This is a genomic window from Xanthomarina sp. GH4-25, assembly GCF_045363175.1.
GTDB lineage: Bacteria > Bacteroidota > Bacteroidia > Flavobacteriales > Flavobacteriaceae > Xanthomarina.
The window spans coordinates 230,687-346,029 of sequence record NZ_JBJFLO010000004.1; the positions used below are offsets into that span (position 1 = coordinate 230,687).

105 protein-coding genes and 1 riboswitch (2 of these 106 running past the window's edge) are annotated in these 115,343 nt (G+C 32.6%); of the genes, 67 read left to right on the forward strand and 38 right to left on the reverse strand.

Annotated elements, in window-relative coordinates:
- Positions 1 to 236, forward strand: partial view of a branched-chain amino acid transport system II carrier protein gene (gene brnQ / locus ACI5KZ_RS07390; protein ID WP_109308337.1) — the 3' portion only. Its footprint begins 1,045 nt before the window's first position; 236 of the gene's 1,281 nt are visible here — the last part of the coding sequence; the start codon falls outside the window, past its left edge; the stop codon is at positions 234 to 236.
- Here the strand turns inward: brnQ and ACI5KZ_RS07395 are convergent, their stop codons facing one another.
- Entirely contained in the window at positions 237 to 1,277 is a 1,041-nt protein-coding gene (locus ACI5KZ_RS07395) for a DUF481 domain-containing protein (RefSeq protein ID WP_123808334.1), read from the reverse strand. It lies immediately after the preceding gene.
- A 117-nt stretch (positions 1,278 to 1,394) separates the two neighbouring features.
- On the reverse strand, positions 1,395 to 2,684 hold the full coding sequence (locus ACI5KZ_RS07400) for an aminopeptidase P family protein (protein ID WP_406847328.1): 1,290 nt from the start codon (positions 2,682 to 2,684) through the stop codon (positions 1,395 to 1,397).
- A gap of 201 nt (positions 2,685 to 2,885) precedes the next feature.
- On the opposite strand from ACI5KZ_RS07400, the gene ACI5KZ_RS07405 reads away from it, so the two are divergent.
- From ACI5KZ_RS07405 to ACI5KZ_RS07425, 5 genes are all read left to right on the forward strand, one after another.
- Positions 2,886 to 3,770, forward strand: coding sequence for a hypothetical protein (locus tag ACI5KZ_RS07405; RefSeq protein WP_406847329.1), 885 nt, complete (start codon positions 2,886 to 2,888; stop codon positions 3,768 to 3,770).
- 113 nt (positions 3,771 to 3,883) lie between these two features.
- On the forward strand, positions 3,884 to 4,555 hold the full coding sequence (locus ACI5KZ_RS07410; protein WP_109308340.1) for a succinate dehydrogenase cytochrome b subunit: 672 nt from the start codon (positions 3,884 to 3,886) through the stop codon (positions 4,553 to 4,555).
- A 14-nt stretch (positions 4,556 to 4,569) separates the two neighbouring features.
- A complete protein-coding gene (locus ACI5KZ_RS07415; RefSeq protein WP_109308341.1) occupies positions 4,570 to 6,582 on the forward strand; it encodes a fumarate reductase/succinate dehydrogenase flavoprotein subunit in 2,013 nt (670 codons plus the stop codon).
- Between the two features lie 7 nt (positions 6,583 to 6,589).
- The gene (locus ACI5KZ_RS07420; protein ID WP_109308342.1) at positions 6,590 to 7,336 is read left to right on the forward strand and encodes a succinate dehydrogenase/fumarate reductase iron-sulfur subunit; all 747 of its coding nucleotides are present in this window, start codon (positions 6,590 to 6,592) and stop codon (positions 7,334 to 7,336) included.
- A 98-nt stretch (positions 7,337 to 7,434) separates the two neighbouring features.
- On the forward strand, positions 7,435 to 9,204 hold the full coding sequence (locus tag ACI5KZ_RS07425; RefSeq protein WP_406847330.1) for a MutS-related protein: 1,770 nt from the start codon (positions 7,435 to 7,437) through the stop codon (positions 9,202 to 9,204).
- Here ACI5KZ_RS07425 and ACI5KZ_RS07430 read toward each other — a convergent pair.
- Complete coding sequence (locus ACI5KZ_RS07430; RefSeq protein WP_109308344.1) at positions 9,201 to 10,088, reverse strand: thioredoxin family protein; 888 nt, start codon at positions 10,086 to 10,088, stop codon at positions 9,201 to 9,203. The two genes, ACI5KZ_RS07425 and ACI5KZ_RS07430, sit on opposite strands and share 4 nt — an antisense overlap.
- 195 nt (positions 10,089 to 10,283) lie before the next feature.
- On the opposite strand from ACI5KZ_RS07430, the gene ACI5KZ_RS07435 reads away from it, so the two are divergent.
- Entirely contained in the window at positions 10,284 to 11,255 is a 972-nt protein-coding gene (locus ACI5KZ_RS07435; protein WP_406847331.1) for a sensor histidine kinase, read from the forward strand.
- Positions 11,252 to 11,950 (forward strand): LytTR family DNA-binding domain-containing protein, encoded by a 699-nt coding sequence (locus ACI5KZ_RS07440; protein ID WP_109308346.1) that lies wholly within the window; start codon positions 11,252 to 11,254, stop codon positions 11,948 to 11,950. The genes ACI5KZ_RS07435 and ACI5KZ_RS07440 overlap by 4 nt, the downstream gene beginning before the upstream one ends.
- A 166-nt stretch (positions 11,951 to 12,116) precedes the next feature.
- Here the strand turns inward: ACI5KZ_RS07440 and ACI5KZ_RS07445 are convergent, their stop codons facing one another.
- A complete protein-coding gene (locus ACI5KZ_RS07445) occupies positions 12,117 to 14,204 on the reverse strand; it encodes a S46 family peptidase (RefSeq protein ID WP_406847332.1) in 2,088 nt (695 codons plus the stop codon).
- A 189-nt stretch (positions 14,205 to 14,393) separates the two neighbouring features.
- Between ACI5KZ_RS07445 and ACI5KZ_RS07450 the strand changes: the two genes are divergently transcribed.
- Positions 14,394 to 15,536 carry a methionine aminotransferase gene (locus ACI5KZ_RS07450; RefSeq protein WP_406847333.1) on the forward strand — a complete coding sequence of 381 codons (1,143 nt, stop codon included), beginning with the start codon at positions 14,394 to 14,396 and terminating at the stop codon, positions 15,534 to 15,536.
- 8 nt (positions 15,537 to 15,544) lie between these two features.
- A complete protein-coding gene (locus ACI5KZ_RS07455; RefSeq protein ID WP_406847334.1) occupies positions 15,545 to 16,324 on the forward strand; it encodes an amidohydrolase in 780 nt (259 codons plus the stop codon).
- On the opposite strand, the gene ACI5KZ_RS07460 is transcribed toward ACI5KZ_RS07455, so the two are convergent.
- Positions 16,316 to 17,923: an Ig-like domain-containing protein gene (locus ACI5KZ_RS07460; protein ID WP_406847335.1), complete on the reverse strand. Its 1,608-nt coding sequence runs from the start codon at positions 17,921 to 17,923 to the stop codon at positions 16,316 to 16,318. The genes ACI5KZ_RS07455 and ACI5KZ_RS07460 overlap by 9 nt on opposite strands.
- Positions 17,924 to 17,980: 57 nt before the next feature.
- Complete coding sequence (locus tag ACI5KZ_RS07465; RefSeq protein WP_109308350.1) at positions 17,981 to 18,658, reverse strand: ComF family protein; 678 nt, start codon at positions 18,656 to 18,658, stop codon at positions 17,981 to 17,983.
- 159 nt (positions 18,659 to 18,817) lie between these two features.
- Between ACI5KZ_RS07465 and ACI5KZ_RS07470 the strand changes: the two genes are divergently transcribed.
- Together ACI5KZ_RS07470 and ACI5KZ_RS07475 are read left to right on the forward strand one after the other, a co-directional pair.
- Positions 18,818 to 19,702 carry a hypothetical protein gene (locus ACI5KZ_RS07470; RefSeq protein ID WP_109308351.1) on the forward strand — a complete coding sequence of 295 codons (885 nt, stop codon included), beginning with the start codon at positions 18,818 to 18,820 and terminating at the stop codon, positions 19,700 to 19,702.
- 63 nt (positions 19,703 to 19,765) lie between these two features.
- Complete coding sequence (locus ACI5KZ_RS07475; protein ID WP_109308352.1) at positions 19,766 to 21,307, forward strand: glycine--tRNA ligase; 1,542 nt, start codon at positions 19,766 to 19,768, stop codon at positions 21,305 to 21,307.
- A 100-nt stretch (positions 21,308 to 21,407) separates the two neighbouring features.
- On the opposite strand, the gene ACI5KZ_RS07480 is transcribed toward ACI5KZ_RS07475, so the two are convergent.
- From ACI5KZ_RS07480 to ACI5KZ_RS07500, 5 genes are all read right to left on the reverse strand, one after another.
- The gene (locus ACI5KZ_RS07480) at positions 21,408 to 23,378 is read right to left on the reverse strand and encodes a heavy metal translocating P-type ATPase (RefSeq protein WP_109308353.1); all 1,971 of its coding nucleotides are present in this window, start codon (positions 23,376 to 23,378) and stop codon (positions 21,408 to 21,410) included.
- A 10-nt stretch (positions 23,379 to 23,388) separates the two neighbouring features.
- Positions 23,389 to 24,534: an efflux RND transporter periplasmic adaptor subunit gene (locus tag ACI5KZ_RS07485; protein ID WP_406847336.1), complete on the reverse strand. Its 1,146-nt coding sequence runs from the start codon at positions 24,532 to 24,534 to the stop codon at positions 23,389 to 23,391.
- Positions 24,535 to 24,536: 2 nt separating this feature from the next.
- Entirely contained in the window at positions 24,537 to 28,850 is a 4,314-nt protein-coding gene (locus ACI5KZ_RS07490) for a CusA/CzcA family heavy metal efflux RND transporter (RefSeq protein ID WP_406847337.1), read from the reverse strand.
- A gap of 70 nt (positions 28,851 to 28,920) precedes the next feature.
- Entirely contained in the window at positions 28,921 to 29,310 is a 390-nt protein-coding gene (locus ACI5KZ_RS07495; RefSeq protein ID WP_406847338.1) for a hypothetical protein, read from the reverse strand.
- A 57-nt stretch (positions 29,311 to 29,367) separates the two neighbouring features.
- Positions 29,368 to 32,802: a hypothetical protein gene (locus tag ACI5KZ_RS07500; RefSeq protein ID WP_406847339.1), complete on the reverse strand. Its 3,435-nt coding sequence runs from the start codon at positions 32,800 to 32,802 to the stop codon at positions 29,368 to 29,370.
- A gap of 121 nt (positions 32,803 to 32,923) precedes the next feature.
- Between ACI5KZ_RS07500 and ACI5KZ_RS07505 the strand changes: the two genes are divergently transcribed.
- The 7 genes from ACI5KZ_RS07505 to ACI5KZ_RS07535 all read left to right on the forward strand — a co-directional run bounded on the left by ACI5KZ_RS07505 (position 32,924) and on the right by ACI5KZ_RS07535 (position 46,898).
- Complete coding sequence (locus ACI5KZ_RS07505; RefSeq protein WP_109308358.1) at positions 32,924 to 33,685, forward strand: exodeoxyribonuclease III; 762 nt, start codon at positions 32,924 to 32,926, stop codon at positions 33,683 to 33,685.
- A 12-nt stretch (positions 33,686 to 33,697) separates the two neighbouring features.
- Entirely contained in the window at positions 33,698 to 34,657 is a 960-nt protein-coding gene (locus ACI5KZ_RS07510) for an OmpA family protein (RefSeq protein WP_406847340.1), read from the forward strand.
- 19 nt (positions 34,658 to 34,676) lie between these two features.
- On the forward strand, positions 34,677 to 36,842 hold the full coding sequence (locus ACI5KZ_RS07515; RefSeq protein WP_406847341.1) for a multiheme c-type cytochrome: 2,166 nt from the start codon (positions 34,677 to 34,679) through the stop codon (positions 36,840 to 36,842).
- A 32-nt stretch (positions 36,843 to 36,874) separates the two neighbouring features.
- Positions 36,875 to 37,912 (forward strand): aldo/keto reductase, encoded by a 1,038-nt coding sequence (locus ACI5KZ_RS07520; protein ID WP_406847342.1) that lies wholly within the window; start codon positions 36,875 to 36,877, stop codon positions 37,910 to 37,912.
- A gap of 236 nt (positions 37,913 to 38,148) precedes the next feature.
- A complete protein-coding gene (locus tag ACI5KZ_RS07525; protein WP_406847343.1) occupies positions 38,149 to 44,061 on the forward strand; it encodes a gliding motility-associated C-terminal domain-containing protein in 5,913 nt (1,970 codons plus the stop codon).
- A gap of 23 nt (positions 44,062 to 44,084) precedes the next feature.
- Positions 44,085 to 44,993, forward strand: a complete 909-nt coding sequence (locus ACI5KZ_RS07530; RefSeq protein WP_109308363.1) for a type IX secretion system membrane protein PorP/SprF — start codon at positions 44,085 to 44,087, stop codon at positions 44,991 to 44,993.
- Positions 44,994 to 45,011: 18 nt separating this feature from the next.
- Positions 45,012 to 46,898, forward strand: coding sequence for an OmpA family protein (locus tag ACI5KZ_RS07535; RefSeq protein WP_109308364.1), 1,887 nt, complete (start codon positions 45,012 to 45,014; stop codon positions 46,896 to 46,898).
- Positions 46,899 to 46,964: 66 nt separating this feature from the next.
- Here the strand turns inward: ACI5KZ_RS07535 and ACI5KZ_RS07540 are convergent, their stop codons facing one another.
- The gene (locus ACI5KZ_RS07540; protein WP_109308365.1) at positions 46,965 to 48,509 is read right to left on the reverse strand and encodes a ribonuclease E/G; all 1,545 of its coding nucleotides are present in this window, start codon (positions 48,507 to 48,509) and stop codon (positions 46,965 to 46,967) included.
- Between the two features lie 454 nt (positions 48,510 to 48,963).
- Positions 48,964 to 49,254 carry an HU family DNA-binding protein gene (locus ACI5KZ_RS07545; RefSeq protein ID WP_109308366.1) on the reverse strand — a complete coding sequence of 97 codons (291 nt, stop codon included), beginning with the start codon at positions 49,252 to 49,254 and terminating at the stop codon, positions 48,964 to 48,966.
- Between the two features lie 133 nt (positions 49,255 to 49,387).
- Here ACI5KZ_RS07545 and mutY point away from each other — a divergent pair, with 133 nt between their 5' ends.
- From mutY to ACI5KZ_RS07570, 5 genes are all read left to right on the forward strand, one after another.
- On the forward strand, positions 49,388 to 50,428 hold the full coding sequence (gene mutY / locus ACI5KZ_RS07550; RefSeq protein WP_109308367.1) for an A/G-specific adenine glycosylase: 1,041 nt from the start codon (positions 49,388 to 49,390) through the stop codon (positions 50,426 to 50,428).
- Between the two features lie 93 nt (positions 50,429 to 50,521).
- Positions 50,522 to 50,965, forward strand: coding sequence for a single-stranded DNA-binding protein (locus ACI5KZ_RS07555; protein WP_109308368.1), 444 nt, complete (start codon positions 50,522 to 50,524; stop codon positions 50,963 to 50,965).
- 29 nt (positions 50,966 to 50,994) lie between these two features.
- Positions 50,995 to 52,326 carry a gliding motility-associated protein GldE gene (locus ACI5KZ_RS07560; protein WP_406847344.1) on the forward strand — a complete coding sequence of 444 codons (1,332 nt, stop codon included), beginning with the start codon at positions 50,995 to 50,997 and terminating at the stop codon, positions 52,324 to 52,326.
- 2 nt (positions 52,327 to 52,328) lie between these two features.
- Entirely contained in the window at positions 52,329 to 52,910 is a 582-nt protein-coding gene (gene gldD / locus ACI5KZ_RS07565; RefSeq protein WP_109308370.1) for a gliding motility lipoprotein GldD, read from the forward strand.
- 45 nt (positions 52,911 to 52,955) lie between these two features.
- Positions 52,956 to 54,083 carry a M23 family metallopeptidase gene (locus ACI5KZ_RS07570; RefSeq protein ID WP_406847345.1) on the forward strand — a complete coding sequence of 376 codons (1,128 nt, stop codon included), beginning with the start codon at positions 52,956 to 52,958 and terminating at the stop codon, positions 54,081 to 54,083.
- A 357-nt stretch (positions 54,084 to 54,440) separates the two neighbouring features.
- Here the strand turns inward: ACI5KZ_RS07570 and ACI5KZ_RS07575 are convergent, their stop codons facing one another.
- A complete protein-coding gene (locus ACI5KZ_RS07575) occupies positions 54,441 to 54,980 on the reverse strand; it encodes a heavy-metal-associated domain-containing protein (RefSeq protein WP_109308372.1) in 540 nt (179 codons plus the stop codon).
- An 89-nt stretch (positions 54,981 to 55,069) separates the two neighbouring features.
- Between ACI5KZ_RS07575 and ACI5KZ_RS07580 the strand changes: the two genes are divergently transcribed.
- The 4 genes from ACI5KZ_RS07580 to rpmA all read left to right on the forward strand — a co-directional run bounded on the left by ACI5KZ_RS07580 (position 55,070) and on the right by rpmA (position 57,589).
- Entirely contained in the window at positions 55,070 to 55,948 is an 879-nt protein-coding gene (locus ACI5KZ_RS07580) for a DMT family transporter (RefSeq protein ID WP_109308373.1), read from the forward strand.
- A 98-nt stretch (positions 55,949 to 56,046) separates the two neighbouring features.
- Complete coding sequence (locus tag ACI5KZ_RS07585) at positions 56,047 to 56,499, forward strand: DUF4199 domain-containing protein (RefSeq protein WP_109308374.1); 453 nt, start codon at positions 56,047 to 56,049, stop codon at positions 56,497 to 56,499.
- A 79-nt stretch (positions 56,500 to 56,578) separates the two neighbouring features.
- On the forward strand, positions 56,579 to 57,286 hold the full coding sequence (rplU, locus tag ACI5KZ_RS07590) for a 50S ribosomal protein L21 (RefSeq protein WP_109308375.1): 708 nt from the start codon (positions 56,579 to 56,581) through the stop codon (positions 57,284 to 57,286).
- 42 nt (positions 57,287 to 57,328) lie between these two features.
- Positions 57,329 to 57,589: a 50S ribosomal protein L27 gene (rpmA, locus tag ACI5KZ_RS07595; protein ID WP_066255114.1), complete on the forward strand. Its 261-nt coding sequence runs from the start codon at positions 57,329 to 57,331 to the stop codon at positions 57,587 to 57,589.
- 53 nt (positions 57,590 to 57,642) lie between these two features.
- On the opposite strand, the gene ACI5KZ_RS07600 is transcribed toward rpmA, so the two are convergent.
- The gene (locus tag ACI5KZ_RS07600; RefSeq protein ID WP_406847346.1) at positions 57,643 to 58,107 is read right to left on the reverse strand and encodes a DUF1569 domain-containing protein; all 465 of its coding nucleotides are present in this window, start codon (positions 58,105 to 58,107) and stop codon (positions 57,643 to 57,645) included.
- 127 nt (positions 58,108 to 58,234) lie between these two features.
- Positions 58,235 to 59,551: an adenosylhomocysteinase gene (ahcY, locus tag ACI5KZ_RS07605; RefSeq protein ID WP_109308377.1), complete on the reverse strand. Its 1,317-nt coding sequence runs from the start codon at positions 59,549 to 59,551 to the stop codon at positions 58,235 to 58,237.
- A gap of 133 nt (positions 59,552 to 59,684) precedes the next feature.
- On the opposite strand from ahcY, the gene ACI5KZ_RS07610 reads away from it, so the two are divergent.
- From ACI5KZ_RS07610 to ACI5KZ_RS07645, 8 genes are all read left to right on the forward strand, one after another.
- The gene (locus ACI5KZ_RS07610) at positions 59,685 to 60,314 is read left to right on the forward strand and encodes a 4'-phosphopantetheinyl transferase superfamily protein (protein WP_109308378.1); all 630 of its coding nucleotides are present in this window, start codon (positions 59,685 to 59,687) and stop codon (positions 60,312 to 60,314) included.
- Between the two features lie 20 nt (positions 60,315 to 60,334).
- Positions 60,335 to 61,066, forward strand: coding sequence for a geranylgeranylglyceryl/heptaprenylglyceryl phosphate synthase (locus tag ACI5KZ_RS07615; RefSeq protein WP_109308379.1), 732 nt, complete (start codon positions 60,335 to 60,337; stop codon positions 61,064 to 61,066).
- A gap of 35 nt (positions 61,067 to 61,101) precedes the next feature.
- Entirely contained in the window at positions 61,102 to 61,362 is a 261-nt protein-coding gene (locus tag ACI5KZ_RS07620) for a hypothetical protein (protein WP_109308380.1), read from the forward strand.
- Positions 61,346 to 61,978, forward strand: coding sequence for a nicotinamide riboside transporter PnuC (gene pnuC / locus ACI5KZ_RS07625; RefSeq protein WP_109308381.1), 633 nt, complete (start codon positions 61,346 to 61,348; stop codon positions 61,976 to 61,978). Before ACI5KZ_RS07620 ends, pnuC begins: the two co-directional genes overlap by 17 nt.
- Positions 61,939 to 62,499 carry an AAA family ATPase gene (locus tag ACI5KZ_RS07630; protein ID WP_109308382.1) on the forward strand — a complete coding sequence of 187 codons (561 nt, stop codon included), beginning with the start codon at positions 61,939 to 61,941 and terminating at the stop codon, positions 62,497 to 62,499. The genes pnuC and ACI5KZ_RS07630 overlap by 40 nt, the downstream gene beginning before the upstream one ends.
- A gap of 4 nt (positions 62,500 to 62,503) precedes the next feature.
- The gene (locus ACI5KZ_RS07635; RefSeq protein ID WP_406847347.1) at positions 62,504 to 64,054 is read left to right on the forward strand and encodes a DUF4301 family protein; all 1,551 of its coding nucleotides are present in this window, start codon (positions 62,504 to 62,506) and stop codon (positions 64,052 to 64,054) included.
- Between the two features lies 1 nt (position 64,055).
- Positions 64,056 to 64,463 carry an alternative ribosome rescue aminoacyl-tRNA hydrolase ArfB gene (gene arfB, locus ACI5KZ_RS07640; protein WP_406847348.1) on the forward strand — a complete coding sequence of 136 codons (408 nt, stop codon included), beginning with the start codon at positions 64,056 to 64,058 and terminating at the stop codon, positions 64,461 to 64,463.
- A 52-nt stretch (positions 64,464 to 64,515) separates the two neighbouring features.
- A riboswitch (TPP riboswitch) is annotated at positions 64,516 to 64,607 on the forward strand.
- Between the two features lie 111 nt (positions 64,608 to 64,718).
- Positions 64,719 to 66,938: a TonB-dependent receptor gene (locus ACI5KZ_RS07645; RefSeq protein WP_406847349.1), complete on the forward strand. Its 2,220-nt coding sequence runs from the start codon at positions 64,719 to 64,721 to the stop codon at positions 66,936 to 66,938.
- An 87-nt stretch (positions 66,939 to 67,025) separates the two neighbouring features.
- Here ACI5KZ_RS07645 and ACI5KZ_RS07650 read toward each other — a convergent pair whose 3' ends face one another.
- Positions 67,026 to 67,475, reverse strand: coding sequence for a hypothetical protein (locus ACI5KZ_RS07650; protein ID WP_109308386.1), 450 nt, complete (start codon positions 67,473 to 67,475; stop codon positions 67,026 to 67,028).
- Between the two features lie 175 nt (positions 67,476 to 67,650).
- Here ACI5KZ_RS07650 and greA point away from each other — a divergent pair, with 175 nt between their 5' ends.
- Both greA and ACI5KZ_RS07660 read left to right on the forward strand, forming a co-directional pair.
- Positions 67,651 to 68,124: a transcription elongation factor GreA gene (gene greA / locus ACI5KZ_RS07655; RefSeq protein WP_109308387.1), complete on the forward strand. Its 474-nt coding sequence runs from the start codon at positions 67,651 to 67,653 to the stop codon at positions 68,122 to 68,124.
- 99 nt (positions 68,125 to 68,223) lie between these two features.
- A complete protein-coding gene (locus ACI5KZ_RS07660) occupies positions 68,224 to 68,613 on the forward strand; it encodes an HIT family protein (RefSeq protein ID WP_109308388.1) in 390 nt (129 codons plus the stop codon).
- Here ACI5KZ_RS07660 and ACI5KZ_RS07665 read toward each other — a convergent pair.
- Complete coding sequence (locus ACI5KZ_RS07665; protein ID WP_406847350.1) at positions 68,608 to 68,958, reverse strand: hypothetical protein; 351 nt, start codon at positions 68,956 to 68,958, stop codon at positions 68,608 to 68,610. The two genes, ACI5KZ_RS07660 and ACI5KZ_RS07665, sit on opposite strands and share 6 nt — an antisense overlap.
- A 3-nt stretch (positions 68,959 to 68,961) precedes the next feature.
- The gene (locus ACI5KZ_RS07670; protein WP_109308390.1) at positions 68,962 to 70,128 is read right to left on the reverse strand and encodes a PAS domain-containing sensor histidine kinase; all 1,167 of its coding nucleotides are present in this window, start codon (positions 70,126 to 70,128) and stop codon (positions 68,962 to 68,964) included.
- 119 nt (positions 70,129 to 70,247) lie between these two features.
- On the opposite strand from ACI5KZ_RS07670, the gene ACI5KZ_RS07675 reads away from it, so the two are divergent.
- The 5 genes from ACI5KZ_RS07675 to ACI5KZ_RS07695 all read left to right on the forward strand — a co-directional run bounded on the left by ACI5KZ_RS07675 (position 70,248) and on the right by ACI5KZ_RS07695 (position 73,409).
- Positions 70,248 to 71,117, forward strand: coding sequence for a flavin reductase family protein (locus ACI5KZ_RS07675; protein WP_109308391.1), 870 nt, complete (start codon positions 70,248 to 70,250; stop codon positions 71,115 to 71,117).
- 55 nt (positions 71,118 to 71,172) lie between these two features.
- Positions 71,173 to 71,547: a DUF3127 domain-containing protein gene (locus tag ACI5KZ_RS07680; protein ID WP_109308392.1), complete on the forward strand. Its 375-nt coding sequence runs from the start codon at positions 71,173 to 71,175 to the stop codon at positions 71,545 to 71,547.
- A gap of 82 nt (positions 71,548 to 71,629) precedes the next feature.
- Positions 71,630 to 72,256 (forward strand): leucyl/phenylalanyl-tRNA--protein transferase, encoded by a 627-nt coding sequence (gene aat / locus ACI5KZ_RS07685; RefSeq protein WP_109308393.1) that lies wholly within the window; start codon positions 71,630 to 71,632, stop codon positions 72,254 to 72,256.
- A gap of 75 nt (positions 72,257 to 72,331) precedes the next feature.
- Positions 72,332 to 72,835: a nuclear transport factor 2 family protein gene (locus tag ACI5KZ_RS07690; protein ID WP_165815785.1), complete on the forward strand. Its 504-nt coding sequence runs from the start codon at positions 72,332 to 72,334 to the stop codon at positions 72,833 to 72,835.
- 10 nt (positions 72,836 to 72,845) lie between these two features.
- Complete coding sequence (locus ACI5KZ_RS07695) at positions 72,846 to 73,409, forward strand: DUF4256 domain-containing protein (RefSeq protein ID WP_406847351.1); 564 nt, start codon at positions 72,846 to 72,848, stop codon at positions 73,407 to 73,409.
- 2 nt (positions 73,410 to 73,411) lie between these two features.
- On the opposite strand, the gene ACI5KZ_RS07700 is transcribed toward ACI5KZ_RS07695, so the two are convergent.
- The gene (locus ACI5KZ_RS07700) at positions 73,412 to 73,975 is read right to left on the reverse strand and encodes a DNA-3-methyladenine glycosylase I (protein WP_406847352.1); all 564 of its coding nucleotides are present in this window, start codon (positions 73,973 to 73,975) and stop codon (positions 73,412 to 73,414) included.
- A gap of 108 nt (positions 73,976 to 74,083) precedes the next feature.
- On the opposite strand from ACI5KZ_RS07700, the gene ACI5KZ_RS07705 reads away from it, so the two are divergent.
- Positions 74,084 to 74,686 carry a thioredoxin family protein gene (locus ACI5KZ_RS07705; protein WP_406847353.1) on the forward strand — a complete coding sequence of 201 codons (603 nt, stop codon included), beginning with the start codon at positions 74,084 to 74,086 and terminating at the stop codon, positions 74,684 to 74,686.
- Here ACI5KZ_RS07705 and ACI5KZ_RS07710 read toward each other — a convergent pair.
- From ACI5KZ_RS07710 to ACI5KZ_RS07730, 5 genes are all read right to left on the reverse strand, one after another.
- Entirely contained in the window at positions 74,683 to 75,408 is a 726-nt protein-coding gene (locus ACI5KZ_RS07710) for a hypothetical protein (RefSeq protein WP_406847354.1), read from the reverse strand. The genes ACI5KZ_RS07705 and ACI5KZ_RS07710 overlap by 4 nt on opposite strands.
- Before the next feature lie 59 nt (positions 75,409 to 75,467).
- Positions 75,468 to 76,163 (reverse strand): tRNA pseudouridine(55) synthase TruB, encoded by a 696-nt coding sequence (gene truB, locus ACI5KZ_RS07715; RefSeq protein ID WP_109308398.1) that lies wholly within the window; start codon positions 76,161 to 76,163, stop codon positions 75,468 to 75,470.
- A gap of 1 nt (position 76,164) precedes the next feature.
- Positions 76,165 to 76,959, reverse strand: a complete 795-nt coding sequence (locus ACI5KZ_RS07720) for an undecaprenyl-diphosphate phosphatase (RefSeq protein ID WP_406847355.1) — start codon at positions 76,957 to 76,959, stop codon at positions 76,165 to 76,167.
- Between the two features lie 56 nt (positions 76,960 to 77,015).
- A complete protein-coding gene (locus ACI5KZ_RS07725) occupies positions 77,016 to 77,273 on the reverse strand; it encodes a DUF3098 domain-containing protein (protein ID WP_109308400.1) in 258 nt (85 codons plus the stop codon).
- A gap of 72 nt (positions 77,274 to 77,345) precedes the next feature.
- Positions 77,346 to 78,224: an ABC transporter permease gene (locus ACI5KZ_RS07730; protein ID WP_109308401.1), complete on the reverse strand. Its 879-nt coding sequence runs from the start codon at positions 78,222 to 78,224 to the stop codon at positions 77,346 to 77,348.
- Between the two features lie 118 nt (positions 78,225 to 78,342).
- Here ACI5KZ_RS07730 and ACI5KZ_RS07735 point away from each other — a divergent pair, with 118 nt between their 5' ends.
- The 5 genes from ACI5KZ_RS07735 (at position 78,343) to ACI5KZ_RS07755 (ending at position 84,613) form a co-directional block, all read left to right on the forward strand.
- A complete protein-coding gene (locus ACI5KZ_RS07735) occupies positions 78,343 to 79,203 on the forward strand; it encodes a UbiA family prenyltransferase (RefSeq protein WP_109308402.1) in 861 nt (286 codons plus the stop codon).
- Between the two features lie 67 nt (positions 79,204 to 79,270).
- Positions 79,271 to 82,312 (forward strand): leucine--tRNA ligase, encoded by a 3,042-nt coding sequence (locus tag ACI5KZ_RS07740; protein ID WP_406847356.1) that lies wholly within the window; start codon positions 79,271 to 79,273, stop codon positions 82,310 to 82,312.
- 167 nt (positions 82,313 to 82,479) lie between these two features.
- Positions 82,480 to 83,004, forward strand: coding sequence for a hypothetical protein (locus ACI5KZ_RS07745; protein WP_406847357.1), 525 nt, complete (start codon positions 82,480 to 82,482; stop codon positions 83,002 to 83,004).
- 81 nt (positions 83,005 to 83,085) lie between these two features.
- Positions 83,086 to 83,784: a zinc metallopeptidase gene (locus ACI5KZ_RS07750; protein WP_109308405.1), complete on the forward strand. Its 699-nt coding sequence runs from the start codon at positions 83,086 to 83,088 to the stop codon at positions 83,782 to 83,784.
- Between the two features lie 103 nt (positions 83,785 to 83,887).
- Positions 83,888 to 84,613, forward strand: a complete 726-nt coding sequence (locus ACI5KZ_RS07755; RefSeq protein WP_406847358.1) for a Bax inhibitor-1 family protein — start codon at positions 83,888 to 83,890, stop codon at positions 84,611 to 84,613.
- A gap of 50 nt (positions 84,614 to 84,663) precedes the next feature.
- Here ACI5KZ_RS07755 and ACI5KZ_RS07760 read toward each other — a convergent pair whose 3' ends face one another.
- The gene (locus ACI5KZ_RS07760) at positions 84,664 to 85,134 is read right to left on the reverse strand and encodes an Lrp/AsnC ligand binding domain-containing protein (protein WP_109308407.1); all 471 of its coding nucleotides are present in this window, start codon (positions 85,132 to 85,134) and stop codon (positions 84,664 to 84,666) included.
- A gap of 9 nt (positions 85,135 to 85,143) precedes the next feature.
- A complete protein-coding gene (locus ACI5KZ_RS07765) occupies positions 85,144 to 86,508 on the reverse strand; it encodes a saccharopine dehydrogenase family protein (protein WP_109308408.1) in 1,365 nt (454 codons plus the stop codon).
- Between the two features lie 79 nt (positions 86,509 to 86,587).
- Here ACI5KZ_RS07765 and ACI5KZ_RS07770 point away from each other — a divergent pair, with 79 nt between their 5' ends.
- The 3 genes from ACI5KZ_RS07770 to ACI5KZ_RS07780 all read left to right on the forward strand — a co-directional run bounded on the left by ACI5KZ_RS07770 (position 86,588) and on the right by ACI5KZ_RS07780 (position 89,559).
- Positions 86,588 to 86,983, forward strand: a complete 396-nt coding sequence (locus ACI5KZ_RS07770; protein WP_109308409.1) for a DUF423 domain-containing protein — start codon at positions 86,588 to 86,590, stop codon at positions 86,981 to 86,983.
- A gap of 61 nt (positions 86,984 to 87,044) precedes the next feature.
- Positions 87,045 to 88,655, forward strand: a complete 1,611-nt coding sequence (gene pckA, locus ACI5KZ_RS07775) for a phosphoenolpyruvate carboxykinase (ATP) (RefSeq protein WP_109308410.1) — start codon at positions 87,045 to 87,047, stop codon at positions 88,653 to 88,655.
- A 103-nt stretch (positions 88,656 to 88,758) separates the two neighbouring features.
- Complete coding sequence (locus tag ACI5KZ_RS07780; protein WP_109308411.1) at positions 88,759 to 89,559, forward strand: T9SS type A sorting domain-containing protein; 801 nt, start codon at positions 88,759 to 88,761, stop codon at positions 89,557 to 89,559.
- 79 nt (positions 89,560 to 89,638) lie between these two features.
- Here ACI5KZ_RS07780 and ACI5KZ_RS07785 read toward each other — a convergent pair whose 3' ends face one another.
- Positions 89,639 to 90,388, reverse strand: coding sequence for a uroporphyrinogen-III synthase (locus ACI5KZ_RS07785; RefSeq protein WP_109308412.1), 750 nt, complete (start codon positions 90,386 to 90,388; stop codon positions 89,639 to 89,641).
- A 14-nt stretch (positions 90,389 to 90,402) separates the two neighbouring features.
- Positions 90,403 to 91,056, reverse strand: coding sequence for a DUF4271 domain-containing protein (locus ACI5KZ_RS07790; protein ID WP_406847359.1), 654 nt, complete (start codon positions 91,054 to 91,056; stop codon positions 90,403 to 90,405).
- A 107-nt stretch (positions 91,057 to 91,163) separates the two neighbouring features.
- Here ACI5KZ_RS07790 and ACI5KZ_RS07795 point away from each other — a divergent pair, with 107 nt between their 5' ends.
- From ACI5KZ_RS07795 to ACI5KZ_RS07805, 3 genes are read left to right on the forward strand one after another with little or no spacing between them, the layout of a single operon-like run.
- On the forward strand, positions 91,164 to 91,889 hold the full coding sequence (locus tag ACI5KZ_RS07795; protein ID WP_109308414.1) for a polyprenol monophosphomannose synthase: 726 nt from the start codon (positions 91,164 to 91,166) through the stop codon (positions 91,887 to 91,889).
- 2 nt (positions 91,890 to 91,891) lie between these two features.
- Positions 91,892 to 93,232, forward strand: coding sequence for a dihydroorotase (locus ACI5KZ_RS07800; protein ID WP_406847360.1), 1,341 nt, complete (start codon positions 91,892 to 91,894; stop codon positions 93,230 to 93,232).
- Positions 93,229 to 93,678, forward strand: coding sequence for a DUF4296 domain-containing protein (locus tag ACI5KZ_RS07805; RefSeq protein ID WP_406847361.1), 450 nt, complete (start codon positions 93,229 to 93,231; stop codon positions 93,676 to 93,678). The genes ACI5KZ_RS07800 and ACI5KZ_RS07805 overlap by 4 nt, the downstream gene beginning before the upstream one ends.
- Here the strand turns inward: ACI5KZ_RS07805 and ACI5KZ_RS07810 are convergent.
- A complete protein-coding gene (locus ACI5KZ_RS07810) occupies positions 93,675 to 94,688 on the reverse strand; it encodes an NAD-dependent epimerase/dehydratase family protein (RefSeq protein ID WP_406847362.1) in 1,014 nt (337 codons plus the stop codon). The two genes, ACI5KZ_RS07805 and ACI5KZ_RS07810, sit on opposite strands and share 4 nt — an antisense overlap.
- Before the next feature lie 89 nt (positions 94,689 to 94,777).
- Here ACI5KZ_RS07810 and tyrS point away from each other — a divergent pair, with 89 nt between their 5' ends.
- The gene (gene tyrS / locus ACI5KZ_RS07815) at positions 94,778 to 96,085 is read left to right on the forward strand and encodes a tyrosine--tRNA ligase (RefSeq protein WP_406847363.1); all 1,308 of its coding nucleotides are present in this window, start codon (positions 94,778 to 94,780) and stop codon (positions 96,083 to 96,085) included.
- A 103-nt stretch (positions 96,086 to 96,188) separates the two neighbouring features.
- Here tyrS and ACI5KZ_RS07820 read toward each other — a convergent pair whose 3' ends face one another.
- The 4 genes from ACI5KZ_RS07820 to ACI5KZ_RS07835 all read right to left on the reverse strand — a co-directional run bounded on the left by ACI5KZ_RS07820 (position 96,189) and on the right by ACI5KZ_RS07835 (position 100,350).
- The gene (locus tag ACI5KZ_RS07820) at positions 96,189 to 97,169 is read right to left on the reverse strand and encodes an acyl transferase (protein WP_109308418.1); all 981 of its coding nucleotides are present in this window, start codon (positions 97,167 to 97,169) and stop codon (positions 96,189 to 96,191) included.
- An 89-nt stretch (positions 97,170 to 97,258) separates the two neighbouring features.
- The gene (locus ACI5KZ_RS07825; protein WP_406847364.1) at positions 97,259 to 98,149 is read right to left on the reverse strand and encodes a T9SS type A sorting domain-containing protein; all 891 of its coding nucleotides are present in this window, start codon (positions 98,147 to 98,149) and stop codon (positions 97,259 to 97,261) included.
- Positions 98,150 to 98,252: 103 nt separating this feature from the next.
- Positions 98,253 to 99,902, reverse strand: coding sequence for a T9SS type A sorting domain-containing protein (locus tag ACI5KZ_RS07830; protein WP_109308420.1), 1,650 nt, complete (start codon positions 99,900 to 99,902; stop codon positions 98,253 to 98,255).
- 115 nt (positions 99,903 to 100,017) lie between these two features.
- Entirely contained in the window at positions 100,018 to 100,350 is a 333-nt protein-coding gene (locus ACI5KZ_RS07835; protein WP_406847365.1) for a T9SS type A sorting domain-containing protein, read from the reverse strand.
- A gap of 193 nt (positions 100,351 to 100,543) precedes the next feature.
- Between ACI5KZ_RS07835 and ACI5KZ_RS07840 the strand changes: the two genes are divergently transcribed.
- Both ACI5KZ_RS07840 and ACI5KZ_RS07845 read left to right on the forward strand, forming a co-directional pair.
- The gene (locus ACI5KZ_RS07840) at positions 100,544 to 101,227 is read left to right on the forward strand and encodes a response regulator (protein ID WP_109308422.1); all 684 of its coding nucleotides are present in this window, start codon (positions 100,544 to 100,546) and stop codon (positions 101,225 to 101,227) included.
- Positions 101,227 to 102,264, forward strand: coding sequence for an ATP-binding protein (locus ACI5KZ_RS07845; protein ID WP_109308423.1), 1,038 nt, complete (start codon positions 101,227 to 101,229; stop codon positions 102,262 to 102,264). Before ACI5KZ_RS07840 ends, ACI5KZ_RS07845 begins: the two co-directional genes overlap by 1 nt.
- On the opposite strand, the gene ACI5KZ_RS07850 is transcribed toward ACI5KZ_RS07845, so the two are convergent.
- Positions 102,238 to 103,293 carry a glycosyltransferase gene (locus tag ACI5KZ_RS07850; RefSeq protein ID WP_406847366.1) on the reverse strand — a complete coding sequence of 352 codons (1,056 nt, stop codon included), beginning with the start codon at positions 103,291 to 103,293 and terminating at the stop codon, positions 102,238 to 102,240. The two genes, ACI5KZ_RS07845 and ACI5KZ_RS07850, sit on opposite strands and share 27 nt — an antisense overlap.
- 87 nt (positions 103,294 to 103,380) lie before the next feature.
- Here ACI5KZ_RS07850 and trmB point away from each other — a divergent pair, with 87 nt between their 5' ends.
- The 9 genes from trmB to ACI5KZ_RS07895 all read left to right on the forward strand — a co-directional run bounded on the left by trmB (position 103,381) and on the right by ACI5KZ_RS07895 (position 110,556).
- The gene (gene trmB, locus ACI5KZ_RS07855) at positions 103,381 to 104,055 is read left to right on the forward strand and encodes a tRNA (guanosine(46)-N7)-methyltransferase TrmB (protein ID WP_109308425.1); all 675 of its coding nucleotides are present in this window, start codon (positions 103,381 to 103,383) and stop codon (positions 104,053 to 104,055) included.
- Positions 104,056 to 104,058: 3 nt separating this feature from the next.
- The gene (locus tag ACI5KZ_RS07860) at positions 104,059 to 104,691 is read left to right on the forward strand and encodes a LysE family transporter (RefSeq protein ID WP_109308426.1); all 633 of its coding nucleotides are present in this window, start codon (positions 104,059 to 104,061) and stop codon (positions 104,689 to 104,691) included.
- Positions 104,692 to 104,700: 9 nt separating this feature from the next.
- Positions 104,701 to 105,030 (forward strand): MGMT family protein, encoded by a 330-nt coding sequence (locus tag ACI5KZ_RS07865; RefSeq protein ID WP_109308427.1) that lies wholly within the window; start codon positions 104,701 to 104,703, stop codon positions 105,028 to 105,030.
- Positions 105,031 to 105,236: 206 nt separating this feature from the next.
- Complete coding sequence (locus ACI5KZ_RS07870) at positions 105,237 to 106,373, forward strand: P-loop NTPase (RefSeq protein WP_406847367.1); 1,137 nt, start codon at positions 105,237 to 105,239, stop codon at positions 106,371 to 106,373.
- A gap of 76 nt (positions 106,374 to 106,449) precedes the next feature.
- Positions 106,450 to 106,692, forward strand: coding sequence for a NifU family protein (locus ACI5KZ_RS07875; RefSeq protein WP_109308429.1), 243 nt, complete (start codon positions 106,450 to 106,452; stop codon positions 106,690 to 106,692).
- 83 nt (positions 106,693 to 106,775) lie between these two features.
- Positions 106,776 to 107,837 carry an NAD(P)/FAD-dependent oxidoreductase gene (locus tag ACI5KZ_RS07880; protein ID WP_109308430.1) on the forward strand — a complete coding sequence of 354 codons (1,062 nt, stop codon included), beginning with the start codon at positions 106,776 to 106,778 and terminating at the stop codon, positions 107,835 to 107,837.
- A gap of 19 nt (positions 107,838 to 107,856) precedes the next feature.
- The gene (locus tag ACI5KZ_RS07885; protein WP_109308725.1) at positions 107,857 to 108,189 is read left to right on the forward strand and encodes a 2Fe-2S iron-sulfur cluster-binding protein; all 333 of its coding nucleotides are present in this window, start codon (positions 107,857 to 107,859) and stop codon (positions 108,187 to 108,189) included.
- Between the two features lie 112 nt (positions 108,190 to 108,301).
- Positions 108,302 to 109,777: a potassium/proton antiporter gene (locus tag ACI5KZ_RS07890; RefSeq protein WP_109308431.1), complete on the forward strand. Its 1,476-nt coding sequence runs from the start codon at positions 108,302 to 108,304 to the stop codon at positions 109,775 to 109,777.
- An 11-nt stretch (positions 109,778 to 109,788) separates the two neighbouring features.
- The gene (locus ACI5KZ_RS07895; protein WP_406847368.1) at positions 109,789 to 110,556 is read left to right on the forward strand and encodes a universal stress protein; all 768 of its coding nucleotides are present in this window, start codon (positions 109,789 to 109,791) and stop codon (positions 110,554 to 110,556) included.
- Positions 110,557 to 110,670: 114 nt separating this feature from the next.
- On the opposite strand, the gene ACI5KZ_RS07900 is transcribed toward ACI5KZ_RS07895, so the two are convergent.
- The 3 genes from ACI5KZ_RS07900 to ACI5KZ_RS07910 form a co-directional block, all read right to left on the reverse strand.
- Positions 110,671 to 111,570 (reverse strand): metallophosphoesterase family protein, encoded by a 900-nt coding sequence (locus ACI5KZ_RS07900; RefSeq protein ID WP_109308433.1) that lies wholly within the window; start codon positions 111,568 to 111,570, stop codon positions 110,671 to 110,673.
- An 84-nt stretch (positions 111,571 to 111,654) separates the two neighbouring features.
- Complete coding sequence (locus ACI5KZ_RS07905; RefSeq protein WP_406847369.1) at positions 111,655 to 112,479, reverse strand: T9SS type A sorting domain-containing protein; 825 nt, start codon at positions 112,477 to 112,479, stop codon at positions 111,655 to 111,657.
- Between the two features lie 37 nt (positions 112,480 to 112,516).
- Positions 112,517 to 115,343 carry the 3' portion of a proprotein convertase P-domain-containing protein gene (locus ACI5KZ_RS07910; protein WP_406847370.1) on the reverse strand. The gene runs 1,409 nt beyond the window's last position, so the window shows 2,827 of its 4,236 coding nt (coding positions 1,410-4,236); its start codon lies off the right edge, out of view; its stop codon occupies positions 112,517 to 112,519.

Here is a 115,343-nt window from a genome sequence, read left to right on the forward strand (position 1 = left end):
TTTTAAATGTGATTCCTAATAAATTTGCTTCTCAATGGGTCTTTAGAGCTGTTGTTTTAGTAACATTTATTTTTAGTATTCCAGATTTTTTAAAGTTTCTAATTTCTATCGAAACAATACAACCAATAATCGATTTAATTCCCTTAGCTAAATATAGTTTGGGTTGGGTGTTGCCAGCAATTTTAACTTTTATTTTGGGAAATATTATTCTTTTGAAAAAAGAACATATTTTATAATTAATGGAACGAGTAAGATAATTGGAAATTCACACCATAATCATTAGTTGAAGCTGTTTCGGTAGGAGGCTTACTGTCGTAGGAGTAATAAAATTTCATTCCAAATTTAAAGTCGTTCGTGAATAAATTTATTTTTGGATTTAAGTTGAATTCGGTTCTATATCTTCCCGAATCAGTAAAATAAGGTAAAAAACTAATATCCGCATCAACCCATAATTTTGGTTCTTTATATTTATAAACTTTCCAAACAACTTGGAAAACACCTGCAAGATCATTTTGTTCTGACACACCACCATATGGTACTTCATGCGAAAGGTTAAGACCAGCACCTCCATAAAGTCGGTTCCAGTTATTATAGGAAATGTCTTTAACTCCCATTAAATTAACAATCCATCTTTCTTTTAACCCAAGTTCGGAATTTTGATTAAACCCAGTAGAAACTTGTGAAGACCAACCGTTTTTAAGTAAACGCTGCCATGAAATTGTGACGTCTGCTTTTCGAGCGCCTAAGGTGTCTGCTTGGTAGGTGTTATTTTGATCCCAATCCAATTCAAAAAATGTTTTCTTTTTTCTGTAATCTATATTACCAGAGAAAGAAAGGTTACCAACATCACTACCCTTAGAATAATTAAATCCAAAGCTGAAATCGCCACTTATTTTCATCCAAAAACTACTTTTTATGGGATATATTTCTACAATATCTTCTACTTTTACAAGTATTTTATCGGTTATAGTAACTATATAAACTTTACGATATTCGTTTGAAGCTTCCAGAGATCCAAAATACATTAAATCATCTCTCATTTTTATTTCAAATTGTTTGTTCGAAATAATGGTGTTTATTTTTATTTCTTCAAGGCTAATGGTACCCATGCCGTCCATTTTCCATGTAACTATGCCATAAGATAAACTTTTAAAGTCTCCAGTTAGAATATTTTTATTTACATGGTAGATGGTATCCGTTTTTTGAGCCATCACTTTTTTAAAAGGAAAAACTAAAAACAAAAAAAGTAGAAAGATGTAAGATGTTGTTTTATTCAAGATTTGAATTTTTTCTAAAGTAAATTTAGTTTTTTGCTTTTGTTATTAAGAGTAAAAATATAAAAACCTCATGAGTTTTTAACAGATGAGGTTTTTTATTCACTAAAAGATTTTAAATTAATTCATTAAATCTTCAATCTCTTCAGCTTCAATTGGAATGTTTTTCATCAAGTTAAAAGGTTCTCCTTGGTTTTGAATCACCACATCGTCTTCTAATCTTATACCAAAACCTTCAGCTGGAATATAGATTCCTGGCTCTACGGTAAAGACCATATTTTCTTGCATTGGTTCTGTTAAAATACCATAATCATGTGTGTCTAATCCCATGTGGTGAGAGGTGCCATGCATGAAGTATTTCTTATACGCCGGCCAATCTGGGTTTTCGTTTTTTACATCAGTTTTATCCAATAGTTTTAAGCCTAATAATTCTGAAGTCATTAATTTTCCAACCTCCACATGGTAATCTTCCCAAATTGTTCCTGGTACTAATAATTTAGTGGCGTCATTTTTTACACGATTTACAGCATTATAAACTTCTTTCTGACGCTTGGTAAACCTGCCAGAAACAGGGATGGTTCTAGACATGTCGCTTGAATAATTAGCGTATTCTGCTCCTGCATCTATTAAGATTAAATCGCCTGCTTTGCATTGTTGATTGTTTTCAATATAATGCAACACATTTGCATTATTTCCTGAGGCAATAATTGGTGTGTAAGCAAATCCTTTAGAACGGTTTCTTAAAAATTCGTACATAAACTCAGCTTCAATTTCGTATTCCCAAACATTTGGTTTAACAAAATTTAAAACACGTTTAAAACCTTTTTCGGTAATATCGCAAGCTTGTTGTAATAAATCTAACTCTATAGAATCTTTAACTGAACGTAGCCTTTGCAAAATAGGATTGCTTTTGGCAACAGCATGTGCTGGGTATTTTTTCTTTAGCCATTTATTAAAACGGTCTTCTCTAGTTTCTGTTTCAACATTAGCTCTATAATGCTCATTAGTATTAATATAGACAGTATCTGATTGAGACATTAATTCATGCATTATTTTTTCAAAATCTTGTAGCCAATAAACAGTCTTAATCCCAGAAGTTTTAAGTGCTGCCTCTTTGGTTAATTTTTCACCTTCCCAAACTGCAATATGATCGTTGGTTTCTTTTAAGAATAAAATTTCACGATGTTTCTCTTTTGGACAATCTGGAAATAACACCAAAATACTATCTTCTTGATCGACACCACTTAAATAAAAAATATCTCGATTTTGTTGAAAAGGCATTGTGCTATCTGCTCCAATAGGATATATATCGTTCGAATTAAAAACAGCTAAACTGTTGGGCTTCATTTTAGCAGTAAAGTTTTTGCGGTTTTTTATAAAAAGGTTGTTGTTGATTAAATGATATTTCATAAAAAATTTATTTTTCATTTCCGTCTCTCAGGAAATTATATTAATTATTTCATCAAAAATACGGATTTCCTTTTGGCAAATATAAAAGACGACTTACTTTATAAAATATTTAACTGAAACATACTTTTTGGTTGCTTTTCAAGTTATTAACATGAATTTATAAGTCATTATTTTGCTTTACTAACTAAATAATCCCAAGTTATGAAATTACTAAAATCTCTTTTTTTATTATCTGTATTATTTTTTTACTCTTGTAATAACAATGAGGATATAGATTGTTGTATAGATCTGGAGTCGGAATCTGAAGCTAATTTAATTATAAAACTAAAGTTTGATCCCAATCAAGAACGATTAAATAATATTGGGCAACCGGCAAGTGTTCCAGTAGGTAATGCAGCTCAATCGCCAACCATTTCTAAAATGAGTGCTAATTATATTGAGTTTGCTCAGGATGCTTTAACGGGTTTAGGTGATGGTGAAATTATTTTTGAAGGCGTTAAAACAACAGCCGGAGGACCAGAAGCAATCGATTTTCAAAATGCTGTTTTTGCAGGAAATAATGAGGTGTTCTTATCAGTTCCACTTAGTCAAGTAGCTCCAGGAGATTACAATTGGGTTCGGGTGTCTTTGGCTTACCAAGAAGGAGATATTGACTTATTGATTAATGGTGTAGATTACACAGGAACATTAGCCAGTTTTGTAGGTTATAACACCTATGTTTCTTCATTCAATTTAAATGGAAGCACCTTTAGTGTTAACGAAAATAAATTACAAGGATTTTGGGCTTTTGAAACGTTAGGTTTCACCTCTCAAGGTCAAGCGCCTCCTGGAGCAACAACAGTACCTAATCCATTATTTGACTCATCACCAATACCTCAAGGGTCTTGTGTAGTAACTGGACAATTTGAAAATGGATTAACTCTAACTGGAAACGAAATTGAAAATGTGGTGGTTACCTTATCTTTTTCAATTAACAATAGTTTTGAATGGACCGAAGTCAATGCCGACGGGAAATATGAACCTGAAGCTGGCGAACAAGTTGTTGATATGGGATTGAGAGGGTTGAAGCCTATGGTTTCCAACTAATCGACTTTTTGTTTTTGTTTAAAATCATTCTAAATACTTATATTAAAGTGCTTCGCTTTTGTCTAAAACTGATTGGAAGTGTATCTTTGTTAGATATAAATTAAACTTCAACAATGAGCGGAATTTTGAATTCTTCGATTGGAAGAAAATTTGCCATGGCACTTTCGGCACTCTTCCTAATGATTTTTTTACTACAACACTTTGCAATTAACTTAATGTCAGTATTTAGTGCAGACACCTTTAATGAGGTATCTCATTTTATGGGAACCAATTGGTTAATTCAATTTGTTATGCAACCCATCCTAATGTTTGGTGTGTTGTTCCATTTTATCATGGGTTTTGTGTTAGAAATTAGAAACAGAAAAGCAAGACACATTAGTTATGCCAAAAATAATGGTGCTGCCAATTCAACATGGATGAGCAGAAACATGATTTACAGTGGACTTTTCATTTTAATTTTCTTAATTATTCACTTTTTAGATTTTTGGTTTCCAGAAATTAATACCAAATATATAATTGGTGACATGTCTGGAATGCACGATGGTGAATTTAGATATTTTCATGAATTACAGGAAAAATTTGTTCCAATTTGGCGTGTAGCCTTATACTGCATAGGTTTCGTGTTTTTAGCACTTCATCTATTACATGGTTTTAATTCTGCTTTCCAATCTGTTGGAGCAAATAACAAATACACAAAAGGATTAAAAGGATTTGGAAAAGCATATGCGATTCTTATTCCATTAGGATTTATCGTTATTGCGTTATTTCATCATTTTAATCACTAAAAAATATATCTAATATGGCTTTAGATTCTAAAATACCAGAAGGTCCAATTGCAGACAAATGGACTAATTATAAAAACAACATCAATCTTGTTAATCCTGCAAACAAACGTAACATCGATGTTATTGTAGTTGGAACAGGATTAGCAGGAGGCTCAGCTTCTGCTACTCTAGCAGAGCTTGGGTATAACGTTAAAGCATTTTGTTTTCAAGATTCTCCAAGACGTGCACATTCTATTGCAGCACAAGGTGGGATTAATGCAGCAAAAAATTATCAAGGTGATGGAGATTCTACTTATAGATTGTTTTATGATACTGTAAAAGGAGGAGATTACCGTTCTCGTGAAGCTAATGTCTATCGGTTAGCAGAAGTTTCTGCAAATATTATCGATCAATGTGTGGCACAAGGTGTTCCTTTTGCTCGTGAATATGGAGGGTATTTAGACAACCGTTCGTTTGGTGGGGTTTTGGTTTCCAGAACATTTTATGCTGCTGGACAAACAGGACAACAATTATTATTAGGGGCATATTCTGCTATGAACCGTCAAATTGGTCGTGGTAAAATTAAAATGTACAACCGTCACGAAATGTTAGACGTGGTTGTTGTAGATGGAAAAGCACGTGGCATTATAACTCGTAACCTAATTACTGGTGAGATTGAAAGACATTCAGCACATGCTGTTGTGCTTGGAACTGGTGGTTATGGTAACGTTTTCTTTCTTTCAACAAATGCTATGGGTTCAAATGTAACAGCTGCTTGGAAAGCTCATAAACGTGGTGCTTACTTTGCAAACCCTTGTTATACACAAATTCACCCAACATGTATTCCTGTTTCGGGAGATCATCAGTCTAAACTTACATTGATGTCTGAATCTTTACGTAATGATGGACGTATTTGGGTGCCAAAAAGAAAAGAAGATGTCGAAGCCATAAGATCTGGAAAATTAAAACCAAAAGAGTTAAAAGAAGAAGACAGAGATTATTACTTAGAACGTCGTTATCCAGCCTTTGGAAACTTAGTACCTAGAGATGTGGCATCTCGTGCAGCCAAAGAGCGTTGCGATGCAGGTTTTGGAGTCAATGCTACTGGTGAAGCCGTTTTTTTAGATTTTGCTTCTGCTATTCAACGCTACGGAAAAGAACAAGCGCTTATTCATCATTTAGATGTCAACGATGCTGCTTTAGTGAAAAAATTAGGACAAGAAGTTGTCAAGAATAAATACGGAAACTTATTCCAGATGTACGAGAAAATTGTAGATCAAGACCCATATAATACACCTATGATGATTTATCCTGCTGTGCATTATACGATGGGAGGTATTTGGGTTGACTATAACTTAATGACAACTGTTCCTGGGTTATATTGTATTGGTGAAGCTAATTTTTCAGATCATGGAGCTAATAGACTTGGAGCTTCAGCTTTAATGCAAGGCTTGGCTGATGGATATTTTGTATTGCCTTATACGATAGGAGATTATCTATCAAATGATATCCGAACTGGACCAATTTCTACAGACTCAAAAGAATTTGAGGAAGCTGAAAAAGGTGTTAGAGACCAAATCAATCATTTAATAAATAATAAAGGAACACACACAGTAGACCATTTCCATAAGAAACTTGGAAAAATTATGTGGAATAAAGTTGGAATGGCAAGAAACGTTCAAGGTCTAACCGAAGCCATTAAAGAAATAAAAGAACTTCGTGCAGAATTCTGGAAAGATGTTAAAGTGCCTGGAACTAACGAAGAGTTTAACGATGAGTTAGCAAAAGCTGGACGTGTTGCCGATTATTTAGAATTAGGAGAGTTGTTCGCAAAGGATGCTTTACATCGAGAAGAATCTTGTGGTGGGCACTTTAGAGAAGATGCTGTTGAGCTTGATGGTGAGCAAAAAGGAGAGGCAAAACGTGACGATGAAAATTTTGCTTATGTAGCTGCATGGGAATATAAAGGAGAGCCAAGCGATGCGGTTCTTCATAAAGAAGATTTAGAGTTTAAAGATATTGAATTAAAACAAAGAAGTTACAAATAGGAAAGCTATGAATTTAACGTTAAAAATATGGCGTCAAAAAAACGCTAAAGATAAAGGAGGTTTAGTTGATTATAAAGTCAATGATGTCTCTCCAGATATGTCTTTCCTTGAAATGCTGGACGTTTTAAATGAAGACTTAATTAATAAAGACGAAGAGCCTGTAGCTTTCGATCACGATTGTCGTGAAGGGATTTGTGGTATGTGTTCACTTTATATCAATGGAGAAGCACATGGTCCAGACAGAGGTGTTACTACCTGTCAGTTACATATGCGAATGTTTAAAGATGGAGATACAATTTATATCGAACCATTTAGAGCAGCAGCTTTTCCAGTAATTAAAGATTTAATAGTAGATAGAACATCTTTCGATCGTATCCAACATGCTGGAGGGTTTATTTCTGTAAACACCTCTGGTAATACCATAGATGCGAATGCTATTCCAATTAATAAACACGATGCAGATACAGCTTTTGATGCAGCTACCTGTATTGGTTGTGGTGCTTGTGTTGCTAGTTGTAAAAACTCTAGTGCCATGTTATTTGTGTCTGCAAAAGTATCTCAGTTTGCTTTGTTACCACAAGGGAAAATTGAAGCTACAGATAGAGTTTTAAATATGGTAAAACAAATGGACGACGAAGGTTTTGGTAACTGTACCAATACTGGAGCTTGTGAAGTAGAATGCCCAAAAGGAATTTCACTTGAAAATATTGCTCGTATGAATAGAGAGTATTTAAAAGCAAGTTTAAAAGGGTAATTTATTCCTGTGAAACAGGTAACTTATAAATCAATTTCAATTATTAAATCCCAAGCTATGTCTTGGGATTTTTGTTTCTTTACAGTTCAATTTTCGTTATGAATCATCCGAGTACATTTTATAAACAGCAACTTGAAAAACATCAACAAGACTTAAAGAAATTCAATAAGAAATTAATTGGAATGAGTAGTTTGAGACTGCTTATTTTTTTACTTGTGTTTGCTGGAATTTATGTCACGTTTAACATGTGGCAAGTGGCCTTAGGAATAGGAATTATTGGAGTTACCATCTTTATTTTCTTATTGTCAAAATACACAGATATTAAGCGCTTACGAGATGTTAGTAAAGCTTTGGTAGCAATAAATGAAGAAGAAATAAAAATTGCTTCAGGAGATTTTCATCATAGAGATACAGGCGAACAATTTCAGGATCCACTTCATTATTATAGTTTAGATATCGATTTATTTGGAAGAGGATCTTTCTTTCAATTTATAAATAGGACCACTATAAATGAAGGTGCAGAAACTTTGGCGAAAGCTTTAACAGCAAATGTTATTGATGAGATAGAATTAAAACAAAAGGCCGTTAAAGAATTAGCAGATAAACCAGAATGGCGACAACAGTATTCAGCTTTTGCAACATTAATTGAAGCAGAGACACCAGCTGTAAAAATAATAAAATGGTTAAATAGTCATGAAGTATTTCTCCCAAAAATAATGACATGGTTGCCAAAAGTTTTTTCTTTAGCATCTATAGTGGTTGTAGCTCTTGGAATATTTAAAATAATAAGTTTAGGTTTTGTTGGTTACTGGTTGTTATTAGGTCTAATTATTACTGGATTGTACCTAAAAAAAATTAACATCTTAGCAAGTCATACAGACAAAGTAAGAGATACCTTTAGACAATATGCATTGCTTCTTAAGCAAATTGAGAACGAGACTTTTTCTTCAGAATTATTAAAAAATAAGCAAGCATATATTCAGCAAGAACACAAAAAAGCATCCGACATATTTTCTAAATTTTCAAAACATTTAGATGCATTAGACAATAGAAATAATATGATTTCTGCCATCTTTGGAAACGGTTTTTTTCTTTCAGATTTAAAAAACACATACAACATTGAACAGTGGATTTCTCAATATAAAACAACAGTGTTTCACTGGTTTGAAGTGGTTTCGTTTTTCGAGGCCTATAACAGCTTAGGAAATTATGCCTTTAATCACCCAGAGTATGTATTCCCAGAAATTGTAGCCACTAAAACAGTTATTGAAGCTGTAGATTTAGGGCATCCATTATTAGATAAAAATAAACGCGTGACTAGCAATTTAGAAATCCATAATCAGGAATTCTTTATTGTAACTGGAGCTAATATGGCTGGGAAAAGCACATTTTTAAGAACGGTTTCTTTGCATATTATTATGGCAAATACAGGTTTGCCAGTTTGTGCAACTTCTAGTAAATATGCTCCAGTAAAACTAGTAACAAGCATGCGAACAAGCGATTCTTTAACTGATGATAGTAGTTATTTCTTTTCAGAATTAACCAGACTGAAGTTTATTGTTGATGAAATTGCAAAAGACTCTTATTTCATTATTTTAGACGAAATTTTAAAAGGGACAAACTCTACAGACAAAGCTATTGGTTCTCGTAAGTTTGTTGAAAAACTGGTTGCAGGAAATGCCACTGGAATTATAGCAACACACGATTTAAGTTTGTGTGAAATTTCCAAAGAATTATCCGAAGTTAAAAACCACTTTTTTGATGCTCAAATAATTAATGATGAACTTTTTTTCGATTATAAATTTAAAGATGGTATTTGCCAAAATATGAATGCGAGTTTCTTATTGAAAAAGATGGAGATTATTTAGCTTTTTTTTATCTTTTCAATCATTTCAACAGCATTTTTATCGTCAGGCTTTAAACTTAAAACTTTGTAATAATTCTTTAGGGCTTCTGTGTTATTTTCAGATTTATAATAGGCTTCCCCTAAGCTATCGTACACATTGTATTTATAGGGGAATATTTTCGTATTTAAATCGAAAACATACAAAGCTTTATCAATGTCATTTGCTCTTAAATAAACATAACCTAAAGTATTTAATTCTCTGCTGCCTTTTACATACTCAGATAGCATAGAAACCAGTCTGTTTTCATCTTTTTGTAAACTATCTATTGTAATTTCTGCTAATTGATTTTGCAAAAAATTTGCTGCAGGATAATTTGGTGTATAACGCTTTCCATTTGCAATATTAAGCATATCACGCTCTAAAGTTTCAACAGGATGTTCTACAATTCTATTTGTTTCTTTACCATCTTTTAAAAAAATAATAGTTGGTACTCTATGAATTCGCATACCCTTTTCTTCGCCATTTGGCCCTTTTTTATAAGCTGCATCTGAATGGTCTAGAGCAATAACTTCTAATTGGTTTTCAGGAAAATTTGCAGTTTCCAAAATGCTGTATAATCTGGGAACTTCTTGTTTACTGTCTCCACACCAAGTTCCTAAAAACACTTTGATTGTATATTGATTTAGAGAATCTTTTAATTTTTCTACTATTTTTTCATTTACCTCATAATCGTCATAATTTTTAGTAAACCACTCCTTAAATGGCGCCTTAGAAAGACCTTCTTTATTAATAGTCCCTAAGAGCATGTCTTTGCCTCCTTCATCTAAAACATGTTGGTTTAAAGTCTGCGACTCAATAATTGAAAAACTTAAAAGAGCGATTGCTATTAGTATTGTTCGTTTCATAATTGTTTCGTTTTTTTTATAAAAGTATGATGTTAAGAGTCTAGTAACTAATTATCTGTATTTTCAACATATTTAAATATACCAAAGGGGGTTTTTTAGGTATAAATGGTTGTTTGTTGCTTTATTATTGACTTTTGTACATTTAGTTTGATGGAATAAATAATTCTATTTACTTTCAACAAAAGATAATTTAACTTGAGACCTTTAAAAAAACATACCTCACAAATTTTAGTACACATCCTATTCTGGATGTTGTTTGTGTTTGTGTCTTTATTTGTGTTTTCTCAATACTATTGGCGAGAAAATCCCTTTTTGCAATATGTCTCTATTTTGGTGGTTATTGTTTACGTTAATAACTTGTTGTTGTTGCCGTTTTTCATAAAAAAACGACTCTATATTTTGTACGCTTTTGTGTTTGCAGCCATTTCTTTTTTTGCCACACAATTGTATTGCAACGTTTTTGCGCAATGTGGTTGTTCCATCATGAAGTGTTTGAGTGATTATTTGTGGCAAACTTTAGTACCACTTATTTTCTTTTCTTTTATTTGGATGCTGTATCGTTTTTTGGATAAGCAAGATGAAGTAGAACAAGTAAAAAAGGAACATCTAGAAATGGAGTTGAAATTCTTAAAATCGCAAATCAATCCTCATGTGTTGTTCAATAATCTGAACACCATTTATTCTTATGCATTAGAGAAACCAAATGAAGCTCCAGAACTTATTTTAATGCTTTCAGATAATTTAAAACATGTGTTATATGAAAGTAATGCTAAAACAATTTCCCTTGAAAAAGAAATACAGTTTATTGATAACTATATGAAATTTCAAGAATTACGAACCGAAGGTGTCAAAACCATCACCTATTCAAAAAATATAGAATCCGACAGCCTTAATATTGCACCACTTCTTTTAATTACTATTATTGAAAATGCATTTAAACACAGCATTCTGAATAGTCATATTAATATTGACATAGAGGAAAAGCAAGGTACTTTAGAATGCATGTGTGAGAATGAATATAATAAAAATGAAACAAATCTGGAATCGTTTAAAATAGGATTACAAAATTTAGAAAAACGCTTACAATTAATTTATAAAGATAAATACGAATATAAAATTGAAAAGCAGGAGATGTTTAAAGTCTATTTAAAATTAGAATTGGTATGACCTGTATTGTTATAGAAGACGAAATTCCGGCTCAAAGAATTTTAAAAAATTATTTGGAAAAACTTCCTAATGTTGAATTGCAAGGTGTTTTTAAAGCAGCCATTGAAGCCAACTCTTTTTTAAACAACAATCAGGTTGACCTGGTTTTTTTAGATATCAATCTTCCTGATATCTCTGGAATAGATTTTATAAAAACCATTAAAAACCCTCCAGCTATTATTATGACTACGGCTTATCCTGATTATGCACTTAGTAGTTATGAGCTTGAAACCATTGTCGACTATTTGGTAAAACCTTTTTCGTTCGATAGGTTTCTAAAAGCAATAAATAAGGCGAAAGAACGCATAAGGGTTCCTATACCAATTTCTAAAATAGAAGGAGAGGAATTTTTCTTTTTAAACGTAGATAAGACATTACATAAAATTGAAACAAATAGTATTGTCTATCTTGAATCTAGCAGAAATTATATTTCTGTAATAACAAAAAATAAAAAACTAACATATATAGACTCTTTAAAAAACTGGACTTGTAAATTAGCCGATAACCAATTTATACAAGTGCATAAATCGTTTATTATTAATAAAGCTTACGTTGAAAAAATTTCGGGCAATGAAATCTATGTTCAAGGAACACGAATTCCAATAGGCAGAACATTTAAACAAGATTTGTTGAAGAAACTAAACATTAAAGAATGAACCATCACATTGAGTAATTAGATGGGTTGAAATAGTATTGAGAAATGTACATTGTTCTCGATACAATTTTCAAGTTTTTTAAAACTTAAAATGCACAAACACAGAAAAAAAGACCAGCAAGATTATAATCTTACTGGTCTTTTAGTTAAACTATTTTAGCTATATATTATTTTTTTGGATGTACTAATTTCATTTCGTCAATAAGGTGTTTAGCACCTGCATATTTATCTACAATAAACAATACATAACGTAAATCGACCATAATATTTCTACAAATTTCTGGATCGTAATACATGTCACTCATGGTGCCTTCCCAAACACGGTCAAAATTTAAACCTACTAAATTTCCATGAGCATCAATGGCTGGACTTCCAGAGTTCCCTCCAGTTGTATGGTTAGTTCCTAAAAAACAAACTGGCACTTTCCCGTTGGCATCAGCATATTGTCCATAATCTTTAGCTTCGTATAAATCGATTAATTTTTGAGGCACATCAAATTCATAATCTCCAGGCACATATTTTTCAATCACACCATCTAAATAACTAACAGGGGAATAATAAACGGCATCTCTTGGAGAATACCCTCTAACTTGTCCATAAGTAACACGTAAAGTGCTATTAGCATCTGGGAAGTATCTTGCATTTGGTAAGGCTTCCATTAATGCTGTCATATAAACAGTTTGCAAAGCCGTTATAGGTTCGTTTTTAGCTTGAAACTCTGGATTGATGTTATTATAGAAATCTTCAATCATTGGTTTTGCATACGCATATGCTGCATCGTTATTGAGGTTTTTTATAACCTCTTCTTGAGAACCTTCAAATAATTTTAAAGCTGAATCGATATGTTTAAAAGCTGTCTTATCATAGATGGACACATCCACATTTTTAGTGTAGAAAGGCATCACATTTTCAAAAACGCCTCTGTCTACATTCACATCATAGTCTTTATGAACTCCAGTTAAGGTTCCTTCTATGGAAGCTTTGGCTTTTTCAAACACATCGGGATTATTAATTATCGCTTGTTCAAATTGATAGGTTCTAAAAGTCATTTCCATTAATTCATTGGTCACCAGAAAGACCTCAATAAAACTTCTTCGCTTAATGTTTACGTCTCCAAAATTTTCATAAAGCACATCAAACTCAGGAAGGATATTTCCGTATTTGTCTTCCAGTCCTTTTTCTTTTATTGCTTTTTGGAATGTTGCTTCAAATTCATGTCTTTTTTCAATGGCGTTACTTTTTTCAATTCCTAAATTTTCACCTTGCCATTTTTTCCAAGCATTTGCAATTCTTGCTTGTTTTGAAGCATATTTAATTCTCACTTCATCACTCGTTTTCATATTGGCATCGATAACCTTTAAAGCTGCTTCGCGAATTGCAATATTACTTGGGTTATATTCTTTAGTGATATGCTCTATGGCTACAGCTGGTAAATATTCGTCTGTTGTTCCAGGGAAACCAAAAACCATGGTAAAATCGCCTTCTTCAACGCCATCTAAAGAAATTGGTAAAAAGTGTTTTGGTTTATAAGGCACGTTCTCTGTGCTGTATTCTGCTGGACGATTGTCTTTATCTGCATAAATTCTAAACATCGAAAAATCGCCGGTATGTCTAGGGAATACCCAGTTATCTGTATCGCTACCAAATTTCCCGATACTTGATGGTGGAGCACCAACCAAACGAATGTCGTTAAAGCGTTCAGTTACAAATAAAAAGTATTGATTGCCTTTGTAAAACGATTTGATTTTAGTGTCTTGCCAAGCTTCTTTTTCTACTTGAGCTTCAAAAGCATTAGAGTTTTTAGAAATTGTAGATTGCTTTTCCTTTTCAGTCATGTCTTCTGTAACACCATTTAAAACTTGGGCTGTTACGTCTTCAATTCTAACAATAAATTCTATAAATAATCCAGGATTAGGTAGCTCTTCTTCTAATTTCATAGCCCAAAAACCATCTTTTAAATAATCGTTTTCTAAAGATGAATGCGATTGAATCTGGCTAAAACCACAATGATGATTGGTTAGTATCAATCCTTTTGGAGAAATCACCTCACTGGTACACCCACCATTAAAATGCCCAATAGCATCTTTTAAACTGGAGTTGTTTACATCGTAAATATCTTGAGCAGTCAATTTGCTACCAAGATCTGTCATTTCCTGCTCGTTCATGCCTTCTAATAATGAAGGAATCCACATGCCACCTTGTTGTGCTGACACTTGAAGCGTGATAAAAAGTAATAGAATTTTAAAGAATTTCATAATCAGTTAATTTAGTAAGTTTCAAAGATAAAGAACCAAGCTATAAAAGATGTTAAAATGATCTAAATTTATCGGTCTAACTTGTATCTTTAGGCTATGAAGACCCATAATGGGTGTTTGACAAAAATGTTCATTACTATCAACATAATATCTAGCTGAATAATAAGTTTTGGTAAAAATTTAAAATAGATGAAACATCTCTCTAAACTCCCAAATATCGAAACCACCATTTTTACGGTCATGGGTGGTTTGGCAAATAAACACGAAGCGATTAATTTATCGCAAGGCTTTCCAAATTTTAAAAGCGACCAGAAACTGATTGATTTGGTTTCCAATGCGATGAATTCTGGTTATAATCAATATGCATTGATGCCTGGAAATATGGAATTGCGTGAAGCTATTGCTAAAAAATTCGATTTGCTCTACGGAAGTTCTTATCATCCAGAATCTGAAATCACCATTACAGCTGGAGCCACCCAAGCGATTTACGATGTGATTACAGCTTTTGTTAGGACAGATGACGAAGTAATTATTTTAAAACCAGCATATGATTGCTACGAACCTTCTATTCTTATAAATGGAGGAAAACCAGTTTCTATTCAATTAGAAGCACCACATTATCAGGTCGATTGGAATGAAGTAAAGCAAAAAATGTCGTCTAATACCAAAATGATTATCATTAACACACCACATAATCCAAGTGGCACTATTTTTAGTGAGGCAGATATGTTAAAACTTCAAGAGTTTACCAAAAACAGCAATATAATTGTGTTGAGCGATGAGGTTTACGAGCATATTGTTTTTGATGGTAAAAAACACCAAAGCGCTTGTTTGTTTACAGATTTAAAATCACGAAGTTTTATTACTGCTTCTTTTGGAAAAACATTTCATAATACGGGTTGGAAAACAGGTTATTGTTGTGGGCCCAAAGACTTGATGGAAGAGTTCAGGAAAATACATCAGTTTAATGTGTTTAGCGTGAACCATTCTGTACAGAAAGGCTTGGCAGATTATATGCAAGAACCAAATACCTATTTAGGATTATCTGAATTTTTTCAGGAGAAACGCGATCTGTTTTTAAGCTTGATAAAAGATTCTAGATTTCAATTTAAACCTTCTCAAGGCACGTATTTTCAAGTATTGGATTATTCTGAAATTACGAATGAATATGATGTGGATTATGCCAAGCGATTAACTATTGAAAATGGTTTAGCGTCCATTCCACTTTCTGTTTTTAACGAAAACCATTTAGATAATAAGGTGCTACGTTTTTGTTTCGCAAAGACTGATGAGACTTTAGATAAGGCTGCAGAAATCTTAAACAAAATTTAATATTTAAAATGCAAAACGAATTAAAAATAGCACTACTTCAATCTGATTTGTTTTGGGAAAACCCAGAACAAAACAGAGTTCATTTTACAAAAAAATTTGAAGATATTTCTGACGCTGTAGATCTTATTGTCTTACCTGAAATGTTTACGTCTGGGTTTACTATGAACCCAGAAAAGGTAGCAGAAACCATGTATGGCGAAACTGTAGTTTGGATGCAAGAAATTGCTCTAAAGAAGCAAACAGCTATTGTTGGAAGTACGGTAATTTCAGAAAACGGGTGTTTTTATAACAGATTGTTGTTTGTACATCCAAATGGCATTATTGAGACTTACGATAAGAAGCATACATTTACACTAGCAGGCGAAGACAAAGTTTACACAGCTGGACAAAGCAAACTTTTAGTTACTTATAAAGGTTGGAAAATTTGCCCTCTAATTTGTTATGATCTGCGCTTTCCTGTTTGGGCCAGAAATGTGGAGGATTACGATGTTTTGATTTATGTTGCCAATTGGCCAAAAGTTAGAGTTGCAGCATGGGTTGCACTTTTAAAAGCAAGAGCCATAGAAAACATGAGTTATTGTGTTGGAGTGAACAGGGTAGGAGTAGATGGAAATGGCCATGAATATTCTGGGCATACAGCAGTTTATGACGTACTTGGCCACCAATTAGATACTATTCAAGAGAATCAAGAAGCTATTGAAATAATTACATTAAGTAAATCGCATATAAAAACCTATAGGGAAAAACTCAACTTTTTAAATGATAAAGATGTTTTTACATTAGAGTAAGGTAAAATCGATAATAGGATCCCAATTGGCTCTTACTTCTACCATTTCTGGATAGTAACTAATTTTCTCTGGTTGCAGATTTTTTAGAAAATTTCCTGTATCAAATTTTTCATTCTTATTGGTGTCATGGACAACTCGTAGATAATATTTACTTGGAGTTACATGTTTAAAATCTATGGGCTCTGGTTTGCTACTGTACTGCTCCACTTTTACCTCGCCTTTTTCGTCGGTTAATTGAACAATAACGGGATACGTGACATTGTTTAAATTCACTCTAATATTACCATAATCTGCAAAAGACTTCGTGCTTAAACTGTAATTTAAGGTGTCGTTTTTATTGTTGAAAAAATCGGTAATGGCTTTTGGTAATACTTGAATGTAATATCTATTACTTTCAGTTTTTTCAAATTTTAAAATATAGTTATTTGATAATGAGTCATATGCTGATTTAAAATCTATATTTATAGAGTCTTTATCAATGATTTTAATTTTATTGTTTCTTCTCCTTTTAAAAGGAATGTTTCCAGAAAGTGTAAAATCTTCTTCAAAATTGATGCTTCCTGAAGGGGTTCCTTTTACAATTAAAGTGTCTCTAGCTTGTTCGCTTATATTAACTTTAAAATCTTCTGAATAGTTGTTGTTAGTTACTTTAAATAATAAAGAATCTGTATTTTTTAACCTTGGTTTATACCAGTAATAAAGAGAGTCAGATTTAGCATCTTTGGTTATTCTGTACGAAAAGTTTTTTGGTACTTTAGAAGTTATTTGAATCTTCATGTTTTCATAATCGCCTTCATAACCAAAAGCTATTTTTTCACCAGAGATGAGCCTAGGATTTATAATTTTAGAGTCAGCTTCTTCTTTAAATAGTTTTATGGTATATAGAGAGTCTGTTGGAACTGTAATATGTTTTTCTAAAAAACCTATTTTATCACTTCTTTGTTGGTATTTGCTGTCTTGATTTTCGTCTTTTAATGCAATGAGTTTGTACTTGCCAGCTTTAATATTATCTATTGAAAAGGTGGTTGTACTATCTAATGTATTTGTTAGATATTTAGGTTTTTTCTTATAAATTATAGAATCTGTATACGTGGAATCCATTTCATATAACATAACAGACACATATTCGTCTGGTTTAAGAGAAGTTGCATCAATAATATGTCCTTTTACAGATAGTGAATCTATATAATCTCCTGTTGAGAAAACAAATCTATAGAAAGGGTATGGATTACCTTCGTTATTATCTACAATACTATTCCCAAAGTTAAAAGCATAGGTTGTATTGGCATCTAATGTATCGGTTATTTTTATAGTTATAGATTTACTGGCACTACCAAGAGGTGTAATTTCTGGAGCAGGATCCATTGGAGGCGAAATAATTAACTGTTTTTGTAAGTTGTTTACTTTAATATATTCATCGAAAGTTATTTTTATTTCTTTACCAGAAAAATTGGTTGAAAAATTTTCAGGTTCCGATTTAATAATCACTGGTGGAGCTATGTCTTTTTCACCACCACTTGGTCTACCCTTATTTGCGCAATTAAATAAAAACAAACAAATAATAAAAAGATATATGGTTTTGTAAAAAGCGTTACTCATTTTTCATTTTTAAAGTTGTACAAAGAAACAATTAAATTCTCATTAACGAAACTAACATTATGCTATTGCCATAGATGCCACACTAACTTTAACATTTTTTGCTTTATGTAAAACAGCAATACAAGCCTCCATAGTTGCACCTGTTGTTATTATATCATCAACTAATAAAATGTGTTTATCATTTATCTTCTCTTTGTTTTGTATGGTGAAAAATTCTTCGTTGTTAGTCCATCTACTAAAACGACTTTTGCTTACTTGAGATGTTGTGTTAGAGACTTTAATAAGTACATTGTCTAAATATTCAACTTCTAATTGTTTGGCAATTTCTTCAGCAAATCTTGCAACCTGATTAAATCCTCTTTTTTTTAATTTATTTTTATGTAGAGGTACAGGAATAATAGCATGAATGGTTTTATAGGTGTTTACAGTTTTTAATTCGGCTCCAAGCCATTTGCCTAAAAATACGCCAACATCTTCATGACCTTTATATTTAAGATTATGAATTAATTGCTGAGTGATTCCTTTTTTTTCAAAGCGTAATAAGGCTGTTGCTTGTTCAATTTTTTCTCGACCATAAAATATTTTTGAAACGCTTAAATCTCCATCTAAATGATAATTTGTTACAGGCAGTTTATGTCTACAACTTGTACATACATAGGCTTCGTTATCTCCTAATTGTAATTGACAAGCAAAACAGACTTTTGGAAAAAATAAATCAAAAACCGATTGAAGCATTATTTTTAGAATTTACTTAAAGATATTAATAACATTTCATTCATTAATAGTAAATTAAACAAACAATTTAGAACTTTAACAATTTTTTTATCACTTTATCGATTAAAATAAAATAACAACATCTTTATTTATAGCTTCGTGTGGTAAAATAAAATTAAGATGATAGTTAACCCTCAATTATTTAACTACAGATTAATTATTGGTACATTGGTAATAGCAATTGTTGTACTAGGGTCTTATAGCTTATCAAATTATAAATCTCTTAGAAGTCATCAAGAATTTGTTGAACAGGAAACCTTACTTGTTCAAAATGAATTGAATGAAATGATTAAGAGTTATGATGAAATAAAGATAGACAACAATGCCGTTGAATTGGAATTAGAGAACACAAAAGCAGAATTAGAAGCTGCTTTAGAGTCTTTATTAACCTCCAAGCTAGATGTAACTTTAATTACTAAGTACAAAAATCAAGTGATAGCTCTAAAAAGGGAGCAATCTAGATTACTTGCTCGTGTAACATTAGTTCAAGAAAAAAACACGTCTTTACAGGATGAGTTATCATCTGTCTCAGAAAAGTTAAATTCACAGAACAATCAATTACTTACTTTAGAAGAAGAAAACAAAAACCTTTCTTTAACCATTAATAAAATGGTCTCACTTTCGGCTATTAATGTAAGTGCCATAGCATTGAATAATTTAAATACTCGTGCAGATATCAAAACGAGCCGTATTGATAGATTAGATAATATTGAAGTTTGTCTAACACTTTTAAGTAACCAATTTACACCTGTTGGAAATAAAAATATTTATGTACAGATCGTTGGTCCTGATAATCAGTTAGTTGCAGAAAGAGGCCATGTTAACTTTAATGATACATCTTTAAGTTATAGCGGAATGACTGTTGTAAATAATAATTATAGTAATATAGATGTTTGTACCAAAATTAACGTTCCATCTAAAAAATCTATGAAAGAAGGGACCTATAATGTCATTGTTTTTCAAGACAATTTGCGAATAGGAAACACAGAATTAGAACTTAATTAACTAACCAATTATATTTTTGTAAAAACCGTTCCATTAGTTGGAACGGTTTTTTATTTTTGCACTATGGCAAACGACGATCAATTTAAAAAAGTAATCTCTCACGCTAAGGAGTATGGTTACGTATTTCAAAGTAGTGAAATCTACGATGGACTTAGTGCAGTATACGATTACGCACAAAATGGAGCAGAATTAAAGAAGAACATTCGCGACTACTGGTGGAAAGCCATGGTGCAAATGAATGATAATATTGTTGGAATAGATTCTGCAATCTTCATGCATCCAACTATTTGGAAAGCTTCTGGACATGTAGATGCTTTTAATGATCCTCTGATTGATAATAAAGATTCTAAAAAACGTTATAGAGCAGATGTTTTAATTGAAGACTATTGTGCTAAAATTGAAGCTAAAATAGATAAAGAAGTTAAAAAAGCCGAAAAGCGTTTTGGCGATGCTTTTAATAAAGCTGAATTTATCTCTACAAACCCACGTGTTGTAGGTTATCAAGAAAAAATAAATGAGATTCTTTCCAGAATGGGAAAATCTTTAGAAGCTGAAGATTTATTAGATGTCAAAGCACTTATTGAAGAGTTAGAAATAGCAGATCCATTAACAGGATCAAGAAACTGGACAGACGTCAAGCAGTTTAACTTGATGTTTGGAACCAAACTTGGTGCTAGTGCAGAACATGCTATGGATTTATATTTACGTCCCGAAACTGCTCAAGGAATTTTTGTGAATTTTTTAAACGTTCAAAAAACAGGACGTATGAAAATTCCTTTTGGAATCGCGCAAACAGGAAAAGCTTTTAGAAACGAAATTGTAGCAAGACAGTTTATTTTTAGAATGCGTGAATTTGAACAGATGGAAATGCAATTCTTTATCAAACCAGGCACACAAAAAGAATGGTTTGAATATTGGAAAGAAACCAGAATGAAATGGCATAATTCTCTAGGTCTAGGTGAAGACAATTACCGTTTTCATGACCACGAAAAATTAGCTCATTATGCAGACGCTGCAACAGATATCGAGTTTAAATTTCCGTTTGGATTTAAAGAATTAGAAGGCATTCATTCTAGAACCGATTTCGATTTAAAACAGCACGAAGCATTTTCTGGTAAAAAATTACAATATTTCGATCACGAAGACAATGCCAGTTATACGCCTTATGTGCTTGAAACATCTATTGGTTTAGATAGAATGTTCTTAGCAGTATTTTCAAATGCTTTGGTTGAAGAAGAATTAGATAACAATACAACTAGAACCGTTTTAAAATTACCTGCTGTTTTAGCTCCTGTAAAAGCAGCTATTCTGCCACTGGTTAAAAAAGATGGTTTGCCAGATATTGCAAAACAGATTGTAGAAGACTTGAAATGGGATTTTAATGTGGATTACGATGAAAAAGATGCTGTTGGAAGACGCTACAGACGTCAAGATGCTAATGGAACACCTTTTTGTATTACTGTAGATCATGACACTTTGGAGGACAATACCGTTACCATTCGTCATAGAGACACGATGGAGCAAAAACGTGTGAAGATAACAGATTTAAAAAATATTATTAAAGCTGAGGTAGATGTAAAACATTGGCTTCAAAAAATGAAATAAAAAAGGCAAAACGAATGTTATACTGAGTCTGTTTAAGTGTAACGTGAGAAATCTAAAAATAAAAACTCCCAAGCTATTCAGTTTGGGAGTTTTTTTGAATTCAATCCATCTTAAAACGCAGCAAGCGCAAGGCATTTATAACCACAATTATAGTAGAGCCTTCGTGGAAGACAACTGCCCATCCAATATTTGTTAGTCCTAAAATAGTAATAGGTACCAATAAGAAGACTACTCCCAAACTAATAAAAATATTTTGTTTGATAATGCGCTTAGATTGTCTGCTTAACCCTATAACAAAGGGAAGTCTTTCAATTTTATCAGACATCAAGGCAACATCAGCAGTTTCTAAAGCTACATCACTACCTGCTGCTCCCATAGCAACACTTACAGTGCTTAAAGCCATAGCAGGAGCATCGTTAACACCATCTCCAACCATGGCAATTCTTTTATCTTCTTGCAACAGTTTTTTTATAGACTCAACCTTATCTTCTGGTAACAAATTTCCTTTGGCTTCAGTCAACCCTATTTGTTTTGCTATGGTATCTCCCACATTCTGATGATCTCCTGTGAGCATAATCATACGTTTGATACCAATCTCTTTTAAGCGTTTCAAAGTGCTAATTGCAGTTTCTCTAGGAACGTCCATTACACTTATTAAACCTACAATATCATTTTTAAAAGCCACAAGCATGACTGTATGTCCTTGTTGTAATAATCCATTCATTTTTGACTGTATGGAATCATTAACCAGAATGCCTTCATCCAACATAAGTTTGGTATTCCCAATAAAGACGTTTTCGTTTTTATAAATCGCTTGAATGCCTTTTCCTTGAATGGCGTTTATTTCTGAAGCTTTTCCTAGGTAATCAAGGTTATATTTTTCTTTGAGATCTTTAGAAATGGCTTTTGCTAATGGATGGTTGCTTAAACTTTCAACTTCTAATATCATTTGCACAAAGGCAGTTTCATTGAATTCGTTAAAAGGAATAACGTTTGTTAATTTGGGTTTTCCCTCTGTTAGTGTTCCCGTTTTATCGAAAGCAATGGTTGTAATCGACCCTAAATCTTCTAGTGCCTTTCCACCTTTAATTAAAACACCTTTTTGGGCTGCTCTAGCAATTCCACTTAAAACAGCACTTGGTGTAGAAATTGCTAGGGCACAAGGGCTAGCTGCTACTAAAACAGTTATAGCTCGATATAAACTCTCTTGAAAGGTTTCGTCTATGATAAGATATGCAAAACACAAAATACCAACTAATAATATAACTATTGGTACATACACTTTTTCAAACTTTTTTGTAAGGCGTTGGGTTGGCGATTTTTGTGTTTCAACTTCGCTTACCATTTTAATCAAACGAGCTACTGTAGAATCTTTACTAAGTTTTAATACCAAAACTTCTATATGCCCATCGCCATTAATAGTTCCTGTATATACAATATGGGTTTTATCTATCTCTCTAAAGTCTGGTAAATTATCAATATTAGGAATAGCCATTTTATCTACAGGCATGCTTTCTCCAGTAATTGGAGCTTGATTGATGCTACTGTTTCCTACAATAATAACACCATCGGCTGCAATTTTTGTATGAGGTTGTACAACAATTACATCGTTGATTTTTAATTGTTCGATAGGTGTTTCTATAAGCTGTCCATCTTTTTTTACTATTGCTGTATTTGGTGATAAATCGCTTAAAGCTTCAATGGATTTAGTCGCTTTATTCATAGCGTAACTTTCCAGAGCATGACCTAAACTAAATAAGAATAAAAGCAAAGCACCTTCAGCCCAACTCCCAATATATGCAGCGCCAATAGCTGCAGCAATCATTAAAAAATCGATATCGAAGTGTCCTTTAGGTATTTTCTTTACTGCTTCAATAGAAATAAAATAACCACCAAAAAAGTAGGCAATAATGTAGCTTCCTAAATAAGCCCATGAAGGACTTGAGGTTGTTTTTTCCAAAATAAATCCAAGTAGTAAAATGACACCACAAAACACAGAAAAATATAAATCTGTTTTCTTACCAAAAATACCACCATGTTGGTGGTTATGTGTGTCTTCTTCTTTATTCATATAATTCTAATTAATGGCCGTGTCCACCACCACCTTCATTTAACAACATATAGGTGCCCTTTGTTAAGATTTGCTTGTTTTTTAAAGTATCTAAATTTAATACTTCAACAAACGTTTCGGTTTCAATTCCTTTGTTAATTTTTACTTTTTCAAGATGAAATTCAGTTTCAGTTTCATTTTTTAAAACTAATACATAAAAATCATTTTCCACATTAATAATGGCTTCTTTAGGTAATGCCATGCGTTTTTCGTTTTTTATTATAATATTGGCTTCAGTAAACATTCCTACAATAAATTGGGTTTGTTCATTCTCTATATGACCGTGAATTTTTACACGTCGGTTTGATTCATCTATGGTTGTGCCAACCAGATGCACTTCAGCTTTATAAACACTATCTGAAGCTTCAGGAATTGTAAAAATGATGTCCTGGTCTTTTTTAATCTTTAAAATGTCCTTTTCAAACACTGAGAGTTCTAAATGAATATGATCTGTATCCACAATTTCCATAACAATATCTGAAGGTGATACGTAAGTGCCATTGCTTACGTTTACCTTGGTTACCGAGCCAGCAATAGGCGCATATAAATTGATAGTTGATGTAATATTTCCTTGTTCTACTGAAGTTGGATTGATGTTCATCATTTGTAGCTTTTTACGCATGCCATTGTACTGTGCCAAATTGCTTTTATAAGTACTTTCGGCTTTTAGGAAGTTTTTTTGTGAAGTAATGTTTTCATCATACAAAGTTTTCTGTCTGGTAAACTCAGATTTCAGGTAGTTTAATTGTTCAGAAATCTCTAAATAATTTTGTTGAATTTCTACAAATTCTGGATTTTCAAGTGTCACTAACATTTGTCCTTTTTTCACTCTATCGCCAATTAATAAGGGTGTTTTTGTAACATAGCCCCCAATAAAAGAAGTCACACTCGATTTATTATGAGGAGGAACATCTATCATGCCATTGGCTTTTACAGTTTCAGGAAAATCTTGTTCTTTAAGCAAGCCAAAAGCCATGTTTTCGCCTTTAAATTGTTGTTTGGTGATGTCTATTTCGTTTGAATCTACATGAATTTCTTCAGCTGTTTCTGTATTTTTTTCTGAATTTCCACAGGCTACTAATACCAATGAAAATAATAATATATATAGGTTTTTCATTTTTATAAAATTAAATAATTGATGGCAATTATGGTTTGATTGTATGTGTTTAAATTATCGAGATATGTGAGTTCGATGTCTTTAGAAGTTTCAATACTTTGTATGTACTGAAAGAAATCTATTTCACCTTCTTTAAAAGTGCGTTCAGCTGTTTTTATTATTTCTTCTGAAAGTTTTTTGCCTTGCGTTTCATAATAATTGATAGCTTCTTCGTGTTGCTGAAGTTTGGCCAATAAGGATTGATATTCGGTATCTAATTTCATCTGATAATCCTGTTGCTGTTCTTCTGCAATGTTTTGTGCAATTTTCGAGGCTTTAATTCTTGAAGCATTCCCACTAAAAAATAAAGGAATTTTCACACCAAACGTATAGCCAACAAAGTTTCTGTCGATGCCACTGTTTGTGCCTTGAAAGTATTCGAAATTTAAATCTGGCAAAAGACTCTGTTTTTCCTTTTTATTTAACGCTTTATAGTAATCTTTAGAATATTCAAATGCCTCCAAGCCAATGTTATCATCAATAGACATGTTTTCAAGCACTAGCTTGTTAAGGGGTTTGTTTATAATTACTAAACTATCCACTTGAACCACCATTTTTAATTGCTCAGTTGCTAAAATAACCTCCTGCAAAGCTTGTTTGTAAAGCGTTTCCAGCTGTTTTTGTTTGGATTGCGCTGTAATCATTTCTAGATAATTGGTTTCACCCAACTCAAAACGACGTTTTGCAGAGATAGCAAAATTTTGATACAAACTATCTAAAAACTGATAAGCATGTGCTTTACTATTCGCATAACTTAACTGATAATATTTTGAAGTTACATCGCGTTTTAAAGCTTGAAATCTAATATTATGATTGGATTTCTGAACTTGATATTGTGCTTGATTTACTTTTTTATCAGCGAAATAAACCGTTGGAAATTTAAAGTCTTGAGAGATGCCAAAAATATTTAATGGCTCATTGTTTCCTGCTAGATTGCTTTCATCGTAATTATAATAAATGGATGTTTTATCAAAATTGAATGCACTTTCAACTAAAGCATCTGCTTCATTCATTTTTAAAGACGACGCTTTTAATCCTGAATTATTTTCTATAGCTAAATTGACAGTTTCTTCAATAGTTAATGGAAGTTGCTGTGCTTTTATTTGTAATGAAAAAAGCAAAATCACAATAGCTGTTAAAACCTTTTTATTCATTTTAAGATCTTTTTTTTGTTCGGCCCAAGCGTACAATACGGGAAGCACCACAAGGGTTAAAATAGTTGCACTTACCAAACCACCAATAACAACAGTCGCTAAAGGACGTTGGACTTCGGCTCCTGCATTAGTAGAAATTGCCATGGGTAAAAATCCAAGTGCAGCAGCAGTAGCTGTTAACAACACTGGACGCAAACGTTCAGCTGTACCACGTTTTATTCGTTCTTCAATATTCTTGACGCCTTGTTCTTTCAACTCTTTAAAATGTTCAATAAGTACGATGCCGTTTAAAACAGCAATTCCAAATAAGGCAATAAATCCGACGCCAGCTGAAATGCTAAAAGGTAAGTCTCTAATCCATAATAAGAGGATGCCTCCAACAGCCGAAAGTGGAATGGCAGAATAAATTAGTAACGCATCCTTTACAGAATTGAAAGCAAAATAGAGAAGTATAAATATGAGTACTAAAGCTATTGGAACGGCAACCATTAAACGTGCTTTAGCACTTTGTAAATTTTCGAATTGTCCACCATAAGTGATGCTATAACCTGTTGGGAGTTTTAAATCTTTGTCAAGTATGTTTTGAATGTCGTCCACAACAGATTGTAAATCTCTATTTCTTACATTGATACCTACTACAATACGACGTTTAGTGTCGTCTCTAGAAATTTTTGCAGGACCAGTTGTATAGGTAATTTTAGCCAATTCACTTAAAGGAATTTTAGAGCCATTTGGCGTATCGACATACAAATTTTGAAGACTTTCAATGTTTTTTCTTTGGTTTTCTTCCAAACGAATCACTAAATCGAAACGTTTTTCTCCCTCAAAAACAGAGCCAACGGTTCCACCAGCAAATCCCATGGAAATAAGTTGGTTTAAACTGGAAATATTTAGTCCATAACGTGCAATTTTACTTCGGTCGAATTTTACACTCATTTGAGGTAATCCAGCCACTTTCTCAACTATAATATCTGAAGCCCCTTCTACTTTTTCAATAAGTTCTCTAACCTCATTGGCTTTATTTGATAAAATGGTTAAGTCTTCACCAAAAATTTTAATAGCCACATCTGCACGAACTCCAGTAATCAATTCATTAAATCGCATTTCTATGGGCTGGGTGAATTCCACATCCATTTCTGGAATTATCGAAAGTGCTTTTTTAAATTTGTCTGCCAATTCATCTTTACTGGAAGCCGAAACCCATTCTTTTTTTGGTTTCAGTTTAATAATTACATCACTCTCTTCCATAGACATGGGATCTGTTGGAACTTCAGCAGCACCAATTCTACTCACTACTTGCTCCACTTCAGGAAAATTATCGAGTAATATTTGTTCAATTCTTGTCGTAATTTCAATGGTTTTACTTAAAGACGTTCCTGTTTTTAAAACGGGTTGAATGACAAAATCACCTTCATCTAAGGTTGGAATAAACTCGCCACCCATGCTGTTAAAAATCCAAGCACTTGAAATTAATAAGATGATTGAAAGTGAAACAACCAATCTTTTATTTAATAATGCCCAATTGATTATTGGACTATAAACTTTATTTAAGAATTTCATTAAGCGAACAGAAATATTTTTATCACTTTGAACACTTGGTTTTAAAACCAATGAAGAAATAACAGGGACATAAGTCAGACAGAAAATCATGGCTCCAATTAATGCAAAACTGAAGGTCATAGCCATAGGTTTAAACATTTTACCTTCAATACCACTTAAGGATAAAATTGGAATAAAGACAATTAAAATGATGAGTTGTCCAAAGATGGCAGAATTCATCATTCTTGAAGAACTTTTTAATGTAATAGTATCAATATCTGCTTGTTGATCTTGTTTCGAAAGTGTGGTGATTTTGGCACTTTTAGCTGTAATTTGAAAGGCTATAAATTCGACAATAATGACTGCTCCATCAATGATAATTCCAAAATCGATAGCACCTAGACTCATTAAATTGGCATCCACACCAAAGACATTCATTAACGAAATAGCGAATAACAAACTTAACGGGATTACTGATGCTACAACTAGACCAGAACGCCAATTTCCCAATAATAAAACCACTACAAAAATAACAATCAGGGAACCTAAGATTAAGTTTTCGGCAACCGTAAAAGTGGTTTTGTTTATTAGCTCAGTTCGTTCTAAAAAACCGTTAATATAGACACCTTCCGGTAAGGTGTGTTGAATAGATTCTACACGTTCTTTAACAGCTTTAATAATTTGACTAGAGTTTCCATTTTTTAACATCATGATTTGGCCAAGAACTTTTTCGCCTTCACCATTTCCAGTAATAGCCCCAAAACGGGTAGCGCTACCAAAACCTACTTTTGCAATATCTTTAATGTAGATTGGGACACCATCATTTTTAACCACGATGTTTCCAATATCTTCTAGAGATGTTACCAAGCCTTCTCCACGAATAAAAAACGCTTGATTGGTTTTTTCAATGTATCCACCACCTGCAACACTATTATTTTTTTCTAATGCATCATATATTTCTGAAACTGAAATATGCATGGCATTTAGTTTTTGTGGATTGATAGCGACTTCGTATTGTTTTAAAAATCCTCCCCAGGTATTTACTTCAACCACTCCTGGTATTCCAGACAATTGACGTTTGACAACCCAATCTTGAATGGTTCTTAAATCGGTAATGGAATAGTTATCTTTAAATTCAGGTTTGACATCTAGAATGTATTGATAAATTTCTCCCAAACCCGTGGTAATTGGTCCCATTTCTGGAGCACCAAAGCCTTCTGGAATTTTTTCAGAAGCCGATTTAATTTTTTCTGCAATTAATTGTCTGGGTAGAAATGTGCCTAAATCGTCTTCAAACACAATGGTTACAACTGATAGTCCAAACTTTGAAACAGAACGGATTTCGACCACTCCAGGTAAATTAGCCATTTCCAACTCAACGGGATAGGTAATAAATTGTTCCACATCTTGAGTGGATAAATTCTTCGATGTGGTAATAACTTGCACTTGATTGTTGGTGATATCTGGAACAGCCCCAATAGGAATCTGAGTTAAAGAAATTATTCCAAAGCCAACAACAAAAGCCATGAATAAAAGAATAATAAGCTTATTCTTTAAACTAAATTTAATGATGTTTTCTAACATAATTCGTATGTAAAAAGTGGTAAGCTATTAAGAAAATAGCTTATAAAAAATGATTTAAATTACGAGTGAATTATGCGAATTTTGGAGGCTGAAAAATTGAAGATTTTTCGAATAAAGAAATAGATTCTTTATAAAAGAAGTTGCATGGAATTGCAATAAAAGGTTGATATTCCAATGTAAAATTTGATGTAGGAAGCGTAAAAGCTGCATTAGCATGAACACATGTTTGATGATGATGTTTGAAGGGTAAATCTTCATGTTCTTCATGATTATTCTCATGCTGAAACTTGGCATCGCCATAATGTTCTGAAATAAAATCTACAAACGAATCTCCATAATTTTCTTGATGATATTGGGCATGTTCTAAAAGAGTACTTAGCTTTGAAAAATCTTCAAAACTAAGGTTGAAACTTTGAAAAAGTATCAAAAAAGAATAAGATATGGCTATTAGCTTGTTCATTTGTATTACAAAACTACGAAAAAAATACGGCTTAAAGCGTAACATAAGTTACATGTACTAAAAGTATGCTTTTAATTGAATGCTACCAGTATGAATAACTTTGCTGGTTTCGCTTTTTCTTCCAAGATAGTTAAGGTTTAAATCTAGAAAAGATGTAATTTTCTTCTGTGCCAACAGGCTCCAAGTGTAATTTTTTCCGGGTTGTAAGCCTTCCATCATTTGGTAGGCAACAGGCGAATTTGAGTTTCCATTAAAGTTGTTTGAAAAATAGTTAAACTCTCCTATAATTGACATTTTTTGAAAATTTGTAAACGAAAATGAAGCACCATAATTTTGTTGTTTTAAAGTCTCAAAACCACCAATAGAATTTTCTTTATTTGTGTATTGATAGAATATGTCGAATCGTGTAAAATCATTTAATAAATAAGACAGTTTTGGGTTGATGTTTACTGCATCTATATTATAATTTTTACTAGAAAAATTTTCACTGACACTTTCTGTATTGTTTAAGCTTGTTTGAAAATTTATCAACCAGTTTATTGCAAATTTGTGATTGAAATGTAGCATGTGGCTTATCAAAGAATTTTCAATATAGCCAACGGTTAAAATGTTTCTTGTGTCGCTTTTTAAGAAGGTGTAAGAAGTGGTATAGTGTTGTTTACCACGATTAAAAAACAAGACATTTCTAAAATTAAGCTGTAGTCCTAATTCAGTATCTGGATTACTTTTAAACGGGTTTAAATTGATGCTATTACCTTCGCGTTTGTTTTTTCTATCAACAATATAAGACGTTTGATTGTAAAAATGAGACAATCCCTTTTTTAAACCACTTACTTCACTAGACCATTGTTGAGGGTTGATGGTTAATGTTTGACTTAGCCTGTTTTGATGTGTTTTAATAAATATTTGGTTTGGTAACAAAACACGAATAAACTTTCCTTGGTCTTGAAATTGGGCAATTTCAAATTCTTCTAGTTCCTGAATACCATTTTCATTATAATCGATCCAAGTATAATTACCTTGTCCAGGTTCTACTTCAACAAAAGTAAATTCTTGCTGTGGTAAGGTTCCAGAATTTGTTTCGTAAACGGTATTCCATAAGAAAAACTGTTTAATAAAACGTTGACTATATTGAATTCTTGAATTTAGAGATCTTTCGTCTTCCTGGGTTTCATCAGTGTTATTTAAAACTCTATAATTGGCATAAAACGATAAATTTGTACGTTCATTCTGGATAATTCTTGAATCTAAATAATAGGTGTTCGAGGTGTTTACTTTTTGTAATTGGGTATTTCTAATACTATCGTTTACACGAAATTTATAACCAATTTCGGCAAACACTTTGGTGCTGTCACCAATTCCTGTAAATACTTCATACGATTTGTATTTCTGGCTATTTGGTAAAAAAGCTTCTGTGTCTCTGTCTTTATCCTGATTATCTTCCATAGCCAACTTGGTTCCTGCCCAAGCACGATTAAAGCTATATGTTAGCATGTTAAAAGTTCTAAAAAATGTTGAATTATTGGTTGTTGAAGAGGTGTTTAATAAACTTGAAAGTGAGACTATTTGCCAATTATTTAATAGGAGATTTGCAGAAACAATATGTCTGTTGCCATTGAAATTTTTAGAATAGTTTAAGTACTCAAACTGGTAACTAGCTATGCCTTTTTGATTGTGGAAAGCTTGAGCTCCAGTTTTAATAAAAGTTTGAGTGCCCAAACTAGTTGCCGTTGTAGGGCTTGTTGTTCTTCCCAGGTTCCAATCTCTATTGAATTCGGCATTATAAATACGCTGAACAGATCTAAAATCTTCTTGAATATAATCGATATCAGCAAAAGCATCTAAATTCCATAAACTATCTCTTTTAATTATGGCTTGATTTACTTTAAGTTTTCCAGCAAAACCATCATTATTGTTATCGTCTATATTTGAAAATAAATTCAAATCGTTTTTACTTCCTGCCACTTCAAAAGCGATATTTGTTTTATCAGAAGGTTTATAATCTCCATTAATAATTGCCATTTGTAACTTTGTAGGAGCGACCAATTGGATGATGGGCTCGTAATTTCCTTGAGGAACACCTGCAACGGGTTCAATATATTCGAAAATGGTACTAATAGCATCATTGCTACTTATTATATAATTTCCAAGATTGTCGCCAACTAGTGTAAAACGGGCACTAAATAAGTCATCTTCGGGATTATTTGAGAACACAAGTGCTTCAACACCACCAATTAATTCTTTTTTATAGAGGATTCTATTTTCATTATAGGCTTCTGGAGTTATCGAAGGAGCAACCATTTTAGTTCTATCGTCTCCGGCTTCAGCTAGAATATCAACTTGTTCTGCTGATAAGTTTTGTTGTAAGGGGTTGTTTTTTGAGTCGGTTTCACTGTAAATAGAAACGCCAAGGTTTAAGTTTTCGCTTTCATATCTTCCACCACCAAAGACTAATAGTCTGGAATAATTTCGATCACTATATTGATAGTCTACTGTGACTCTCATTTCAGAAGTAACAGGAAAAGTAGAATTAAAAATAATTTCGCCTGCATTGTAATCTATAATATAATCGTTGTATTCGCCACGTTCTAATGCGACACCATTTACATAAACTGTTTCACTTCCAGAAACAATTAAAACATATAATTCATCGTTTGGACCTTTTAATTTATAAGGCCCTTGATTTCCTTCCTGAGCTGAAAACTGACTGGTTGTAAATTGCCCTCTAACTAAAGCACCAGAAGCAAATAGGTTGGTTTGCGATTCTGGATGATGTAAAGTAGCGCCAAGTGATAGACCTTGAACACGTTTTGAAAAATTTCCAAAATAAGAATACGGGTTTGTTAAATCAATGTCTCCTGCTCTAATTTTCCAATTGTCGCTAAAAAGCTCAACAAAAACTTGATCGAATTCATCTAATCGTTGCGAATATCCACTTTCCTGTAAAGGCACATTGGCATCTTGAATGGAAGCTCTTAAAGATATTTTTTCACTTAACTTTCCAGTAATTTGTAAGTCTAACTCACTATTTAAAACCGAATTTTGGTTGTTTCCAATAACAACACCTCTAGAAATACTACCAGAGGTTGTTAGTCCATCAAAAGGTGTGAAGGTTTGTTTTTCGCTTGGTTGTGAGAGTTTGTACAGTTTTGCAAGATTCCCTGTATTCTCAACAATTATACTATCGCTTATTTGTCTATAGGTTTTAGTTAAATATTCCGGATATTTTAAATAATTCACAATTAGAGAATCTGCCTTTATAGGTTTATTAATAATTAGTAGGGCATTTTCAAAATCAATATCGTAAAAAGACGTATCAACAAAAGAACTATCTTTTTTTTTAAGGGTAAAAAAGTTTGAATTAATACTCACACTATCAATAACAATAGTATCACTTACAGCAACTGTTTTTGTTCTGTAATTAGAATTGTGATCTTGTGCAAAAGCACAAGCACCAAAGAGAAGTGTTATTAAAAGGAATATTAACTTCATGAAGTACTAAACTACATATCAATAAAAATATTTTGTTGATAGCTTTTGTTAAATCGGTTTTAAATTAATAGTGTAAATGTAAAGCATTATTTATTTTAGCTGAAATTCTTACATTATTAATATGAAAATCATTTCTTATAACGTTAATGGCATTCGTGCAGCATTAAACAAAGGGTTTCTAACTTGGTTAGAAGCAGCCAATCCAGATGTAATTTGTTTACAGGAGATAAAAGCTATGGAAGAACAGTTGGATTTAAATTTGTTTGAGGAAGCTGGTTACAAATATCATTATTGGTTTAGTGCTCAAAAAAAAGGTTATAGTGGGGTTGCTATTTTAAGCAAAACAAAACCCAATCATGTAGAATTTGGTACAGGAATACCATCTATGGACTTTGAAGGAAGAAATATTCGAGCAGATTTCGACAATGTTTCAGTTATGAGTTTGTATTTGCCTTCAGGAACTAATGATGCTCGTTTACAACATAAGTTCGATTATATGGATATGTTTCAAGACTATATTAATAAGTTGAGAGTTCAAATTCCTAATCTGATTATTTGTGGCGATTTTAATATTTGTCATGAAGAAATCGATATTCATAATCCAAAAATGAAGGGTGTTTCAGGTTTTTTACCAGAAGAAAGGGAATGGCTTGGAAGATTTATTGATAGTGGACTAACAGACTCTTTCCGGTATTTACATCCTGAAAAACAAGAATATAGCTGGTGGAGTTATCGAGCTAATTCAAGAGCAAATAATAAAGGCTGGAGATTAGATTACGCTATGGTTTCTAAACCTTTGCAAGAAAAAATAAAAAGAGCCGTTATACTTTCAGATGCCGTTCATAGCGATCATTGCCCAATATTAATTGAAATTGAAAAATAAAAATTTATAAAAATGAAAAAGTACGTTTTATTTACCTTAACCTTTGGAGTCTTATTATCGTCATGTGTTTCACCTAAAGTTTATAAAGACTTAGAGAGTAAATACAGTGTGTTAAAAAATGAAAATAAGCAATTAAAAGAAGATAATGAAAGCTTGTTGAATTCAAAAAATACAACAGAAAATGAGTTAAGTCAATTACGTGATGCTTATAATGAAGCTTTGGCTGAACGAGATAAACTACAAGGAGATTACAATGCCACAAAAGCGAACTTAGATAATTTAAAAGCTTCATATAATGCTTTAGAAAAAAACAGCTCCTCTGCTATTGCAGAAAATGTTCAGAAAAATAAAGAATTGTTAGCACAATTAGAAGTAAAAGAACAAGCCTTAGAAACTGAAAATGCTAGATTGGAAGCCCTGAAAAAAGAATTAGAAGCACGTTCTAATCGTGTAGCTGAATTAGAAAGCATGATTGCAGCTAAAGACGCTGCCATGACCGAATTAAAAAACGCGATTTCAAGAGCTTTAGTAGATTTTGAAGGTAAAGGGCTAACTGTAGAACAAAGAGATGGCAAAGTGTATGTGTCAATGGAAAACAAATTGTTATTCCAATCTGGTAGCTGGGCAGTTGGCGTTGAAGGAAAAAAAGCAGTTAAGCAATTAGGAAGTGTGCTTGCAGATAATCCTGAAATTAATGTACTTATAGAAGGACATACAGATAATGTACCATATTCTGGAAATGGAACACTATCAGGAAACTGGGACTTATCTACCAAACGAGCAACTGCAATAGTAGAGATTCTTAGAGAAAATGCCAGCATCAATCCAGAAAGTTTAACAGCAGCAGGAAGAGGAGAATATGCTCCAATAGCGACTAACGACACAGCTGAAGGCAAAGCAAAAAACAGACGTATAGAAGTTATTTTAACTCCTAAGTTAGATGAAATTACTAAATTGCTAAACAAAGAATAACAAATCACTTTTTTATTAAATGAAAAACCTTTTTTGGATCGTACTTATTTTAGTTTTTGTTTCCTGTTCAAACAATTCAAAAAAGGATTCGTATGTTGAAATAGATCAAATAAAATCGATCCACAAAGACGGTTATGTTGGCGATGAGCAATGTATTGCTTGTCATAAAGATGCTGTAGAATCTTGGAAGGGTTCAGACCACGACTTGGCCATGCAAGTTGCAAACGAAAAAACTGTTTTAGGAGATTTTAATGATGTGAATATAACACTAGATGGTGTTACTTATTTCTTTACCAAAAACGACTCAGATTTTATCGTTCATATTACTGAAATTGATGGTTCTAAAAACACTTATAAGATAACTTATACATTTGGAGTAACTCCTTTGCAGCAATACCTGATAGATTTTGATAATGGTAAAAAACAAGCGCTAAGAGTTACTTGGGATGCTATAGATAATAAGTGGTATCATCAATATTCTGGAGATGAAGTAAGTCCTCACGATTGGATGCACTGGACAGAGAGTTCTCAAAACTGGAATACCATGTGTGCCGAATGTCATTCCACCAATCTTCAAAAAAATTATATTGTTGATGAAGATAGGTTTAATACCACATATTCATCTATAAATGTTAGTTGTGAGAGTTGTCATGGTCCAGCAGAGAAACATATAAATTGGGCAAAAAGCCCACAGGATTCACTTCATATTAACACCTATATTTTAGCTGGTAAATCGCAATTTGAACAAATGAATATGTGTGCATCTTGTCATTCCAGAAGAGCAAAACTAACTCAAAATTACGAACCTGGAACGCACTTTGAAGATCAATACCTCCTTCAAAATTTATCTCAAGAATTTTACCATGGAGATGGTCAAATAGAAGCCGAAGATTATGTGTATGGTTCTTTTTTACAAAGTAAAATGTATCATAATAATGTGACTTGTACAGATTGTCATGATCCACATACACTTAAACTAAAAAAAGTAGGTAACAACTTGTGTATGCAGTGTCATGAACCAAGATATAATGAGCCATCCCATCATTTTCATTCCCAAAATACAGAAGGAGCTCAGTGCATCAATTGCCACATGACTGGCGTTACATATATGGGAGTTGACTATAGAAGAGACCATAGTTTTAGAGTGCCTAGACCAGATCAAAGTGTTGAGTATGGAACTCCGAATGCATGTAATACCTGTCATGCTGATAAAACGAATAAATGGGCTGCTAATAAGGTGGTTGAATGGTATGGCTCAAAGAGACAAGCGCACTTTTCCGATGCTTTATTATTGAGTAGTAGAAATCATATAACAACGGATGAACGTGCTGCATTAGATAAATTTATTAACGATTTAAATTTTCCTGCTATTGCAAGAGCATCAGTTATTGATAATTTGCAAATAACCGAAACAAATCAATACCAAGCACTAATTAAAGGTTTAGAAGATGCTTCTCCAATGGTACGCTTTGCTGCTTTACAGAAATTTAGAGGTTTGAGTTTAGAAGATAGAACAAGCATTGCATTAAAACACACCAATGATACCACAAAACTAGTCCGAATTGGCGCAGCACAATTGTTATTGGATTTAGATTTTAATTCCTTAAAAAATGCAGATATAAGTGGTTTAACAAAATCTAGAACCGAACTGGAAGAAATGCTTTATAGTAATGCCGATTTTTCAAATGGACGTCTACAATTAGGAGATTATTACTTTCAAACTAACAATATAAAAAAGGCTATCAAACATTATCATGTTGCCATAAAAAAAGACAGTTTAATGCTTCCTGCATATTCTAATTTAGCTAGTTGCTATAGCATAGATGGACAACCAAGCCAAGCCTTAAATATTTTAAATGTATTAATTAATAAAAGTCCGGAATTAGCTAGATCTTATTATTTAAGAGCTTTATTGTATTTTGAAATGCAACAACCAGAGCTAGCTGTTAAAGACTTAATTCATGCCATACAATTGGATCCGTTAGACACAAGGTCCATGTATAATTTAGCGACTTATTATTACCAGAGTAAAAACTATATAGAAGGTGAAAAAACAATTAAAAAAGCATTAAAATTAGAAAAAACAAACCAGGATTTTAAATACTTATTAGCCTTGATTTATCAAGGGCAAGGAAAAATGAATGAAGCACAAAGTATTATACAAGAGTTGAATTCGAATCAATAATTTTATAATTTTTTTCAATTGAAATAATTAAAATGATATATACCACATTACCAAATACAGATATTAAAGTAAGTAAGCTTTGTTTAGGAACCATGACATGGGGAAATCAAAATACTCAAGAAGAAGGGTTCGCTCAAATGGACTTAGCCACAGAAAAAGGAATTAATTTTTTTGATTGTGCTGAATTATATCCAGTACCTGCAACTGCTGAAACCTATTCTAAAACAGAACAGATAATTGGTAATTGGTTTCAAAATACTGGTAAAAGAGACGAGGTGGTTTTAGCAACAAAAATTGCTGGACCAGGAGACTACACAGCACATATTAGAACGAATGGGTTTTGTCCAGAAGCATTAAAAGATGCCGTGAATAATAGTTTAAAAAGACTCCAAACAGATTATATCGATTTATATCAACTCCATTGGCCAGAAAGACAGACAAACACATTCGGTATTAGAGATTATACACATCATTCGGAAGATGTATGGGAAGACAATTTCAATGAAATTCTTCACACTTTTGATGAGATTATTAAAGAAGGAAAAATTCGTCATATTGGTATCTCAAACGAAAAAGCTTGGGGAACTATGAGATATCTTGAAGAATCAAAAACAAATAATTTACCTCGAATAATTACCATTCAAAATGCTTATTCTTTAATAAATCGAGTTTTTGAAGGTGATATGGCCGAAATTGCATTAAGAGAGAACGTTGGGTTGTTAGCCTATTCCCCAATGGCATTTGGTGTTTTATCAGGAAAATATATAAAAGGAATTGCAAGTGATAATTCTAGATTAAAGCTCTTTCCACGATTTGCTCGTTATAGTTCAGAACAATCTACCGAAGCGGCCAAACAATATTTAAAAATAGCTGAAGAAAACAATTTGTCTTTAGCTCAAATGTCTCTAGCTTTTGTAACACAACAACCATTTATTACTAGTAATATTATTGGAGCTACAACTCTTGAGCAACTCAACGAAAATATTGATAGTATTTACCTATCATTAAATCAAGAACTTTTAGATTCTATAAATAAAGTGCATACAAAGTGGCCTAATCCTGCACCATAATTTTTTAAACTAACATTAATTTAACGGAACACATTAAATCCTCTCAATTCAACGAAGAAAAGAGTAGTTTGTCTATTAAGTAAACGTTAAGTGAATGTTAAAAGAGATTTTTTATAATTTAGGTTTTTGGAATTTTTTACATCGATTTATTTTCGGTAAATCTTTTCAAAAGAAAGAAAATACAAGTTACTGATTAATAGCAGCTTGATTAAAATAACTAACCTATTTTTTATAAAATGAAAAAAATTACACTTTCTCTTCTCTTTGGGCTTATTTCGTTTTTTGGATTTTCCCAAATTGGATTAGTAGAAAATTTCGACGCAGGTTTAACCTTGCCTCCAGGATGGACAGGTGCTGGATATTCCGGAACTGTATTTAATCCATGTGGTGTGGTTTCACTAAGAGCCAATTTAAGTGACACAAACTTATCTTCCGATTTAATTTCACCAAATATTGTTGGAGAATCTAATGGAACTGATTTGACAGTTGCTTTCGATTATAAAATTGTTGACTGGGCACCAGCAGTAGACCCAACCCCTCCTGGTTGGGGGGAATTTTTGGTTCAGTACTCTACAAATAATGGAACTACTTGGACTACAATGGGTACCATAAATGATGCCAATCACCAGCCTCTCAGTACGTGTGCTAACATTAGTTTTGTGTTGCCAGCTGCAAGTATCCCAACTGGTACGGATTTTAAATTAAGATTTGAAAATGTTTATTTCTCAGGAAATTATTATTTCTATATAGACAATGTAACTGCGACACAAGTAGTTGTTGACCCTCCATCATGTGTGAACTTAATTTCACCTACTAATGGACAAACAGGAGTCGCAATTACAGCTAATTTAAGTTGGCAAGCAGCTACAGGTTTACCTACAGGTTATACCCTTTCTGTTGGGACAACTTCTGGAGGAACAGAATTAATAGACAATTTAGGTGTTGGTTTATCTACAACTTACGATTTACCTGACTTGGAGTATTCTACAACATATTATGTAAATATTATACCTTTTAACGATAATGGTCCAGCTGTAAATTGTCAAGAACAGATATTTACAACTGGAGCTGATCCTAATCAACCTGTAGATTGTGTTTCTGGTGTGCCAGTAAATACAACCTATTGTTATGTAGATAACGATACCATGGGCTGGAACTTTCAAAGTTCGACAGGAGCACCTTTAATCGTGTTTTTTAATGCTGGAGAATTAGAATCTTGTTGTGATGATATTAATATTTACGACGGAACTGATAATACTGGAACACTTCTATATAGTGGAAATAATGGCGGCGATATGACCGGTTTTTCTCAAATCGCACCAAGTGGTTTTATGTATATTGAAATGGATAGTGATTTTTCTGGTAGTTGTCAAGCTGGTTATGAGCCTTTAGATTTCGATGTCTCTTGTGTAGATGAAACTGCGCTTCCAAATTGTAATGCCAATTTAGCAACACCATTAAACGGAGCCACAAATGTAGATGTAGCCACACAAATTATTTGGACACCAGCGTCTGTTTTAGTGACAGGATATGTTATTTCAATAGGCACTACATCTGGAGGAACAGATATTGCCGATAACGTAGATGTTGGTAATGCTCTTAATTATACGCCAGCAAATATTTTACCATATGAGTCTACAATTTATGTAACTATTACGCCATATAACGATAACGGTTCAGCTGTAAATTGTAATGAAAACACGTTTGAAACTGAGGTAAATCCTTATCAGTGTGATGCTGCAGATCAATGTGTCTTTACATTTACCCTTGAAGATGATTTTGGTGATGGTTGGAATGGTAATACCATGACAATATCTCAAGATGGGTTAGAAATAGAAATTATAACATTGGCAGGAGGTGCTGGGCCATTAGAAATTCAAATCCCACTTTGTGATGGAATTCCATTTGAATTATTCTGGAATGCAGGAGGATCTTTTGCTAATGAAGTTATGATTTCAATTACAAATCCATTTGACGATGTTATTTATACACTGCCAGCAGGTAGTGGTGGTCTTCAAAATACCTTGCTGTTTACAGACATGGTCAACTGTACACCACCAACTTGCCCAAGACCATCAGATGTAACAATTGGTGCTATAAACATGACAGATGTAGAAATCTCTTGGACAGAAACTGGAACAGCTACTACTTGGGAAGTTATAGTACAACCTCTAGGAGATGGCTATCCAGATGGAACGGAACCAGAGATTATTCAAACAACGGATAATCCTTATATATATGGAGGTTTAGACCCAGCAACACAATACGAGGTTTATGTAAGAGCTGTCTGTGCTGCAGATGACTTAAGCGATTGGGAAGGCCCATTAGCTTTCGATACAACCATTTGTGATGCTGTAGATCAATGTCTATTTACCTTTACCCTTGAAGATAGTTTTGGAGACAGTTGGAATGGTAATACCATGACTGTATCTCAAAATGGGGTTCCTGTTCAAATATTAGAATTGACAGCTGGTGCAGGACCATTGGATGTTCAAGTACCACTTTGCGATGGACTTCCTTTTGAATTATTTTGGAATGAAGGTGGGGCTTTCGCAAACGAAGTGATGATTTCTGTAACAGATGCGTTTGATGATGAAATTTTCACCATGCTTAATGGAAATGGAGCACTTCAAGGAACACTTTTATTTACTAGCATTGTAAACTGTACACCTCCTACTTGTCCAAGACCAGACGATGTAACTATTGTTGATGTGAATCCAACTTCAGTGGAAGTATCTTGGATTCCAGGTGGAGCTGAAACTACTTGGGAAGTGATTGTGCAACCTTTAGGAACGGGTTATCCAGATGGAACAGAGCCCGAAATTATTCAAACAACAGACAACCCTTATTTATACGAAGGCTTAACGCCTGGAACAGAATACGAAGTATATGTAAGAGGTATTTGTGCTGCCGATGATTTAAGTGATTGGGAAGGCCCTGAGGATTTCAAGACACCTTTCTTGGTAGATTGTGCTGCAGGTGAAGTTATCAATACAGTTTATTGTTATGAAAATGGGGATAACACATATGTTGAACTTTATACGTTTCAAAGTGCAGGAGGATTCCCTTTAAATATATTATTCAATGCAGGAGAAATTGAAGATCCTTATGATAATATTAGAATATTAGATTCAGATGGAACTATACTTTACGATGGAAATAATGGTGGAGACCTAACAGGGATTGCATATACAACCTCTGGAGATACATTAACACTTTTATATGAATCTGATGGTAGTGGAAGTTGTGCAAGCAGTGGATACACACCTTGGGATTTCGATGTCTGGTGCCAAACTTGTATCCCACAAACTGTAAGTTTTGATGTGGTTAATGGCGACTGTATTACAGATCCAAACAACCCAGTTTTTGAAGTTCAAGTAGATATTTCAGATATGGGAGATGCGGCATCCTTAATTTTAACAGACAATCAAGGTAGTGCTCCTCAAACAGCAACAGAAGCAGGGATTTTAATTTTTGGACCTTATCCAGCTACTACAAATATTGTTATAACTGTTGCAAACGAGAACGATTCTAACTGTATTGTAGAAAGCAATCCTTTAGCATTCTTTTGCCCTCCTCCACCAAACCCTTGTTCCATAGTTTTTGCTGGTGATGATACGTCAGTAGACTGTAACACACCAGACGCAGTTTTAACTGGTAACTTCCATTTGTACGGGCAAGACACTACAAATTATGAAATTAATGGAATTGACACCTGTCCATCACCACCAGTTGATGGAGCTACTCCAACCAGTATCAATGTTGATGATACTTGGTCGGAAGTTCTTGATCTAGGTTTTGAATTCTGCTTCTATGGCGGTGTTTACGATCAAGTAATTATTGGTTCTAATGGTGTTATTAGTTTTGAAATTGAAAATGCAAACACATATAATGAATGGGATTTACAACCTTTCGGAGGTGGACCATCTACTTTACCTAACGCAACAAATACTACCATAACAGAAGCTAATATTTTTGGTGTAGGTCACGATATTGACCCATCTGTTTGTGGAAGTATTGATTATGTGATTCTTGGTTCTGCACCATATAGACAATTTGTTGTTAATTATAACGCAGTTTGCCATTTTGGTTCTCAATGTAATTCGAATACATCAACTTCACAGGTTATCCTTCATGAATCCTCAAACAACATTGATATTCATGTGTTAAGTAAGCCAACTTGTACTGGTTGGAATGACGGCCTTGCTGTAATTGGTTTACAAAATGTCGATGATACTCAAGCAACAACGCCTCCTGGTAGAAATACTGGAGTATGGACAGTTACACAAGAAGAATCTTGGAGATTTTCACCTTCTGGAACACCTAATTACACGTTAGAGTGGTTAGATGAAGGCGGTAATGTTATAGGTAATGAAGACACAGTTACAGTAACTCCATCCGGAACTTCTACTTATACTTTTGCTGTCACTTACGATTTATGTACAGGTGGTACAGCAACAGTGACTGATGATGTTGAAGTTGAATACATCAATCTTTCAACATTCGATGCAACTTTTGAATTAGTTCCATCTTGTGATGGCGCAACTGCTAACATTTTAGGAGATACTGGTGGAGAGTTTACTTTTAACCCAGTTCCAACTGATGGAGCAACCATTGATATTACTACTGGAGAAGTTACAAATGCTACTCAAGGTGAAACTTATATTATTGTGTATACTGTTGGGGCAGAGTCATGTCCTGCAATTCATAATGAAGCCTTGTTAATTCCATTAGAAGATGCCACATTTACTTTAACAGCAAATTGTGATGGAGCTATAGCAACCATCGTTGGAGATACTGGTGGTATATTCTCATTTAACCCAGAACCTGGAGATGGTGCCCTTATTGATTCTACAACAGGAGAAATAACAAATGGAGTTGCTGGTGCAACCTATACTGTAGAATATACGACTTCTGGTCCTTGTAGCGAATCAAGTACACAAACCGTAACCATTGTTGGAGAAGACGATTCCTCGTTTACTTTAAGCGCAAATTGTACTGGAGCAACTGCAACCATAACAGGAGTTACAGGTGGAACATTTGTTTTCAACCCGATTCCAACAGATGGAGCAGTAATTGATCCTAATACTGGTGAAATCACTAATGGTGTTACAGGAGCCACTTATACAGTGGAATATACAACAACTGGTTCTTGTCCTACAACGACTACAGAAACTGTTACTATTCCTAGTGTAGATGATGCGTCATTTACTATGACGTCAGGTTGCGATGGTGGAACTGCAACAATAACTGGAGATACAGGAGGAACTTTTGCTTTCAATCCTGTGCCATCCGATGGTGCTACCATAGACCCTGATACAGGCGAAATTACAAATGGTGTTTCTGGAACAACTTATACAGTAGAATATACGACCTCTGGACCTTGTCCAGCATCAAGTACGCAAACAGTTATAGTTTTAACGGCAGAAGATGCAACATTTAGTATGATTGCAACTTGTAATGGAGCAACAGCAACTATCACTGGAGATACGGGTGGAACATTTGCTTTTAATCCTGTACCAACCGATGGAGCAATTATCGATCCAGTAACTGGTGAAATTACTAATGGTGTTTCTGAAGAAACCTATACTGTTGAATATACAACCTCAGGAGCCTGTCCAGAAACGAGTTCTGTTATGGTTACATTATTAACTAGTCCAGAAGATGCCTCGTTTAATATAGTTTCAACTACCTGCGAAGGTGTTATTGTTGAAATAACTGGTGACACTGGAGGTACATTTGCTTTTAATCCTATTCCAGATGAAATGGTGACTATTAATGTTCAGACTGGTGAAGTTACTGGAGGATCTTCTAATTCTACTTATTACATAGAATACACTACCTCTGGACCATGTCCTGTTTCAACCATTGAAGCAGCTACAACTGAAACTTGTGTTATTCCTCAGGTTATTACTCCAAATGGAGATGGGTTTAACGACTCTTTCGATTTAAGTGGGTTTAATGTAAGTAGTCTGGAAGTATTTAATAGAAATGGCATTAAGGTTTACAGTCGAAATAATTATTCAAATGAATTTATAGGAGTTTCTGATAAAGGAGATGAGCTTCCAACTGGAACTTATTTCTATGTAATGAAATATCAAGGAAGCGAAGTAAGATCTGCTTGGGTATATATTAATAGAGAAAAGTAAACTAACACAACCAAATTATTATAATGAAAAAACTATATATAATTCTCGTATTCTTGTTTGCAATACAAATGCAAGCACAACAAGACCCTCAATACACACAGTATATGTATAATATGAATGTTGTAAACCCAGCTTATGCTGGGTCTTACGACGGCGTAGCCATTGGACTTTTATACAGAAGTCAATGGGTTGGTTTAGACGGCTCTCCAAACACTGGAACTTTTAATGTAAGTGCCCCAGTGGGAAAAAGAGTAGGTGTTGGACTCTCCTTTATTTCTGATGAAATAGGTCCAGTAAAAGAAAATAATGTCTATGCCGATTTCTCCTATACACTTCCAATGGGAGGTGAAAACAAGTTAGCATTTGGTATTAAAGCTGGTGCAACGTTTCATGATATAGGACTAGTTGGTTTAGATGCCATTGATTCTAACGATCCATTCTTACAGAGTGATATTAATAAAGCAACGCCAAATATTGGAGCAGGTGTTTATTTATATCAACCTAATAAATATTATGTGTCTGTTTCAATGCCTAACATGTTAAATTCTGTTCATTTAGATGCCAATGGTTACAAAATTGGTTCTGAAACACAACATCTATTTGCAGCTGCAGGTTATGTGTTTAGTCTTTCAGACAATTTTAAGCTGAAACCACATACCATGTTTAAAATGGCTTTCGATGCACCAGTTAGTTTCGATATAAATGCCAATGTGTTTATGTACGATTTAGTTGAGGTTGGTGTTGGTTATCGTTTAGAAGATTCTTTTAGTGCGATGGTTAATTTTTTAATCACACCTAATTTACGAGTTGGATATGCTTACGACAGTGTTGTTTCAGATTTAGACGTGGCAACAAATGCATCGCATGAGATTTTTATTAATTTCGATATTCCTCTGTTAAAGAAAGTGTCTCGTTCACCTCGTTATTTCTAATTACTTAAGCTAAACATTATGAAAAAATTAAAAATATTTTTTACACTTTTATTAATGAGTAGTTTAAGTATAACTGCTCAAAACAAAGACACCCAAAATGCCGATAAGCATTTTAATAAATTCGAATTTGTTGAAGCTATTGAAGCTTATAACAAGCTAGTTGAAAATGGAAAAGGAGATGCCTATATCTATGGACAGCTTGCTGAAGCAAATTATAATATTTTCAGTACTGCTGAAGCTGAAAGATGGTATGCAAAAGCACTTGAATTTGATCAAGATCCAGAAATGATTTACAAATATTCTCAAATGCTTAAAGCAAATGGCAAGTATGATGAGTCTAATAAATGGATGAAAAAATTTGCAGATGCGAAACCTAAAGATGAAAGAGCTAAAGCTTTTAAAGCAAATCCAGATTACATACCAGGAATTTTAGAAGGCGAAAAATTATACGATATTAAATCTTTAGAGTTCAATTCAGAATTTACCGATTTTGGAGGAACTGTAAACAATGGAAATCTGTATTTCTCTTCTGCTAGAAACAAATCTAGAAGAGATTACGGGTGGAATGCAGAACCATTTTTAGATATCTATCGTGTTGCAGTTGGCGGAGATGCTGAAGGTATCGAGGCCGAAACTGTTAATGGTGTAAATACTAGATATCATGAAGGATTAGTGACTTTTAGTCCAGATGGTAATACTATGTACTTCTCTAGAGAAAGTTTCTTTGAAGGTGATTTTGAAAAAAATAAAGAAGCAAAAACTAAGAAAAGTTTATTGTATTTATTTAAAGCGACTAAAGACGGTGAGAAATGGGTAGATATTCAACCCTTATCAATAAACAATAAAGCTTATTCTGTTAAAAGTCCATCTTTAAGTAAGGATGGAAAAACACTATACTTCGCTTCAGATATGCCTGGAGGTCATGGTTTATTCGATATCTACAAGGTAAGCCTAAGCGAAAATGGAGTGTTTGGAACCCCAGAAAACTTAGGGTCAAAAATAAATACTGAAGGTCAAGAAATGTTTCCTTTTATCAGCGATAAAGACGTGCTTTACTTCTCTTCTAATGGTCATCTAGGTTTAGGAGGTTTAGACGTGTTTCATACTACTAAATCTGGCGATGTTGTTAATGCAGGAGTACCTGTTAATAGTAATTCAGACGATTTAGCATTTACAATAAACGAAGAAACTGGAGAAGGGTATGTGTCTTCTAATCGTGATGGAGGTAAAGGAGGTGATGATATTTATGGACTTAAACGATTAGAGCCTTGTATTGTAAATCTTATCACTACAGTTGTTGATAATAAAACTAACAATCCGTTAGCAGGAGTAGCAGTAACTATTAAAGATGCTAGAGGACGTGTTGTTGCTTCTGAAACAACAAACCAGAATGGACAAGTAGAATATGCTGTTTCTTGCGATAAAACCTTAGAAGTTTCAGGTGTATTAAAAGATTACTTAAGTAATGCAATTACATATTCTGGAAGCAAAGAAAAAGAATATCAGTTACAACTTAATTTAGATCCTATTGAAGTTATTATTGTTGAAGATAAAGTAGTTCTTAATCCAATATTATTTGATTTCGATAAATCGAACATAACAGAGCAAGGTGCTTTTGAATTGGATAAGTTAGTAGCCGTTATGACAAAGTATCCAAATATGGTTATTCTAGCCGAATCTCATACAGATAGTAGAGGTCCTGCAAGTTATAATGAAAGATTGTCTGACAGACGTGCAAAATCTACCGTTCAATATGTCATTTCTAAGGGTATTGATGCTAGTAGAATTTCAGGTATTGGGAAAGGTGAGAGTGAACCAAAAATAGATTGTGGTTCTAAGTGTACAGAAGAAGAATATCAAACAAACAGACGTTCAGAATTTATAATTACTAGTGGAGGACTTTAACTAGAAAAAGGTCTAAAATAAATCTCATAAAAAAAGCCTTGCTAAATGAATAGCAAGGCTTTTTTATTATTTAATTTGTTTACCATTTTTATCAGAAAAATGATATTCTAAGTATGTGTAAGCATCTCTTGGTAAAACTTTAACCCATTTCTTATGTTCAAAAAACCATTTTGAACGAATAGATGGAAAACCTTTTGTTAAAAAGGCTGCTATAAAAGGATGTGTGTTTAAAGTTATCTTTGTATAGTCTTTTTTAAATAATTGCTCCAGATCGTGATTAATCTTTTGTATTAATACAATTGGTGCTTCAACTTCTTCGCCACTAACACCATTAGGATTGTCCTCTCTGGTTTTAATGTTCATTTCTGGTCGAACACGCTGTCTTGTTATTTGTATTAATCCAAATTTACTTGGAGGTAATATTTTGTGTTTAGCTCTATCGTGTTTCATCTCATCTCTAAGATGATTGAAGAGCTTTTTTCTGTTTTCAGCTTTATTCATATCAATAAAGTCAACCACGATTATTCCTCCCATATCTCGAAGGCTTAATTGTCTTGCAATTTCAGAAGCTGCAATTAAATTTACTTCTAAGGCAGTATCTTCTTGGTTGTTTTCTTTATTAGATCTATTACCACTATTTACGTCAATAACATGTAAAGCTTCTGTATGTTCTATAATAACATAAGCTCCTTTTGCCATTGAAACAGTTTTTCCAAAAGACGTTTTAATTTGTCTTTCAATGCCAAACTTTTCAAAAATGGGAACATTAGATTGATATAATTTAACTATTGATTCTTTTTTTGGTGCAATCTCTTGCACATAATCTTTTATTTGAATGTAAAGCTCTTCATCATCAACATGAATGCTCGTAAAGGAGTCGTTAAAGATATCGCGTAAAATAGACGATGCTTTATTGAGTTCTCCTAATACTTTACTTGGATGATGGGCTTTGTGTAGCTTTTTACACATTGCGGTCCAACGACCTAACAAATTTTGTAAATCTTTATCTAGTTCGGCTACTTTTTTGCCTTCAGCTACAGTACGTACAATTATACCGAACCCTTGTGGAGTAATACTTTTTACAAGGCGTTTTAAACGGTCTTTCTCTGCTTTACTTTCTATTTTTTGAGAAATAGAAATTCTATCAGAAAAAGGGACTAAAACAATATATCTACCAGCAATAGAAAGCTCTGAGCTTATTCTAGGGCCTTTTGTAGATATAGGTTCTTTAGCAATTTGTACTAAAATAGACTGATTTGATTTTATGACGTCGTTTATTTTGCCGTCTTTATCAATATCTTTTTCAAATGGGAATTTGTTAAGAGTAAAATCTCTTAGTTTACCTGTGCTTACACTTTTTGTGAATTTTAAAAATGATGGGAGTTTTGGTCCTAAATCATGGTAATGTAAAAAGGCATCTTTTTCGTAGCCAACATTTACAAACGCCGCATTTAAACCAGGAACAGCTTTTCTTACTTTGGCAATAAACACATCGCCAACAGAAAAATTATTACTTCCTTCATCTTTTTGTAATTCAATTAGTTTTCCATCTTTTAATAAGGCAAAATCAACATGTTCTGAACTAGATCGAATAATCAATTCTTTATCCATTTTGTTAATTTTTATCCATACGCTCCAGTTAAGAGTTAAAAGTTAAGAGTTGATTTTTTTTTAGAACAACAACCAATAACTAACACCCCAAAACCAAATTATACAGATGGATGATACAATATTTTTATCCAACTATAATTTTTATAGCCAGATTCAATACCAAAAATAGAATATGGTAAAACCAACAATCTATTTTGATATTTCACAGGATTTTATAAAATCCGTGGAGTTGCAAACTACAATAGGTCAAAATTGTGTTTTTAACTCATTTCAAAGAACGTGAATACTATAAAACCGAAAAAGTAGTTATCTAACTACTTTTTCGACTTATTTCTTCTTTTTGTGACGATTAGCGCGTCTTCTTTTTTTACGCTTATGCGTAGCAACCTTGTGTCTTTTTCTTTTTTTTCCACTTGGCATAAGTAATGCTTTTTTTAAATTAATATTATAGGTCTTATTTAACCTCTACGTTTGTTTTAACTCCTTCTACAAAAACTTTTGCAGGTTTAAATGCTGGGATGTTGTGTGCTGGAATTTTGATAGTTGTATTTTTTGAAATATTTCTTCCAGTTTTTTCAGCTCTAGTTTTTACAATAAAACTACCAAAACCTCTTAAATATACATTATCACCACTTTCTAAGGAAGTTTTCACTTCTTCCATAAATGTTTCAACAGTTGCTTGAACATCGCCTTTTTCAATTCCTAATTTGTCAGAAATTTTTGCTACTAAATCAGCTTTAGTCATTTTTAATTTATTTAAGTTACTATTAATTATTAAAGGGATGCAAATATAGGAATTTAAAATTCAATATTTCAAACCTAATTCATTTAAATTTAAGTTAATAAACCTTTATTTTTGCCATTCTCATATAATTTTTATGTCTGTAACAAAAATTTTAACATCTTGGTATTCAGTTAATAAGCGTGATTTTCCATGGAGGGAAACCACAGATCCTTATAAAATATGGCTTTCAGAAATTATTTTACAACAAACCCAAATTAAACAAGGGTTGCCTTATTATCAATTGTTTGTAAACAAATACCCTACTGTTTTCCAGCTGTCTAATGCTAATGAGAGTGATGTTTTGAAATTATGGCAAGGTTTGGGTTACTATTCTAGAGCTAGAAATTTACATGCCACAGCAAAGTATATTGTAAATGACTTAAAAGGTGAGTTTCCAACAACATATAAAGAGTTAATAAAATTAAAAGGTATTGGTGATTATACTGCAAGTGCTATTGCTTCCATTTCTTTTAATGAACAAACAGCTGTTTTAGATGGAAATGTCTATAGGTTCTTATCTAGATATTATGGTATTGATACTCCTATAAATACAACATCTGGATTTAAAATTTTTAAAACTTTAGCTCAAGATGTATTAGATAAGACACATCCTGCAGAACACAATCAAGCTATTATGGATTTTGGTTCTAGACAATGTGCGCCTTCTAATCCCGATTGTTCAATTTGTCCGTTTAATAAATCTTGTGTTGCTTTTAGAGAAAATAGGGTTTCTGAATTACCAGTGAAAATAAAAGCTAATAAACCTGTAAAAAAATATTTTAACTTTTTAGTTTTTATTTCAGATTCAAGTGAAACAATTTTAGAAAAACGCCAAGAAAAAGGAATTTGGAAAAACCTCTACCAGTTTCCATTGATAGAGACTGAAAAAACTGTTAGTCTAGATTCTTTGTTGTTGACTTTAAAAAAACATCATTTAACCACTCATTTAGATTTTGATCTATCTTTATTTAATGATGTCGATATTGTTCATAAATTATCACATCAACATCTACATACAAAGTTTTGGATTTTAACAACAAAAAAATTACCAATAAAAGGAATACCTTCAAATAAAATTAAAGATTATGCAGTTCCAGTTTTAATAGAAAAATTTATTGACGATTTTAATTTTTAATCCTTTAACAAATTCACTCATAATTTTTTATTAATTTTAAAGAAATGAAAAGCAATTACGTAATTTTGCTGATTATTAACTGATAAACATATTATGTCTGGAACTTTAAATAAAGTGATGCTCATTGGCCATCTAGGAGATGTTGTTAAAATGCACTACTTTGATGGTGGAAATTGTATTGGTCGTTTTCCTTTAGCAACTAATGAAACATATACAAATAAACAAACTAACGAACGTATTACAAATACCGAATGGCACAATATTGTTGTAAGGAATAAAGCAGCCGAGATTTGCGAAAAATATTTAACCAAAGGCGATAAGGTTTATATCGAAGGCCGAATTAAAACAAGAAAATGGCAGGACGACAGTGGTAACGATAGATATTCTACCGAAATTCACTGTACAGACTTTACCTTTCTTACAACTAAAAATGAAAGTGGAAATAATCAGCCTGCAAATCAAGAAGCTCAAAAACCAGCAGATCAAAATCTATCAAGTAATCAAAATGAAGAAGGTAGCGACGACCTTCCGTTTTAACCATATATTTTTAATTAAAGAAACATTCATTGGATCCTGAACCCACGAGATTTTATTCCTTAATGTTGCCCACTTACCAAAACGATGCAGTTGGTCTAGTTGATTTTTCAATTGTTTTTGGCTTTGTGTTATTGGCTGTGCTATTATTATGTTCAGCACTTATTTCTGGGGCAGAAGTGGCTCTTTTTTCTTTAAATAGAACAGATTTAGAAGAAGGTGTTGAAGAAAATCCAAACACATTTAAAATAATTATCAAACTTTTAGAAAGGCCTAAAAAATTATTGGCTACTATTTTAGTTGCAAATAATTTTATAAATATAGCCATTGTTATTCTGTTTGCTTATTTAGGAAATTTTATTTTTAAAAGTATTGAAACACCACTCATTAAATTCTTAGTAGAAGTCGTAGTTGTCACTTTTTTAATTTTGCTTTTTGGAGAAATACTTCCTAAAATTTATGCAAGTAGAAATAAAGTAAAGTTCTCGAACTTTATGGCTTATCCATTAAAAGTCTTGGATGTAATATTTTCACCAATAAGTTTGCCCATGCGAAGCATTACTTTAGGGATCCATAATAAACTAGGAAAGCAAAAATCCAATTTAAGTGTGGATCAGCTTTCACAAGCTTTAGAGCTAACAAGTGAACATGATACCACTAAAGAAGAGCAAAAGATTCTTCAAGGAATTGTCTCTTTTGGGAATACCGATACCAAACAGGTTATGCGTCCTAGAATTGATATTTTTGCATTGAACATCAATCTGAAATATTTAGAAATTATCCCAGAAATTATTAGTCATGGTTATTCTAGAATTCCGGTTTTTGAAGATAATATAGATACTATTAAAGGAATTCTATACGTGAAAGATTTATTACCATATATTGATAGAAAACAATTCGATTGGACATCCCTTTTACGAGAACCGTTTTTTGTGCCAGAAAACAAAAAGCTGGATGATTTAATGGCTGAATTTCAAGAAAAGAAAGTGCATTTAGCCGTTGTTGTAGATGAATATGGAGGCACATCTGGATTAATTTCTTTAGAAGATATTATTGAAGAAATTGTTGGAGATATTAGTGATGAATATGATGACGAAGGTTTAATATATTCGAAATTAGATGATAAAAATTTTGTGTTTGAAGGGAAAACACCTTTAAAAGATTTCTATAAAATTATTAAACTTGACATAGATACGCTTTTTGAAGACCAAAAGGGAGAAGCAGAAACGGTTGCAGGATTTGTTTTAGAAATTTCTGGTGGTTTTCCAAAAACAGGAAGTAAAATAAATTTCGAAAATTACGTTTTTACTATTGAAGCTTTAGATAAAAAACGCATTAAACGTGTAAAAATAACCTTGCCTTAATTATGAAGAATAGTTTTTTGGTTTTCTGTATTCTAGTTGTTTTTATGTCTTGTGGTCAGGATCCTATTCCAAAACCCAATGCGTATCTAAGATTGGAATTTCCAGAAGCTAAATATCAAGAACTACAATTAGATTTGCCTTTTACTTTTGAAAAAAATCCATTGGCCACAAAAATTGAAGCTAAATCATTACAAGGCAAAACAGAAAGCTACGGAGTAACCTTACAATACCCAAGTTTAAAAGGAGCTATTTATCTTACCTATAAAAGCATAGATAATAATCAGGAACATTTAATGGCTTTTTTACGTGATGCTCAAAAATTTACACAAGAACACACTAAGAAAGCCGATGAGATAGTCGAGCAGGTCTTTGAAGATGAAAAACGACATGTCTACGGCATGATTTACGAAGTTGGGGGTAATGCAGCTTCGCAATCTCAGTTTTATGTTACCGATAGTACAAATCATTTTTTAACAGGCTCTTTGTATTTCTATGCGAAACCAAATTACGACTCTATTTATCCAGCAGCAAAATATCTAGAAAAAGACATCAAACATATTATGGAATCTGTTTCCTGGAAATAAATCTTCTTTTTTATATTTATACTTTAATAAAATATAAATGTTAAAATGATTTATAAATATTATAAAACCTTAATAATATTAGTTCTTACTGCTCTTTTATCTTGTAACAAGAATGACAATGAAGATAATCATGATTCTTATTTCTATGTTGCACTTCCTACAGACCCTGTAAAAGTTGTAAACACAAGTGGATCTTGGTTGGTTTACGACTTGCATATTAAAACTCCAAACATAGAAAAGGTAGTGGTGTTTCACGACGATATTCCGTTACTAACTTATACCAATTTTATAACACGTGATAATTTGCATATTGCGAGTATTTGGCTTGAATACCCTCAAGATGGTTGGGTGAAAGAACATTTAGTCCATGAATTTCAGTATCAGAATTCTATAAATCAACCAGAATTACATTCATTCAATTTAAAAGTTGAAAGAGAATATCCAAATCCCAAAACAGTAGAATTCCCAGTGCCTCAAGGTATCTGGTTGGCAGAAGGAGCCCCTGGGGTTTCTTCATATCATACAAGAGCTATTTTCCCCTTTCAAGAACCAATATATGATGAAGAACAAAACGGTTATTTGATTGGGAACAATCCACAACGATATGCCATAGATTATGCCTTATTCGAAAACAATCTTCCTTATAAAAATGATGGAAAAAACTTAACCGATTGGCATTGTTATAATTTACCGGTAAAAGCTGCAGAAGGAGGCAAGATACTTTTTACCGAAAATAATATTCCAGATAATCTTACTCCAGGAGAATTAGACTATCCAACAGATATGACTAATGCCTCTGGGAATGTTGTGTATATAGAGCATTTAGATGGGACTATTGGTGTTTATTGTCATTTAATACCAAATTCTATTCTGGTAAATGTTGGCGATTTTGTAACTACTGGTCAAGTTTTAGGTCGTCTAGGAAATTCTGGGAATTCTTTTGCACCTCACTTACACATGCACGTTCTTACAAATCCAGAAAACAAATCTTTAGTAGAATATGCAGATGGTCTTTATATGGAAAGTCTACCATATAAATTTCCTGAATTCGTTAAATTAGGAGCCTTAGAACCAGGTTATTTAGATGAAACACCTATAACCTCTTTTAGCCCAACCATGAATGTAAACTTTATTGGAAAGTTACCTTCAGAAAGTGATGTTATAGAGTTTTAAGTAAAAAGAAAGTACTAATCCTTCAGAGGGTTCCAATAATTGTTGGGTTCGAAGAATTCCATTTAAAGATTATTTTAATTAAAAAAAACTTGATTTATCGTTCCCTGAATACTTTTTGAGCAAAGATATTTTTACATGACTACTCATTAATTAGGTATAATAATCCAAGTCAAGTTTTTTGTGTCTTTGTTTGGAATGGACCTGGAACAGAATGTATTGGTAACCCAGCAGGTGCTAAATATATAGGTGTAGTTAGTTTAGATCCAAGATGAAATAAAACAAAAACAGGTAAAAAATATAAACCAAAAAAGCTAAACAGATCTGTTTAGCTTTTTTTATAAATAAAAATCAGTAAGCTTACGCTTTGCCTTTATCTGCACAGCAAGCCTTTTTACAATCTGCTTTGCATGCCATTTTTTTATCAGCTGTAGTTTCAGAAGTTTCAGCTTTGTCTGAGCAACAAGCTTTTTTACAGTCTTTGTCGCAAGCTTTCTTCTCAGCAGCTACGTTCTCACCAAAAGTATCAACTGTATGCATGTCTGTTACAGAATACATATCGCCAGTTTTTTTCACCACCTCTTCTAAAGACGTTGGTGTTACTTTTGCTTCGTCGTATTCAACCATCGCTAATTTTTTATCAAAATCTACGGTTGCAGATTTTACACCATCCATTTTAGCCATTTTCTTTTCAATGGTTTTGGCACATCCCATAGCGCATGTCATCCCTTCAATAGTAAACTCTGCTTTTGCATATGTTGCATTTGGGTCTAAGGTAGCTACTTCTTCTGTAGGTGTTTCTGTTTCAATTGTCACAACTTCAGGAGTTGTTTCATTTTTACAAGCTGTTATAAAAACAGTTAGTAATAATAGTCCGATAATATTTTTTAATACTTTCATTTGATTTAAATATGGATTTAGTGACAAAATTAGTAAATATTACTGTTTATTGTATCAAAAACAGCAATTTTGTGAGCTGAAACACATGTATGAAAAATATTCAGATTAAATGGTTGTATTTAGTTGTCCTGTCATTAATTTGGGGAACATCGTTTATATTAATTAAAAAATCCCTTCTTGGCTTAACTCCTTTTCAATTAGGCGCTTTAAGAACCATTATTACAGGTGTGTTTTTATTTACAGTAGGGTTTAGAAGCATTCAGCAAATTGAAAAAACACAATGGAAATGGATTGCCCTTACAGGATTGTTAGGTTCTTTTATTCCTGCCTTTTTATTTGCTATTGCAGAAACCGAAATTGATAGTGCTGTAGCTTCTATACTAAACTCTTTAGTGCCACTAAATACGATATTGTTAGGATTTGCTGTTTTTAGAATAGCATCAACCAAACGGCAGGTTCTAGGGGTTATAATTGGTTTTATTGGAACTGCTATTCTTATTCTTAAAGGTGCTGAGTTAAACCCGGAACAAAATTATTTATATGCAGGTTATGTTATTATTTCAACCATTATGTATGCCTTAAATGTCAATATAATAAAAAGACATTTACAAAACATAAAGCCTTTAAGTATTGCTGCAGGAAATTATGTCGTTATTGTTATTCCAGCTATTATAGTTTTGTTGTTTTCAGATTTTTTTAAAGCAGAAACCTTCTCAAATCCACATTTTAAAATGTCTTTGGTTTATGTAACCATTTTGTCGTTTTTTGGAACAGCTTTAGCAAAAGTCTTATTTAATAAGTTAATTCAGTTGTCAACACCAGTTTTTGCTTCGTCTGTTACGTATTTAATGCCAATAGTTGCTTTGACTTGGGGTGTTTTAGATGGAGAGGCATTTACAGTGTTACAAGGTTTTGCTACGATAATTATTTTGATAGGTGTTTATTTATCTCATAAGCGGCAGCCTTAATAATATCTTAAAAGCAAAGATTCCAATTCATAAATTCTATAAAAAATTATGCTTTCTGTAAAATAATCACGAAATTTAGTAACATTAATTCCTTAAAAATGAATACTTCTGCTAAAATTTCGATTAAGTATGGTTTAATAACTACCATCTTATTAATTGCTTATTTTTTAATTTTAAAAGTCATAGGATTGCATAATAATCCTTGGTTTAGAATGTTGAATGGTCTTTTTGTCGCCTTAGGAATTTTCTTAGCAATAAAGAATTATAAATTAATTTCTGGCAGCACATTCACTTATATTAATGGATTTAAAACAGGCTTGTTAACCGGTTTTCTTGCTACTTTTATTTTTGCTCTTTTTATGGGTATCTATATGTTTCATTTAGATGTTGATTTTATGAATAATCTGCTTAAAGATTGGTTTCAAGATTATAATCATGGAGGAGGCATCCTAATATTTATAATTCTCATAGAAGGGCTCTCTTCATCAACCATTCTTACCTTAACTTTTATGCAAATATTTAAAAACAGTAAAAATCTCACTCAAAATTAATAAAACGTTTGTAGTTTAATTAATTAGCAGTATATTTGCACTCATTTTTTGAACAAATTAATTAATAAAAAGTTACGCTATGTACGCAATTGTAGAGATAGCAGGGCATCAATTCAAAGTTGAAAAAGACCAAAAAGTCTTTGTCAATCGATTAGCAACAGAAGAAGGAAAACAAGTGTCTTTTGACAATGTACTTCTTTTAGCTGATGGAGACAAAGTTACTGTAGGCGCCCCAGCTATAACTGGAGCTCAAGTAGGAGCCAAAGTTTTAAAGCACCTTAAAGGTGATAAAGTAATCGTTTTCAAAAAGAAAAGACGTAAGGGTTACCGTGTAAAAAACGGACACAGACAATCTTTAACAGAAATCTTAATTGAAAACATAGTAGCTTCAGGAGCTAAGCCAGCAGCAAAAGCTGAAAAAGCTGCTCCAGCAAAAGAAGTGAAAAAAGCAGAAAAGAAAGCTGCTCCAGCTAAAAAAGCTGAACCAAAAGCAGAAGCTAAAAAAGCAACTCCAAAAAAATCAACTGCAAAAGCAGACGATTTAAAGAAAATTGAAGGTGCTGGACCTAAAGCTGCTGAAGCATTAGTAAACGCAGGTTTTGATACCTTTGCTAAAGTAGCAAAAGCGAAGCCTGAAGCATTAAGTGCTGTTTTATCTGAAGCTAGCTCAAGATTAGCACATATAGTTACAGACACTTGGCCAAAACAAGCTAAATTAGCTGCAGATGGTAAGTGGGATGAACTAAAAGAATTACAAGACAAATTAGATGGTGGAATTGAAAAGTAATTTTCGTTTCATTTAATATTAACAAAATAAAACCTTAAGACAATGGCTCATAAAAAAGGAGTTGGTAGTTCTAAAAACGGTAGAGAATCAGAATCAAAACGCTTAGGTGTAAAGATTTTTGGTGGACAAGCTGCTATTGCTGGAAATATCATTGTAAGACAAAGAGGCAATACACATCACCCAGGTGAAAATGTGTATGGTGGAAAAGATCACACGTTACACGCTAAAGTGGACGGTCTTGTGAAATTTACAAAGAAAAAAGATAATAAATCTTATGTTTCTATTGAACCTTTCGAGGCTTAAGAAACAGTTCTTTTAAATATTTTTAAAACCCTTTCAGGAAACTGAGAGGGTTTTTATTTTGCCACAATCTCTTGGATAATCTTTACATGATGATTGGTATGAAGCTCCAAAAACCGATAGATTCTTTTCTTGTTAACATTCCCAAAAAGAGGATGTTTAAAAAACGCATTTGCATCTAAATCTGGAATTATGTCAATATTAGTTTTTGTGTGTTGAAGTTGTTTTATAAGATCTTCTTTTAAAACTGTTTCTGGTGGTTTAACTTGTTTTGGTGCTTTTGCTTTTCCTCTAGGAAAAAAACCAAGTGTAAAGAATACCTTTCCTAAAAAGCTAAAATTATTTTTATATAAAGTTGGATCTGAAGATTGAAGAGTTAGAGCCACTTGATTAATCACTTTAAAACTATGATCGATATGCCAACCAATGCTGGCTTTAGAAACTTTTAGATTTACAACCTCTTGTTGCTCTATGTGGTTTTCTAAAGTATTAATTAAAAGATGTAATTTTTTTGAGTTCATAAAATGATTTTTTATAATGGTGAAGGTAATAATTAATAGATGCTAAAAAAAAATCCCAAACCTTCATTTGAAAGTTTGGGATTAAATATGTTATTTTAAGATTCTTTGCTTTAGCTCAGAATGTCTATTAATATCTGTAATATTCAGGTTTAAAAGGTCCTTCAACCTCCACACCAATATATTTAGCTTGATCTTCACGAAGTTCAGTCAACTCGACACCAATTTTTGCTAAGTGTAATTGCGCTACTTTTTCATCTAAATGTTTTGGTAACATATACACTTCGTTTTTGTAAGCATCTCTGTTTGTCCAAAGTTCAATTTGAGCTAATGTTTGGTTTGTAAAAGAGTTACTCATTACAAAACTAGGATGTCCTGTAGCACAGCCTAAATTTACCAAACGACCTTGAGCCAAAATTATCACATCTTTTCCATCAACAGTATATTTGTCAACTTGTGGCTTAATAGTGTTTTTTGTATGACCATGATTTTTGTTTAACCAGGCCATGTCAATTTCGTTGTCGAAATGTCCAATATTACAAACAATGGTTTTGTCTTTCATAGCTTCAAAATGACGCCCTTGAACAATATCTTTATTCCCAGTTGTTGTAATAACAATGTCTGCATTACCAACAACAGTTTCTAGTTTTTTCACTTCAAAACCATCCATAGCAGCTTGTAAAGCACAAATAGGATCGATTTCCGTAACAGTTACAATACTTCCTGCACCTTTAAAAGAAGCAGCTGTTCCCTTACCAACATCTCCATATCCACAAACAACAACACGTTTTCCAGCCATCATGATATCTGTTGCACGACGAACAGCATCTACAGCACTTTCGCGACAACCGTATTTGTTATCAAATTTAGACTTTGTAACAGAATCGTTTACGTTAATTGCAGGCATTGGTAATGTTCCTGCTTTCATACGCTCGTATAATCTGTGAACTCCAGTAGTTGTTTCTTCAGAAAGCCCATTTATTCCAGCTGCAAGCTCAGGGTATTTATCTAAAACCATATTGGTTAAATCGCCACCATCGTCAAGAATCATGTTCAATGGTTTACGGTCTTCTCCAAAAAATAAGGTTTGTTCGATACACCAATCAAATTCTTCTTCTGTCATATCTTTCCAAGCATAAACAGCTGTTCCAGCATCTGCAATAGCAGCAGCAGCTTGATCTTGAGTAGAAAATATATTACAAGAACTCCAAGTTACTTCAGCTCCTAAAGCTTGTAAAGTTTCTATTAAAACAGCAGTTTGAATGGTCATGTGTAAACATCCAGCAATTCTAGCTCCTTTAAGAGGTTGAGAGTTTTTGTATTCTTCACGTAAACTCATTAATCCTGGCATTTCAGCTTCAGCTAATTCAATTTCTTTTCTTCCCCAATCTGCTAGTGAGATATCTTTTACCTTGTTAGGTACGTAAGCTATAGTTTTTGTACTCATAGTTATTTTTTCTTAATGTTTTTATAGTCTAACAACTTTGGCAATAGCACTTAAAATAGTTAAATTCGCTTGTCAGAATTGTTAAATCTGCCTTAGGCAGTGCAAAGATAACTAATAACTTTTAGAATATTAAATGCCTCTTTATAAAACCCTTAGTCCTAATTCACAAACTACTGTTAAAATCTGGAAGATAACAGAGTCTTATTCCGATTTATTTCAGTCAGTTAGCTTAAAACCTGAAAACTTGCAACGTGTTTTAGGAATGAAAAGTGAATTGCACCGAAGAGGGTTCTTAAGTGTTAGAAAGTTGCTAGCTGAATTTGGATATGCAGATTCCGACTTGTATTACGATGAAAATGGGAAACCACATCTAAAAGATGGAAAGCACATCTCAATTACACATTCTTTTACGTTTTCTGGAATTGTTGTTAGCGATTTTAAAGTAGGAATTGATATTGAAAAACAACGAGAAAAAATTGGAGTTATAGCCCATAAATTTATGGAATATGAATTTCAGTATTTAAAAAAAGAAGCAGCTGATTATATTAATAAATTGACTGTGATCTGGTGTGTCAAAGAATCTCTTTATAAATTATTTTCAACACCCGGTTTAAGTTTTTTACAACATACGTTAGTCATTCCGTTTACTATTGAAGAAGCATCAACTATGGCGTGGATTGATTATGAAGATAAGAAACACAGGTTTTATACAGAGTTTTTTGAGTTTGAAGGTTTTACCTGTGCTTACGCCTTACCATTTTAATTATTTAGAATTAATAATTCGTGGAAAACATATACAATAACTTATTACAATCTATTTCTAAAGGAGAAAAGCTATTGGCTGTTTTAATCGATCCAGATAAAATGAAGCCTGAAGGCTTATCTGACTTTGTTGTGAAGATTCATAAATCTGTGTCAACGCACATTTTTGTAGGTGGAAGCACAGTTGAAGAATCAGCTACTAGTAAACTAGTATCCGAAATAAAAAAACACACGAAATTACCTATTGTATTATTTCCAGGAGATGTCTCTCAATTAACAGGTCAAGCAGATGCCTTGTTATTTTTATCTTTAATTTCTGGAAGAAATCCAGAGTATCTAATAGGGAAGCATGTGGCTTCGGTTTCAAAATTACGCCAAATGCAGCTTGAGGTGATTCCAACGGGATATATGCTTATTGAAAATGGAAAAGAAACGGCTGTTCAAAAAGTAACAGATACGAAACCCATGTCTATAAATCATATTCCGGAGATTGTAGATACAGCAAAAGCTGGAGAATTATTAGGTATGAAGTTAATTTACTTAGAAGCTGGAAGTGGTGCTTTGCATCCAATTTCTTCAGACATAATAAGAAAAGTGAAACATGAATTAAGTGTTCCTCTAATTGTTGGAGGTGGTATTAGAACGAAAAAACAATTGGAATTAACATATCAATCTGGAGCAGATTTAGTAGTTATTGGAACTGCTTTTGAGGAGGATGAAGTTTTTTTTGAAGAATTAAATAAGTTAAAATAAAATTCTTACCCTCAAGAAATAAAAATAATATAGCAATGAAAATATCAGTAGATTTAACCTTATCGCCTTTGCAAGATGATTACGAAATACATGTTATAAATTTTATAAAAAGTTTAAGGGATTCTAAATTTATAGTTTTGGAAAACCCTTTAAGCACCCAGATATTTGGAGAATATCACGAGTTGATGCCTTTTTTAACAGGGCTAATCCATAAGTCGTTCGAAGAACAAAAAATATGTGTCTTAACCATGAAGGTTGTAAAAACCGATAGAAGCGACTATGAACCAGATTTTTAATTTTTTCTTCGAGCAATATGCAGGTTATCAAGCCATAGATATTACACTAGAGATTATTGCCGTTGTTTTTGGGTTTTTGTCTGTTTGGTTTTCAAAACAGAACAACATCTTGGTCTTTCCAACTGGAATGATTAGCACAAGTATTTTTGTATACTTACTTTTTAAATGGTCTTTATTAGGCGATATGATGATTAACGCCTACTATTTTATAATGAGTGTTTATGGTTGGTATATTTGGACAAGAAAAGTAGATGCAACTCATGTTACTCCCATTTCGGTTACTACTAAAAATGAAAAAGTTACAAGCGTTTGGATTTTTATAGCAACCTTGTTATTTGTGTTTATTGTCTATAAAACTTTCAATATGTGGACCGGTTGGGTTGCATATGTGGATACGGTTACTACTGCCATTTTTTTTGTTGGTATGTGGCTCATGGCAAGAAGGAAAGTAGAAAACTGGATTTTTTGGATTATAGGCGATTTAATATCAATTCCTCTATATTTTTATAAAGGATTTACCTTTACTAGTTTACAATATTTAGGTTTTACAATAATTGCAATATATGGATATTTAGCATGGAGGAAACTCTCAAACAAATCGACAGTAACTGCATAAAAGTAGTTTTATTTGGACCTGAATCTACAGGAAAAACAGTTTTAGCAAAACAATTAGCTGAATACTATAAGACGCTTTGGGTTCCAGAATTCTCAAGATTATATGCTGAAGAAAAAGCAAACAATAACGAACGTCTAACAAAAAAAGATGTATTACCTATAGCTAAAGGTCAAATGGCTTTAGAGAATTTAATAACAAAGCAAGTCACTAACTTATTAATATGCGATACCAATTTATTAGAAACGAAAGTCTATAGTGAGACCTATTATAACGGGTATTCACCTAGGTTATTGAACAAATTTGCAACTGAAAATGAGTATAATATTTATTTTTTAACTAATATTGATATCCCTTGGGAGGATGATGGAATTCGTGATAAACCAAATGAACGAGAAGACATGTTCAAGGCATTTCAAAACGAGTTAATTAAAAACAAATTACCCTATGTGTTGCTAAGTGGGAGTTTAGCGCAACGACTAAAAATAGCCATAAAACACATAGATAAATTATTAAAAAAATAACTGAATGTTTTCAGAAAAAGACATAGATCAAATTAAAAGTAAGGGCTTAACTCTAAATAAAGTAACTTCTCAAATTGAGTTGTTTAAAACAGGCTTACCATTTGTAAACCTACAATCTGCAGCAACTATTAATAATGGTATTTTAAAATTTTCAGAAGAAGATAAAAAAACAGCAATAAACCTGTTCGATGCTAAAAGAAACAATTATACCATAATAAAGTTTGTACCAGCTTCTGGTGCAGCTACAAGAATGTTTAAGTCATTTTTTAGTTTTATAGAAGATTATAATCCGGAAAAGGAAACAGTTAATGCATACATAAACAGAACAAAAGAATCTTTATTAGCTGTGTTTTTTGTTGGTTTGGAAAAGTTGCCTTTTTACAATTTAATTTTAGATAAAATTGAAGAAGTTTACCCTGATTATCACAATGTTTCTTCAGACAAACAACGATACATGTTTGTAAAAACCATGTTAGAAACAGACAAGTTAAATTATGGGTTTTATCCTAAAGGCTTGCTGCCATTTCATCAATATAAAGAGCATATTGCAACGGCCTTCGAAGAACACCTGTTTGAAGCTGCATTGTACGCTTCAAGCAAAAGCAGAGCAAACTTACATTATACTATTTCAGAAAAATACAAAGATATTTTTGACGATGAATTTAAAAAAATTCAAACCATTGTTGAACGTAAAACAAACACGAAATTCGAAATTTCTTTTTCATATCAAAAGGAAGCCACAGACACTATTGCCGTCAATTTAGACAATCAACCTTTTAGATTAGAAGATGGTAGCTTGTTATTTAGACCTTCAGGTCATGGCGCTTTACTCTCTAATTTAAACGATTTAAATTCAGATATTATCTTTATTAAAAACATAGATAATGTGGTGGTTTTTAAATATGAAAATGAAGTTAGTGAATACAAAAAAATGTTAGCAGGTATTTTAATCGATATTCAAACAAAAGCCTTTGAATATCTTGAAAAGTTAGAAAACAAACAACTTTCTGAAACGGAGATTATTGAAATTGCTAAGTTTCTAACTAATAACATGCATGTAGTTATTTCGTCAGAATTTGAAAAATATGCAAACGAGTATCAAATAGAATATTTAATCTCTAAGTTAAATAGACCTATTCGTGTTTGTGGGATGGTTAAAAATGAAGGAGAACCAGGTGGAGGCCCATTTTGGGTGAAAGATGAGAGTGGTCAAATATCTCTGCAAATTGTTGAGTCGGCTCAAATTAATAAAAAAGATAAATCGCAAAAAGAAATACTTAAAAATGCTACGCACTTTAATCCAGTTGATTTGGTTTGTGGTATTATAGATTACAAAGGAAATAAATTTAATTTAGAACAATTTGTAGATCATAAAACAGCATTTATTACCATGAAGACCAAAACAGGTAAAGACTTAAAAGCTTTAGAGTTACCAGGTCTTTGGAATGGAAGCATGGCTAATTGGAATACTATTTTTGTAGAAGTCCCACTTATAACATTTAATCCAGTTAAAACAGTTACAGACTTATTAAAACCTACACATCAAGTAAAATAACATGTTTGATGCCGATTTCTTAATTACTGAATTAACGTTCAAAGCTATTAGAAGCTCTGGTGCTGGTGGTCAGCACGTAAACAAAGTGTCTTCTAAAGTGGTTTTAAATTTCGACTTAAATAATTCTCAGGTTTTTTCTGAAGAACAAAAAACCTTATTATGCAAAAATTTATCAAGCAGATTAACCACAGAGGGAATTTTAATCTTACAAAGTGATGAGAGTAGAAGTCAGCATAAAAATAAAGAACTTGTAATAAAGCGCTTCTTAGAACTTATTAAACAAAGTTTAATAAGGCCTAAAAAAAGAAAACCAACAAAAGTTCCAAGAGCTGTTAAATTAAAACGCTTATCTAAAAAGAAGCAACAAGCTGATAAAAAAGCCAATAGAAAACCGCCAGAAATAAACTAAATATTTTCTTATTCTTAGTTGTTAATTCTTAATGGATAACTATCTTTGCATCGTTCTCAAAAAGGGGTGCCTATTATCGGCTGAGATCATACCCAATGAACCTAGAACAGGTAATGCTGTTTAGGGATTTAAAATTAAATAATGGCGTCATTGCGAGGAGTTTTTAGAACGACGTGGCAATCTCATTATTTCAAAAACAATTAATTATTAACCAGAATAATAACCTCTTTTTATTCGTATAAATTTATTTATCGGATGAAATTTTTATTCAACAATCTGTCATTTATAAGCAGGCAGAGCTCTCAAGTATTTTTACTTTTTTTATGTATTAGTTTTTCTGCATATTCGCAAGAAAAACAACAAGACTCTACACAATTAGAAACTTTAAACGAAGTTTTGGTAAAGGCTGTTCGTGTAGACGCAACGTCGCCAATTACACATTCTAACATTACCAAAGAGCAATTACAAAAACGGAATTTAGGTCAAGATGTGCCTATTCTTTTAAATTATTTACCGTCGGTTGTTACCACTTCAGATGCTGGAGCTGGTGTTGGTTACACAGGCATTCGAGTGCGTGGTGTGAATGCGCAATCTACCAACGTAACTATTAATGGAATCCCTTATAATGATGCTGAATCTTTAGGGACTTTCTGGGTAAATTTAGGCGATTTCGCTTCGTCTGTAGAAAGTCTTCAATTACAACGTGGTGTTGGAACATCTACCAATGGCTCTGGAGCTTTTGGTGCTAGTATTAACGTGCTAACAGATGCTGTTTCAGATAAAGCTTATGGTGAAATTGCGAATAGTTTTGGCAGTTTTAATACTTGGAAACATACGGCTAAGTTTAGTACAGGATTACTAAATGATCGTATTGAAATTGCAGGTCGATTGTCTCAAATAAAATCTGATGGTTATGTAGATAGAGCCACGTCAAATTTGAAATCGTATTTTCTTCAAGCATCTTATGTGGACGCCACAACGTTAATTAAAGCGATTACTTTTAGTGGAAAAGAAGTTACTTATCAATCATGGAATGGGATTGAGGATCCTTACATTTTAGAACATGATAGAACCTTTAATTCTGCAGGTATGTACACAGATGACAATGGTGATACACAGTTTTACGATAACGAAATAGATAATTACCAACAAGACCATTACCAGTTACACTGGAATCAAAAAATAAATAATAATTGGTCTACCAATTTAGCCCTAAATTACACCAAAGGGAAAGGTTATTTTGAACAATATAAAGAAGACCAAGAATTTGTAGACTATGGTTTTAGTGATGTCGAAATTGGAACAGAGACCATTACCGAAACAGACTTAATAAGACGTCGATGGCTAGATAATGACTTCTATGTTGCTAATGCCAATGCTAATTATAAAAACGATGCATTAAATGTTCTTTTTGGCATGTCTTATAGTTCGTATTCTGGAGATCATTTTGGAGAAATAATCTGGGCGCAATATGCCAGTAACCTAATGATAAGAGATAGGTATTATGATGGTAATGGGAATAAAATAGATGTAAGTGAATTTGTAAAGGCAACCTATAGATTAAATGATCATGTTAGTTTATATCTCGATTTACAATCGCGTTATGTAAATTATAAAACTACTGGAACAAATTCAGATGTGGCTCCTTTTATTGTAGATAAAAATTATCATTTCTTTAATCCTAAAGCAGGAATAACATATAATATCAACGAAAACAACAATTTGTATTTCTCTTATGCAAGAGCAAATAGAGAACCAAATAGAGACGACTTCGAAAACAATGCAGACATTAAACCAGAACAGCTAAACGATTTTGAATTGGGTTGGAGGCACAAATCTAATGTCTTTAATTTCAATACCAATTTATACTATATGTTGTATAATGAACAATTGGTATTAACAGGAGAAATAAATGATGTTGGTAATCCGCTTCGAGATAACAGTGGAAAAAGTTATAGATTAGGTATAGAAGTAGAAGCCGTTATTAATGTGTCTAATAAATTTAGCATCCAGCCAAATGTAGCATTAAGCACCAATAAAAATAAAGAAACTATCGTGTCTATAGATGGAGAACTAGTAGATCTTGGATCTACTAACATTTCGTTTTCACCTAATATTGTGGCGGGAAACGCCTTTGTGTTTAAGCCAATTAATGGTTTGCAAATGTCTCTTTTAAGCAAGTTTGTTGGCGAACAATATATGGGAAATACAGATGCTGAAGCCTCTAAACTTGACAGTTATTTTGTAAACGACTTTAATGTGATGTACGAAATAGAAACTAATTCTATTTTTAAATCTATTGTAATCTCTGGATTGGTAAACAATCTTTTTGGTAAGAAATACAGTTCTAATGGTTTTTATTACACTTATGATGATACTTGGTCGGATCCAAGCCAAATAACAACAATTGAAGGAACTGGTTATTTTCCACAAGCAACTACAAACTTTTTGTTAGGAGTAACTTTAAAGCTTTAATTCTAATTAGTTATAATTTTAATAAGAAAAGCCACTCAATAAGAGTGGCTTTCTGTTTTTGTAAATAGTATGTTTTAAATAGTTTTGTTAGTTATTATAAACCCGAATAATATTTCCGGTAACCTCAACAAAATAACGTTTTAGTGCAAAATTTCCAGTGGTACCCGTTTGTCCAATACCATTAAGAATTTCGTAACTATTTCCATCATCGCAATCGCAAGTTGCAATCACCCCTTCAACTGATAGGGTAGAACAATCACTTAAAGCATGGTTTGGGTCGCTTAATTCAAAAGCACTATAATTATCACCTCCAGCATAAAATAAAACCACACCATTTATGCCATAGTTGTTATTTAAGATGACATAGTTATTTGGAAATTGTAGCACATCATATGGTTGTAAATTGGTATTTACTAAGGTTCCAGTATCGAAATTGATATTTGGTAGATATTGATTGTTAGTATTTGCATCATCATCGCTTTTGTTACATGAAGCAACTATTAGAGCTAGTAAAATAATGGAATAAATACGATTCATTTTTTCTTAAAATTTTCGGTTACAATTTACAACAAAAAGTAAACACAGATAAATATTTTGTATATTTGTAATGCAATCTCGTGTTAACGAGATTTTTTGCGTTATTCCCGAACGATTTCTCCTTAGAATGTTGGAATGTGTTTCGGGATATTTATAATATATAAACGATGAAGTTATGAGTAAAGTATCTTATTACACGGAAGAAGGTTTAAAAAAATTAAGAAACGAATTAAAACAATTAAAAGATATTGAGCGTTCAAAAGCATCTCAAGCTATTGCTGAAGCTAGAGATAAAGGTGATTTAAGTGAAAATGCCGAGTACGATGCTGCTAAAGAAGCTCAAGGTATGTTGGAAATGCGTATTTCCAAATTAGAAGATCAACTTGCAGGTGCCAGAGTTATAGATGAGTCGCAAATGGACACATCAAAAATATTGGTGCTTTCTAAAGTGAAAATTAAAAACCAAACCAATGGTATGGAAATGCTTTACACATTGGTTGCCGATGGTGAAGCAGATTTAGCCTCAGGAAAAATTTCTGTAAACTCTCCAATAGGAAAAGGTTTACTTGGTAAAACTGTAGGCGAAGTAGCCGAAATACAAGTGCCAAATGGCGTGATGAAATTCGATATTTTGGAAATCTCAAGATAATATATTCTTCTTTTAAGAAAAATTTCTAAAAGAATAGTCTTAAAAAGATTCCTGCAAAACAGGAATCTTTTTATATTTACAAGTATATCGAAAATAATTATGGCATCTATTTTTTCAAAAATTATCTCTGGTGAACTTCCATCTTATAAAATAGCAGAAACCGATGAGTTTTTAGCTTTTTTAGATATTAACCCAAATGCTAAAGGACATACGCTTTGCATCCCTAAAAAAGAAGTCAATAAAATTTTCGACTTAGACGAGAAATCCTATTTAGATCTCATGGTATTTTCTAGAAAGGTAGCTATAGCTATCGAAAAAGCCATTCCTTGTAAACGTGTTGGAATGACTGTTGTTGGTTTAGAAGTGCCACATGTACATGTGCATTTAATTCCTTTAAATTCTATGGAAGATATAAGGTTTTTAAATAAAGCATCTTTAACGACTCAAGAATTTCAAAATACTGTAAAAGCTATCAAAGCGTATTTATAGATACGGAAAAACAATAAGACCTAGAATGGTAAGTGTTATAACCAAGACGCTTATTATTAGTAACCAGGCAGACTTTTTTAATTTTATTGAAGGTGTTTTAGGTGTAAAAGCTTTTTGGTGATAATTAAAAACACGTTCAATGTCTTCAGTCCAACTTATAGGATAAATATTCGTATTACAGGTGTTACATTCTAAAAGATGTGATGTTTCTCTAGTAATAGATTTATAAAATTTAGTTTCAACAAATTTTTGCAAAAAAGTTAATTGTAGGCCGTTTGTATTATAGCATTCAGGACAATTATTGTTTAAAGCAACTTCTTTAATAGTAATAAACTTCTCTTCCATAATTTAAATCGATTTCATTGAAATTTGCATGGTCGTTCCTTTTCCAATTTCAGAATGAGACACTTTAATTTGACCACCATGAAACTCTTCAATAATTCTTTTAGCTAACGAAAGTCCTAATCCCCAACCTCTTTTTTTAGTGGTATAACCAGTTTCAAAAATGGCTTTATATTGGTTCTTGGAAAGTCCTTTTCCAGAATCACTAATATCTATATTAACAGTGTTTTCTAGCTGAGAAATTTCAATGATTATTTTCCCTTTCCCTTTCATAGCATCAATAGCATTTTTTACCAGATTCTCGATGGTCCAACTATATAATTGTTTGTTTAAATTTACATAAATTTCTTCAGATGGCGTTATAAGTTCAAAATCTATTAACTTCGAGCTTCTAGCTTTTAAATAATCGTAAGAATCTATAGTTTCTTTAACGATGTCTGCTTTTTCAAGGGTGGGAAGCGAGCCTATTTTACTAAAACGTTCGGTAATAGTTTGAAGCCTGCTAATGTCTTTTTCAATTTCAACAATGTACTCTGGATTGATGTTTTCAGATTTTAAAATTTCAGCCCAACCAATCAAAGAAGATAAAGGTGTTCCAATTTGGTGTGCTGTTTCTTTTGCCATTCCAGACCATAATTTGTTTTGCGTAGCAATTTTGGAACTTCGATAAAAGAAATAGGCAACTGCGCCAAACAAAAAGATAATCAATAATAAGGCTAAAGGATAGTATTTTAACTTATTTAATACTTCAGAGTTTCCATAATACAAGGTGCCATAAACAACGGTTTCTTTGGTTTCGTTGTCGACATAAGAAATAACAATGGGTGTGTTTTCTTGGGTGTATTCTTTAATTAGTTTAGAAATATAAGTTGCGTTATTTACCTTGTTTTCATCAATATTATTTGATAGTAATACACTTCCATTATTATAAACAAACATAGGATTTGTAATTTCAGAAGTAAAAACTTTATCAACTAAAGGATTAACATTTTCATCTAAAGGATTGGAATTTATTTCCTGATGAGCAGCAGCCCAAATGTCCATCTTAGATTGCTCTTCAACTTTAAATTTTTGAAAAAACACATAGGTATTCCATAAAATAAGCGAAATAATACCAAACGATGCTACTACTATAACCCATCGTGTTAAATTTCTGTGTTTAGAAAAAAGCATATAACATTTTTTGTTTTGAAATATAATGTAAATCTGTTAATAATATTGTGTTACTAGTAAACAAATCATTTTTAGTTCCATAACAGATTAGTTACATTTGTGCAAATTAAAAAAGATTAATGACATCATACGAACCAAAAGATTTATCAGTAGCAAAATTGCACGGTTATTTGTTAAGTGCTGTGGCACCTAGACCTATAGCTTTTGCAAGTACTATGGATGAGAATGGAAACCCAAATCTATCTCCTTTTAGCTTTTTTAATGTGTTTAGTGCTAATCCTCCTATCCTTATTTTTTCTCCTGCTAGACGTGTAAGAAATAATACCACAAAACACACTTTAGAAAATGTGTTAAAAACAAAAGAAGTAGTCATTAACGTGGTGAATTATGATATGGTGCATCAAGCATCTTTAAGTAGTACAGAGTATGCCGAAGGTGTTAATGAATTTGATAAAGCTGGTTTAACCATGTTGAAATCCGATTTGGTAAAACCTTTTAGAGTGGCCGAATCCCCTGTTCAGTTTGAATGTAAAGTAAACGAAGTTGTTGCTTTAGGTTCTGAAGGTGGAGCTGGAAATTTGGTTATTTGTGAAGTCGTTAAGATTCATCTGGAAGATGATATTTTAGATAAAGAAGGGTTTATTGATCAGGAAAAATTAGACTTGGTGGCTAGAGCTGGTGGTAATTATTATAGTCGTGCTAGAAGTGGTTTTTTCGAATTACCAAAACCCCTATCAAGTTTAGGAATTGGAGTGGATAATTTCCCTGAGGAAGTTAAAAATAGCATGATTTTAACCGGAAACGATATTGGCATGTTGGCAAATGTAGATGCGCTACCAACGGATAAAGAAGTAAGTGCGTTTTTAGAATCTGTAAGCGTCCGCTATCCGGATATTAAAACAGCTTCTCATAGAGAAAAACATAAATTAGCTCATAATTATTTGAGTTTTGGCGACATTCAAAGCGCCTGGAAAATATTATTATCATAAAGTAAAATTTCAAATTCCTATTTAAGGAATATTAAAAGTTAAATTAAATTAAGTAATGGAAGTACAAGGAAGAATTAAATTAGTAGGAGATACGCAAACCTTTGGAAACAATGGGTTTAGAAAGCGTGAAGTGGTTGTAACTACAGAAGAGCAATATCCACAACATATCATGATTGAGTTTGTTCAGGATAAAACCGATTTATTAAATAATTTTCAAGTTGGTCAGCAAGTAAAAATAAGTATTAATTTACGTGGTAGAGAGTGGACAAACCCACAAGGAGAAGTAAAATATTTCAACTCAATACAAGGTTGGAGAATTGAAGCAGCTCAACCAGAAGCTTCTGGAGACATGCCTCCTATGCCACCAGCTGAAGCTTTTGAACCAGCTAATGATTTAAATGAAGACGATCATGACGATTTACCATTTTAAGTAATTGTTGATTACATTTAAAAGTAAAATCTTATATATTTAACCTCAATGTGTAAACGTTGAGGTTTTTTATTCTCTTAATATGATTACTTATTTAACAGCAGAAATTAATTTTCCTGAGGTGCATCTAGCAGATGCAGATGGTTTGTTAGCACTTGGTGGAGACCTTTCTGTAGAACGTCTCGTTCTTGCTTATAATACAGGCATTTTTCCTTGGTTTGAAAAAGATCAACCTATTTTGTGGTGGTCTCCAAATCCTAGATTTATACTATTCCCGGAAAAATTAAAAGTGTCCAAAAGCATGAAACAGGTTTTAAGAAATAGAGATTTTACGGTCACAATTAATCAAGATTTTAAAGCAGTAATCACACAATGTGCTCTTACCAAAAGAGAAGGACAACATAGCACTTGGATTACTAAGAATATGATAGATGCTTATGTAAAATTACATGATCAAGGATTGGCAAAATCTGTTGAGGTGTGGCAAGACAAAAAACTTGTGGCTGGTTTTTATGGCGTCGATTTAAACAATGGCGTGTTTTGTGGAGAAAGCATGTTTACTACAGTAAGTAACGGGAGTAAAGTTGGTTTTATTAGCTTTATTCAAAATACCAATTACAAATTAATAGATTGCCAAGTCTATACAAATCACCTAGCAAGTTTAGGTGCCGAAGAGATTTCTAGAGAAGCTTTTTTGACGTATTTATAATTTATTTATTATTTTTAGAACACATTATCAGTTAATTGATTGAATTTATTAATGAAACTTTTAAACCATAAAATAATGAGACCAAAATATATTCTATCATTTATCATCATTTTTATAGTTGTTTTATTTTCATGTAACCAAACACCTGATAATAAAAAGGAAACTAAAAATCAAGTTCAACAAAGTGAACAGAAATTTATAAACACTATTGAAACACATTTAAATGCTGTTACCAATCGAGACCTTGAAACGTTAAAGCGTACCATGTCTCCAAAAGGCAACATGCAGTTAATATTGCCAGGCACAGAAATTATTAATACAGTCGATGGATTTATGGATTACCACAAAGAGTGGTTTAGCGATGATTCTTGGACTTTCGAAACAAAGATTCTTAATACAGAAATAGGTGAAACTATGGGTATGGTAATTACCGAAATAATATACAGAGAACCCGAAAGAAATGGTGGACCCTATTTTAACCGAATGATTGTGAGTTACGATCTTAAAAAAATTGAAGGGGAATGGTATATAATTAAAGACCATGCGAGTTCTATTGAAAAATCAACAGATAAGAACTAATTTTTTGATTATGAAGAACAATAGTGAAATATCGGTTTCTGAACATGAAGCACTTATTAAAGTATTAAAAGAACGTTTTGAAAAAAACAAGCATCGTCATGAAGGTCTTGATTGGTCTAAAATTCAGACAAAGTTAGAAGCTCATCCAAAAAAAATGTGGTCGCTTAACGAAATGGAACAAACAGGAGGAGAACCAGATGTGGTTGCTTATAATAAACAGACTGATGAATATATTTTTTACGATTGTTCTAAAGAAAGTCCAAATGGTCGTAGAAGTCTTTGCTACGATAAAAAAGCTCTTGAATCCAGAAAAAAGTTTAAACCAAAAAATAATGCGATAGATGTTGCAACAGCTATGGGAATTACACTTTTAACAATTGAGCAATACCAAGAACTACAAAAATTAGAAGCCATCGATTTAAAAACTTCCAGTTGGGTAAAATCACCTAAAGATGTTAGGGAATTAGGTGGAGCTCTTTTTGGTGATAATCGATTTGGGAAAGTGTTTATTTACCATAATGGTGCAGAATCCTATTATGCTGCCAGAGGATTTCGTGGGTGTCTAAAAGTTTAATTTTAAACGTCATCGTATCTAAAACATCCAACCTCATGATCGTTTACCAAGCCTGTAGCTTGCATAAACGCATACATAACCGTAGAACCAACAAACTTAAAACCACGTTTTTTTAAATCCTTGCTCAAAGTATCAGATTCTTTTGTTGTTGCTGGAGCATCTTGGTAGTTTTTGTATTTACTTTTAATAGGTTTCCCATTCACAAACGTCCAAATGTAATTATTAAAACTTCCAAATTCTTTCTGGATTTCTATAAATAATTTAGCGTTTGCAATAGCTGAGTTTACCTTTAATTTGTTTCTTATAATGCCAGCATCTAACAACAAACTATCAATTTTATCTTGTTTGTAATTGGCAATTTTCTTGTAATTAAAATTATCAAAAGCTTTTCTAAAGTTGTCTCGTTTTCGCAAAATGGTAATCCAACTTAAGCCAGCCTGAAAAGTCTCTAAAATTAAAAACTCAAAGAAAATATCATCATCTTTTATTGGAACACCCCATTCCTGGTCGTGATACGCTTCGTATAAATCGTCTCCAACACACCAGCCACATTTATGCTTTGCCATAAGTTTTTACAATTGTAAGTTTCTACCATAAAGATAGACATAGATATGACATAAATCATAAAACAAGAAAGATTAACCCCTTATTTTTGTAAGAACAATACAATACCTATGGAACAAATAATCAAAGATGGTTTGGCAAAAAGCATGTCTTACCAAGCATATAGAGAATTAATGGCAAAAATGGTTGAAAACGAATCGACCACAGGAAACGATAAAAGTGAAGACATGGTAAATTATACCAAGTTGAACGAACAGCGAATGAAGCGTTGGGATAAAACCTTAAAAGTTTCAGATAGCGCAAAAGAAGAATTAGCTAATATAGATAGTAAACAAACCTGGTTAGTTCTTACTGAAAGCTGGTGTGGAGATGCAGCTCATGTAGTTCCTGTATTTAATAAGCTAGCAGAATTAAACAATAACATTAACTTAAGATTAGTACTTCGTGATGACAACGATGCTTTAATGAACCAGTTTTTAACCAATGGAGGAAAATCTATTCCAAAATTGATACTGATTGATGAGGCTTCTAACAAAGTTATTAATTCCTTTGGCCCAAGACCTGCTGAAGCAACAAAGTTGGTTGTAGATTACAAAGCAAAACATGGTGAGATAACTCCTGAAATAAAGGAGCAATTACAGCAATGGTATAATAAAGACAAAGGTCAAAGTGTGATTAATGATTTAATGAATCTATTAACCGTTTCTGTTTAGTTTTTACCTTCAAAATAAAAGGTAATAGTGCCAATTTGAGAGGGTTTAGAAACATCTGTACTAAATCTAGCGTCCTTAGCATAAGCCATAGCGTGCTCTTCTAAGCAATCGTTATCAGATGTTGAAGATGCATTTACATAGGCGTCTGTAACCAAACCAGAAGCATTTACAGTAATATTGATAACTATTTTTCCACCTTCTTCACACAAGTAAATAGGTGTTGGTAAATATTCATGTGTTCTGTTAACCAAAGAGTAGTGCATGCTACTTTTTTTGTTTACAGATTGCGCACTATTGCTTGGTTTTCTTTTGTTTAAGACATCATTTACGCTACTATAAGAAGACAAAACATCCTCATCAATTTCAGAAACGCTATTTGTAGAACCAGATTCTGAAGCGTCATTTTCAGTCATACTTTCTGAAGGTGTAGGAACATAATCTTTTGGGGGTGCAATTGGCTGATATGCTTGTGCAAACTTCTTATATTCTTGAGTTTCGTTAAAAGCTTTATTGGTTTCAGGAGTTTGATTTTCTTCAGCCTCGGCTAATTTTTCAGCTTCAAGTTCTTCAGGAGTTTTTGGTTCTTCAGGCTCCAGCAAGTAGTAGCTTTCTGCTATTAATTCGTTTTGTTTTTTAATATGAAAACTGAATAAGCCAAGCACGATGGTTCCAGAAACCAATAGGGTAATTAAAAGCGATTTATGTTTGTTCGTTAAATTCAAAAGTCAAATGTTGGGTACAAAACCTTGATGGGCTTCAATCTAATATACGAAAAATAGGGCTATTTGGTTGTTAAGTTTTCTATAAAGGCTTCTGGAGTCAATGCATTATCAACATTAAAATCGCCAATTTTAGTGCGTCTTAAAACAGATAAATGAGAGCCTGAGTTTAGAGCTTTTCCAAAATCGTTTGCTAAAGAGCGTATGTAAGTGCCTTTACTACAAACCACTCTAAAACCCACTTGATTATTTTCAATTCGAGTAATTTCAAATTCTGAAACAGTCACTTTTCTAGATTTTATTTCAACGTCTTCTCCAGCTCTGGCAAATTCATACAAGCGTTTTCCATCTTTTTTTATAGCTGAAAAAACAGGAGGAAATTGATTAATTTCGCCGATAAATTGCTTGGTGGCTTCGAGGATTGCTTTTTCTGTAATATGATCTGTTGGAAAAGTCTCGTTGATTTCTGTTTCTAAATCAAATGAGGGTGTCGTGCTTCCTAAAATTAAAGTTCCAGTGTATTCTTTAATTTGTCCTTGAAATGTGTCTATTTGTTTGGTCATTTTTCCAGTACAAATAACCAATAAACCCGTAGCCAATGGGTCTAATGTTCCAGCATGACCAACTTTTATTTTTTTTATATTAAAGGCATGACGAATTTCCCAACGAAGTTTATTAACAGCTTGAAACGATGTCCAATGCAAAGGTTTATCTATTAATAAAACCTGTCCGGAAAGATAATCTTCGGCTGTTTTCATATTAATTTAAAAATGCGAATATAATTGCGATAATTCCAACAACGGCACAGTAAATAGCAAAATAGGTTAGTTTACTTTTCTTTACCAGTGCTATCATCCAAGTACATGCAAATAAGCCTGCAACAAATGCTGCAATAAATCCTGCGCTTAAGGATATGAAATTAGAACTTTCATAAGTTAAATCACCACTTACAAGGTCTTTGGCAATTTTACCAAAGATTAAAGGCACGACCATTAAAAATGAAAATCGTGCAGCACGTGTTTTGTCATTACCTAATAAAACGGAAGTCGATATCGTTGCTCCAGATCTTGAAATCCCAGGAAGCATAGCTATCGCTTGCGAAATCCCAATAATTAAGGCGTTTCCGAAACTTACTTTTTTATGAGTGTTTTTAGCTTTATCTGCAAAGAATAATAAGACAGCTGTAATTAGAAGCATAAAGCCAACAAGCATGATATTGCCATTAAATAATTGTTCTAATTCTTTTTCAAAAAGCAAGCCTACAATGATGGCTGGAATCATGGATAAAGCAATTTTAGAAACAAATTGCAAATCGTCATTCCATTCAAGTTTTAAGACGCCTTTTAATATAAGCAAGATATCTTTTCTAAAAATAACCATGGTACTTAAAGCCGTAGCAAAATGAAGTACAACCGTAAACATTAAACTTTCTTTGGGAATAGAATGGTCGCCTAGAATAGCTTTACCTAATTCTAAATGTCCACTGGATGAAACTGGTAAAAATTCTGTGAGACCTTGAATAATCCCTAAAACAATCGAATCAAAAATATCCATGAGGCAAAAATATCAATTTCAAATGATGAAATGATGAAAAAAAAAGGTTTTGGAATTTATTTTTTTGAATTAGGATTTAAAAGTATTGCATACACCTGAATACCAAAACCAATTAATACAAGTGTTGGAGCTAGTCTAATTCTTCTAAAACTAAAAATATCTGGATTAAAAACATTCGGGTCGTTACTTCCTCCACCAGACATTAAAGCAAAACCTACTGCTATACAAGCTAAACCAATGAGCATAAACTTATAGTTTTTCTTTCCAAAGATAAAGTCGTTTTTGGTTTGTTCCTTACGTTTTTGTTCTCCCATAATCTTAATGTAAATAAAGATACAAATTAACGGATTTAATTAAAAAAGAACGTTAAAGAGGTTATAAATTATCTAATAATATAATTGATCTGTTTTTAAGTTTAAGAATCGCTGTGTTGCTATAAAGGTACTTATCCATGTAATAACAATTCCTAAAATAAAAACAGTCGCAAATAAAGCGCCAATTAAAATTGGACTTTGTAACAAGTTGAGCTCTGGGAATGTTTGGTTTAAATAGTATAAAACAACAGCCATTCCAGCTAAGGCTACCAGTGCTCCAACAATTCCTAAACGCACACTTTTCCAAACAAAAGGTCTTCTAATAAAATGCTTGGTAGCGCCAACCATTTGCATGGTTTTTATGGTAAATCGTTTGGAGTAAACCGATAATCTAATTGAGCTATTAATTAATAACACAGCAATAACAGTAAAAATGCCACTAATTACTAATACCCAAAAACTAATTTTTTTTACGTTGTTATTCATTAAAGTCACTAAGTCATTATCATAGCGTACTTCGTCTACAAAGTTTTTAGAAAGTGCTTCGTCTTTAATGGTTTCCAAATGTTCAGAAGTTACATAATCGGCTTTTAAATGCACATCTATAGAATTCTGTAACGGATTATAGCCAAGAAACTCCATAAAATCTTCTCCATTCTCAGCTTTCATAGATTCGGCAGCTTGCTCTTTAGATACATATTCTGTCGATTTCACATAATCAGACATCGCCAGACTTTTTTCAAGTTGCTTAATCTCTACGTCTTTAGCAGCTTCCTTTAAATAGATGGTAACAACTACCTGCTCTTTAAAATGATCGGACACTTTTTTTGCATTCAAAACCAGTAAGCCTAAGAGACCTAAAAGGAATAAAACCAATGCAATACTTAAAACTACCGAAAAATAGGAAGATATTAATCTGCGTTTTTGATACTTATCAAAAGATGAACTCATAAATGTTTAGTTAATGATGTAAAAATATAAAAGAATTCTTATCCGTTGTGGTTTACAACGTTTAAACTTTCAACATTGTTATAATAAGTTTAAATTTGATGCAAAACACTTATAACATTTGCTCCACGATTTAAAAATATCTCGTCCAGGTTTATATTTTCCAACTCTATGGATTTATTTAGTGCCTTTTAGCTTGCAAATCCAGTATTGGTTAGAAATCAATTTTTGGATTGGTTTACTTTTTGTCACCTTTCCTCTTAATTATTTAGTTTATGGATTGAATGATTATAACGATTTTAATGCCGATGAACTAAATGAAAGAAAAGGAAATTTTCTTTTTGGAGCCAAATCTACTCCTAAGCAATTAGCATCCATTCCTAGAAAAGTTGCATTAGTAGTGCTTCCATTTATTATTTATTTTACAGTTGTTTCTGGTTGGAGAATGTTGTGTTTACTAATGTTTATGGTGTTTATTAATATTATTTATAACTTCAAGCCTTTTAGAATTAAAGAACGACCTCCTTTTGAAATTTGTATTCAAATGGGATATGTGTTCACAGCCTTTTTTAGTGTGCAACTAAATAATTTAGATATGTTACCTTGGCAAACCATACTATACTTAACTTTGTTTGCATTTCAGGCACATATAGCTGGAGAGATTATGGATATAGAACCCGATTTAAAAGCAGGTAAAAGAACCACAGCAACACTTATTGGAAGAAAAAACACCAAACTACTAATGCTGTTTTTACTAGTGTTAGAAACTTTTATTCTTGCATATTGGTTTCAGGATTATGTGCTTGCAGGTTTTTTAGGCATATTTTCGTTATGGTTAATTGCAGATGTGTTTTTCATTTTTAAAGAAAAGCCATATACTTTAAATCAAATGAAATTATTTGGAATTGCTATGAATCTTAGTGCCATACTTTCAATGATTTGGGTCTTATATTCTGGTAAACTTTTGCAACCTATTTTTTGATCACTCTTCCTTTTACAATCATATAATAAACCGTAAATTTGCGCTTTTACAAGCGAAAACCAAGACAATGCAATACCATTTCAACGAGATAGAAGCCAAATGGCAAAAATATTGGGCTGAGAACAAAACGTTTCAAGCCGTAAACCAGAGTGATAAGCCTAAATATTACGTGTTAGATATGTTTCCTTATCCAAGTGGAGCAGGACTGCATGTTGGACATCCACTAGGTTATATTGCTAGTGATATTTATGCGCGTTACAAACGGCATAAAGGTTTTAATGTGTTGCATCCTCAAGGTTATGATAGTTTTGGATTACCTGCTGAACAGTATGCCATTCAAACGGGTCAGCACCCAGCAATTACTACAGAAACAAATATTAAAACATACAGACGTCAGCTAGACCAGATTGGTTTTTCTTTCGATTGGTCTCGCGAAGTGCGAACGTCTGATCCAAGTTATTACAAATGGACCCAATGGATTTTTATCCAGTTATTTGAGTCTTGGTATAATAACGATTCAAATAAAGCGGAAGCTATAGAAACCTTGGTTTCAAAATTTGCTTCGGAAGGAAACACCCATGTGAATGCAGTTTGCGATGATAACATCGAAGACTTTACAGCCGAACAGTGGAATAGTTTTTCATCTGAAAAACAACAAGACATCTTATTACAATACAGATTAACGTATTTAGCTGAAACCGAAGTCAACTGGTGTCCTGCTTTAGGAACTGTTTTAGCAAACGATGAAATAGTCAATGGCGTTTCAGAACGTGGTGGGCACCCAGTAATTAGAAAAAAAATGACCCAATGGTCTATGCGAATTTCAGCTTATGCTGAACGTTTGCTTCAAGGTTTGGATACTATCGATTGGACAGATTCTTTAAAGGAAAGTCAGAGAAACTGGATTGGGAAATCGGTTGGAGCATCAGTCACTTTTAAAGTGCTTTCAAATGAAGAGTGTCATGCTGAGCTTGTCGAAGCATCTCATAAAATCGAAGTATTTACAACACGTCCTGACACCATTTTTGGAGTGAGTTTTATGACGCTAGCCCCAGAACACGAATTGGTTTCAGAAATCACGACTCCAGAACAAAAAGCTGAAGTTGAAGCTTACATTCAAGCCACTGCAAAACGTAGCGAACGCGATAGAATGGCAGATGTAAAAACCATTTCTGGTGTGTTTACAGGCGCGTATGCCGAACATCCATTTAGCAAAGAACCTATTCCAATCTGGATTGGCGATTATGTATTAGCTGGTTATGGAACAGGAGCCGTTATGTCGGTGCCTTGTGGTGACCAACGTGATTACGATTTTGCAAAACACTTCAATATTCCAATTCCTAATATTTTTGAAGGTGTAGATATTTCTGAAGAAGCACATACTGATAAAGACCATACCATCATTGCTAATTCCGATTTCTTAAACGGAATGAACTACAAAAAAGCCACCAAACGTGCTATTTTCGAATTAGAGCAATTAGGTCAAGGCGAAGGTAAAACCAATTACAGATTGCGTGATGCTGTGTTTTCTCGTCAAAGATATTGGGGAGAACCATTTCCAGTATATTACATCAATGGCAAACCACAAATGATTGATAAAGCCCACTTACCAATCCGTTTGCCAGACGTTGAAAAATATTTGCCTACCGAAACAGGCGAACCACCTTTAGGTCGTGCCGATGTTTGGGCTTGGTGTACAGAAACCCATTCGGTAGTTTCAAACGATAAGATAAATAATACAACAGTGTTTCCACTAGAACTAAACACCATGCCTGGTTGGGCTGGAAGTTCCTGGTATTTCTTTAGATACATGGATGCGCATAATGATCAGAAATTTGCAAGCGAAGATGCCTTGAAATACTGGGAAAATGTCGATTTATACATTGGAGGAAGCGAGCATGCTACAGGACATTTATTATACTCTCGTTTTTGGGTGAAATTCATGAAAGATAGAGGCTTTGTAAATGTAGAAGAACCTTTTAAAAAGCTCATTAACCAAGGGATGATTTTGGGTGAGAGTGCATTTTTTTTAACACTAGAATTGGATATAGAATCATTAGCAGAAAAAGGAATAGTTAATGTTGGTGCTTATGAAAGATTTATTGAAAAGCTACCTCCTATTATTATTTCGGCTAATAATCAAAAAAAGCAAGATGATTTTCTAAGCGTATCATTAATAACTACTGTTGAAATATTGTATGATGAATACAGTGAATTGAAAGATATATTTGAATATCATAATGATGAGAATTTGGATCTTAATGAATTAGATTTTTCTATTTGGACTAATAGAGTAGATGTATGTAATGTTGGTGTTTCAAACGAATTGTTGATTGATAATTTTTTAAATGATGAAAAGTATAAACAATTTTGGAACGCTAAATTCATCAAAGATGAAGGAAAATTAAAAGTTAAGCGCGAAGTCGAAAAAATGTCCAAATCCAAATACAATGTGGTCAATCCAGACAGTATTTGCGAGCAATATGGCGCAGACAGCTTACGTTTGTACGAAATGTTTTTAGGACCTCTTGAACAAGCAAAACCTTGGAATACAGCAGGAATTACAGGGGTTCATGGCTTTCTTAAAAAACTATGGAAATTGTATGTTGGAGAAAACGGACTTCATGTCAATAATTCAGAACCAACAAAAGACAATCTAAAAACGCTTCATAAAACCATTAAAAAAGTAGAAGAAGATATTGAGAATTTTTCTTTCAATACCTCAGTCTCTACCTTTATGATTGCCGTTAATGAGTTAACAGCTCAAAAATGTACAAGCAAACAAGTCTTAGAGCCTTTATTGGTTTTACTGTCGCCTTATGCACCACATATAGCTGAAGAATTATGGAGCAAATTAGGTCATAACGAGTCTATTTCAACAGCACCTTTCCCTAAGTTTGACGCCAGTCATTTAGTAGAAAGCTCTAAGAATTACCCCATTTCTTTTAATGGTAAAATGCGTTTTACTCTAGAATTACCAATGGATATGAGTAAAGACGAGATAGAAGCAGCAGTTATGTCTCACGAAAAAACCAAAGCACAATTACAAGGTCGCGAACCTAAAAAAGTAATTATTGTTCCTGGAAAGATTGTGAATATTGTTGGGTAACTTCTCGATACAATTTTTTCGTTCCTCAAAAATCACTCGAAGTATTGTAGATTGATATATAAAAAAGTCTTACCTAACTTCGAGTGATTTTCAGTTTTAAAAACTGAAAATAGTATCGAGAACATCCAAAACATAATATTTCGTATTTTAGAGGCTAAACACATATTATGAAATCTCTCTGGTTATTCATGTTTCTTGTTGCAAGCTTTTCAACAAATGCTCAAACCGAATCCTTGCAATTCCCACAAGATTTTTATGGCATCTATAAAGGCGATTTGCACATTGTAAATACGCGTGGCAGACAAACAATTCAAATGGAATTTCATTTAAATAAAACAGATTCCATTGGCAAACACCAATACATGTTGGTTTATATTATGAATGGCGATCGTCAGGAGCGCAAATACAATCTTATTGAAAAAGATGCCTCTAAAGGCGAATATATTGTAGACGAAAACAATGGCATTTTATTAGATGCTAAACTTATCGATGACACTATGTACAGCATGTTTGAAGTGCAAGACAACATTTTAACAACTACGGAACGTTTCTATAAAGACGCTATGGATTTTGAAATAACAGTTACCAACAAAACACAAAAGGTGATTACAGGAACAGAAGGAGAAGATGCTTCAGAGGTGGTTTCTTACCCTGTTTTTGCAGTCCAAAAAGCCCATCTTATAAAACAATAAACTGACAAAATTTCTTAACGAAAATTTGGCTTAGAATTTGCTATATTACAAGTAATTTTATCTTTTAAAACAAAATAAAAAATGATTGGATATTATATATTAATTGGAGCCATTGGGCTTGTAAGTTGGTTGGTAAGCAATAAGCTTAAAAAGAAATTTGCTTTCTACTCGAAAGTGCAATTACGTAATGGCATGAGTGGGAAAGAAATTGCCGAAAAAATGTTGGCAGATAATGGCATTACAGATGTTGAGGTTATTTCAACTCCTGGGCAACTTACAGACCATTACAATCCGAAAAACAAAACGGTAAACTTAAGTGAGTCTGTTTATAATCAACGAAATGCAGCTTCTGCAGCAGTAGCAGCTCACGAATGTGGTCATGCTGTACAACATGCCCAAGCTTATAGCTGGTTACAAATGCGTTCTACTTTAGTGCCTATGGTTAGTGTGACATCTGGAATGTCTCAATGGTTAATTATTGGAGGCTTGATTTTAGGTGGAGCAGCAGGTATTGGCCTAGGTTGGTATGTAGCCGTTTTAGGTGTTATTTTCATGGGAATGGCAACTGTATTTAGTTTTATTACACTCCCAGTAGAATATGATGCTAGTAATAGAGCTTTAGCATGGTTAAAAGCAAAGAATATGGTAACTCCTGAAGAATATAAAGGCTCAGAAGATGCGCTTAAATGGGCAGCAAGAACCTATTTAGTAGCTGCAATTGGAGCTTTAGCTTCATTATTATATTGGGCTTTGCAAGTTTTTGGTGGTAGTAGAGACTAATTAAAAGAATACATATTTTTAAACCGAATGCTTTTTATAAGGTGTTCGGTTTATTTTTTTTATTACATTTATCCAACTAAAAATACTACTTAATTAACTACTTATGGAAAATCAACCTCAAAATCCTTTTGAACCTACAGAAACAAAAGTCTTACTAGCGACACTATCTGAAACAGATAGAGTGGCCTTTTATAAAAAAACCTATGCACATGTGGCTGGAGGTGTTCTAGTTTTTATTTTATTTGAATATCTATTGCTTCAAAATGAAGCTATTGTGGATTTTGCATTATCGATGACGGAAGGATACAGATGGCTCATTATGTTAGGAGGTTTTATGTTTATAACCAACTATGCTGAAAGAATGACTATGAAATCGCCAGACAAGAACAAACAATACCTTGCTTTTGGTTTATACATTCTAGCCGAAGCATTTATTTTTGTACCACTAATTTATATTGCCGCTTATTATATGGAAGCTGGTCCAGACATGTTAAATCAGGCAGCTATTGTAACCTTAGCTTTGTTTACCGGTTTATCTGCCGTGGTGTTTGTAACTAAAAAAGACTTTTCGTTTTTAAAAACAGGCTTGACTATTGGATTCTTTATTGCTATAGGTTTGATTATAGCCGGAACTATTTTTGGATTCAATATGGGACTTTGGTTTTCTGTAGGCATGTGTTTATTAGCAGGAGGTTCTATCTTGTACCAAACATCTAACTTGGTGAATAAATATACAACAGAAGATTATATTCCAGCCGCTTTAGGTTTATTTGCATCTTTAATGCTCTTATTTTGGTATATCTTGAGCATTTTTATGTCTAGAGATTAAATTATAGAAAATTATATAATTAAGAAACTCCTGATTTCTCAGGAGTTTTTTTATATTTTAATCTGTCTATCTATTTGCTGATTTAAAGAGATAAAGGTTTCTGTTCTTGAAACTCCTTCTATAGATTGAATTTCTTTATTTAACAAGTGCATTAAATGCTCGTTGTCTTTACATAGTATTTTAATAAAAATACTCCAGTTTCCTGTGGTATAATGGCATTCCAAAACCTCAGGTATCTTTTTAAGTTGCTTAACAGCTTCTGGGTTGCTCATAGCTTTATCTAAATAGATACCTATAAACGCCATGGTAGTATAACCTAAAACTTTCGGATTAATAACAAATTTAGAACCAGAAATAATACCAGATTTTTCAAGCTTTCTCAAACGTTGATGTATAGCTGCTCCAGAAATACCCACTTGTCTAGCAATTTCTAAAATAGGTGTTCTGGCATCGCTCATTAAAGCACGAAGTATGGCTTTATCGATACCATCAATTTCAATATTTTGATTGACAACTTTCAAGTAATATGTTTATAAATTTAATGGATTATAACCTAAATAAGGCACCTCAGTTTCTTTAAACGTTATGCCATATGTTTCTAGTTCTTTTAAAATTGGGTCGTAAACCTCTTTAGTTATTGGCATTTGCACTCCAGGAGTCGTTATTTTTTCATTTAAAATAGCTAGAGTTGCAATTGCAACAGGCAAACCAACTGTTTTAGCCATAGCTGTATAAACCCTGTCTTCTCCCAATGTTACCATGGTAGCATCTATTTGATGCATCTTGCCATCTAGTTCATATCCAAACTTATGATACATAACTATCATGTCTTTTTCATGGTCATTAAGTGTCCAGCTTTCTTCTAAAATTTTCTGAAGTATTTGTGCAGGCGTTGCTTTTTTAAGTTCAACCATTTTTTTATTATTGAAAAGGTCGATTTCTAATAGCTTGTCCCAAACAATATCGTCTTGATCAATTTTTAAAGCATGTCTAAATTTAAGCTCCACAGAATCCGTTGGGCTGTAAGGTAAAAAGGCATTTACAAAATCACGATAGCTCATGTTTTCACTATCGTCAATGGTATATTCATCATCAGTCATTCCTAATTGAACAAACATATTCCAAGCACGAGAAAAGCCAACACGTCGCATAGTTCCACGATAAAGTGTTTTTACATTATCTAAACCATAAGCCGATTGATATTTTAATGAATCTCTATTAGCATATCCTTCAAATCTCCCATACCCTTCAACATCTAGAAATTCTGTTCTTCTAAAAAGGCGGTTATAAGGAATGTATTTATAAGTCCCTTCTTGTAAAAACTTTGCTGCACCACCTTGGCCAGCAACTACTACATTTCTTGGATTCCAAGTAAATTTATAATTCCATAAGTTGTTATCATCTTCAGGTGCTACGAGACCTCCTGTAAAAGACTCAAAGAGAATAATTTGGCCGCCTTTTTCACGAATTCTATCAATGACCTGCATGGCACTCATATGGTCAATTCCAGGATCGACACCAATTTCGTTCATAAAAATTAAGCCTTTATCTGTAGCCGCTTTATCAAGCTTTTGCATCTCTTCACTGATATAAGATGCCGTAACCATGTTTTTATTAAAACTAATACAGTCTTTTGCTACTTCAATATGAAATCTAGCAGGAAGCATAGAAATAACTATGTCTGAATTTTGGATTGCGTTTTGACGAGATTTTTTATCGAATACATCAAGCATAATAGCCTGAGCATTTTCGTGATCTCCTATAAGTTTTTTAGCATGAGTAAAATTGACATCGCCAACGATAATGAGTAAATCTTCTTGTTCTGATTTATCTAATAAATATTTTATGAGGTATGATGCAGATTTTCCAGCACCTATTACTAAAATCTTTCGCATATTGAGAATTGTTGAGTATTTTTGTAGCTACGAATGTAATAAATACTAAGTGCATTCGAAACTCTAAAAGTATTTTTATATGAACAAAAAAATATTAATCACTGCAACCATTCTAGGCATATTGAGTATTGTTTTAGGGGCATTTGCTGCTCATGGTTTAAAGGAGTTAATTTCTGAAGAAGCGCAACATACTTTTGAAACCGGAGTAAGATATCAAATGTATCACGCTATTTTCTTATTGTTTGTTGGCAGTACGTCTTTAATTAGCTTAAAAGCAAAAACGCGTATTTTTTATTTGGTTCTTATAGGGATATTGTTTTTCTCTGGATCTATTTACGGTTTGGCAACCAACCAACTTACTGGTTTCAATTTTAAAAGTATTGGATTTATAACACCAATAGGTGGTTTACTTTTAATTATTTCATGGATAATATTGTTAATAAACTTTTTAAAAATGAAGACTGATATTTCATAAAATTGATGCTTACTTTAAAATAAAATTATAATTTTGCACTATAAACAACACAAAAACAATTATGATAGATCATACTCAAGCATCTAATAAGATTTCACTAGAACCTTATGGAATAAAAAATGCCAAAGTACAATATCAATTATCCCCAAAACAACTTCATGACATTACGATTGCTAAAGGACAAGGTGTTGAAGCATCTTCTGGAGCCTTAGCTGTAAACACTGGAGAATTTACTGGAAGATCACCTAAAGATAGATTTATTGTAAAGGATTCTGTTACAGAAGATAAAGTATGGTGGGGAAATATAAACATCCCTTTTGAATCCGATAAATTTCAAAAATTATACGACAAGGTAACTGCTTACTTATCTGAAAAAGAAGTCTTTGTAAGAGATAGTTATGCTTGTGCAGACGAAAAATACAAACTAAATATTCGTGTAATTAATGAATATCCTTGGAGTAACATGTTTGCTTCAAACATGTTTTTAAGACCAACTGAAGCTGAGTTAAAAGACTTTACTCCAGAGTGGACGATAGTCAATGCACCAGGATTTATGGCAGATCCTGATGTTGACGGAACAAGGCAGCACAATTTTGCTATTTTAGATTTTAGTAGAAAGATTGCCTTAATTGGAGGAACTGGATATACAGGAGAAATTAAAAAAGGTATTTTTTCTGCTTTAAACTTTATTTTACCTGTTTTTAAAAATACCTTACCAATGCACTGTAGTGCTAATGTTGGAGAAAAAGGAGATACAGCTATTTTCTTTGGTCTTTCTGGTACTGGAAAAACAACGCTTTCAGCAGATCCAGAACGTAGGTTAATTGGAGATGATGAACATGGTTGGACAAACGAAAACACCGTTTTTAATTTTGAAGGTGGGTGTTATGCGAAAGTTATTAATCTTTCTGAAGAAAATGAACCAGATATTTATAATGCCATTAAACCAGGAGCAATTCTTGAGAATGTGATTATGAATGATAAAGGAGAGGTTCAATTTGAGGACACTTCAATTACTCAAAACACAAGAGTAAGTTACCCAATAGAACATATTAACAACATACAAGTCCCTTCTATAGGCAAAAACCCTAAGAATATTTTCTTTTTAACGGCAGATGCTTTTGGTGTGTTGCCTCCTATTTCTAGATTATCTCCTGGACAAGCAGCCTATCATTTTATTTCTGGTTATACAGCTAAAGTAGCTGGAACTGAAGCAGGAATAGATGAGCCGTTACCAAGTTTTTCGGCTTGTTTTGGAGCGCCATTTATGCCGTTGCATCCAACAAAGTATGCTGAAATGTTAAGCGCTAAAATGAAAGCTTCAGGGGTGAATGTTTGGTTGATTAATACAGGTTGGACTGGTGGTCCTTATGGAGTAGGAAGTAGAATAAAATTAAAATATACTAGAGCCATGATTAGTGCTGCTCTTAATGGTGATTTAGATGAAGTTACCGATGAAACATATAGAACACATTCTGTTTTTGGTTTAAAACAACCTAGAACTTGTCCTGGGGTTCCAGACGACGTATTAAGTTCTAGATTAACATGGAATGACGATGAAGGATACTATAAAGCAGCTTATAAATTATCGGATTCTTTTAGAGAAAACTTTAAAAAATTTGAAGAGTATGCCAACGAAGAAATTCTAGCTGGCGCTCCAAACGTTAAATAAGGTATTATTTAAAGTATTTTAAAGTCAGCTATATAGCTGACTTTTTTTTTGGTTTTAATTTAATTATAGCGTAATTTTATAGCCATAACTCAAAAAATATATTATGAAAAAAACTACTTATATTCTAGCAATTTTTATTGCTTCTTTTATCAACCTTCAGTCTCAAACTGTTGTGTTAAACCCTGTTTCTGCAACAACAACTTTTACGCCCGTTGCAGGCACACAATTGGTTAACACATACAACGGAGTAGGGTTAGTGACATTTCCAAGTATGACATCAGATCATACTGCAACAGATAATGCAGGAAATTGTTTAGTTGCTAATTCAATTACTGGGACTATTGACTTTGATTTAGGAGGAACCTTTCCTGTTAATGGAATTTATTTCTGGAATCAAAATGCAGGAGGACCATCAACCGATACAGGTGTGAATGGCGTGAATTTTTATGCATCTACAGATGGAGTAAATTATACTCTTATACCTGGAGCACCAACATCCATACAAGAAGTTGTTACTTTTTTATCTCCACCAGAGACATTTACTTTTAGTAACGTTTTTGCAGCATTTATTCGTATGGAGGTATTATCAAATCATGGTGATGCATCCGAATCAGGTTTTGCGGAAATAGCATTCTCTTACGATTCTTCTACATTAGGGATAGAAACAACCCAGACTGTAGATTTTACAATGTATCCAAACCCTGCTTCAAATAGAGTTGTTGTGTCTTCTAATTTAGAAAATGCAACTGTTGAAATTTACAATATTACAGGGAAGCGTATAATGGATAGAAAACTAAATTTTGGTGAGAATCGAATCAATGTTTCTGAATTAGCTTCAGGTGTTTATATTGCAAGGTTTGTAACTGAAAACAAAGTAGACACTAAGAAATTAATTATTAAATAATTAATTTTAGAACAAGTATAAAAAAAAGAGCGACTTAATTAAGTCGCTCTTTTTTTATGAATATATGTCAAAGAAAATATTATTTCTTTTTATTAGTATCGTTAATATATTTCTGTAAAGCCATCGTCATGGAAGGTGTTTCAGGAGTTGGTGCTGCTATATCAACACGTAAACCTTTTGCTTCAGCTGCCTTTATAGTGGTGTTTCCAAAAACAGCGATACGTGTATCGTTTTGTTTGAAATCTGGAAAATTATGGAATAAAGAGTCTATTCCAGAAGGACTGAAAAACACTAGAATGTCATAATATACATTAGCCAAATCAGATAAATCACTTATGACAGTTCTGTAAAACACGGCTTTTTTCCAATTAACATTTAAGTCGTTTAAAATAGCTGGAACTTCAGGTTTTAGTTTGTCAGTTGTAGGTAATAAAAAGGTTTCGTCTTTATATTTTTTAATTAATGGAGATAGCTCGGCAAAGTTTCTTTTACCAACATAAATTTTACGTTTTCTATAAACAACATATTTTTGTAAGTAATATGCAACAGCCTCCGATTGGCAAAAATATTTCATAGAATCAGGAACCTTAAAGCGCATTTCTTCTGCTACTCTAAAAAAATGATCTACAGCATTTCTGCTAGTTAAAACAATAGCAGAATAATTTTTTAAATCTACTTTTTGTAATCTAATTTCTTTAGCATCAACTCCCTCAACATGAATAAATGGTCTAAAGTCTATTTTAACTTTTTGCTTCTCTTGAAGATCAAAGTAAGGCGAATTTTCTATTTTAGGTTCTGGTTGAGACACTAAAATTGTTTTCACTTTCATAGGCTAAGAATGTTTTAAACTTTATTTTCAACAATAACCTTATATAATATAATGTAAGGTCCAATTTCAAGAGCGCAAAGATATAAAATAAAATAGAAAAACTCTCTTTTTATCAAATTAACATTTGATTTAAAAGACGTTACCAAACCTATAACGTTTATTGTTAAAAGTAGAAAAATAACACTGACTATTATATATTTATTTGGTGTGATACTATATAAAAGAAAAACATTTATTGGTGTTAAAACAATTCCTAAAAAATTCTTATAACTTGTTTTCTGAAAAAGATATTTGTCTATTAAATTATCTATATTAAATACACTTCCAATAAGCCTTTCTATTAGGACTTTAATTAAAACAAAAATACCTATTCCAACAACTAAATTAATTATAAAGATACTAGAAATACTTACATCTTCATGAAATGTATTGTACCCTATAAAGCTAAAAATAGAGACTGAAAAAATTAAATTTAAAAACAATAGCCCATCAAACAAATCTAAAAACTTTTGGTCTCTAGAATAAATTTTTAAATAACTAGAATTAATTAATATAGAGGCAAAATGATTGAATCTTTTTTCAAATAACAATTTTGCTATTGCAACAAAAATTAAGCTTATTACAATTAATATAACAAATAAATCGTTTGAAGTTTCTGGACGTAACATGATGTAAAATTATCATAAAAAATATTACTTATTTCATATTTTTTAAGGAATATTTAAAAAACTATCTCTTTTAAATAGTTTACATTTGTTAAAATTAAATGCTTTTAATGAAGGATGCCATTGTCATTATTCCAACCTATAATGAAATAGAAAATATTGAAGCTATTATTAAAGCTGTATTTTCTCAAAAAAAAGCATTTCATGTTTTAGTGGTTGACGATAATTCTCCAGATTTAACAGCATTAAAAGTTAAGGAGTTGCAAGATAGTTTTCCAAGTAAATTATTTTTGTTACAACGTGAGTTAAAAACAGGATTAGGTTCTGCATATATTGATGCCTTCAAGTGGTGCTTACAAAAAGATTATGAATATATTTTTGAGATGGATGCCGATTTTTCGCATGATCCAAACGATTTAATAAAACTCTATAACGCTTGTTATATAGACCAAGCAGATATAGCTATTGGGTCTAGATATATTAAAGGAGTGAATGTTGTTAATTGGCCTATGAGTCGAATTTTACTCTCTTATTTTGCATCGAAGTATGTAAGATTTATTACCAGAATGAAAATTGAAGACACAACAGCTGGATTTATTTGTTACAAAAGAATTGTGCTAGAAACCATTAATTTAGATAACATTGAATTTGTTGGTTATGCTTTTCAAATAGAAATGAAGTTTAAAGCCTATTTGAAAAAGTTTCATATTGTCGAAGTTCCGGTTATTTTTACAGATAGAAAAAAAGGAAAATCTAAAATGAGTGGAGGCATTATTTCAGAAGCCATTTTTGGAGTTATTAAAATGAAGATAAAGAGTTTTTTCAATAGAAAATAAATATGAGCACACTACTTATAAAGAACGCTAAAATAGTAAATGAAGGTCATGTTTTTGAAGGCGATATTTTAGTTGAAAACGACATTATAAAAGAGATTTCTAGCTCTATAAGTGCCAAAACATCGAGTGTACAAATCATTGATGCCGAAGGCAACTATGTCATCCCAGGAGTTATTGACGATCAAGTGCATTTTAGAGAGCCTGGATTGACACATAAAGCCAATATTGAATCTGAATCTAAAGCTGCAATTGCTGGTGGGATTACATCTTATATTGAGATGCCAAATACCAACCCACAAACAACAACTATTGAGGCTTTAAACGATAAATTTAAAATTGCTTCTGAAACCTCTTTTGCTAATTATTCGTTTATGTTCGGTGGGACAAACGATAATCTAGATGAAATTTTAAAAGTGAATCCTAAAGAGGTTGCTGGTTTAAAATTATTTTTAGGCTCATCTACTGGAAATATGCTTGTGGATAATCCTGAAATTTTAGAAAAAATATTTTCGAGTACAGACATGATTATTTCTGTGCATTGTGAAGATGAAGCTACCATAAAAGCCAATTTAGAGACCTATAAAAAAGAATATGGCGATGATATTCCAATAAAGCTTCACCCACATATTAGAAGTGATAAAGCGTGTTATATTTCATCATCTAAAGCCATAGAGTTAGCCAAAAAAACTGGAGCCAGATTGCATGTGTTTCATCTTTCAACTGGAATTGAAACCAAGCTATTTACCAATAAAATTCCTTTAAAAGATAAAAAAATAACAGCTGAAGTTTGTGTGCATCATTTATGGTTTTCAGAAGAAGATTATGAGACAAAAGGCACTTTCATAAAATGGAATCCGGCTGTTAAAACAACAAAAGACAGAGAAGAGCTTTGGAAGGCACTTTTAGATGGACGAATCGACGTTTTAGCAACAGACCATGCACCACACACACTCGAAGAAAAAAAGCAAGTTTACACCAAAGCACCTTCTGGAGGGCCTTTAGTGCAACATGCCTTAGTGGCTATGTTAGAGACACACCATAAAGGAAAAATTTCTTTAGAAAAACTTGTCGAAAAAATGTGCCATAATCCAGCTATTTTATTTCAAATTGAAAAAAGAGGATTTATTAAAGAAGGTTTTTTTGCAGATCTTGTTATTGTTAATTTAAATAAACCTTGGACAGTTAATAATCAAAACATCATGTATAAATGTGGTTGGTCGCCTTTCGAAGGAATGACATTTAAATCTAGAGTAACACACACCATACTAAATGGGCATGTAGTTTATGAAAATTCTAGGCTTAGTACTAGCAAACATGGAAAACGATTAACCTTTAATAGATGAAATATAACTTAATCTACATAATTATTATTAGTTTTTTTATCTCTTGTACTAGCGTTAATAAGCCTAAAAAACCCAAAAACTTAATTTCTAAAGAGCAGATGGTAAACGTCTTATTAGATATGTCTTTATTATCTTCTGCAAAAGGAATTAATAAGTCGAAGCTTGAGAACAACGGCATAATTCCAGAGAGCTTTATCTTTAATAAGCACCAAATAGATAGCTTGCAATTTGCAGAAAGTAATAGATACTACACCTATCATTTAAAGGAATATCAAGATATTATTACAAAGGTAGAAGACAGTCTAAAGAAATTAAGAGAAGACTATAGTAAACTTGTAGAAAAAGAAGAAAAAGAAACAAGGAAAAATGACTCAATTAGAAGGGCAGAGCAAAAAAATAAAAGTAAAATATCAAAAAATATTAAATCTTTAAAAAATACAGACTAGTATTTGTGTTCTTTTAAATAAACTTTTGAAACCTCTTTAATACTGCTTTCTATGGGCTTAAAATTAAAACTCAAAAATTGATTTATTTTACTATTATTATAAATAGATTTCGTTTCTAAAGTATTTGCTAACTGCTTGCTTAAGCTTCTTCGTTTTCCAGTTATTTTACAATATAACCAATCAAGTCTCCAACCTATCTGCAATAATAAGGAGTTGGCTTTTTTTGTTGGTGGTTCTACATCTAAAGCCTTAGCAATGCACTCTGTAAATTTTTTATATTCCCAGTTTTCTGAAACTAAAATAAAACGTTCGTTTTGGATATTGCTTTCTAATAACTGAATCATACAGGTTACAACATCAAATACATCAACACAACCAACTATTCCGGTTGTGTAATATGTTAACCCGTTTGCTACTTGCATAAAAATATTTCCGCTACCATAACGCCAAATACCGGGGCCAACAATCACGCCAGGATTAACAATAACAGCGTCTAACCCCTCTTGTGTCCCTCTCCAAACCTCTAATTCTGCACCATATTTTGTAATGCCATATGCACTGTTGTCGGCTTCTGGATTCCAAAGTGTATCCTCGTCTATCTCCTTATTATTACTTGCACGTCCCAATGCAGCAACAGAACTTACATAACACAATTTTTTAACTGCATGTGTAATGCATAGATTAACAATATTAGCGGTTCCTTCAATATTAGTTTTTCTAAGTAAATAATATTTGTTAGGTTCTAAAGAAACAAAAGCTGCACAATGATATACGTATGAGACATCTATAAAAGCTTCGGTGAGTAAAGGGATATCTAATAAATCGGCTTGAACCCATTCAATCTTATTGAAAAGAGCATCAGGATCATCACTATAATAAGCAAACACTTTTTTAACAATAGCTAGCTTTTTTTCATTCCTATAAATGGCTTTTACAGGTTTATTTTTTTTAACTAGTTCATACAATAAATGCGAGCCAACCAAACCAGTACCTCCAGTAACTAATATCATGAAACTAAGTTAAAGAATTATTAATAAAGAGACAGTAATCAATCATTGATTTTTATCTTTGCCCAAATTAAATGATAAAAACTGAAATAATGGCCAATAAATTTGTTGATGATTTACGTTGGAGAGGTATGGTTCATGATATCATGCCCGGAACAGAAGACCAATTAAGTAAAGAGAGTACAACGGCGTATATAGGCTTCGATCCAACTTCAGATTCTTTACATATTGGAAGTTTGGTTCCTATTATACTCTTGGTACATCTTGAAAAAGCTGGACATAAGCCAATGGCTTTAGTTGGTGGAGCAACAGGAATGATTGGAGATCCTTCTGGAAAAAGTGATGAGCGAAACCTTTTAAATGAAGAAACCTTAAATAAAAATGTTGCAGGTATAAAAAGGGTGCTTTCTCGTTTTTTGGATTTTAATTCAAATGCAGCAAATGCACCTGTTTTAGTGAATAATTACGATTGGATGAAAAACTTTTCATTCATAGATTTCGCTAGAGATGTTGGGAAGCGAATAACCGTAAATTACATGATGTCCAAGGACTCGGTTAAAAAACGTTTTTCTGGAGACGAAGGAAGTGTTGGAATGTCTTTTACAGAATTTACATATCAATTAATTCAAGGTTACGATTTTTACTATTTACACAAAAACTACAATTGTTTATTGCAAATGGGAGGAAGTGATCAATGGGGAAACATTACCACTGGAACCGAATTGGTAAGACGCATGAATGTTGGAGAAGAAGCAAAAGCTTTTGCCATGACTTGCCCGTTAATTACTAAAGCAGATGGTTCTAAATTTGGTAAAAGTGAAGGAGGCAATATCTGGTTGGATACTGATAAAACCTCGGTCTATAAATTTTACCAGTTTTGGTTGAATACAAGTGATGAAGATGCCGAGAAATACATTAAAATATTTACCTTTTTAGATAAGAAAATCATTACTGCTTTAATTGAAGAGCATAAAAACATGCCTCATTTACGTTTGTTACAAAAGCGCTTAGCTGAGGAAGTAACAACTTTTGTGCATTCTAAAGAAGATTTTGAAAATGCTGAGAAAGCATCAAATATTCTGTTTAGTAAATCGTTTAAAGAAGATATTAAAACGTTAGATGAAGCCACTTTTTTAGATGTTTTTGAAGGTGTTCCACAAGCTGAAATTTCGCAAGAAGACATACATGAAGGATTAGACATGATTGCAGCACTTTCTGCTAAAACAAATTTCTTAGCATCAAATAGTGAGGCTAGAAGAGCTTTAAAAGAAAATGCTGTTTCAGTTAATAAAGAAAAAGTAACTGAAGATTACAAATTAACTTCTGAAGATTTAATTAATAACAAATATATCATCCTTAATAAAGGGAAGAAAAACACGTATATTGTTAAAGTAAGTTAATAGAAGACGCCTGATTAAAAAATCAGGCGTTTTCTTTAAAAATCAACTATAACCATTTTCTCTTTTTCAGAGTTTTAAAATAGTCGGTTAATAAATTAAATACTTACAAAGCCATTAAGTTACAACCTCGAATATCAGAGTTATCAAATCTTCCAATAATTTCAAAAGTTCCATTATTATAAACACGACCTAAATCTTGGGTTGCAATAAACGCACAAGAATTTACATTTGCTAAATCAATAATATTGATGCCTCCTGTTTTATTATTGTCTAGAATAGTTAAAGCATCTTCGGTATCTCGAACAAAAACCTTCATGGTTCTAGAACATTCAAAAACACCATTGCCTTTGGAGTACGCCTGACTTAATAATTCGGTCATACCATATTCACTATGGATTTGTTCTACACCAAAACCTTCTTTTAAAATGGAATGAAGTTCTTCTCTAACCAATTCTTTTCGTCTGCCTTTCATCCCACCAGTTTCCATAACAAGCGTGTTTCTTAATTGAAATTGATGGATTTCCACCAAATCTAAAAGTGCAAAACTGACACCAATTAACAGTGCTTTCTCATTGTTAGCTTCTAACTGAATTAAAGTCTCTTTTAAGTCGGAAAGGTTATCTAAATAAAACCCGCTTTTAGGTTTTTTGGATTGTTTTATTAATGAGTCAACCATATATATTAAAGAAGAGCCATCACGTTCTAAATAGCTTGGCAATAATGCTAAAATAGTGTAGTCTTCAATGTTTCCATAAAACTGTTTAAAACCATTGTTAAAACTCTTTTCATAGATGTTTAAATCGGTTACATGATGTTTACTCGTTGTGCTTCCTGTTGTGCCGGAACTAGAAAATGTTTTTAGAATAGCATCATTTGTACTAATAATATGATGAGTTTTAAAAAACTGAATAGGAAGAAATGGAATGTCTTTTAAAGATTGAATATCACTCGGGTTTTTATAAAGTAAATCACAAAAAGAACGATAGACAGCATTATGCTCAAATTGAAATTTGAAGATGTTTAAAGCCAACTTTTCAAAGTCTTTTTCGTTATCTGTTTTAAAAATGTCTATTGAATCTATCATTTAATATATGGTCTCAAACAAAAGTAAATAAAATAAAAAAAGCGTTACCAATTTTGATAACGCTTTTAAAAAGTATTTAAAAAAGGAACTTATCTAACTACTAATTTTTTAGTAATAGAATTTCCATTTTGAGATATATTCATTATATAAACACCAGCAGTTAAAGTAGAAACATTAAGTCTGTTATTGTTTATAGTATTTTTTAAAACTTGCTTTCCAAGAATATCAAAAACAGCTACTTGAATAGTATCATTTGTTTTACTAGAAATGTTTACAAATCCTGTTGAAGTTGGATTAGGATATATTACAAATTCTGAAATGTTATTTTGAATAACTGAAAGTGTTGGGTTAAAACTACAGCTTGGTAAAGTAATAGCATTGTTGTCTCCTACCCAATTAGACGGATTTATTAAAGCAGTTCTAATCTGAGCTATAGTGCCAGTTGTTGTAGAGCAATCATAATAAGCATTATCAAACTCAGGATCGATAGCTAATGAAAAACCAATTAAGGATGTAGGTTGTGCAGAGGTGTTAGAGCTTGTTGCATCTGCTTCCCATGGACCATTCATTTGGATACCAGCATAAAAACCTGTTTCATTTCCTGCAGAAGGAACATTGCTAGGATTGTATGCAAACAATTGATCTCCAGAAGTAGATAAAGCTAAGCCACTTGCAGTAATAGTTCCAATGTTAACTGTTCCACTGGCATCTGTTACAATAATTTCTGATCCAGCATTAACAATTGTTCCTGGAGAAGTCCAAGTTGCTGTGCCTTCATTAGCTCTAAATCCCCCAGCAGCTAACCAACCATTATCTGTAAATTCAATAGTTGTGTTTGCAGGAATATCTACTAATGCTACAAATGAAAAACTGTCAGGAGTATCTGATTGATATCCAGTAAAAGCGATGTCTCCAGTTGCTAATTGAGCATTCATTGTCAAGGTAAAAAGTGTAAATAATAAAAAGTAAATGTGTTTCATAGAATAAGTTTTGGGTTAAAAATTTTAAAATTAGCAGCAAATATATTACAAAAAAAAGACTAGCATGTTGCTAGTCTTTTTTAAATTTTAAGAAAACATCTAATTACCTAACCACTAATTTTTTAGTGATTGAATTTCCGTTTTGAGATATTTTCATAATATAAACACCAGTTGTTAATGTAGAAACATTAAGTCTGTTGTTGTTTAAAGTATTTGTTAATACTTGTTTTCCAAGAATATCAAATACAGATACTTGGATCGTGTCATTTGTTTTACTAGAAATGTTTACAAAACCTGTTGAAGTTGGGTTTGGATATACACTAAACTCATTTAATTCAAAAGAAGATGTAGATAAAGTAACATCACTTAATGACCGAGCACTTACTTGTGGAGCTCCACCAAATTCAGCTACAATTGCTACCATAGAGATAGCTCCAGAAGGAATTGTTTCTCCAATATAATCAGTACCACTAAATGGTCTAAATACCATTGGTCCACCAGATGTATCGCTAATATCATAGTTTGTTACTGAAAAAGTTCCACCAGCATCAGCAAAAGTAGTGTTGTCAATTTGTACTAATTCAGACTCATATGGTTCCCAATCTGTAAGTAAATCATTAATAGTTACAACTTGTGGTGTTATTGTAGCACCTGTTGTAACAGAAGCATCAACAGAAGGAATAAATTGTAGAACACCTCCAAAGGCACCTAATTTTCCAACAAGACCACTCATTCCATCACCAATTGCAAAGCTTGTTGATATTACTCCTGGAGCATCATCAATTAGGATTGCTGAATTACTGCTGTCTTGAATGTATTTTTGGTTTCTATTTGTTCTTGTAAAAGTAACCGTAGGAGTATTCATTATTTGATAAAATTCTCCAATAGTACCAGTTCTTAATTCTGTTAAATCTGCTACTTGAGTTGGTACAACTACATCAAAAGTTACAGATGTAGAAACTGGGTCTGGTAAAGGTTGGTGACTGTTGTCTACCAATTCTAAAACTAAAGTATGAGTACCTGCACTTAAACCAGTTAAGTTAATAGGATCTGTATTGTATATCATAGTTGGGCTACCAGCACCATCTAAATAATAATGTAAGTGACCGTCAATTCCAGCGCCTGGATTCCCAACCACAAAATTTTGAACACTAAAGTTTATATCAACATCAGCACTTGGAATAGTTTCACCATCAGTAGGAGATGTAATACTTAAAGTTGGAACAGCACCTGCTTCTTGGAAGAAAGATAAATCGTCCCAATAAACTACAGCACCTGAATATGTTCTAACTTCAAAATAAAATTCATTTGCAGTAGCTGGAGCAGTCACAGTAACAGAATACTCTGTCCAAACGTTTCCGTTATTGTCAAAATATGCATTACCTGGGCCCTGTAATACTGCAGCATCAGTCGTGTGGTCTAAAGCACCATCCATAGCCCATTTAGACCAAATTCTAGCGTCATCACCATCTCCTGTGCCTGCTTCAACTTTATACCATAAAGATAAAGTATAAGATGTTCCAGGTACAATACCAGTAATAGTTTGACCTAAATCGCTAGTTCCACCTGTATGTTTAGCAGAATAAAGTCCCGTATGAAACTCTGAAGCTTCTTGATCAACCGACTCAATATGAGTAAAACCAGTTGGCGTATTTGCATCATCCCAAGAGTCAAAACTACCATTAACTAGTAATTCCTGCCCATAGGAAAGAGTTGCAATAAATGTAAATAATAAAAAGTAAATTTTTTTCATGATTAATTGTTTATATATAAAAATTAGGATAACAAATATAAGGAGATTTTAGCGTTTTAGCTAAAAAATGAAATCAATTAAATGTTTTTTTACAATTATATAACATTCATAACCATTACTTAACAATAAGTTTCCTTGTAGCTGTTGTGTTATTCTCGGTGATTTTAATGATGTAAATTCCTGTTTTTAGTTTTGAAATATTTAACTCATTTTGATATAGCGAAACTGAAAGAATTTTTTTTCCTAAAACATTAAATATTTCAATTTTCTTTAAAGCATATTCTGAAGTGGTAATATAAATTTTACCTTGACTTACAGGATTTGGATATATGGTAAGGTTTTCAATGTTAGAATCTGCTGGTTTAACAACATCATTTGACTGACTATACCCTTTAAAACTTGCCAATCCCATTAAAAAAAATAATAGAAATATGTAATTCTTTTTCATAAAATGAAAGTTTAACTAAATTTAAAAAAAAAGACAACATTTAAACCAAAAAAAGTGTTAAACATTTCAAATAAAAATAGCAATGTTAATTCTATGTCACTATCAAGTTACTTTAACGTTAATTGTTTTTGTTATGAACTTCAATCTTTGCTAAAATGTTATATTTACGTTTTGAAAGTAAACCATATTGTAAATGACTGAAAAGGATATTAAAATACTTCTGGTTGATGATGAACCAGACATCTTAGAAATTATTGGATATAATTTATCTAATGAAGGGTATCAAGTTATCACTGCAGAAAATGGTGTAAAAGCTGTTAAAAAAGCCAAAAAAGAGAAACCACAATTGATTATTCTAGATGTGATGATGCCAGAAATGGATGGTATTGAAGCATGTGAGAATATTAGAAAAATTCCAGAATTAAAAGATACCATTATCACTTTTCTTACTGCTAGAGGAGAAGATTATTCGCAAGTTGCTGGATTTGATGCAGGAGCAGACGATTATATTACAAAACCTATAAAACCAAAAGTTTTAATTAGTAAAGTGAAAGCTTTGTTAAGGCGTTTAAAAGAAACGGAACAAAACGACTCTATTGTGCAAATTGGAAATCTAATTATTAATAGAGAAGAATATAAAATAACTTTAAAAAACGAAGAAATTCTTTTGCCTAGAAAAGAATTTGAATTACTTTTTTTATTAGCATCTAAACCTGGTAAAGTTTTTAAAAGAGAAGAAATTCTTGATAAAGTCTGGGGAAATGAAGTTGTAGTAGGTGGGAGAACCATAGATGTTCATATTAGAAAACTTCGTGAAAAAATAGGAGACGACTCCTTTAAAACAGTCAAAGGGGTTGGGTATAAGTTTGTAGAATAATGCAAAAAATAAAAAAAACATACAAATTTGCTATTAAAACAGCATGCTACATTTCTATAGTTCTTACACTCTTTTTGAGTGTTTTTTTATATGTAATAGAAAAACTGAATGTCTATGTACTTCTCTTTGGTATACTATGCTATATAATTTGTTTTTTTATTATTCAATATCGGGTTGAGCGATTTATTTACAGACGTGTTAAAAAAATCTACGACGATTTAACTCTATTAGAATCTACTTCATTGACAAAACAGCCTATAACTACAGACATGGCTACATTAACTAAAGAGATAGATAAATATGCTAAGGACAAAAAGTTAGAAATTGAAACCTTGAAAATTAGGGAAGAGTACCGGAAAGAATTTATTGGTAATGTCTCTCATGAATTAAAGACACCATTGTTTACGGTTCAAGGGTATTTGTTAACATTAATAGATGGAGCTATTCACGACGAAAAAATAAGAGAAAAGTATTTAAACAGAGCTAATAAGGGCGTTGAAAGACTTATTTATATTGTAAAAGATTTAGATATGATCACCAAGTTTGAAGCTGGTGATTTAAGATTAAACATTACATCCTTCGATATTGTAGAATTGATTAAAAGTGTCTTCGATCTTCTTGAAATGAAAGCTTCCAAGAAAAAAATTACCTTAACATTCGATGTAAACTACAACAAACCTATTCTGGTAAATGCAGATATTGAGCGTATTCAACAAGTTTTAACAAACCTGATTGTAAACTCAATAAAATATGGTAGAGAAAAAGGAACAACTGAAATTAGTATAGAAAACCTGATTAAAAATAAAGTAATCGTAAGAATTACAGATAATGGGGAAGGCATTGATAAAGCAAATTTAGCCAGAGTATTTGAACGTTTTTATCGTGTTGATAAAAGTGGTTCTAGAAAAGAAGGTGGTTCTGGTTTAGGTTTATCCATTGTGAAGCATATTATTGAAGCACACGACGAAAAAATATATATTGAAAGTGAATATGGTGTAGGTAGCGAATTTTCATTTAGTCTTGAAAAGACTGAATAGTTTGCTGTAGTTAGCATGATATTCAAAATCACTTAATCCGTTATATTTAGAAGCTGTTTCTAGCTTAGATAAACTAAAATATTCTTGCTTACAACTTGGAACTAATTTTTGATAATCTAATCTTTTGGCTAGATATTCTTGTTCAAACTGTCCTGGAGTGGGAATAAAAAAGGCTTGTTTTCCTAATTTTGCTAAATCCATAATCGTTGTGTATCCAGATCTTGAAATAATGAGTTTGCTTTCGCTTAAAGAGGTCTCTAAAAGACTACTCGTCATAAAATTATAAAGAGTTAAATTGTCAATTTTCTCAATGGTTTGAAGCTCTTCAACAACCCCTCTTACAAATAAAACTGTACCTGAAAAGTGTTTTAGTTCTTCCAATAATTTCTCCTCAAGTAAGGTTCGCTGTGGTTCAGGACCAGAAAGCAATACCATAAGATCGTTCTTTATTGGAGTGTCTTTTCTTGAAAAGCGACTTAAAGGACCGATATATTTAATTAAAATATCTTCAGTATTTACATGACTCAATTCTCCACTTAAATTTGGAGTTTCTTGAACATCTGGAACCCAACACTCATTAAATTTTTTTATAAATTCTAAATGCAACTTAGTGCTTATCCATGTGGTAGAGCCGCTTAAAACTTGTAACTGATGTGTTATAAAAACACTAGGAATAGAACTATTATAAGCACCAAACCTGTTATCTGAAATAATCCCATGGATGTTTTTGGATTCAATAAGTTGCTTTATCGCTTTTTTTTCGGCTCTTACAACTTTCAATAATTTTGGGGCATGTAGTAATAATTTCAGTTTGAATACATGTCTGTTTTTTGCGTAGGTTACATTGTAAGCAGGAAGTTCAAGATGTTCTAAATCTGGAAATTCTTTTTTCAAAAGCTCCAAAGCCATGCCATCGCTTGCAATTACTGGAGTTAACTTGTTTTCAATTAAAGCATTAATAATTGGAATGCACCTAGTAGCATGACCCAATCCCCAATTCAAAGGCGCAACTAAAATTCGTTTGTTCATATCTGTAAAAACAAAGATAAGGATATTAACACTTGCATATAATTGCTTAATTTTACCAAATTATATTTTAATTGTAAAATTCATTCAGTGGGAAGTAAAAATAAATTAAAACGCTTTAAAGAAAACGAAACGTTTGCAAATGTATTTCAGCCATCAAGAGATGAGTTGGTTGCTAATCAATATGAATTAAAAGGGAATTGGAACACCTCTTTTTTTAAGAATAACAACCCTTTGGTTTTGGAATTAGGATGTGGTAAAGGTGAATATAGTGTCGCGTTAGCTAAAAAATTCCCAAACAAAAACTTTATCGGAATCGATATTAAAGGAGCTCGTTTCTGGAGAGGCGCCAAAACGGCTCTCGAAGAAAACCTTCCTAATGTCGCTTTTTTACGAACCCAAATTGAATTAATTGATTATGCTTTTGCTGAAGGTGAAGTGGATGAGATTTGGATTACTTTTCCAGATCCTCAAATAAAATATAAACGTACCAAGCATAGAATGACCAATTCTGACTTTTTAAAACGTTACAAAACCGTTTTAAAACCAGATGGTGTTATGAATTTGAAAACAGATAGCGAATTCATGCATGGTTATACACTTGGATTGCTTCATGGTGCTGGACACGAAGTGCTTTACGCCAATCATAATGTGTATAAACAAGAAGGTAGTCCAGAGGAAGTAACTAGTATTCAGACGTATTATGAAAGTCAATATTTAGAACAAAACAAACCAATTACGTATATTCGGTTTAAAATTAAATAAACCTTGAGTTTAACAGCCATTTTTTTTATTGCGATGCTTGTCGCTTTTTTATCAGCAGTGCCTCCTGGGTTGTTGAATATGACTGCAGCAAAAATTAGCTTAAAAGAAGGTTCTACAAGAGGTGTTATGTTTTCTCTTGGTGCTTCTTTAGTTTTCATGTGTCAAACGCTTATTGCTACCGTTTTTGCTAGGTATCTAAGTATGCATCCAGATGTTATTGATATTTTACAACAAGTCGCCTTTGTCATCTTTGTGTTAATTACAATCTATTTTTTATTGATAGCCAAAAAAGAAAACAAACCAGAAAAAGACTTGGAGACCAAAAGCAAACGAAGTCGTTTTTTTCAAGGATTATTTTTGTCAAGTATTAATATGTTTCCTATTCCCTTTCAAGCTTATATGACTATTACTTTTGCTTCTTTTGGCTGGCTAATGTTAGATAAAGTTGGAATCGCAACGTACGTTTCAGGAGCTGCTATAGGATCTTTTATTAACTTATATGTGTATATTTTCTTTTTCGATAAAATTAAAAAGACTAAAGAAACTTCGCAAAAAAAGATGAATTATATCATTGGTATAATTACTGGAATTATTTCTATTATTACTTTAATAAGCATCCTTAGAAAATATTATTAATACTTTAATATGCAGAAAGAAACGCTTAATTTTTTCGAAAAAGTTTATCAAGTAGCCAAGCTAATACCTTACGGTCGTGTTACAAGTTATGGAGCTATTGCAAAGTATCTAGGTGCAGCAAAAAGCGCTAGAATGGTTGGTTATGCCATGAATGGCTCGCATAATAAAGAGGTGCCTGCACATCGTGTAGTAAATAGAAAAGGGTTACTTACTGGAAAGCATCATTTTGAAGGAACGAACTTGATGCAACAGCTACTAGAAAGCGAAGGGATTAAGGTTAAAGACTTACAAATTCAAGACTTTAACAAGATTTTTTGGGATCCTGCAAATGAATTGTAACTAGTTGTAAATTATTTGAAATTTGAAAATAATTATAAATATTACAATCAATAACAAAACTAAATTCAAGCATCAATCATTTCAATTAATCTATTTCAAATTCTAAACATTTCGCTGTATATTTGCTGTTTAGAATTAATCTTAATAAAAAATCAAAAAATAGCGTCTAATCTAAAGACTCTATTTTATATAGTCTTACATAAATAATGAAACTAAATAAACAAGACATACTTAAAGCACTTGAAACCATTTCAGCTCCTGGTGAAGGTAAAAATATGGTAGAAAGTGGCGCTGTAAATAATGTCGTAACTTTCGCCGATGAGGTAATTGTAGATATTACCATAAATAATCCTAGTTTACAAGCCAAAAAGAAAACCGAAGTCGAGATCTTGCAAACCATACACAAATTGGTGTATGAAAAGGCTAAAATAACAGTTAATGTAAAAGTAGACACACCTACAAAATCTGCGCCTAATGTTATAAAAGGGAAAAGTATTCCTGGTATTCAAAATATCATTGCAGTGGCTTCTGGAAAAGGAGGTGTTGGTAAATCTACTGTAACTTCTAATTTGGCAGTTACCTTAGCGAAAATGGGTTTTAAAGTGGGTATTTTAGATGCAGATATATATGGACCTTCTATTCCAATTATGTTTCAAGTGGAAAACGAAAAGCCATTGGCTGTAAACATCGAAGGAAAATCTAAAATGAAACCAGTAGAAAATTATGGAGTTAAAATTTTATCCATAGGCTTTTTTACTCAACCAGATCAAGCTGTTGTATGGAGAGGTCCTATGGCAGCAAAAGCTCTAAATCAAATGATTTTCGATGCTCATTGGGGAGAATTAGACTTTATGTTAATCGATTTGCCTCCAGGAACTGGAGACATCCATTTAAGCATTATGCAGTCTTTACCTATTACAGGATCTGTAATAGTTAGTACACCACAAAATGTAGCTTTAGCAGACGCTAAAAAAGGTGTTGCTATGTTCCAGCAAGAAAGTATCAATGTGCCTGTTTTAGGGATTATTGAAAACATGGCCTATTTTACACCAGAAGAATTGCCAGAAAACAAGTATTATATTTTCGGAAAAGAAGGTGCTAAACATTTAGCGGAAGATTTAAAGGTGCCATTTTTGGGTGAATTACCGTTGGTACAAAGTATTCGAGAAGCTGGAGATATTGGTAGACCAGCTGCTTTACAAATAGCAACTCCATTAGAAGAAGCTTTTGAAACATTAACACAACATGTGGTTCAAGAAGTGGTAAAACGAAATACAGATTTACCACCAACGGAAGCCATTAAAATTACAACTATGGCTGGATGTTCAGCAATAAAAAAATAAATTTAATTCCTATTTACTCTTGAGTTTCATTAAATACAGTTGAACAAAGAGGGTTAAGGAGAGGCAAAATAAGGTTATGACTACAGAAGAATTAAGAATCAATATTGAAAAAGCGCTTGACGAGATTCGTCCGTTTTTACAAAGTGATGGAGGCGATATTTCATTGCTATCCATAGAAAATGATACTCTTGTAAAAGTACAGTTAGAAGGAGCATGTGTGGGCTGTAGTGTCAACCAAATGACACTAAAATCTGGTGTAGAAATGACCATTAAAAAATACGCGCCTCAAATTGAACAAGTTATTAATGTGGAAGCTTAATAAGTTAAAAAGCTTGAATGTGATTTTTGTCACATTTATTTCATAAAGTAAATAATAACTTTGTCTCTTGAAATTTACAATTCATGATTAAAACAGATATACTTATTATTGGAGCTGGTCCAACTGGCTTATTTACCGTTTTTGAGGCTGGACTTTTAAAATTAAAATGCCACCTAATTGATGCCTTGCCACAACCTGGAGGACAATGCTCAGAGCTTTATCCTAAAAAACCTATCTATGATATTCCTGGTTTTCCAGAAATCTTAGCAGACGATTTAACTAAAAATCTCTTGGAACAATGTAAGCAATTTGAACCGGGTTTCACCCTTGGGGAACGTGCTGAAACTATTGAAAAACAAGAAGATGGAAGTTTTATTGTAACAACAAATAAAGGAACGAAACATCAAGCGCCAGTAGTTGCTATAGCAGGTGGCTTAGGAAGCTTCGAACCTCGAAAACCTTTAATTGATAACATTGCAAGTTTTGAGGATAAAGGAGTTGAGTACATGATTAAAGACCCAGAAATTTACAGAAACAAACGTGTTGTTATTGCTGGTGGTGGAGACTCAGCCTTAGATTGGAGTATCTTTTTAAGCGATGTTGCAAGTGAAGTAACTTTAATTCATAGAAGGAATGAATTTCGCGGCCATTTAGATTCTGTTGAAAAAGTTCAAGAATTAAAAAATAAAGGAAAAATAAATTTGGTAACACCTGCAGAGGTCATTAATATTGTAGGACATCATAAAGTGGAAGCTGTGGTTGTTAGTCAGGCTGAGCATATTGAAAGAGAATTTGAAATAGATTGTGATCATTTTATCCCATTATTCGGATTGTCTCCAAAACTTGGACCTATAGCTAATTGGGGTCTTGAAATTGAAAAGAATGCTATTAAGGTAAATAATGCCCTAGACTATCAAACCAATATTCCTGGAATTTTTGCCATTGGAGATGTCAATACGTATCCCGGGAAATTAAAATTGATTTTATGTGGTTTTCATGAAGCCACATTGATGTGCCAAGCAGCTTATCAAATTATTAATCCAGGAAAAAAATATGTAATGAAGTACACCACTGTAAGTGGCGTTGATGGTTTTGATGGTACAAGAAAAGAAGCGCCAAAAGCTGTTGTTAAAGCTATTAACTAATATTATAGCAACTTTTTCCATGGAACAAGACATAAATATAAAAATTACAGATAGAGAAGGCGTAACTCATAACATAGTTGCACCTACAGATATGGCTATGAATTTAATGGAAGTGGTTCGTAGTTACGAGCTGGCTCCAGAAGGAACCATAGGAATCTGTGGAGGGATGGCAATGTGTGCTTCATGTCAATGTTATGTTTTAAGCAACACTGAATTGCCAGAAATGCAAGACGATGAAGAAGCTATGCTTAGCGAAGCATTTTATGTTAAAGATAATTCACGTTTAGGTTGTCAGATTCAGATGACTCCAGAGATGGAAGGTTTGGAAGTTGAGCTTGCTCCTGAAAGTTAATGATTTTTGATTTTAACTTGGTTAACTAATGAAAAGAAAACTCATTACCTTTGTTGACAAGATGAATAATTAGAAATATAATTTTTATGTATAAACAAAGGAGAATTAAAGTATGAATATAACAATAGAAAACATACTGTTAATTGGTTCTCTTTTACTTTTTATAAGCATAATTGCTGGTAAATCTTCCTACAGATTTGGTGTTCCAACTTTATTACTTTTTTTGGGTATTGGTATGTTGGCAGGAACAGACGGCATTGGAGGAATTTACTTTAACAATCCTAAAATTGCACAGTTCATTGGTATTGTTTCACTTAATTTTATTTTATTTTCTGGAGGACTCGATACTCATTGGAAAACAGTTAAACCTATTCTCAAAGAAGGCCTAGTATTATCTACTATAGGTGTTCTATTCACAGCTATATCCTTAGGAACATTTGTTTGGGCAGTTACCGATTTTACCATATACGAAAGTATGCTATTGGGCTCCATTGTCTCCTCTACAGATGCAGCTGCCGTGTTTTCAATTTTACGATCTAAGAGTTTGTCGCTCAAAAAAAATATTAGACCTACATTAGAGTTAGAAAGTGGAAGTAACGATCCTATGGCCTATGTGTTAACTATTGCGTTTTTAACTTTAGTAGTGAACCAAGATCAAAATCTCACTTCCATAATCCCCTTGTTTTTTCAACAGATGTTTGTAGGAGCTATTTTAGGTTTTGTTTTTGGAAAGCTTAGTAAACTAATCATTAATAAAATTAAACTTGGTATTGAAGGACTTTATCCTGTATTGGTTATCGCTCTTATGTTTATTACATTCTCTGCAACAGATTTTCTAGGAGGAAATGGTTTTCTTGCTATTTATATTTGTGCAGTTTACTTAGGAAATCAAGATCTAATACATAAGAAAACCATATTGAAAATGTTTGATGGCTTGGCTTGGCTCATGCAAATAGTTTTATTCTTAACTTTAGGATTACTTGTGTTTCCTTCCCAAATCATTCCATATATGGGAATTGGTCTTCTTATCTCTTTGTTCCTAATTTTGATAGCCAGACCAATAGCTGTGTTTCTAAGTCTCATGTTTTTTAAAATGAAATTAAGACGACGTTTTTACATTTCATGGGTTGGTTTGCGTGGCGCCGTACCAATTGTTTTTGCCACTTATCCACTTTTAGCAGGAATTGATAAAGCAAATATTATTTTCAATATTGTATTTTTTATTTCTGTAACTTCTGTCCTTATTCAAGGTACAACCTTATCTATTGTTGCAAAATGGTTACGTGTTGCTATGCCAGAAGAGAAAAAACGAATTACAGAAATAGATAAGCTTATATTAAATACTCCTAAAACAATTTTAAAGGAAATTGACATTTCACCTAATGCGTATGCCATCAATAAGCGAATTGTAGACTTAAATTTTCCTAGTTCTACTTTTATCGCAATGATAAAGAGAAACGGAGAATTTATCCGTCCAGGTGGTTCAACTGAAATTAAACTCAATGACGTTTTGGTGGTGCTTGCAGATAATCAAAAAGATTTAGCTAAAGTTAACGATTGTCTTATCATGCCAGATATTACAATTTAATTTTTTAAGAAATGAGAAAACGATTTATCTTACTTATTGACTTTTCGGAATATTCTAATAATCTGATAAAGTATGCTTCTGATTGGAGCAAAGAAGCAAACGCTGAAATTCTTTTGGTTCATCAAACTATTGTGTTGTCTCCTACACTTGCCGATAGCGATGCTAAATTACAGATTGCTAAGGATGCTAATAATGTAGCGTTTCAAAAATTAAAAGCACTTGCAAATAAATTTATTCCAGAAACAATTCATGTTTCATATTCAGTTTCAGAACACTCTTTCCAAAGTGTATTATCTAAGCTATTAGCCGAATCCTTTGAAAACTTAATTTTTGTTGGATTGAAAGGCACTGGGATGCTTAAAAAAATATTTCTTGGAAGCGTGGCTCTTCAAATTATTAGTAGTACAAATAATGTTATTGTTGCAATGCCTAATGAAATTGATAGGTATTCGCATGAAAAAATATTTATTGCTGTAAATAAAAAGAAGCCATTAAATATGTTGGAGTTGAACAACTTTCTTAAATTTATAGATAATCAAAACACCAACATTACATTTTTCTATTTGGCTAACCTAGACGAAGAAACAATTAGTATAGAAAATCAGTTACGCGAATTATCAGAAAAGTTTGCAGACAGATTTAACACGGATTTTGCTATTTATGAAGGACAAAATAGACTAGATGATATTAAGAAGGTCATCAACAATAAAATTGATGAAATTCTGATAGTTCAAAAAGGTTCACGGCTATTAACTAATCAGGTTTTAGAAGATTCTTAATTAATGATTTAGTTTATGAGGGACAAACACCTTTAATAGTTTTGCCTTAAAGATTGATTTTAAAACTATAGAATTGCGCTTTCTATAATAAGAACAAAAGGGTAGTCTTTTTGTTTACTCCGTTTTATAATCTATTAATTTTCTTGGACCTTCTAGTAGAACTCTTACTATTTGTAAAGTGCCACTTTCAGTAGTGTCAATATACCATTTGATTAAGGAGATTTCACCTTTTTCAATTTCTATACCAGTTATACTTCTAGGGTGTACGCAACTCCCATCATTAAAATAGGCTATCTCGCCAGGGTTTGGGAAGCGTGGTCTATGCGTATGACCAGTTATGGTAATTAAATTATCATTTTCAATAATCCATTTCTTTGTTTTACGTTCTATTTTAATGAGCTCTTTATAGTTTTTTGCTGGACTTGTTGGGTCTGCAATTCCCATCACATTTAAAGGTTTCCATAAAACACGAACCATAAAACGGCTCAATTTCCAGAAGGTATAATTCCACCAATCTGCTTGATGACCATGAGTTAAGAATAATTTTTGCTGGGTTTTCTTATGCTTTAAAATAATGCCTTCATGGTATTTAATATTACAAAAAAGATCTACATCTTTTTCTAATTTTGGATCGAAATAAGTCGATAAATTCTTTTCTAAATAATCAGGGTTTTGATATACCATATCATGATTACCCCATATTAAATGAAGTCTTTCTTGTTCGTGAAACAACTTCATTTGTAAATAAATATTTTTATGGGCTTCAAAAAGTGGTTTAAAGGAAATGTTTTCCCAGAGTTCGTCTCCATCGCCTAATTCACAATACTGAAATCCTTCAGCATAATAGTGTTTTAATGCATGAAAATAGATGTTTCGGTTGTTGGCAAAATCGTCGGCAAAGCTGTTGTCACCTCGATGGCAATCGCTGAATAAAATGAATTTACTAGAATCATCAAAGTTGATGATTTTAGCATTTTTGTAAGCCCTATCTAACCGTTTTTTACTTGAAAGCATAAAGTAAATGTAAGTAAAAAAGCATAAAAAAAACTCAATTTTTACATTGAGCTTTTTTGCTACTAAATAATTAAGGGGAGGTAATTATTCAACAATAATTTTTTTAGTAATTTGTCCGTTGTCTGTAAATATTTTTACAAGATAGATTCCAGCTTGTAAGTGGTTGACATTAATTTTAGGACTGTCTGCAACTTGTTTTACCTTCTTTCCTAAAATATCATAAATTTCTACCTGTTGAATTTTATAAGTTGTTGCAATATGTATATAGTCTGACGTTGGATTTGGATACACCGAAATAGATCCACCCTCTAACACTTGACTAGGAACAGAAAGTGTTTCTAAATTAAAGCTTTCCAGTCCTGGAATATTTCCAGTATATAAGTTTAAAGTTCCATTACCATTTCCTGGGCCATCAATATCCGAATTATAAAAACTCTCGAAGATATTTCCTGCTTGCACATTTAGGTCATGATCGTTTGGCATAATAAACAGGGTTTCAGCTCCTGGATTTGTTACTTCAAAGCTCACTAAGTCTATTGGCACTCCAGCCGTATGCTGTAAGATAGTTTGTCCTGGTGGCATGTTAAATTGAAAGACATCTATATCAAATCCAACATATCCTAAACCAGCTATAAAGGCTGCATCATAATCGTATAAATCAAATGTTCTGCTAGGAAAAAAACTTACCAGATTGGTAATATGCGATGGTCCTGCTGGCAGAACAAGTGTAAAACCAACATCTGATACATCTGTATTAGCATTAGGGCCATATTCGTCTGAATTGAAATCTGGAGTAGCAATCATTTTAAACTGATTTCCCGATAGATGAACAATTCCAAATTGATAGCTTTGAGCCATGATAAATAGACTAGAAAATAATAATAGAATAACTGTAATATATGTTTTCATAAGATTTATTTTTTGTGTCAATATTTAATATTTTTTGTTAATCTTCAGGTACATAACTGTTAATGGTAAATGCCGGTGAGTTAAATCCATTTCCAGGATGAGACAGAATATTGTCTTTAACAATATTCCCATCGTTATTGGCGCCAGAGAATTTTCCGTTACCATCCATATTTAAATCATAATTTAAATATCCAGACGATGTAAATGTCGCCGAGTTAAAGCCGTTAGCAGGATCGTCAAGGACGCCATCTTTTATGGCATTGGCATCATTATTAGAGCCAGAAAATTTAATTTGACTATCACCACCAACATCACCAGTCCATAAAGCAAAGGTTCCGTTCATGTTAACTAAAGCATTCGCACCTAAAACAGTCGTGCTTCCATTCATATAATTTTGTGTCTGATTAAGCGGGAAAGGTTGCTTAAGACTTGTTATTACGCCAACATGATTACGGTGTTTTAGCACCACATTATAATGTTTGGCCTGTTGTGAAAATACTAATGGGCTCACACCATCTGGAGCGACTATATCGCCATCACGTTGTAAAAGAGCCGATTGCCCTTCTATGATTATGGTGTTATCTGTATCGTCACGTAACTCTACCCAAACCCAATCCACAATGGCATCTGTGCCAATTGTACTAAAAGGTGTGCCAATTACTGTAGCGTTATCTGCGTAAGGCGACGTTGTTGGTAAATAGCCATTGGCGCGTAAATCATCACGCATAAAAGCTTCTTCACCAAGTCGTGGGTTTAAAAATGCCCCTTGTAAATAGGCCTTGGCTTCTATAACCACCTCACCACAATTGGTGCTAAATTGGGTTTGATAATCTTTAAAAAAAATGCTCGGTAAAATATTATCATTATTCCAATTATCTGCTATGGATTGATTATCTACAGTCACACACGTAAGACCTGGGTTGGTATTAACACGTAAGACACTAAAAAACAAATTATTACCATTTGCAAGATTTAAAACTGTTAAAGAGTTATTATCACATCCTAAAACTGACAAAGCAGTATTTGTAGATACATCCAACTCTGTCAAATTATTATAGCCACAACCTAAATTTGTCAATGCTATATTTTCAGATACATTTAATTCTGTTAAATTATTAAAATCACAAATTAAATTTGTCAAAGCCGTATTATTACTCACATCTAACTCAGTTAAATTATTTAAAGAACACATTAAGTCATTTAATGCTGTAAACCCTTCTATGCCAGTAAGATCTGAAATGCTTAAATTTCCAACATTTAAACTTGTTACTGTATTAATTCTATTATTAAGTACAAAACCATCGTTAGCAATACCATTTCCCATACTTGTTGGGTCGCCTAGAGGTACAACCGTTCCTGAAGCATCATGTGTTTCTAAATAGTTTTCAAAATTATCATCTGGCACATAGGTGCTGATTGCAGGATTTCTATAGGCAGAAATTTTAAAGGTTCCTGTTTCATTATTTTGCCAAGACCAAGCCCTAAAATATATAAGGTCATTAGGTGTTTGTCCAGTTAAAGTTATCATTGAAAAGAAATCGCCTCCACCAACATCTATATCATCATTACAAGCCATTTGGACAAGGCTTCCAGGAACACCAGAGTAAAGCGCTAATCCAGTATCTGTAATGGAGCCATCATTAACTTCAGTTTCTATAATAACACTACCATCATCTGGAATGCTAACCGCATACCAAACATCATCACCATTATATTCAGCTGAATCAAAACCACCACCACAAGCTGTAGGCAAAGGTATAGAAGGGTCTATAAGCTCAGACGCTGTAGCAATGGTATTATCACCAATTTGAACTTGATCTTCAAAATCATGACCTACATTTAAGGTATAGGCTTTTTCAGGAATGTCATTAAAGTTACAATCGATGCTGAAATAGGATTGCGAGTCGAAAAAGAAATTACCAGTAGCCCAATTTGTGTTCGAAAAAGAAACATCATCTACTTCTATACAATGCAGATTGGTATTGTTACTTACATTAACATGAGTCATGTTTGTATTATTGCTATTTGCAAGATTTAAAGCCGATAAGTTGTTATTATAACAGTGTAACTGTGTTAGATTAATGTTTTCAGAAACATCTAAGCTTGTTATATTGGTGCTGTGACAAACTAAATAAGATAAAGCAGTATGTTGAGAAACATCTAAATTGGAGATGGGGTTGCTACTACAGTCTATTTGAATTAAGGCAAGGTTAATGGAAACATCTAAATCCTCGAGATTATTATCATAACAATATAAACTTTCTAATAGTAGGTTGTTAGAAAGGTTTAAGTTTAAGAGACTATTGTCGGTACAGTTTAAATTTATTAAAGCTGTATTAGAAGACAAATTTAAATTTTCGAGATTATTATTATAACATTCTAGAGTAGTTAATGAACTAAAATCTTCTATTCCAGTTAAATCTGAAATATTTTTATTATTTACGTATAGAACTGTAACCGTATTTATATTAGCAGTAGGCACATAATTATCAAGAGGTCCGACGTCGTAAGTTAAATCAATTAGTGCTTGCTCAAAATTATCATCTGGGACATAGGTGCCACAATCTTCACTAAAAGAAGAAGCAGGATCTATATTAGTCCAATTTGTTGTTGAATAAGCTGCATCATCTACTTTTATACAGCTTAAATTAGGGTTGCTATGACTTCTAAAATCAACAAAGTTTGTATTATTACCATTAGCGACGTTTAAATAACTAAGTTGATTGCCAAAACACCCTAGGTTATTTAAAACGACATTATTGGTTAGATCTAGAAACTCCAAATTATTACTGCTACAATCTAAATAAGTTAGACTAACATTGTTACTTACATCTAACTCACTAATATTAATTCCTTGAATATCT

What these genes read in the sequence shown, in the direction of transcription:
- ACI5KZ_RS07400 (WP_406847328.1), bottom strand. Translation starts at nt 2,684, where the DNA reads ATGAAATATCATTTAATCAACAACAACCTTTTTATAAAAAACCGCAAA.
- ACI5KZ_RS07405 (WP_406847329.1), top strand. Translation starts at nt 2,886, where the DNA reads ATGAAATTACTAAAATCTCTTTTTTTATTATCTGTATTATTTTTTTAC.
- ACI5KZ_RS07410 (WP_109308340.1), top strand. Translation starts at nt 3,884, where the DNA reads ATGAGCGGAATTTTGAATTCTTCGATTGGAAGAAAATTTGCCATGGCA.
- ACI5KZ_RS07415 (WP_109308341.1), top strand. Translation starts at nt 4,570, where the DNA reads ATGGCTTTAGATTCTAAAATACCAGAAGGTCCAATTGCAGACAAATGG.
- ACI5KZ_RS07420 (WP_109308342.1), top strand. Translation starts at nt 6,590, where the DNA reads ATGAATTTAACGTTAAAAATATGGCGTCAAAAAAACGCTAAAGATAAA.
- ACI5KZ_RS07425 (WP_406847330.1), top strand. Translation starts at nt 7,435, where the DNA reads ATGAATCATCCGAGTACATTTTATAAACAGCAACTTGAAAAACATCAA.
- ACI5KZ_RS07430 (WP_109308344.1), bottom strand. Translation starts at nt 10,088, where the DNA reads ATGAAACGAACAATACTAATAGCAATCGCTCTTTTAAGTTTTTCAATT.
- ACI5KZ_RS07440 (WP_109308346.1), top strand. Translation starts at nt 11,252, where the DNA reads ATGACCTGTATTGTTATAGAAGACGAAATTCCGGCTCAAAGAATTTTA.
- ACI5KZ_RS07445 (WP_406847332.1), bottom strand. Translation starts at nt 14,204, where the DNA reads ATGAAATTCTTTAAAATTCTATTACTTTTTATCACGCTTCAAGTGTCA.
- ACI5KZ_RS07450 (WP_406847333.1), top strand. Translation starts at nt 14,394, where the DNA reads ATGAAACATCTCTCTAAACTCCCAAATATCGAAACCACCATTTTTACG.
- ACI5KZ_RS07455 (WP_406847334.1), top strand. Translation starts at nt 15,545, where the DNA reads ATGCAAAACGAATTAAAAATAGCACTACTTCAATCTGATTTGTTTTGG.
- ACI5KZ_RS07460 (WP_406847335.1), bottom strand. Translation starts at nt 17,923, where the DNA reads ATGAGTAACGCTTTTTACAAAACCATATATCTTTTTATTATTTGTTTG.
- ACI5KZ_RS07465 (WP_109308350.1), bottom strand. Translation starts at nt 18,658, where the DNA reads ATGCTTCAATCGGTTTTTGATTTATTTTTTCCAAAAGTCTGTTTTGCT.
- ACI5KZ_RS07470 (WP_109308351.1), top strand. Translation starts at nt 18,818, where the DNA reads ATGATAGTTAACCCTCAATTATTTAACTACAGATTAATTATTGGTACA.
- ACI5KZ_RS07475 (WP_109308352.1), top strand. Translation starts at nt 19,766, where the DNA reads ATGGCAAACGACGATCAATTTAAAAAAGTAATCTCTCACGCTAAGGAG.
- ACI5KZ_RS07480 (WP_109308353.1), bottom strand. Translation starts at nt 23,378, where the DNA reads ATGAATAAAGAAGAAGACACACATAACCACCAACATGGTGGTATTTTT.
- ACI5KZ_RS07485 (WP_406847336.1), bottom strand. Translation starts at nt 24,534, where the DNA reads ATGAAAAACCTATATATATTATTATTTTCATTGGTATTAGTAGCCTGT.
- ACI5KZ_RS07490 (WP_406847337.1), bottom strand. Translation starts at nt 28,850, where the DNA reads ATGTTAGAAAACATCATTAAATTTAGTTTAAAGAATAAGCTTATTATT.
- ACI5KZ_RS07495 (WP_406847338.1), bottom strand. Translation starts at nt 29,310, where the DNA reads ATGAACAAGCTAATAGCCATATCTTATTCTTTTTTGATACTTTTTCAA.
- ACI5KZ_RS07500 (WP_406847339.1), bottom strand. Translation starts at nt 32,802, where the DNA reads ATGAAGTTAATATTCCTTTTAATAACACTTCTCTTTGGTGCTTGTGCT.
- ACI5KZ_RS07505 (WP_109308358.1), top strand. Translation starts at nt 32,924, where the DNA reads ATGAAAATCATTTCTTATAACGTTAATGGCATTCGTGCAGCATTAAAC.
- ACI5KZ_RS07510 (WP_406847340.1), top strand. Translation starts at nt 33,698, where the DNA reads ATGAAAAAGTACGTTTTATTTACCTTAACCTTTGGAGTCTTATTATCG.
- ACI5KZ_RS07515 (WP_406847341.1), top strand. Translation starts at nt 34,677, where the DNA reads ATGAAAAACCTTTTTTGGATCGTACTTATTTTAGTTTTTGTTTCCTGT.
- ACI5KZ_RS07520 (WP_406847342.1), top strand. Translation starts at nt 36,875, where the DNA reads ATGATATATACCACATTACCAAATACAGATATTAAAGTAAGTAAGCTT.
- ACI5KZ_RS07525 (WP_406847343.1), top strand. Translation starts at nt 38,149, where the DNA reads ATGAAAAAAATTACACTTTCTCTTCTCTTTGGGCTTATTTCGTTTTTT.
- ACI5KZ_RS07530 (WP_109308363.1), top strand. Translation starts at nt 44,085, where the DNA reads ATGAAAAAACTATATATAATTCTCGTATTCTTGTTTGCAATACAAATG.
- ACI5KZ_RS07535 (WP_109308364.1), top strand. Translation starts at nt 45,012, where the DNA reads ATGAAAAAATTAAAAATATTTTTTACACTTTTATTAATGAGTAGTTTA.
- ACI5KZ_RS07540 (WP_109308365.1), bottom strand. Translation starts at nt 48,509, where the DNA reads ATGGATAAAGAATTGATTATTCGATCTAGTTCAGAACATGTTGATTTT.
- ACI5KZ_RS07545 (WP_109308366.1), bottom strand. Translation starts at nt 49,254, where the DNA reads ATGACTAAAGCTGATTTAGTAGCAAAAATTTCTGACAAATTAGGAATT.
- mutY (WP_109308367.1), top strand. Translation starts at nt 49,388, where the DNA reads ATGTCTGTAACAAAAATTTTAACATCTTGGTATTCAGTTAATAAGCGT.
- ACI5KZ_RS07555 (WP_109308368.1), top strand. Translation starts at nt 50,522, where the DNA reads ATGTCTGGAACTTTAAATAAAGTGATGCTCATTGGCCATCTAGGAGAT.
- gldD (WP_109308370.1), top strand. Translation starts at nt 52,329, where the DNA reads ATGAAGAATAGTTTTTTGGTTTTCTGTATTCTAGTTGTTTTTATGTCT.
- ACI5KZ_RS07570 (WP_406847345.1), top strand. Translation starts at nt 52,956, where the DNA reads ATGATTTATAAATATTATAAAACCTTAATAATATTAGTTCTTACTGCT.
- ACI5KZ_RS07575 (WP_109308372.1), bottom strand. Translation starts at nt 54,980, where the DNA reads ATGAAAGTATTAAAAAATATTATCGGACTATTATTACTAACTGTTTTT.
- ACI5KZ_RS07580 (WP_109308373.1), top strand. Translation starts at nt 55,070, where the DNA reads ATGAAAAATATTCAGATTAAATGGTTGTATTTAGTTGTCCTGTCATTA.
- ACI5KZ_RS07585 (WP_109308374.1), top strand. Translation starts at nt 56,047, where the DNA reads ATGAATACTTCTGCTAAAATTTCGATTAAGTATGGTTTAATAACTACC.
- rplU (WP_109308375.1), top strand. Translation starts at nt 56,579, where the DNA reads ATGTACGCAATTGTAGAGATAGCAGGGCATCAATTCAAAGTTGAAAAA.
- rpmA (WP_066255114.1), top strand. Translation starts at nt 57,329, where the DNA reads ATGGCTCATAAAAAAGGAGTTGGTAGTTCTAAAAACGGTAGAGAATCA.
- ACI5KZ_RS07600 (WP_406847346.1), bottom strand. Translation starts at nt 58,107, where the DNA reads ATGAACTCAAAAAAATTACATCTTTTAATTAATACTTTAGAAAACCAC.
- ahcY (WP_109308377.1), bottom strand. Translation starts at nt 59,551, where the DNA reads ATGAGTACAAAAACTATAGCTTACGTACCTAACAAGGTAAAAGATATC.
- ACI5KZ_RS07610 (WP_109308378.1), top strand. Translation starts at nt 59,685, where the DNA reads ATGCCTCTTTATAAAACCCTTAGTCCTAATTCACAAACTACTGTTAAA.
- ACI5KZ_RS07620 (WP_109308380.1), top strand. Translation starts at nt 61,102, where the DNA reads ATGAAAATATCAGTAGATTTAACCTTATCGCCTTTGCAAGATGATTAC.
- pnuC (WP_109308381.1), top strand. Translation starts at nt 61,346, where the DNA reads ATGAACCAGATTTTTAATTTTTTCTTCGAGCAATATGCAGGTTATCAA.
- ACI5KZ_RS07630 (WP_109308382.1), top strand. Translation starts at nt 61,939, where the DNA reads ATGGAGGAAACTCTCAAACAAATCGACAGTAACTGCATAAAAGTAGTT.
- ACI5KZ_RS07635 (WP_406847347.1), top strand. Translation starts at nt 62,504, where the DNA reads ATGTTTTCAGAAAAAGACATAGATCAAATTAAAAGTAAGGGCTTAACT.
- arfB (WP_406847348.1), top strand. Translation starts at nt 64,056, where the DNA reads ATGTTTGATGCCGATTTCTTAATTACTGAATTAACGTTCAAAGCTATT.
- ACI5KZ_RS07645 (WP_406847349.1), top strand. Translation starts at nt 64,719, where the DNA reads ATGAAATTTTTATTCAACAATCTGTCATTTATAAGCAGGCAGAGCTCT.
- ACI5KZ_RS07650 (WP_109308386.1), bottom strand. Translation starts at nt 67,475, where the DNA reads ATGAATCGTATTTATTCCATTATTTTACTAGCTCTAATAGTTGCTTCA.
- greA (WP_109308387.1), top strand. Translation starts at nt 67,651, where the DNA reads ATGAGTAAAGTATCTTATTACACGGAAGAAGGTTTAAAAAAATTAAGA.
- ACI5KZ_RS07660 (WP_109308388.1), top strand. Translation starts at nt 68,224, where the DNA reads ATGGCATCTATTTTTTCAAAAATTATCTCTGGTGAACTTCCATCTTAT.
- ACI5KZ_RS07665 (WP_406847350.1), bottom strand. Translation starts at nt 68,958, where the DNA reads ATGGAAGAGAAGTTTATTACTATTAAAGAAGTTGCTTTAAACAATAAT.
- ACI5KZ_RS07670 (WP_109308390.1), bottom strand. Translation starts at nt 70,128, where the DNA reads ATGCTTTTTTCTAAACACAGAAATTTAACACGATGGGTTATAGTAGTA.
- ACI5KZ_RS07675 (WP_109308391.1), top strand. Translation starts at nt 70,248, where the DNA reads ATGACATCATACGAACCAAAAGATTTATCAGTAGCAAAATTGCACGGT.
- ACI5KZ_RS07680 (WP_109308392.1), top strand. Translation starts at nt 71,173, where the DNA reads ATGGAAGTACAAGGAAGAATTAAATTAGTAGGAGATACGCAAACCTTT.
- aat (WP_109308393.1), top strand. Translation starts at nt 71,630, where the DNA reads ATGATTACTTATTTAACAGCAGAAATTAATTTTCCTGAGGTGCATCTA.
- ACI5KZ_RS07690 (WP_165815785.1), top strand. Translation starts at nt 72,332, where the DNA reads ATGAGACCAAAATATATTCTATCATTTATCATCATTTTTATAGTTGTT.
- ACI5KZ_RS07695 (WP_406847351.1), top strand. Translation starts at nt 72,846, where the DNA reads ATGAAGAACAATAGTGAAATATCGGTTTCTGAACATGAAGCACTTATT.
- ACI5KZ_RS07700 (WP_406847352.1), bottom strand. Translation starts at nt 73,975, where the DNA reads ATGGCAAAGCATAAATGTGGCTGGTGTGTTGGAGACGATTTATACGAA.
- ACI5KZ_RS07705 (WP_406847353.1), top strand. Translation starts at nt 74,084, where the DNA reads ATGGAACAAATAATCAAAGATGGTTTGGCAAAAAGCATGTCTTACCAA.
- truB (WP_109308398.1), bottom strand. Translation starts at nt 76,163, where the DNA reads ATGAAAACAGCCGAAGATTATCTTTCCGGACAGGTTTTATTAATAGAT.
- ACI5KZ_RS07720 (WP_406847355.1), bottom strand. Translation starts at nt 76,959, where the DNA reads ATGGATATTTTTGATTCGATTGTTTTAGGGATTATTCAAGGTCTCACA.
- ACI5KZ_RS07725 (WP_109308400.1), bottom strand. Translation starts at nt 77,273, where the DNA reads ATGGGAGAACAAAAACGTAAGGAACAAACCAAAAACGACTTTATCTTT.
- ACI5KZ_RS07730 (WP_109308401.1), bottom strand. Translation starts at nt 78,224, where the DNA reads ATGAGTTCATCTTTTGATAAGTATCAAAAACGCAGATTAATATCTTCC.
- ACI5KZ_RS07740 (WP_406847356.1), top strand. Translation starts at nt 79,271, where the DNA reads ATGCAATACCATTTCAACGAGATAGAAGCCAAATGGCAAAAATATTGG.
- ACI5KZ_RS07745 (WP_406847357.1), top strand. Translation starts at nt 82,480, where the DNA reads ATGAAATCTCTCTGGTTATTCATGTTTCTTGTTGCAAGCTTTTCAACA.
- ACI5KZ_RS07750 (WP_109308405.1), top strand. Translation starts at nt 83,086, where the DNA reads ATGATTGGATATTATATATTAATTGGAGCCATTGGGCTTGTAAGTTGG.
- ACI5KZ_RS07755 (WP_406847358.1), top strand. Translation starts at nt 83,888, where the DNA reads ATGGAAAATCAACCTCAAAATCCTTTTGAACCTACAGAAACAAAAGTC.
- ACI5KZ_RS07765 (WP_109308408.1), bottom strand. Translation starts at nt 86,508, where the DNA reads ATGCGAAAGATTTTAGTAATAGGTGCTGGAAAATCTGCATCATACCTC.
- ACI5KZ_RS07770 (WP_109308409.1), top strand. Translation starts at nt 86,588, where the DNA reads ATGAACAAAAAAATATTAATCACTGCAACCATTCTAGGCATATTGAGT.
- pckA (WP_109308410.1), top strand. Translation starts at nt 87,045, where the DNA reads ATGATAGATCATACTCAAGCATCTAATAAGATTTCACTAGAACCTTAT.
- ACI5KZ_RS07780 (WP_109308411.1), top strand. Translation starts at nt 88,759, where the DNA reads ATGAAAAAAACTACTTATATTCTAGCAATTTTTATTGCTTCTTTTATC.
- ACI5KZ_RS07785 (WP_109308412.1), bottom strand. Translation starts at nt 90,388, where the DNA reads ATGAAAGTGAAAACAATTTTAGTGTCTCAACCAGAACCTAAAATAGAA.
- ACI5KZ_RS07790 (WP_406847359.1), bottom strand. Translation starts at nt 91,056, where the DNA reads ATGTTACGTCCAGAAACTTCAAACGATTTATTTGTTATATTAATTGTA.
- ACI5KZ_RS07795 (WP_109308414.1), top strand. Translation starts at nt 91,164, where the DNA reads ATGAAGGATGCCATTGTCATTATTCCAACCTATAATGAAATAGAAAAT.
- ACI5KZ_RS07800 (WP_406847360.1), top strand. Translation starts at nt 91,892, where the DNA reads ATGAGCACACTACTTATAAAGAACGCTAAAATAGTAAATGAAGGTCAT.
- ACI5KZ_RS07805 (WP_406847361.1), top strand. Translation starts at nt 93,229, where the DNA reads ATGAAATATAACTTAATCTACATAATTATTATTAGTTTTTTTATCTCT.
- ACI5KZ_RS07810 (WP_406847362.1), bottom strand. Translation starts at nt 94,688, where the DNA reads ATGATATTAGTTACTGGAGGTACTGGTTTGGTTGGCTCGCATTTATTG.
- tyrS (WP_406847363.1), top strand. Translation starts at nt 94,778, where the DNA reads ATGGCCAATAAATTTGTTGATGATTTACGTTGGAGAGGTATGGTTCAT.
- ACI5KZ_RS07820 (WP_109308418.1), bottom strand. Translation starts at nt 97,169, where the DNA reads ATGATAGATTCAATAGACATTTTTAAAACAGATAACGAAAAAGACTTT.
- ACI5KZ_RS07825 (WP_406847364.1), bottom strand. Translation starts at nt 98,149, where the DNA reads ATGAAACACATTTACTTTTTATTATTTACACTTTTTACCTTGACAATG.
- ACI5KZ_RS07830 (WP_109308420.1), bottom strand. Translation starts at nt 99,902, where the DNA reads ATGAAAAAAATTTACTTTTTATTATTTACATTTATTGCAACTCTTTCC.
- ACI5KZ_RS07835 (WP_406847365.1), bottom strand. Translation starts at nt 100,350, where the DNA reads ATGAAAAAGAATTACATATTTCTATTATTTTTTTTAATGGGATTGGCA.
- ACI5KZ_RS07840 (WP_109308422.1), top strand. Translation starts at nt 100,544, where the DNA reads ATGACTGAAAAGGATATTAAAATACTTCTGGTTGATGATGAACCAGAC.
- ACI5KZ_RS07845 (WP_109308423.1), top strand. Translation starts at nt 101,227, where the DNA reads ATGCAAAAAATAAAAAAAACATACAAATTTGCTATTAAAACAGCATGC.
- ACI5KZ_RS07850 (WP_406847366.1), bottom strand. Translation starts at nt 103,293, where the DNA reads ATGAACAAACGAATTTTAGTTGCGCCTTTGAATTGGGGATTGGGTCAT.
- ACI5KZ_RS07865 (WP_109308427.1), top strand. Translation starts at nt 104,701, where the DNA reads ATGCAGAAAGAAACGCTTAATTTTTTCGAAAAAGTTTATCAAGTAGCC.
- ACI5KZ_RS07870 (WP_406847367.1), top strand. Translation starts at nt 105,237, where the DNA reads ATGAAACTAAATAAACAAGACATACTTAAAGCACTTGAAACCATTTCA.
- ACI5KZ_RS07875 (WP_109308429.1), top strand. Translation starts at nt 106,450, where the DNA reads ATGACTACAGAAGAATTAAGAATCAATATTGAAAAAGCGCTTGACGAG.
- ACI5KZ_RS07880 (WP_109308430.1), top strand. Translation starts at nt 106,776, where the DNA reads ATGATTAAAACAGATATACTTATTATTGGAGCTGGTCCAACTGGCTTA.
- ACI5KZ_RS07885 (WP_109308725.1), top strand. Translation starts at nt 107,857, where the DNA reads ATGGAACAAGACATAAATATAAAAATTACAGATAGAGAAGGCGTAACT.
- ACI5KZ_RS07890 (WP_109308431.1), top strand. Translation starts at nt 108,302, where the DNA reads ATGAATATAACAATAGAAAACATACTGTTAATTGGTTCTCTTTTACTT.
- ACI5KZ_RS07895 (WP_406847368.1), top strand. Translation starts at nt 109,789, where the DNA reads ATGAGAAAACGATTTATCTTACTTATTGACTTTTCGGAATATTCTAAT.
- ACI5KZ_RS07900 (WP_109308433.1), bottom strand. Translation starts at nt 111,570, where the DNA reads ATGCTTTCAAGTAAAAAACGGTTAGATAGGGCTTACAAAAATGCTAAA.
- ACI5KZ_RS07905 (WP_406847369.1), bottom strand. Translation starts at nt 112,479, where the DNA reads ATGAAAACATATATTACAGTTATTCTATTATTATTTTCTAGTCTATTT.